The sequence below is a fragment of the Cupriavidus sp. D39 genome (assembly GCF_026627925.1).
GTDB lineage: Bacteria > Pseudomonadota > Gammaproteobacteria > Burkholderiales > Burkholderiaceae > Cupriavidus > Cupriavidus ulmosensis.
In genome coordinates, this window is record NZ_JAPNLE010000009.1 from 1480279 (window position 1) to 1594517 (window position 114239).

Sequence of the window (114239 nt, forward strand, 5' to 3'; positions counted from 1 at the left end):
CACGAACATCCGATTCACCAGGGTCGCCTCCATGCCAGCTTCCGTGCCAGCTTCCGTGCCAGCTACCAGCCGCCTGAACCAGCCGCAATCGATCGAGGACCTCCTGCTCTACCGCCTGAGCTGCCTGCTGGCGGATGCCGGCGGCATCGTGATCCGCTATTGCGAGGGCCAGTTCGGCATCACGCGCAGGGAATGGCGCCTGCTGGCCCTGCTGGGCGCACAGGGTGCGCCGCGTGAGATGAGCTCGTCCGAGCTGGCGCAACTGGCCCACCTGGACCGTCCCCGCGCCTCCCGCACGATCACCGCCCTGGTCGACAAGAAGCTGGTCAGCCGGGTGGCGCGGCCGGACGATGCGCGGCAGGTCACGCTGGCGCTGACCGCTGCGGGAGAGGCGCTGTACGGCGAGATCTTCCCGCTGACGAAACAGGTCAACCTGGAACTGCTGGATGCGCTGGAGGACAAGGAAGTGGCGCAGCTAGGTGACATGCTGGGGCGGCTTGAGCAGCGCTCGCGGCAGATGGCCGCGCGTGGCGGCCTGCCGCTCGCGGACCGGCGGCGTGGTGGCAGCGGGCGCAGCCGCCAGGCGCCGGCGCAGGGCGATGCGCAGGTGGCTGGAAATGGCAAGTAGCCCGCCTGCTTAGCGCCGGCAGCTTCATGCTCAAAGCCTGCTACCTGCGCAAGGCCTGAGCACGCGCGCCACGGTCAGCGCCGCGCCTCCCGCGCCGCGAATCGGGCCTCCAGCAGCGCGGCGAATTCCTCGGTGATCGCGGAGCTGGCCGACTGGCTGGGCAGCGCCATGCACACTTCCACCGGGCAAGCCGGCAGCAGCGGCAGCACGCGCAGGCCGTGCGCGAACACGTCAGCCACGTACGGATTCACGATGCCGATGCCGGCGCCCTGCGCGGCCATGCTGCAGATGGTCCCCGAATAAGTGGTCTCGATGGTGGCCGACGGCTCTACCTGCCACTGCCGCATGCCCCGCAGGAATGCCACATGCAGTTCGTCATCGGCGTTCAGCGTGAGCAGGAACTGGTTGTGCAGGTCGCGTACGTGAATCGTGGCGCGCCCGGCCAGCGCGTGGCCGGGATGCATGACGCAAACCGCGTTGGTGCGATGCATGACGCGCACGTCGAAGTGGGGATCGTCGAGATGGCTGGTGGACAGCACCAGGTCATACTGGCCATTGAGCAGGCCCTCGCGCAGGTGGTGCCCGCCTACCGTCTGCAGATTGACGTGCACGTCCGCATGGCGGCGCGCGAACTCGCCGACCACTTGCGGCATCACCCCCAGCCCGAGTGACGGCGTGCAGCCGATCCGCAGCACGCCGGTGCCGGACTTGCGCAGCACCGCCACGTCCTGCTCGATCCTTGCCAGCCCCATGAAGTGATGCTGCACGGTATCGAACAAGCGGCGCGCTTCCTGCGTTGGGCGTAGCCGCCCCTTCTGTGTATCGAACAGCTTGAGCCCCGCCGCGGCCTGCATCTGGGCCAGCAGCCGGCTCACCGAAGGCTGGGTCGTGTGGAGCATCGCTGCAGCCGCGGTGGTGGTGCCGGTCAGCATCACCGCCCGGAAGGCTTCGATTTCTCGGAAATTCAGGGTTCTCGCCATGGGAAAACGTCCGGATCGATTAGACCCGCAAGATATACCACGACTGCATAGTCTCCCCGCGATAAAGCATTATTCAGAATAATGTCGCTCCCCTACACTCGCCGCACGATCAAGACGAACGCCGCCGCCGATAGCCGGGCCAGCGGCAAAAAAGAGGAGAACACACCGATGAAGCGGAAGCTGCTGTTGAATGATGACTGGAAATCCTGCGTGGCCGCGGCCGTCCTGGGCGCCGCCTTCGCAGGTGGCGCGTTCGCGCAGCAGGGCTACCCCGACAGGACCATCCGTATCATCGTGCCGTTCAGCGCGGGCGGCAGCTCCGACATGCAGGGCCGCATGCTGGCGGACCGGCTGGGCCGGCTCTACAAGCAATCCGTGGTGGTGGAAAACCGTCCCGGCGCGGGCGGCCATATCGGCGGCAAGGCGGTGGTGGATGCGCCGACCGACGGCTACACCCTGCTGCTTGGCTCAATCGGCCTGCACGCCACCTACAACACCTACAAGAAGCTCAACTACAACCCGGCCACGGACCTGAAGATCGTCACCGTGCTGGCCGAAATGCCGCATGTGGTCGTGGTGAACCCGAAGGTGCCGGCCAACAACCTGAAGCAACTCGCCGCAGCCGCGCGCCAGCGCCCGGACACGATGACATTCGGCTCCGCGGGCGTGGGGTCGTCGGTCCATATGATGGGCGAGCTCTACAAGCTCAACGCCGGCGCACCGCTGGTGCACGTGCCGTACAAGGGCAGCGCGGCAGCCATGACCGACCTGCTGGGCGGCCAGATCGACATGATGTTCGAGAATCCGCCGACCACGCTGTCATACATCCGCTCGGGCAAGCTCAAGGCGCTGGCCGTCACCGGCAAGACGCGCTCGCCCGCGCTGCCCGACGTGCCGACGGCCGCGGAGTCCGGCTATCCGGGTTTCGTGGCGACGTCGTGGACCACCGTGGCCGTCAGCGCCAAGGTGCCTGACGCGATCGCCGACAAGCTCAACGCCGATATCCGGCAGATCGTCGCCACGCCCGAATTCCGCCAGGGCCTGCAGGAGCAAGGCATGACCCCCGTGGCCAACACCCGCGACGCCGCGCAGCGCTTCATCGCGACGGAAAAAGCGCGCTGGGACCAGGTCATCGCCAAGGGCAAGATCAGCGCGGAATAACGCGGAACAACGCGAAGTAGCGCGGAACAAAGCGGCGCGATACCAAGGCGGCAAACCCGCCTCGCGCCAGCATATCCAGTCTCAACGGAAACCCAGCTTCATGCATTCCTCACGCATCATTGCCAGCCCGCTACCCTACCGGCGGCTGGGCGCCGACGGCCTCCACCACTTCTTTGGCTACTACAACAAGAGCACCTGGGACCGCAGCCAGCGCTACGTGCTAGCGCAGCGCGTGCCGATGGCCGACGCCGAACTGGGGCCGGACCTGGTAGCCGAAATCGGCTTCTTCGACCTGCAGGACGGCGACCGCTTTCACCGCGTAGGCCAGACCACCGCCTGGAACTGGCAGATGGGCGCACAGCTACAGTGGCTCGACGGCGCGCCCCGGCAGGCAGCTCATCTACAACCGCAGGACGGACGACGCATCGGCCTTCTTCCCGCATCTGGGCGCGACGGTGCATAACGTGGACACGGGGGAAGACAGGACCCTGCCCATGCCCGTGTATGTGGTCGCGCCGAACAGCGAGTACGGCCTGTGCGTGAACTACCGCCGCCTGTACATCACGCACCAGACCATCGGCTACAGCGACGCGACGCCGCAACCCGCGCTGCCCAACGCGCCGGCCGACGACGGCATCCACTACATGGACCTGCGCACCGGCGAGACGCGCCTGGTCCTGAGCTACCAGGACCTGCGCAACTTCCACCCGAAGGCCTCGATGGACAAGGCCATCCACTGGGTCAGCCATATCGAGATCAACCCGCGCTCGTCGCGCGTGCTGCTGCTGCACCGTTGGACCGAGCGAGTGAAGGACGAGACATGCTTCCTGCACCGGCTCATCACGGCCAATCCCGATGGCTCCGACCTGCGCCTGCTGGAGTGCTCCGACCATCCGCTGCCGCAACTGGCGGCGGATTTCGATCCCGGCGCGGTCGGCACGTTTGACTACGAGAAGTCCGAGTACCAGATCTCGCATCCGCTGTGGCAGGACGATGCGCACATCATCGTATGGGGGCCGCATGCCGGCAGCATCCACTACCACCTCTACCACGACAGCGAGGGCGGCGGGGTGCAGGTCGTCGGCGACGGCGTGCTGACGGAAAACGGCCACATGACATTCTCGCCGGTGGCGCGCAACTGGCTGCTGAGCGACACCTATCCCGATGCCGCCACCAACGAGCGGATCCTCTTTCTCTACGACACGGCGTCTGGCTTGCGCCATGACCTGGGCAGCTTCTACACGGACCCCGGCCTGAAGAAGGAGAACCGCTGCGACCTGCATCCGCGCTGGAGCCGCGACGGCCGCCACGCCTGCATCGATTCGATCCACGACGGCGAACGGCAGATGTACGTGATGGACGTCAGCGCGCTCACGGCCAGCGCCTGAAACAAGGCCGCCCTGGCGTTCAGCGCGTCGCCACGATGAAGAACCTCGGGAACGGCAGCAGCACGCTGCCGTCCGCCATCGGCGGATAGGCGCGCGCCACCGCCGCCGTATAGCGCTCCAGGTACGCCGCGCGCTCGGCTTCGTCCAGCGGGTCGAGGAAGGGGCGCAGGCCGGTGCCCTTGAACCACTCGACAATGGCGGCGGGGCCGCCGGCCAGCGCGTGGTGGTAGGTGGTGTGCCAGACATCGACCGTACTGCAATGCGCGCGCAGCAGTTCGTAATACCAGCCAGCGCCCTGCAACCCGGTGCGCGCCTGCGAGGCCGCGGCCAGCTTGCCGGCCCACGGGCCATTGGCGGCGACCTCGCGCATCAGGCGGTGCGCGGGCGTGTCCAGCGTGTCGGGCACCTGGATGGCAAGGCTGCCGCCGGGCGCCAACTTGGCGGCCAGCGCGGGCAGCAGGCGGCCGTGGTCGGGCAGCCATTGCAGCACGGCATTGGCGAGGATCACATCGTAGGGGCCCGGGTCATACCAGGTTTCGATGCTGCTCACCTCGAACTTCAATGCCGGCAGCCGCTTGCGCGCGGCTTCGACCATGTCGGCCGAGCTGTCCAGCCCGGTCACGCTCGCGCCGGGAAAGCAGGCGGCCAGCACCTCGGTCGAGTTGCCCGGGCCGCAGCCGATGTCCACCGCAATGCGCGGCTCGCGTCCCGGCACCGCGGCCAGCAGGTCGCGTACCGGGCGGGTACGCTCGTTCTCGAATTTCACGTATTGCTTGGCTGACCAAGTCATTGCTGCTCCTTTGCGGGTTCGGTCCTAGTGCTTCGGAAGATCTGGCTTGTTCGGATTCTTCGGCATCGCGGGCTGCCTGGCCTGTTGCAGCGCGGCCCTGCCCTTGAGGGTCAGCGCGACGATGGCCTGCGCGCGCGGCACGCCGGGCCGGGACGTCATCCCCACCAGGCCGGCCGTCGTCGCGTCCTCCCACGCGGACAGCCGTGGGCAGGACGTGCGCCATGCTTCCATGGTGTCGGCGAAGGTGCGCGGCGTGGCGTCCAGCCACGCCAGGAATTCCAGCAAATTGCCGGAGTACGAGGGGGCGGGAAGGTTGGCGTCCCTGCCTTGATCCTAATCCCTTCCCGCTCCCGTTCCCGTTCCCGTCCCCTTTCCCTGGTCCATGGCCGTGCTCCGTTGATGCCCGAAACATGCCGTCAGGATAGAGCCGAACTGCTATGATTTCCAATGCATATTGAACACGATTTCAATACCCTTAGAGTATGGCAATGATAGAGCTACGCCGGCTGCGCGCCTTCGTCGTGCTGGCCGAAGAAGGCCACGTCACCCGCGCCGCCGAGCGCCTCGGCATGCAGCAGCCGCCGCTCACGCGCCTGCTGCGCGGGCTGGAAGAGGAACTGGGCGTTTTGCTGATGCGCCGCCTGCCGCGCGGCGTGCGCCCGACAGAGGCCGGCCTGGCGTTGCTGGAAGAGGCCCGCGCCGTGCTGGCCCGTGCCGAAGGCGTGGCCGACGTGGTGCGCCGCGCCGCGGCCGGGGAGCAAGGGCGGCTGGCGGTGGGCTTTACCAGCTCCGCCGCCCTGCACCCCTTGTGCCCGCCGTGCTGCGCCGGTTTCGCGAGAGCGTGCCGGGCGTTGCGGTGACGCTGGAGGAAGCCGGCACCAGCGAGCTGGTGGACGCGATCCTGCACGAGCGGCTGGACGCCGCCTTCGTACGCTCGCCGGTGGGCAGCACCGCCGGGCTGGTGCTCGATGCCGTGCTGGAGGAGCCGATGCTGGCGGCGCTGCCGGCAGGGCATCCGCTGGCGGCGCAGGCTGGCGCACTGCCGCTGGCCGCGCTGGCGCGCGAGCCCTTCATCCTCTACCGCCGCCCCGCCGGGCCCGGCCTGTATGACGCGATCCTGACGGCCTGCCGCGCCGCAGGCTTCAGCCCGCTGGTGGCGCAGGAAGCGCCGCGCCTGCCGGCCACGCTCAGCCTGGTGGCGGCGGGCCTTGGCGTGTCCGTGGTGCCCGCGTCCATGCACCGCCTGGGTGGCGAGGACATCGTCTATCGCCCGCTGGGCGAGAGCCCGCCGCTGACCGCGCCCCTGCACCTGGCGCTGCGCCACGGCATGCTGCCGGCGGCCGTGGTCCGCTTTCGCGCAATGGTGCGCGAGATGGTGGCTGCTGCGGCTGAAGCACCCAATGCACCCAATGCGCCCAACGCACGCGGGACGTGATGCAACAACACTCGCGCCATGATGTCATTCAACCGCAAGACAGCCGCGCACGCGGTGAGCCAGATGGATGAAGTGACGCAGCAGAACGCGTCGCTGGTCGAAGAAGCGGCCGCGGCAGCGCAATCGCTGGAAGAACAAGCCGCCAAGCTGAAGGACACAGTGGCCGTGTTCAGGCTGGGCAACCAGGGCGTGGCAAGCGCGGCGAGTACGGCAAGTGCGGCGAGTGCGGCGGCGCCCCGTGCCGTGCGGGCCGTGAGCAGGCCCGCGGCATCGTCGCCGCGCTGCGCCGCACCGGTGGCACCGCGTGCCGTTGCGGCTGCGGCGCCGGCCTCGGCATCCGACTGGTCGTCCTTCTAAACGGAACGGCGCGCGGCCGCATAGAGCCGTGCCAGCTGCGCGGCGGCCGCTTCCAGCAGTGCCCCGCCCTGCGCGATCGACCAGGCCAGCGACGCAGGACCGGCCTGCACCGAGAAGCAGCCGTCGAACGCCTCGCGCAGCAGCGCGCCATCGGCAATCTCCCCGATAGCAAGGTCACCGGCACGCCGTGCCGGCGGCCCAGCGCCGCGATCAGCGCCGGGCCCTTGCCAAGCAAGGTCTGGCGATCCGAGCGGCCTTCGCCGGTCAGGATCCAGTCGTACCCGGCCACCGTCGCCAACCCGGCGGCGTCGAGGATAAAGCTGCCGCCCGGCAGCAATTGCGCGCCAAGCAACCGCAGGGCAAAGCCCAGCCCGCCCGCGGCGCCCGCGCCCTGCGCTTGCGCTGCATGGCGACCGAGCGCCAGCTCGCAGCGCGCCGCGAACTCCCCCAGCACCTCATCCGCTTGCGCGAGATCCGTCACGCCCTTTTGCGCGCCAAAGATCATGCTGGCGCCAAGCCGCCCGCACAAAGGGCTGGTGACATCGGTGAGCGCCACCAGGCGCGGCGCTTGCCACCGGCCCGCATCAGCGCGTGGGCGCAGGCTGCGGATCGACGCAAGATTGTCGAGCACCGGGTCGATGCGCCCGCCCGCCGCATCGAGGAAATCGAGCGCCAGCTCCGCCAGCAGGCCGGCGCCGGCATCGTTGGTGGACGAGCCGCCCAGGCCAACCACGATGGTGGCGAAGCCCTGCGCGGCAATCCCGCGTATGGCCTGCCCTACCCCGCGCGTGGTGCGCGCGCCGGGCGCGGCCATCGCGTCGGGCAGGCCGGCCACCGCCGCCACATCGAAGATCGCGAAGGCGCCAAGCGCCGCGCTCTCGCATGCGGCAAACGGCATGCGCACAAGCTGGCCGTTGGCATCCGTCACGTCCACCGCATGCCAGCACCCGCCGCATGCCGCGGCCACCACGGCAGCCGTGCCTTCGCCGCCATCGGCAATGGGTACCTGCGTCACCCGGGCATCCGGCAGCGCATTGCGGATGCCCTCGGCCATATGCCGGGCCGCCGCCGGCGCATCCAGGCTGCCTTTGAACGAGTCGGGCGCCAGCAGCACGCGCAGCCCGCGCGCAGGCACGGTCTTCAACGCCATCTCGCTGGTCACGGCGCGGCCAGCTCGGAGATCTCGATCAGGTTCAGGTCCGGATCGCGCACGTAGACGGAGCGGATCTTCTGCGTGGCACCGGTCCGCGCGACCGGCCCCGCAACGATGGGCCAGTCGGATGCCCGCAGCCGCTCGATCACGGCATCGAGCGGGATCGATGCGATAAAGCATAGGTCCAGCGCGCCGGGCACCGGCAGGTGCGCCTTGGGCTCGAACTCCCTGCCCCGCACGTGCAGGTTGATCTTCTGGTTGCCGAAGCGAAACGCCACACGGTTCTCGCCGAAGGCTTCCAGCTGCATGCCGAGCACGCGCGTATAGAAATCAATGGTGGCGCCGGCATCCGTGCTGGTCAGCACCAGGTGGTCGAGGTGGTCAATCATGTCGCGCTTGCTCTCTCTGCGATTTAGCCGGATGCCATCATGGCAGTAGCGCAGGCGCACGAACATGTCGGATTGCTCCACCACCCTTTCCGAAAACGCAAAGCTGTGGCGGCCACCTCAGCCGCACCTTCAGCCACACCTTCAGCGCGGCGCCAGCAAGTGATCGAACAGCTTGCGCGCCTCGGGCTGCAGCGCCGCGGCCGACTTCACGCCAAGCCACAGCGTGCGCGAGGCCCACGGATCGGCCAGGCGGATGGCGCGCAACCCGGCGCCAAGGATCTCGGCGCGCACGGCGCCCTCCGGCAAGACCCCGATGCCAAGGCCCGCCTCGATCATGCGGCAGATCGCATCGAAACTGCTGACCTGCACGCGCAGCTTGAGCACCCGCTCCAGCGCGGCCGATGCGTCGGCCAGCCGCTGCAGCAGCGAGCTGCCCTGGTTGAGGCCGACGAAGTCGTATTCGAGCGCGTCGGCGAAGGCCACCTCGGCGCGCGCCGCCAGCGGATGCTCCGGCGGCACCAGCACCACCAGGCGGTCGCGGCGGTATTCGAACTTTTCCAGCGCGCCGGCCGCGACGTTGTCGGCAAACACGCCGATATCCGCCTGCCCGCCCGCCACCGCCGCGATCACCTCGTCGCTCATGCGCTCCTCCAGGCTGACGCGGATCAGCGGCTGCGCGTGCAGGAACACGCCCAGGTCCTGCGGCATGAACTGGATGATGGCCGAGGTATTGGCCCACACGCGCACATGCCCCCGCACGCCGATGGCGAAATCGCTCATGTCGCCCGCCAGGCGATTCACCGTGTCGAGCACGGCCCGGGCATGGCCAACCAGCCCGTGGCCGGCCGGGGTAAGCTCCAGCCCGCGCGGCAGCCGCACGAACAAGGCGCAATCGGTCGTCTTTTCCAGGTCGGCGACGCGGCGGCTGAGCGCCGACAGCGTCATGTGGGTGCGCTCGGCGGCCTTGGTAAAGCTGCCGCTCTGCGCCACCATCAGGAACAGGCGCAGGGACTGCAGGTCGAGATGGGCGGGATTGATCACGCGGAGCGTCCGGAAGGCGGCGGCATCGATGGCGGCGGGATGGCCTGGGTCGTCCAGCCACGCCCCGAGGTTTGAGAATCGGGAAAGGCTAGTGGACAAGAACGACATTGTCAATTTGGCCGCCCGACGCCACCATGGCCGCTTCACACGCTGCGCACCGGCACCAGCGGCGTGGCGCACTCACCACCCAGGCGCAGAGATCCGAGACAGGCAAACACCATGAATCCCACCCAGACCACGCCGGAAGTCGTCTTCCTGGACCGCGGCACGCTGGCCCCCGAGACCGTGCTGCGCGCGTTGCCGTTTGCGCATCGGCTGACGGTCTTTGACGCCACCGCGCCGCATGAAGTGGCCGGACGTATCGCCATCGCGCAGATCGTCATCACCAACAAGGTCAAGCTGCCGGCCGAGGTGCTGCGCCAGGCCGCCAGCCTGCGCCTGGTGGCGATCGCGGCCACCGGGACCGACCACGTCGACCTGCGCGCCTGCGCCGCCCAGGGCATCTGCGTTTCGAACGTGCGCAACTACGCCGTGCATACGGTGCCCGAGCACACCTTTGCGCTGATCTTCGCGCTGCGCCGCAGCCTGCATGCCTATTGCGACGCGGTGCGCGCGGGCCGCTGGCAGGCCTCGGGGCAGTTCTGCTTGCACGACTACCCGATCCACGACCTGGCCGGCTCGACCATCGGCATCGTCGGCGGCGGCACCCTCGGGCGCGCTGTGGGCGAGATCGCGCGGCTGCTGGGGCTCAAGGTGCTGTACGCCGCCCGCAAGGGCCAGCACGAAGCCGACGCGCAACACACACCCTTCGCCGACATGCTGCGCCTGAGCGACATCATCACGCTGCACTGCCCGCTGACCCCCGCCAACGTGGGCCTGATCGGCCGCGAGGAGTTCGCGCAGATGGCGCGGCGCCCGCTGCTGATCAACACCGCGCGCGGCGGACTGGTCGACGAGGCCGCGCTGGTCGAGGCGCTGCGGCAAGGACAGGTCTCCGGGGCCGGCTTCGACGTGGCCACCCAGGAGCCGCCCGGCCCCGGCCACCCGTTCCATGCGCTGCGCGACCATCCCGCCTTCCTGCTGACGCCGCACGTGGCCTGGGCCAGCCGGGAGGCCATCCAGGCACTGGCGGACCAGCTGATCGACAATATCGCGGCGTTCGCGGCAGGGTCGCCGCGCAATGTGGTGGCGGGCTGAGATGCCGAGCGGCGGATCGCCGGGGTATCCGATTTACACGGTGCGCAAGCAGATCGCCTCCCTGAAGACCAGGACGAACTGCAACCGCAGCGTGGAACGCGTCAGGCTGGCGCTCGTGCAACGCTAGGAGCCGTGCCGGATCGCCTCTTCAGGTCTATATTGTTCCTGTCCGGGATCACGACGGAGGGAGCATGCGTGCGCAATGCTGCAGGCTTGTACTGGCGGCGGCTGGCTGCGCGCTGGGCTTGGCCCTGAATGTCGCGCAGTGTTTCGCCCAGGCCGGCGGGGGCGCGCAAACGCCCTTCGTGCAGATCGGGCTCGCCAGGCAGGTTGCCATTCAGGTTCCCAAGGACTGGACCATCCTGTCCGGCGCCCAGGGCCGGGCCCACGGCACCATCGCGGACGCCGTGGGGGCGTCTCCATCGTCCCGGCGCCGGCGGGCCAAACCGTCAATCTCCTTCATGCCGTATCCAATGTGCAGGATCCGCGCGCGGCCGTGATCGTCAACTCGATTGCGCAAGCGCCGGTCACGCCCGAGCAGGTCCGCCGCTTCGACAGGTCGCTGCTGCAGGCCTATGGCGCGAGCTTCGAGCGCAGGATGCGCGACTCCTTGAAGACATCGGGCAGGGAGATGCTCTCCATCGACGAGCCGCGCCTCGACAAGATCGGTGGCTGGCCCGCGATTGCAATCAGCTACGTGCGCACCGGTGCGCAAGGCACGATCTACGTGCAGCATTTCGACATCTATACGCCGGACCAGGAACTGCTGCTCATCCTCTCGTGCCGCGACACGGCGCGCGGCGTGTGGCTGCCGCTGCTGGACCGGGTGCGCAACTCGATCGTCGTTGGCGAATAGCCTGGATGGCGATCGGCGCAGACCGGCCGTTTGCCCCCGGCGATCGATGCTGCCCGACCCCGACTGGATCAATGGGCTTCGGTCGGCAGGACGCCCGCGCGGTTAGCCCGCTCCCCTTTATTTTGGTTCTTCAGACTTCTGTGTGGGTCGCCGGGCGAAGTCCGGCGCAGGCGTAGCAAGAGCGATCGCGTGCAATCTCGCGCAGGTGTAGCTCCCCTCTCCCGCGCAGCGGGAGAGGGGTTGGGGAGAGGGCGGGCATCCGCAAGAGCGAGGCGCTTCACCTTGAGCTAGCGCCCACCCTCTCCCCGGCCCCTCTCCCATTTCATGGGAGAGGGGAGCAAACCAGCGCATTGCATCGTGTCGCTCTCGCTCGGATGGAGGACCCACACGAAAGTCTGATGAACCTTTATTTTCGGCCAGGCAAAGCCCTCTCGCCCGTCATGGCTGGGAACAGTCATCCGCCTCCACCTCGATGCGATCGCGCCCGGCCAGCTTGGCCTGGTAGAGCAAGCGGTCCGCTCGCTTGAGCAGGGACCGGATGCTGGGCGAATCCGCGCGCGCGGCGTAGGCGATGCCAAAACTTGCGCTCATCGTGAAGCCCTCCGCCCGCTCGAGCGGCACACTGGCTTGCGCCAGCCGGATGCGCAGGCATTGCACCAGCTCGAGCGCTTGCGCCCGCTCCCGCACGCCGGCCAGCACGGCGAACTCCTCGCCGCCGATGCGCGCGACGATATCGTCCTTGCGCCATGTGTCGCGGCACAGGTCGGCCATGTGTTCGAGCGCGCGGTCGCCTGCCGCGTGACCGTAGGTGTCGTTGATGCGTTTGAAATGGTCGATGTCGATCATGACCAGCGCAAGGTAGGGTGCCCGCGCGTCGTGATACAGACAGGCGGCCTGCGCGCGACTTTCAAACGCGCGGCGGTTGAGGAGCCGCGTCAGCGAATCGGTCTCCGCCATCGTCCTGAGTTCCGCAATCAGGCGCTGGCGCTCCTGTTCGAGCCGCGTCCTCTCGAGATCGTTCGTCTTCAAGACCTGGACGGCGTCGAAGAGCTCCTGTATCTCGCCCCGATACGCGTTCGACGGCAAGTCCGCGGACGGGCCACCCGCGGCGATTGCCCGGATGGCGAGCGCTGCCTCGGCGAACGGCTGGATGACCTGCCGGCGAAACAGCCACACGCCCAGGCCCAGCGCGCACATCAAGGCCGACAAGATGCCGGCGGCGCCCGCCAGCCGGGCCAGCATCGCGTGCCGGTGCGAGCGCACCTCCTCCTCGGCCAGCGTCAGCGCCTCGTCGCGGAACTCGACGATCGAGCGCATGAGCGGCACATACTGCGCGGCAAACTCGCCAGTTGAGGCGACCGCTCCTCCAGGGAGGCTGGCCAGCGCGCGAACGCGATTCACATACGCCAGGCCGTCGCCAAAGTACTGCCTCTTCATCCGGACAAAGGCCCCGTGAGCCAGCGCCGTATCCTCCATCACGCGGGTCCTCAATAACGCGCCCAGCTGGTCGATCCCACCGCGAGTGCGTTCGATGGCAAATTGCTCTGCTTCGGTCAGTTTCCGGCGCGACGCCAATGCCGCGGTAAAGCGCGAGCCAAGCAGCCCGGCCTGCTCCCTGAGCACAGCCGCCAGACGGGCCGCCATCAGGCAATTCAGCGCATTGGCATCGCCATCCAGCACGCCCTTGGTACTCGCGTTGGTGATAGGCGCGAACTGCGGGATGACCTCAACCATGCGGACCACGGCCTGCTCCAGCACCTGATCGGTGCGCCGCGCCAGCGGCACACGGATAACCTGGTCGATGTTCGCGCGAGCGGTGGCCAGCTCGGCGTGCGCACGCTGCGCCGCTGCCCACTCCATCGAGCACTCGTCACAATGGCTCGAATCGAGCAGCCCCAGCAGATGCGCGATACGCGCGTCGCTTTCGGCGCGCGCAGCCCGCAGTGCCGCCACCCTTTGCGCCGGTATCGGGACATCTTCGCCTAGCGCGCTGTTGGTGGGACCGCGCTCCGCGGACACCTTCTCCATGGCAAGCAATGTGGCCCGGAAAACCTGGAAATGCGACAGCGCGTGGTCTGCCCTGGCATATGCGCCCCACTGGTGAACCAGGAGCCCGCTTGTCAGTGCCACGAACAGAAGGCCAAGCGTGCTGGCAACGATCCCGAACCGCCGGTCGACCGACATGGTTGGCAAGGCAAATCTAAGCATCTTGAACAGACTCGGCTTAAGCAATTCAAACGTAAGCGCGGACCCGGTACCAGCCGGTACATTGGCCGGAAGCTGAGCAATGTGGAAGCAGGAGAGCCTCCTGCCGGAAGTCCTGGCTAGCGACCTGCGTAGGGTTTCACCCGCTCGTGCCGGGCTTGCGGCGCCGCTGTCGCGGCGCATCGGCGAATTGTCTCCCAGTGTGCCGCCGCTGCCCGCGGGGCATTTTCAAAGCTGACATGTCGGCGCGCACAGGGCGCGTGGACGGATTTTAGCGCAGCGGCCGGCGTGGGGCGGAATCGGCGAGGGCCTGGCGTCCATCCTGACCAGGCCGCTGCTGCTCCCTATCCATACTTCGCCGCAATCGGCATCAGTCGCCCGGCGCCGAAAGCCCTTGGCCGCATCCGCACAATCGGCGCGGCCTGCCGGCGCTTGAACTCGGAGCGGGCGATCAGCCGGTGCACGTCGGCTATCCAGTGCGTGTTCTCGCTGGCCGCCAGCGCTTGCAGGGCCAGCCTGGCGCGCTCGTATTCGGCCGGGCGCAGGCGCTCGCCCTCGATCGCGAGCTTGAGGATCTCATCCAGTATCTCGTACGGCGGCAGCGAGTCCGTGTCCTTTTGCCCTTCAGACAGTTCGGCCGAGGGTGCCTTTTCGATGATCACGGCCGGTATGATCTCGCGGCCGTGGCGCTGGTTGTAGTACCGGGCCAGGGCAAAGACTTCCGTCTTGTAGATATCGCCGATGAGGTTAAGGCCGCCGCACGCGTCGCCATAGATCGTGAAGAAGCCGCAGGAGGCTTCGGACTTGTTGCCGGTGGTGAGCAGCAGCGCGCCAAAGTGGTTGCTGTACTCCATCAGGATGGCGCCGCGGATGCGGGCCTGTACGTTCTCGCGCGCCAGGCGAGACGGCTCGGCGTCGAATGCGTGCTGGAAACCATCGACGTACTGCGCGTAGAGGCCACCGATCGGATGCGTGTGCAGCGCGACGCCAAGGTTGCGGCACAGCGTCACCGAGTCGTCCACGCTGCCGGCGCTGGAGAACCGGGACGGCATGGTGACCGCGCTCACGTTGGCGGCGCCCAGCGCATCCACGGCCAGCGCAAGGGTCAGCGCGCTGTCGATGCCGCCCGAGCTGCCGACCACTACCTTGCTGAAGCCGGCCTTGGCGGCATAATCGCGCAGCGCAAGGGTGGCCTGCCGGTACATGAGCGCGCAATCGTCAGCCACCGATTGCGTGGGCGCCGGCTGGGCGGCCTGCCCGGCGGCAGTGAAGCGGCCGGCCTTGTACGCGACGACACCGATGGCCTCCTCGAACATCGGTGCCCGGAACGCAACGGCGCCGTCGGCCTGCACGGCGAAGCTGGCGCCGTCGAAAACGATCTCGTCGTTGCCGCCAACCTGGTTGACGTAGAGGAATGGCAGCTCCCAGCGGCGGGCCAGGCCGGCATACAGCGCCTCGCGCTGGGCGGCCTTGCCGACGTTGGACGGACTGGCATTGATCGTGACGATCAGCTCGGCGCCGGCCTTTGCCACGTTGTCGACCGGGTCCACGTCGTAGGTGCGGCCATCCACGTTCCAGGCGTCCTCGCAGATCAGCACGCCTACCCTGATGCCCTTCACCTCGACAACCAGATGCGCATCGGGGCCCGGCTCGAACCAGCGGCGCTCCTGGAAGATGCCGTAGTTCGGCAGCAGCCGCTTGGCGTAGACGCCTTCGATGCGCCCGTCGCGCATGGCCAGCACGGCGTTGTGAAACCGCTTGCCGATGCCGGGATTCGAGACCACCGCGCCCACCAGCACCACGATATCGGTGCCGGCGGTGGCCGCGATCACCGCCGCGATGGCGCTGGCCTGCCGGTCGAGAAAGCCGGGCTCCTCCAGCATGTCCTGCGGGTTGTACCCCGACAGCGCCAGCTCGGAGAACACGACCATATCGGCGCCACCCTGCCGCGCCTGCCCGATGGCCTCGACGATCCTGCGGGCATTGCCGTCGAAGTCGCACAGGGTGTAGTTCAGTTGAGCGCAGGCAATGCGCAGGCTAGCCGCGTTAGGTGCAGGCATGGCAGCTCCTTACTGGCGTCACTGATTGGCGTGACTTATTGGCGTGACTTATTGGCGTGACTTATTGGCGTTACTTATTGGCGTTACTTATTGGCGTGACTTATTGGCGTGACTTACTGGCGTGCGATCCGGAAAACGTCATACAGGTAGTTCAGGTAGTTCTGGTCTTCGCACATCCCCTTGCCCGAGGTGTCGCTGACCTTCGCCACCGGCTGGTCGTTGCAGCGCACCAGCTTGATCACGATGTTCAGGGGCTCCACGCCGCAGTCGTTGGTGAGGTTCGTGCCGATGCCGAAGGCGGGATTGGTGCGATCGGCGAACCGTTCATAGATGCCGAACGCGCGCTCCAGGTCCAGGCTGTCGCTGAAGACGAGCTGCTTGGTGGTCGCATCGATCCGCATTTTCTCGTAGTGGGCGAGGATCTTCTCCCCCACGCCATCGGGTCACCGGAGTCGTGCCGCACGCCGTCGAACAGCTTGCAGAAGTACAGGTCGAAGTTGCGCAGGAACGCGTCGGTGCCCACCACGTCGGTCAGGGCGATGCCGAGGTCGCCGCGGTATTCCGCCACCCAGGACTCGAGCGCCGCCCTGATCGAGCTTGGCCAGGCGCGAGTCAAACGCCTGATAGGCCTGCAGGTACTCGTGCGCCATCGTGCCGATCGGGGTCAGGCCGTACTTCCTGGCGAGGTACACGTTGCTGGTGCCGCGCATGTGCCGGCTGCCCTGCTCGGCCAGCGTTGCCACCACTTCCTCCTGCCACTCACGCGAGAAGCGGCGGCGCGTGCCGAACTCGAAGAAGATGAAGGGGGCACGCCGGGTCGCCTGGGGCACGAGCTGGTCCAGGCGCGCGATCTTGCCGGCGAGCCGCTCCCGGCCCGTCGCGCGGGCCTCGGCTTGCGGCACGTTGCGGAAGTACACCTCGTTGACGATCGCCAGCACGTAGATCTCGAAGGGCATGACATGCAGCATCGGGCCCTTGATGCGGATCTCGAGCTCGTCCGGGTTGCTGGCTGACGGCGCCACCGTGATGAAACGGCGCTGCAGCTGGAACAGGCGCAGGAAGTCGATGTAGTCCGCTTTCATGAAGCGCAGCCCGCCCAGGTAGGCCAGCTCGCCGTCCGTGAAGCGCAGCGTGCACAGGTGATCGAGCTGCGCTTCGATCTCGGCTTTCAGCTTGACGAGCGGCGTGGCCGGCGTGTTGCGGCACTTGAAGGCGTACTCGGCGATGGCTTGCGGGTTGCCGTGCAGGATCGCCTGCTGCATCGTGAACTTGTACAGGTCGGTGTCCAGCAGGGACTGGATCACAGGGGCGAAGGCTTGAGACATGATCGGCTTCCTGAGGTTGCAAGGCTTAGGCAAACAGGTTCTGGGTGGTGGCGATCTTGCCGCCGGCGCCAACGAACTCGTCGATAAACGCCTGGCCCTGGGCTTCGAATCCGGGCACCGGGCTCATGGCGTCGCCCAGCAGCACCATGCGCTGCGCGAACTCGCGCCCGAGGTGCCGCAGCAGGCTGCGCACCGAACTGGCCACGCAATGCGACAGCGCCTCGCCCGCCACGAGCACGCGATCCGCCGCGGCAAGGCTGCGGACACGGGCCGGGTTGAACTGGGTATCCGGGTCGGCATCGACCGGCACGTCAGCCTCGAAGGCCGAGAAATGCTCGGTGCGCGGGTTCAGGCCCTTGAACAGGTAATCCACATTGGCAAGGCGAGCCGCCTCCCAACCGGACAACGCTGCGGCCAGGACATCGTGCACGCCATGCCCCCACGAGCCGACGATGCAGTGATCGGGCCAGAGGAAAAGCCCACTGCGGCCCAGGTACTGTGCCACCGCTTCCGCCTGCGCCGAGTCGGCCGGCCGGTAAGCGCCGCTGGCCACGTCCGCCGATGTGATCGCCGTGAACGGCGACGGCTTGTTGCCCGCCGCATCGCGCCAATAGCTGGCGTGGGCGATGTCATAGGTATGGTGGGAGTCCAGGGTGACGGTGATGCCCGCGAACCTGTCACCGTGCCCGGCGACCAGCGTCGCGAGCCGGGCCATATCCGCATTGGCGCCTGCGACCGGCAGCGCGGCGCCGGGGATGTCGCAGAAGTCGTTCTGCGGGTCGATGATCAGAAGCTGGTCTCGTCGTTGGGTTGCCATTTCCATCTCCAGGCGCATTTGGGGCATGCTTTTCGGGGCATGCGATGGCTGAATCATGGCATAGATTGTGGCGTAGTGCCACAATTAATTTGTAGGTGACACTGAACAGCCAATTTTCAAGCATTTGCCCCGGTTATTTTCAGCTGCCATAATGGTGGCATCACGCCACAAAACACCAACCAAAATCGATGTCAGAGATCTACACCTTCGTTGACGTGGTCCTCCTCACGGCAAGCGACAGCGAGCTTCAGGTGATGCTGCACAACCGCAGCGAAGCGCCGCACCCGAACGTGCTGGCCCTGCCCGGCGGCCGCATCCGGGTCGACCAGGACCTGGACACCGAAGCCAGCGCCCTGCGCATGCTGCGGGAGAAGACCGGCATCGAGACGCCCTACCTGGAGCAGCTCTACACCTTCTCCGGCAAATTCCGCGACCCGCGCCGCTGGTCGATCAGCGTGGTCTATTGCGCCGTGGTGCCGCTAGACGTGCTCGCGCCCGGGATCGACGCGAACTGCTCGCTGCATCCCGCGCGCAATGCCCCGCGGCTGCCCTTCGACCACAACGCGATGATCGACAAGGCCATCGAGCGGCTGGAAAACAAATCCACCTACTCGACGCTGCCGACCCACCTGCTGCCGGACGTCTTCACGCTGCCGGAGCTCCAGCGCATGTACGAACTGGTGCTCGGGCGGGAACTGGAGCGCAAGGCATTCCGGCGAAAGATCGAGGCACTGGAGTTCCTGGAGCTGGCACCAAAGGCAGCCGCGCGGGCCCGCGAAGTGGTCCGCAGCGGACCGCCGCCGCAGTATTACCAGGTAAAGCCGGGAGTCCGGCTGAAGTTTCGGGATCGGATGCTTTGATCCGGTTCTGGGCGGTTGCAGCGCGCGCGAGAGCGGAGCGCGACAACGCAGACCCGGCTTTGTCAGCAAGTCTCTGTCAGCAAGCCGAGCCGGCGGGGTTACTCCGCCGGCTCGGCGCGATCGGGCCGATGAGGGCGCCGCCGCGGGCTCCCCGCCGCGACACAACACCCCGACCTTACTCGAGGGTCACATTGGCCTTCTTGACCAGGGCCGCATAGCGCGCCGCTTCGCTCTGGAAGAACCTGGCGGCTGCTTCCGGCGTGCCGGGATTGATCGTAGTGCCCTGCTTCTTCATGGCTTCCATCACGTCCGGACTGGTGAATGCCTTGGCGAACGCCGTGTTGAGGCGCTTTACCTCGGCCGGCGGCAGCCCTGCCGGGCCCACCACGGCAAACCAGCCCTCGACCGTGAAGTTGGGCAGGCCTTGTTCGGCGATGGTGGGTATCTCGGGCGCGGCGGGCGAGCGCGTCGCGCCGCACAGGCCGATCGCACGCAGGCTGCCGCTCTTCAGATGTGGCGCTACGGCGTTCAACGCCACGACACCGATCTCCACCTGGCCCGCGATCAGGTCGGTCATCATCGGTCCGGTGCCCTTGTAGGGCACATGGCGCGCCTTGACGTGCGCCTCGTCGAGGAACATTTCCGCGGCGAGCTGGAGAATGGTGCCGTTACCCGACGAGGCATAGTTGAATCCATCTGGCTTGGCCTTGAGCAAGGCAACAAGTTCTTGCACGTTCTTCGCGGGCACCTTGGGGTTGACCACAAGGACCAGCGGCGTGAAGCCGATCACGCTGATGGGCGTGAAGTCCCTGATCGCGTCGAACGGCATCTTCTTGTACACGCTCGGATTGATGACATGGTTGTTGGAGAACAGGCCCAGCGTGGTGCCGTCGGCCGGCGCCTTGGCCACCGCCGCCGCGCCGGTAATGCCGCCGGCGCCGGGCAGATTCTCGATCACCACCGGCTGCCCCAGGCTCTTGCCGAGCGACGGTCCGGCAGCGCGGGCGATAGCGTCCACGCCCGAGCCGGCGCTGATCGGCAGGATCAGGCGTACCGGCCGGCCCGAGCCTTGGGCCAGTGCAGTGCCGGCCGGCAACGCAAGCGTGAGTGCGAAAGCCGAAACGGCCATGCCGAGTACTTCCCGGCGCGAAATGGGGAATGCCATGTCTGTCTCCTTGTGTTTATCGTTATCGTCCGCGTGGCCATCCAGAGCCCCGCGGCAAGGCGGGTAGATTCAGTCCGCGATCCGCGTGTGCAGGCCGGACAGGATTTCATCGTTGTGCTCGCCAATGCCCGGCAGCGGCATGCGCACGCCTGGCCTGCGTCCGCCCATGAGCAGCGGCAGCAGCACAACGTCGGTGGTGCCGCCGTCCTCGGTCTGCATCGGCACCAGGCCGCCGCTTGCCTTCAGGTGCGGATCCTCCAGCAGTTGTTCCGGCCGCATGATGGGCGCATAGGGAATGCCCGCAGCTTCGAATTTCAGCGCAAGTTCTTCCACGCGATGGTCCTTGAGAATCGCGCCGAGCCGCTCCAGCAGTGCCGGACGTACCGCAACGCGCATGGCGTTGGTCGCGAGCTCCGGATCGGCCGCCAGGTCGGGGCGCTGCAGCACGTCGCACAGCGTGTTGAACTGCTTGTCGCTGACGGCGCCGATAAACAGTTGCTCGCCTTCGGCCAGCGTGAACACGTCGTAGACGCTCCAGGCGGACACGCGCGACGGCATCGGCGGCGGCGGCTCGCCGGTCATCGAGAACTGCTGCATATGCTGGGACGACAGGAACACGCAATTCTCGAACAGCGCGCTCTGCACTTCCTGGCCCTTGCCGGTACGGTCGCGCTCACGCAAGGCGGCCATCACGCCGATGGCGCCGAACATGCCGCCCATGATGTCGTTGACCGAGGTGCCGGCGCGCAGCGGGCGGCCCTTGGGCCCGGTCATGTAGGAAAGGCCCCCATCATCTGCACGACTTCGTCGAGCGCCAGGCGGTTTTCATAGGGGCCGGGCAGGAAGCCTTTGTGCGAGACGTAGATGAGCTTGGGGAACCTGGCGGACAGCGTGGCGTAGTCCAGCCCGCATTTCTCCATCAAACCCGGGCGGAAGTTTTCGAGCAGCACATCGCACTGGCCGACCAGCTCCGCTGCCGCGGCCTGCCCTTGCGGGGTGGTGATATCGATGACGACGCTCTTCTTGTTGCGGTTGAACGAGCGGAAGAAGCCAATGCCAAGGCCGGGCAGGTTGCGGGTCTTGTCGCCGCCGGGCGGCTCGACCTTGATGACTTCGGCACCCAGGTCCGCGAGGATCATGCCGCAGGTCGGGCCCATCACCATGTGGGTGAACTCAACCACGCGGACGCCGGCGAGCGGCAAGGAGGAATGCTCGGTGTTCATGGTTTGCTCTCAGGCGGCAGCCGCATCGGCAACCGATGTAGGAAATGTCTTGGGCAGCCCGGCGCGCCACAGCGTGCCGTGCAGGGTTTCATTGGCCAGCCAGCCGGCCACGCGTTCGCGCAGCGCCAGCAGCTTGTCAAAATCGATGCCGGTCTCGAAGCCCATGCTGCCCAGCAGGTAGGCCAGGTCTTCGGTGGCGACATTGCCGCTGGCGCCGGGCGCGTGCGGGCAACCGCCGATCCCGGCGAGACAAGCATCAAAGCGGGTGACCCCGGCCTCCAGGGCGGCATAGACATTGGCCAGCCCGAGCCCGCGCGTATCGTGGAAATGGCCGCACCAGAAGCGGTCGCCGGCAATCGCCGTGGCGCGCTCGAACAGGCTGCGCACCATGGCGGGGTCGGCGTAGCCCACCGTGTCGGCCAGGCTGACGCGATCCGCGCCGGCGTCCAGCAGGGCCTGCATAAGGCGCAGCACCTCTTGCGGATCCACACGCCCCTGGATCGTGCAGCCGAAGGCCGTGCCCACGCCACCTTCGATCAGCGCCCTGGAGCCGGCCGCGTCGCGGGCGGCGCGGATCCTGGCGACCTCGGCCACGACTTCGTCGGGCGTCTTGCGCAGGTTGGCCAGGCTATGGGCATGGCTGGCGGAAAGCGGCACCAGCATCAGGTCCGCGCCGCTGGCGATGGCGTTTTCCGCGCCCCGCAGGTTCGGCACCAGGACCGAGACGAACAGTCCAGGCAGCGACTTGGCAAAGTCCACGAGTTCCGCGGTATCGGCAAGTTGCGGCAGCAGCTTCGCCGGTACGAACGAGCCGACTTCGATCTCGCGCTGGCCCGCCGCATAGGCCGCCTGGATCCACTCCCGCTTGGCGGAAGTCGGCAGGATGGTGACGATGCTTTGCAGCCCGTCGCGCAGCCCGGCCTCGCGGATCACGGCTTGGCGCGGTGCCGATTCGGTGTGCGTTGTCATTTGGTCTGTGTCCCCCGGATGGTCGTGCTTCGGACTGGCCTATGCACTCTATGCTGTTCCGGACCCAGCCAGAAGCGGTAATGAAGAAGCGCCAGCATTCCGGATTGGAATGTCTGGCCGATCGCCCTGGATCAGTGGACGGCAGGCGGTTCGCCGAACGCGGGATAACGGCATGTCGCCCCATTTAGTCCCAACCCCAGAGATTCGCGAATTTAGCAAAAAGCGCTAATATGACCTCGCCAAATTTCCGAATTGGAAACCCTAACTTGAAGGCGATCGATGCGTGACCTAGACCTCACCTCCTTGCGCCTGTTTGTTGCGGTTTGCGAGACACGCAACATGGCGCGTGCCGGCGAACAGCAGCACATCGTGGCTTCGGCCATCAGCAAGCGGCTGGCGCAGCTGGAAGACACTGTGGGCGTCACGCTGTTCGAGCGGCGCCGGCGCGGCGTGATCCCGACCGCGGCTGGTGAGATCCTGCTTGAGCACGCGCGCGCCATGCTGGCTGCGGCAGACCGCGTGGAGCGCGACATGGCCGACTACGGCACCGGCATCAAGGGGCAAGTCCGCTTGCTGGCTACCGTATCGTGCATGGCCGAGTCGCTGCCCGACGATATCGCGAGCTTCCTGCAGGTGCCCGAGCATCGGGACATCCGCGTCACCGTCGAGGAAAGCCTCAGCCGCGACCTCGTCCGCTCATTGCGAGAAGGATCCGCACCGCTGGGTATCTGCTGGGATGCCGCGGATCTGGAAGGATTCCAGACCCGCCCTTATCGCGGCGATGCCTTGGCGGCCATCGTGCATCCCGAGCATCCACTCGCGAGGCTGGCGGATTGCACCTTCGAGCAGACGCTTGAATTCGACCACATCGGCCTGCCCGGGCAGACGGCCGTGCACACCATGCTCGCGCGCGCCGCGGCCATCATCGGCAAGCCGATGGCGTACCGCGTGGTGGTTTCCTCGTTCGATGCATCCCTGCGCTGCGTGCGCGCAAATCTCGGTCTTACCATCGTGCCCCGCGAGGTGGTCGAGCCCATCTACGCCAGCTTTGGCGTGCGGGTGATCCCGCTCACGGATAGCTGGGCGCAGCGCCGCTTCGCGATTTGCTTCCGCGACGAGGCAAGCCTTTCACCGGCGGCAAAACTGCTGGTGGATTATCTGTTGATGAAGGCGGCGGCATCCTGATAGCCCTTGGGCCGGCCCGTCGTGCTAGGCGGGCTGGCTATGCCGAGGCGGTCAGGATCGATCTCCACCTTTTTCAGCTTGCCCCAGTGACCGGGTTGAGATAAACCTCCAGGTCACGAGATACCGTGGAGAAGCGCTCAATCAGGAAGTCGAGCAACGCCCGCACGCGCGGCGCCATGTACCGGGTGCGGTGATACAGGGCATGCACTGGAACATCCGGCGAGCGCCACTCCGGCATCAGCATCATTAATGTTCCCGCGCGCAGATCAGCGCCGATATCCCATACGGATTTCATCGCTATGCCGTAACCCGCCACCGCCCACTCGCGCGCGAGCGCACCGTCATTCGTCTCTCGGGAATTTGCCAGGGGCACGGTATAGGTTTCGACCTTGCCGCCGCGCGTGAACCGCCAGTCGTTCGCAAGCCCGGCTGCCGTCCCCAGGACGATGCAATCGAACCGCTCCAGATCCTGTGGGTGCCCAGGCGTCCCGTGCGCCGCCACATAATCAGGCGATGCACAAAGCACACGCCGATTCGGCGCGAGGCGCCGCGCGATGAGCGAGCTATCCGGGGGCACGCCAAAGCGGATGGCAAGGTCAATGTCGTCGAGCAACAGATTCGACAATGTGTCGGACAGCACCAGGGCGAAAGTCACCTCCGGATATTGCACATTGAACTCGTCAAGCCAGCCCTTGAGGACGTGACGGCCGAAATCCGAGGTCGCCGAAATCCGCACTTTTCCGCTAACGACACCCCGACCAGCTTGTAGCGTCGCTTGAGCATCTTCAAGGGCCCCAAGTGCCTGCTGGCAATGGAGCAGGACCATGCGTCCCTCCTCCGTGAGCCGCAACTGGCGCGTCGTGCGCTCAAAGAGCCGCGTATTCAGGCTCGCTTCCAGCCTGAGAAGACGCGCGCTCGCCGCCGCAGGAGAGAGTCCCAGCTTGCGTCCCGCGGCCGACAGCCCGCCCAGGCTTGCCGCTTCAACAAAAAGCCGGATGTCGCCAAGACTCTCCACGATATTTCCGTTCTATTTGAAGATGATTCAAATGGTAGGCCAATTATCAAAGTACGCCGGGCTTTGCACAATGTGCCACATCAGCACAACCACCATCGTCACCCAAGTCCGGAGATCCGCAAGCATGTTGACAACCGCCTCGCCACTTTTCACGCCGACCGTCGTCGCCGGCCACACACTTGCCCACCGCGTCGTCATGGCGCCCATGACGCGTGCGCGCAGCACCCAGCCGGGTGACGTGCCCAACGCAATGAATGCCCGCTACTACGCCCAGCGTGCCGGTGCCGCCCTGATCGTGACCGAGGCCACCCAGATCTCGCCCCAAGGCAAAGGCTATTCCTTCACCCCCGGCATCTACAGCCCGGAGCAGGTCGCCGGATGGCGACTGGTGACCGATGCGGTCCACTCCGCCGGCGGGCGGATCTTCCTGCAGCTCTGGCACGTGGGCCGCATGTCCCACCCGGACTTTCACAACGGCGCGCTGCCGGTGGCGCCCTCCGCCGTCCCGTTCGAAGGCCAGATCTGGAAAGTCGACCCGGCCACGGGCGTCGGCGCCATGGTCGCTTGCCCAACCCCGCGCGCACTCACCCGCGAGGAGATCGGCGGCGTTGTTGCGGATTTCCGCCGGGCCGCCCGCAATGCAATGGATGCGGGCTTCGACGGTGTCGAGATCCATGGCGCCAACGGCTACCTCATCGACCAGTTCCTGCGTACAACTTCCAACGTCCGCACCGATGAATACGGCGGCGGGCGTGACAACCGCCTGCGCTTTCTCAGGAAGTCGTCAACGCCGTGGCGGACGAGGCCGGCGCCGATCGCACCGCCATTCGCCTCGCCCCATTCCTGACCGCGCGTGGCATGGCCTGTCCCGACATCCTGCCGACCATTCTCGAAGCCGCCGAATTTCTCCAGGCACGCGGCGTTGCCTATCTGCATCTGGTCGAGGCGGACTGGGACGACGCACCGCAATTCACCGAGGCATTCCGCCAGGCCATTCGCGCACGGTTCACGCGGCCGATCATGGTTGCCGGCAACTACGACGAGGCGCGCGCGCAATGGGTCCTGTCCAGAGGCTACGCCGACCTGGTTGCCTTCGGCCGGCCGTTTGTCGCCAACCCGGACTTACCGCGCCGGCTCGCCAATGGCCTGCCGCTGGCCACATTCGACGGCAGCACCCTGTTTGGCGGGAGCGAGCGTGGCTACACCGACCATCCCGCTTCACTGGAAGCGCAAGTGCCCGACCGGACCCGGGACGCCGTCAGCTTTGCCTGAGCGCCGCCGACCGCCATCGCCCGCCAGGCCGGGAGCGAAACGTCGGCGAGGCTGATCATTGTGGGAGGCGGCCGAGGCGGCCGAGCCGCTCGGCGCATGGGCGCAAGGCCATGTGACGCATATCACACGAGCACAGACTGAGTTCGACAAACAGGCAGAGTTGCAGGGCTCGATGGAAACCGGCGCGGCCCATGTGGCCACCGGCATTTGCATCGGTGCCGCTCCGGCACCCCGCATTCACAAGGCGTACAACAAACCGAGTGCGAGCAGGCACCCAGCAAGCCTGAGGTAGTATCCGCCACCGTGATGAGGTTGGCTGTTGCGTGACGCATTGCGGATGTGCGACATCATGTTTCTCACCGAATTGGGCCAGGGGAAATACAGGCAAGGCGCTCTTTCAGCCATTGACCAGTAGAGCGATTCGAGACGAAGGAATCCGCGGCCTCACCAAATTGCAAGCCTCCAGATTAAGAACTCGCCCATGCAAATGGCATAGAAAAGTATTAGCCAGGCATAAACAACCCGTAAATCTCACCTCTGCCGCCGTGGTGCTTCATGGACTTGGCCGCGGGCGGTCTCCTCCGCGCCTTGGCATGCCGGTGAGCGTGCTGCCGGCTGATTCCCCACCTACAATTGATTATCCGGGCCGGTGCAACACGGATCCATGCCCGACGGCCACGTTTCGCGCTGCAGCAAGCCACGGATGACGGTCCGGCAAAGGAGCATGATCGATGCGCTCGCCAGGGATATCCGGCACGCACCTGAGGCGCATTGCCGCCAGGGTTGCGGTTGGCGTCATCGGCCTGGTCATCGTCGGCCGCCTCACCGGCATGCTGGTTGACTGGCTGTGGTTTTCCTCCGTCGGCTACGTCAACGTCTTCTGGACGATCCTTGTCACCAAGGTGCTGCTGTTCGTCGCCGTCTTCGCTGCGTCGGCGGTCGCGATAGGGGTGTCGGGATTGCTGGCGCACCGCTATGCGAGCCCCCTGGCTCCTGGAAGGCGGAGGTCCTGAGCGAACTGGTCGGCGAAGTCGCGCCGCACCTCCCTGGCCTGCGGCCATCGCCGGTGTTGCCGTCCTCCTTGGCCTGCTCATCGCCACCGGCGAAGTCCCGGACTGGGATATCGCGCTTCGCTACTTCAACCAAGTACCCTTCGGCAAGGCCGATCCGATTTTTGGCAAGGACATCGGCTTCTACCTCTTCTCGCTGCCCGCCTATCTGGCGCTCAGGAACTGGCTGCTACTGCTGCTCTGCTGCACCGCGGTGGTCGCCGCCGTGGTGTACGGGACGCGCGGCGACATCGCAAGCATGCGCTCACCGCGCGGGCTTTCTCCCGCGGCCGCCATCCACGGCTCGGCCCTGCTGGGCTTGTTCTTCCTGCTGCAGGCCTGGTCGTACTGGCTCGACCGTTTCCTGCTGCTCTTTGGCGACAACGGCGTGGTGGTGGGCGCCAGCTATACCGATGTCCATGTGGGGCTGCCTGTCCTGTGGCCGCTGATCGGCCTGGCCGCCGCAGCCGCAGCCGCTTCATGGGCCAATATGCGCTGGCGGGGCTATCGCATTCCGGTCGCCTCTGCACTGATCGTGTTCGGCAGCGCATTGGTACTCGTGCTGATCTATCCGGCGCTGTTCCAGCGCTTCTATGTCAAGCCGAACGAATTGCAACTGGAGACGCCCTATATCGCCCACAACATTGCGCTGACGCGGGACGCCTATGGCCTGGCGCAGATCGCGGTAAAGCCGTTTCCAGCCGAGCAGAACCTGGATCTCGCCGCGCTGCAGGCCAATCGGCCAACCATCGACAACATCCGCCTGTGGGATCTGCAGCCATTGCGGGATACCTACGCGCAGTTGCAGGAGATCAGGACCTATTACAAATTCCTTGCGACGGACATCGATCGCTACCGGCTCGATGCCCGTTATCAGCAGGTGATGCTCTCCGCGCGGGAACTGGAGCCGTCGCTGCTTCCTGCAAATGCCCAGACCTGGGTGAACCTGCATCTCCTGTTCACCCACGGCAATGGCGTTGTGATGTCGCCCGTCACGGAGAAGTCCACGGAAGGCCTGCCTACGCTTTACCTGAAGGATATCCCGCCTGTCGCCAACGGCGGCCCGCCCATCAGTGAGCCGCGCCTGTACTTTGGGGAAGGCGGCAAGGGCTATGTGATCGTCAACGGCAACGCACCCGAATTCGACTACCCCAAAGGCGATGAGAACGTCTACACAACCTACCGCGGGCGCGACGGCATCGCCATCGGCAGCATGGCGCTGCAGGCCCTCTTCGCCTGGCAATTCGACGACCCCAACATCCTGGTGACCAGCTACATCACCCCCGCGAGCCGGATCCTGCTCCATCGCAACATTCAGGACCGGGTGCGCACGATCGCCCCGTTCCTCAGCCTCGACCATGACCCCTACATCGTCGTGGCCGGCGGGCGGCTTTTCTGGATTCAGGATGCCTACACCACCAGCCGCTGGTTCCCATACTCCCAGCCGGGCACCGGTGACGGCGACAATTACATCCGCAACGCGGTCAAGGTGGTGATCGATGCGTACAACGGGACTGCCGACTTCTACATCAGCGATCCTGCCGATCCCATCGTGCGGACGTACCAGCGCATTTTCCCGGGCCTGTTCAAGCCGCTGGGCGCGATGCCGCAGGACCTGCAGCAGCATATCCGCTACCCCGAAGACCTGTTCCTGATCCAGGCGCAGGTCTACCGCGCTTACCACATGGAAACGCCGGAAGTCTTCTACAACCGCGAAGACCTCTGGCAATTTCCGCGCAAACAAGCCGACATCGACGCGAGCACCGGCCCCGGCGCGCCAATGACGCCCTACTACATGATCGTGCGGCTCCCCGCGCAGCCGCGCGCCGAATTCGTGCTGATGCTACCGATGGTGCCCAGCCGGCGCGAGAACATGATTGCGTGGTTGGCGGCCCGTTGCGATCCACCTGACTACGGCAAACTCGTCGTCTATGCATTTCCCAAAGACAAGCTGGTCTATGGGCCATTCCAGATCGAGGCGCGCATCCAGCAAAATACCGAGATCTCGCAGCAGATTTCGCTGTGGAACCAGATGGGTTCGCGCGTCATCCGCGGCCACCTCCAGGTCGTGCCCATCGACAACTCGATTCTCTATGTCTCGCCGCTCTACTTGCGCGCGGAGTCCGGTCAGTTGCCCGAGCTGAAACGGGTGATCGCCGCCTATGGCGACCATGTGGTGATGGAGGAGACCTTAGGCGCGGCCCTGGCAGCGCTCTTCAAGGAAACGGCCCCGGTGGCGGCGGCGCCCAGCGGCGCGCCGGACAGCCGCGCCCGCGAGGCACTCGCCCACTATGACCGCGCCATCGAGCGATTGAAGGCAGGTGACTGGGGCGGCTTTGGCGCGGAGCTCGATGCGCTCCGGCCGCTGCTCGAGGCGCTCGGCGCCGGGCGCTCCGATGCGCGGAAATGACGAGCGAAGCCCCCCAATTCATCCGTCAGGCAGGGGCCCCGAGTCCGTCTCGGCCATTCCAGGGGTGCGAGCCGGTGAGCCGTAACGAGGCGACTCGTCGGCCGAGCTGACGGATGCCCGCAACGGCTAGAATGACTGCCAACGACTGCCCCACATTTTTCGCCCGCTTTGGAGACAGACCCATGAAAGCCTGGATTGCAATGGCCGTTGGCGCGCTTGGCTGCGCAATAGCGTTCCTGGCAGGGCCCGCGTGCGCCGCGGACACGGCGACGCTCACCATTGCCGCCGGCACGCAACAGCGCAGCTGGACGCTGGATGGGTTGCTGAAAGACCGCCGCCTGACCGACGTGACGGTAGACGACGACAACCTGAAACGCAGCCTGACGTTCAAGGCGATCCCCTTGACGGCCCTGCTGCGCGGCATGCCGGTGACCGCCGACGCGAGTGCGACGACTGCAGCCAGCGATGGCTATATCTCTCACCTGCCGATGCGCCTGTTGCTGGCGGATAGCGTCGACGAGGCGCGCGCCTGGCTGGCGGTGGAAAATCCTGCCGCGCCGTGGCCGACGCTCAAGGGCCAGGACATCGGGCCGTTCCGCCTGATCTGGACAGTGCCGGCGGGCCGCGCCGCTTCCGTGATCAACGAGAGCCTCTGGACGTACAGCATCGTGCGCATCGACATCACCGCGTCGCCGGCGGAGCGCTTCGCGGCCATCCGGCCCGCCCCGGCCTGCCGGCGGACGGCGCGGTCATGCGCGGCTTCGCGACGTTCCAGCGCGTTTGCTTCTCATGCCACTCCCTCAACCGGGTCGGTGACGCGCACCTTGGCCCCGACCTGAATGTGCCGCACAGCGCGGTGGAGTACCTGGGCGACGACAAGCTGGCCAGGCTGATCCGCGACCCGCAATGGCTACGCTGGTGGCCCAACGCGCGCATGTCGGCGATCGATGAAAAGACGCTGTCTGACGCGGATATGAAGGACTTGCTGGCGTATCTGCACCACATGGCTGGACGCAAGGTGGCGGCGCCTGCCGCAGGCTCCTGATGCCCTTGGCACCTTGATCGCGCGGCGGTCTACCTGCTGCTGCGCTACCCGAGCAACATTGCCTTTCGGTATCTGACCGCCTTTTTGGTCGCTTCGCTGGACATGAGCCTGGCTTGTCGGTTGCCGTAAATGGTTTCGATGCCATGTGATATCTCCCTGGTTGTTAGTCTGCTAAGTCAGACCGGGGAGAAGCATCCCATCTTCGTATTGCGTCGTCGGTCTCTGCGTTTGTGTCTGCGCTCGGAGGTTATAGGGTCCAGGGCCGCCAGAAGGATGCGGCCGACCGCCTGCGCGCCGACGCGCTCGCGCTTGAGGGAGCCGGCGCGACGATGCTTGTGCTCGAAATGGTTCCCGCTCAACTGGCGGAGAGTATCACCGGCGAGATGACGTCGTGCGCCACCATTGGTATCGGAGCCGGGAATGGCACGGCTGGACAGGTCCTGGTCATGCACGACATGCTCGGCATCAATCTCGGACGAATGGCAAAGTTCGTGCGGAACTTCATGAAGGATACAGGCGACGTGCGTGCGGCGTTCGAATCCTACGTCGTGGCCGTCAAGGACAGATCGTTTCCGAATAACGAACAGCACGGGTGGTAGGTCGAGCAGCAGACCACCCCAAGCGCAGTGGTCACGAGCCATATCCGGGTGATATGCCTAGCCTCTCCTGACTCAGGAGAGGCCAGCTTTCATGATCCGCCGCATTCATAGCGGCAGCTCAGATGTCAGCTTGATCCTCTGCATCGGTATTTCAGTTTTGACACTCTGTACGCCCTTGATCCGTACCAGGTATTCCCCCTGAAACTTCCGATATGCATCGAGGTCGGCAGCAACAACGCGAAGCAGGAAATCACAATCTCCGGCCATTAGATGACACTCGACGAACTGCGGAAGGCGCGGCACTTCTGCGGTAAAGTTGTCGATCGTTTGCGCGTCTTGACTCGTTAACCAGATGCGAACGAAGACGGTTAGCCCGACACCGAGCTTTGATGGATTAAGCAACGCGACGCAACGCTCGATCACACCTGACTCTTCGAGCATTTTTACCCGACGCAGGCATGGCGAGGGCGGCCGGCAAGATGAAGCTTGCGTAGGGGATCTGGTGACTCTGGAGGCAAGCCGGGCGGGCCTATCCGGCATCGTGATCTGGGGCCTGCACCGGGACACCGCTGAACTCCGGTCCATCCGGCTGCCGGTGTTCAGCCTCGGCGCCTTGCCCGCGGGGCCGCAGCGTCTTGATAAACAGGACGCACTGGCCCTTTCCTCTGCCACCTGTGGCCAGCACGTTGTCACTGCCGAGGATTTTGTATTGGCCGACAACGATGGTGTCATCTTTGTTCCGCTGGATCGCGCCGGCGACGTTGCCGAACTGGCAGCCAACATTCGTGACACCGAACGCCATCAAGCGGCAAGAATGCAACTTGGCACCACCTGCCGAAGCCAGTCGCGTTTCGACGAGTACCTCGCCGCTCGGCGATCCGGCGTGGACATCACGTTCCGGCAGCATTTGCGGTCGATTGGCGGAGCGATCGAGGAGTGACCTGCGGGTGCGCTGTTCCTCTGCAAGGAGAATCGGCCCGCATTGGCTGCAGCACGCTGCCGGCGGCCGACCTGCAAGTGCTCTCCCCTTTGCGTCAAGCCTTGTCATCGCGATGACAGCGCCCCGGCAGCATGCCTGATAGGCTGCCTCTACAGCCGAACTTAATGACAAATCTTTTGGAGACATCATATGGCATGGGATATCGAAGAGATAAATGGTTGCGCCCTCGTGCGCATGAACAGCAACAAAGTCAACGTCCAGAACGACCGCTTCTTCGGCGACCTGCACGAGGCCTTTGACCGACTCGAACGCGAGTTCAATCACCTGCCCGTCGTGCTGACCGGACAAGGCGACGTGTTCTCAGCCGGTATCGACTTTCAGTACAGCTTCGACATCTTCGGCAGTGGAGACCACGACAAGATCCGTCAATGGTATCGGAACTATCGGGAGACGAACCTGCGCATCTTCCAGTACCCGAGGCCTACCGTGGCCGCAGTGAACGGCCACGCCATCGCCGGCGGCTTGATCACCGCACTCGACTGCGATTTTCGGGTGGCAGCCCGAAAGCCTGCACGATTCGGGCTTAACGAAGTACCCATCGGCATTCCGATGCCGGCGGCCTACGTCGAGATCATCAAGTACACGCTGGGCGATCAGGTTGGGGCACTGGCCACGCTGCGCGGCAAGCTGTATGAGTTCGAAGAGGCGGAGCGGCTCGGCTTCTTCCACGAGGTCGTGGAGCCTGACCAGTTGCTCGCCGCAGCAATCAGCTATGCACGGTGCATCACTCCCGATTGCAACACGGCTTACGCGATGTCCAAGAAGGCTTTGCAGGACAGCGTCATGAGACAGATCGAGGAGCGAACGGTTGCCTTGGACGAACACCTGCCGGCCGGCATGAGCGACGAAGGCAACCGGCGTGCCCAGGATTTCCGCAGGCAAGAGATCATGCGCAAGCGATAGGAGCAAGCTGATGATCGATCTCTACAGTTGGCCAGCCCCAAATGGACACAAGGCGCACATCGTGGTGGAGGAACTGGCAATCCCCTATCGGATCATACCCATCGACATCACCAGCGGCGCTCAGCACCAGACAAGCTACCAAGCAATCAACCCAAATGGGAAGATTCCTGCAATCGTGGATCACGCGCCGCTGGATGGGGGCGCGCCAATCACGGTCTTCGAGACCGGGGCTATCCTGCTGTACCTTGCCGAGAAGGAAGGCCGCTTCCTTCCGACCGATCTGCGGCAACGCAGTGAGATGCTGCAATGGCTATTCTGGCAAGTCGGAGGCCTGGGCCCGATGATGGGACAAGCGCAGCACTTCTTTCGGTACGCGTCGACCCCCGTGCCCTATGGCATCACGCGATACCAGGGCGAAACTCGCCGTCTCCTGAAGGTACTGGATAATCGTCTGGCAGAAAGGGAGTATGTCTGCGCTACGTATTCGATCGCAGACATGGCTTGCTTCCCATGGATCCGCATCCATAAGATGACGGGCGTCTCGTTGGACGATTTTCCAAATGTGGAGGCATGGTACGGGCGCGTTCGCAGTCGTCCCGCTGTGGGGCGGGCGATGGATCTACTGAGGGATCTCTGGGTCGACGTCACCAAGTCGGACCAGGCCAAACGAAACCTTTTCCAGACGACATAGCCATGACCGAGCGGAACCTCCAGGTGGTCGACGCATTTGTCGACCTGCGCAGCCCGTACTCCTATCTTGTCCTGCAGCCTGCGCGCTCGTTGGCGCAGCGCAGCGGAGTTTCGTTTGAATGGTGGCCCTATATCACGGATTTCCGCTCGGCCTACGGAGGCGAACTCGAGCAGCGCTCGAGCCGCGACATCGCGAAGTTGAAGTACTTGTACATGGACTGCCGCCGATTGGCACGGCGGCAGGGCCTTACCATCCGCGCCACAACGAAACTCTGGGATGCCGAACTGGCAAGTCAGGCACTGCTGTTCGCCAAGTCCAGGAATCGCCTATGGGAATTTTGCGATCCGCTGCTGGCAGCATTCTGGCGCAGGGAATTTGATCTGGAATCGGCACCGCAGCTTGAGGCGGCCCTTACCAGGGCGGGCCTGGAAGCAAAAGATTGGCGTGAGTACCTGGAAGCCAACGCGCAACCCGACCTGGCGGTGGCATTGGCGAGGGCCGAACAGCTCGGCGTCTTTGGCGCCCCTACCTTCGTCTATGAGGGAGAGTTGTTCTGGGGCGGAGACAGGCTGGATATGCTTGCTGACGCCCTGGGCCGCCCGGGCTCGCCACACAGAGCGCAAGCAGATCAGCCGGCCTCGACGATGTAACTGCGCAGGCGCTGTACATGAACGAGCAAGAATCCCTTACAAGGCTCGCTCTCCACAAGCCCGCTCCGCCTTAACTCGCTGATTGCAATGTTCACTCGCTGCCGGGACAGCCCGCAAATCAATGCGAGCTCATGCTGCGGAATAGTTAGCTCATGCGCGTATTCCCCCTGTTGCTCGCAAGCATCAGCAACGCCCTGGCCACCCGCATCCCGGGTCTGAGCAGACGAGATGCCGCTAACATTCCCACAAACACGCCCATCCGCTCGTTCATGTTGTTGCAGAGGAAGTGGTTGAACTCGATGGACGACTGACGTAGTGTCTCAAAAGTCGATACGGGAATCAGGCAGATGTGGGATGGCGTGAGGGATCGAAGATCGTATTGGCGCAGCTCCTTCTTCAGCAATGACCCTTCGCCGCCCCACACTCCCTCCCGCATGCAATGCAAGGTGGTCTCGGCACCGTCCGCCCCGACGACATACATTTGCAGAAAACCATGCATAAGCCCGTACCAGTGCGTACAGGGCTCACCTGCTCGAGCGATGTACTCGCCAGGCGCGGCTGTTCTTTCCAGCGCGGATTCCAACACCAATGAGCGCAACTCTGCCGGAAGTGCGCAATACCACAGCCACTTTTCCAAAAACCCTGACAGTCCAACTGCTTGGTCCCGCTCCAATGTCCACGTATCCATTTTTACCACTACGGTTCATTTTCCCGGATCAGTGTACCGGCGCATCAGTGGTAATTCAATGAATTGGGCCGGCAGGACTAGCCGACCGCCGACGGCTCAGGCATCTCGGCGCTGACGTGCTCGTCATGCGCCGAGGCCGAGAGCCGATGGTCGACCAATGCGATGGCGACCAGTGCGCCGATCACGATGGGTGCGAGGATCGCGCCACTGCGCCCAACACCCGAGGCCCAGCCGATTCCGGTGGAGCGCACAGCCATGGGGTAGAACTGACCGGCATACGCGTAGGCGAGGATCTGCGTGCCGATTGTGGTCGCTCCGGCCATACCGACGAGAAAGTACAGCATTGCGGTCGGAACCTTGTAACCGAGCATGGAGATCGACACGGCCGCCAGCGCGAAGAACACCACCAGCACGATTCGTGCAGGGGAAGCGAGGCCCCGCTCAATCTCCAACGTGCGCGAACCTTCGCAGCGCGTCAAGGTCCAGAATCCGTATAGATCCGTACTCCAGTGTGATCAATCCCGCGCCCACCATCTCTCGGAGTGCGCGATTTGTATTCTGCCGTGACAGTCCAGACAGACGACCCAATTCCTCTTGGGATAAAGCCAAGATTTTGTCAGTAACCGGATAGAGTTGCTGGTTGAACATCTCGGCCAAGCAGAATGCTACTCGCGCTGATGCTTCGTGTAGCCGTAAGTTATGTACCAAACCGACGTAGTAGCCGCAGCGCGCATTGAGTTGATCTATGACATATCGGCTGAACTGACTGCTATGATCGAGCAGCCAAAAAAATGTCGCTCTGGGAACGAATGCCAGCCGACTGTCCCGAATAGCCACTACCGAATAGGGCCGGGGCTCTTCCTTCAAGACCGCTCCCTCCCCAAACCAAGAGCCAGCAGGGACGCCCGCAAACGTAACAGCGCGTCCTGCACTTGAAGCGGTGTCAACTTTGATCATCCCGCTCACAACTGCGAGCCAGTGGTCGGCGGGATCGCCCCGGTGGCAGACGGTGGCACCGGCATGGTATGAGCGATCAAAGCAGTCGTTCTGCACGTGTGCCTTTTGTTCGCCGGAAAGCTCCGGATACCATGACGAGCGGGAAAGGAAATCCATCAAACTTGAATTCCCCGCGCCCTCTGTTCCTGCTGAACTACGACACAGAATCGCCCCTTCCAGGCTATCCGTTCTTGCAGACCCATCGGGGACAATCCCCAGCCGCTCCACCCGCTCGACACAGAAGGCACTTAGAGAATTCATGATCGTAGCAATGCATCGTGATGGACGGCTGCAAGCGGTGGCATGCGGCACTCACCACAGATTGCGCGCCCAGCAGTCAACCAGGCGCGCGGCAACAGGACGGTTCCGATTTCGCGGCGCAACAAAAGGAACACCTCTTAAGTGAAATCATGATTCACTTAAGATTAAGGGGCAACCTGGGCCGTGTCAAGCTCGTCGCCCTAGGTGTTTCCCTGGCCTACTGCCGAGTCTCAGCGCCCTGCAGCGCCGATCACATGCCATAATTGATCCTCCACGTAACAGGCTCAGGAGGGTCAGATGCTTTAACCGGCACCCGAAATTCTATGTCTACTGAAACCAAGCTTCTACTTACAGCTCCACGTGTGCGCATTCGCCGCCGGGGAGCGGACAAGCATCCCCTGATTCTGAGGGCGGCGCGTGCCCTGGTCGCTGAAATGGGATTCAGGGAAACGCAGATGTCGTCGATTGCCGAGGCCGCAGGAATTGCTATCGGCACTTTGTACCGATACTTCCCGTCAAAGACGGAATTGATGATGGAAGTCGTGAAAGTTACAGCGCAGCGCGAAGTGGATGTGGTTGCCGGAATTGCAATGCGCGAAGGATCAGCCCACGAACGACTAGGGGCGGCGGCATGGACCTTCGCCAATCGTGCCTTGCGAGGTCGCCGACTTGCTCATGCATTGGTTGCGGAGCCGGTCGAGCCTGATGTCGAGGCAACGCGCCTGGTCTACCATCGCGCGCTCTCGAGAGTCTTCAAAACCATAATCGAGCAGGGCATTGCCAGCGACGAATTCCCTGACCAGAACGCTGCCGCTTCTGCAGATTGCATTGTTGGCTGCCTGTTCGAAGGACTAGTAACACCGCTGTCCAATGATGCTAGTGTTGATGTGGTGCAGATTAATACCCATGCATCTGCCATTATCACTTTTTGCTTGAGAGGAGTTTCCGGCTCCCAAACCCATCTCCTTATACAGAAGTAGGACCGTCCCCGCAGCGGGGCATGGAGCCTGAGGCCGCGGAAATTTCGACGTAAGGGGTTGTTAACTTCGCCAGACTCGCGTTTACTCTTGCATTTTCAGGCTGCAATGGGCAACGAGTCGGGGGCATGGGTGGACGAGGAATTTGAGAGTCTGGATCTTGGTGATCCGCGGCGGGATCGGCGCGCCAAGGAGTTGCTCAAGCGGTTTGCGGCCATGCCTACGGCGAGCATCCCTGGCGCATGCGATGACTGGTCGCAAACCATTGGGGCGTATCGGTTTCTCGGCAATGAGCAGATCGACTGGCGGGACGTGATGCAGCCCCATTGGGAGCGCACTGCAGCGAGGGCCGCGCAGTTTCCGGTGGTGCTGTGCATCGCTGATTCGACCGAGCTGAACTTCAATGGGCAGGAAATGGAGGGGCTGGGGCCGCTGAGCTACGAAGCCCAGCGGGGCATGTTTTTGCATCCGACCTACGCGGTGACGCCTGACCGTGAACCGCTTGGGGTGATCGATGCCTGGATGTGGGCTCGCGAGCCAAAGGACGCCGACGGAAACCGCGGCGGGATCAAGGAAAGCGTACGCTGGATTGAAGGGTATGAACGGGTTGCGGAGCAAGCCGTGCTATTGCCCCAGACGCGGCTGGTGTATGTGACGGACCGCGAGGGTGATATCGCCGAGTTGATGGCGCGCGCCCAGGAACTTGGCCGGCCGGCCGACTGGCTGATCCGCAGCCAACACAACCGCAACCTTGCCGAGGGCGGCAAGTTGTGGGATAGCGTCGGAGCCAGCCCGGTACTTGGGGAAATCACCTTTATCTTGCCGGGGCGTGCAGGCCAGAAGGCGCGCGAGGTCAAACAGGAGCTACGCGCAAAACGTGTGAAGCTGCCGGGTCTGGTCGGCGCGGAGCTCACCTGTGTAGAGGCAAGGGAGATCGGAGCGCCCGCAGGCGTCAAGCCAGTGGTTTGGCGGCTGTTGACGAACCGTGAAACACAGGATGCCGATGCGGTCATCGAGCTGGTTGAATGGTATCGGGCCAGGTGGGAGATTGAGATGTTCTTCCATGTCCTGAAGACTGGCTGCAAGGTCGAAGCGCTACAGCTATCGCACATGGATCGTGTGGAGCGGGCCTTGGCGTTGTATATGGTGGTGGCGTGGCGCATTGCCCGCTTGATGCGGTTGGGCAGAACCTGCCCGGATCTGGATGCGTCCGTGTTCTTCGACGCCGACGAAATTCGGGGAGCATACGTGCTTGCCAAGAAAGCTCGCCCGAAGACACCGGTCACGCTCAATCAGATGATTCGGCTGGTTGCTTCCCTGGGTGGGTTCCTTGGGCGCAAGAGCGATGGCGAGCCCGGCGCTAAGACGATCTGGATCGGTATGCAGCGAACCATGGACGCGGCCCTCACCATTCAAGCACTGCGGGAAGAGTCATGACTTCTGTATAAGGAAATGTCCCAAACCCCCTACAGCGTGTCGACTCAGTAGCCTCCGAACAGTAGATCCCCGTATGGACGTGACCAGCACAACAATCGGTCGATTAAGTAGTCCAGGAAGCTTCCGGGGGTCCTCCTCAGGCCCAGTGAAATTGGGGCGAATAGTCGCTTACGCCCATGACGATGCCGAAACTACCGTCCGTCAGTAGTCCCGGCATACGCGATGAGCACCTATTGAGACGGATCCGTACAGCTAAAGCTGCTTTCGACATTTGGGTCGCCGGTACCGTTGTACTTCGGGTACTGCGGATACCTGCAAAGCGGACGCGAGATCCGAGCGGCACCGGGGGCGGCGTAGAGCGTTCGCGCAACGATCCTGTTCGCCGAAGGCGGAGTTCCCTTCTCGAGCCAATCAAACATCGGACCAACGAGGTCTACGTTGTCCGCACCATTGCCCAATGCACAGTGATTGACACTAGGCGCCGTGTAGAACTCCATGAACTGGTCAGCCGCAGCTTGCCCACCTGCGGCAGTCATGACCGCGTTATAGTAGTTGATCGTGTTGTTGGGCGTGATCAACCAATCCGCCATCCCATGCCACAGGAGTAGCTTTCCTCCCTTGGCCTTGAACTGGCTCAGATCCGGATTGACAGCGTCGATGAGGGACGATAGTTCATCGAGACGGGTCGTGTACTTTGTTGGATCAAGTTGGAGCGGGTCAACTGTTGCATCACGTGCCACCATGTACTTGATGAAGCCATCCATCAAGCCCTTGGCTATGGGATTTCCCCAAATTGGCGTACCGAAGCTCCCGTCCTCGCCCCTCCAAATGGAAAACCGGGCCACGTATACCGCCCCGATGCAACGTCAGTTGGCTTGTAGAGTGACTTGGCCGAAGCGATCTGCGCGTCGTTCAAGCAGGAATCGCTTTCGGCGCCAGTGCATCGAAGTTCAGCGATATCAAACTGACAGGCGTCCGGCTTCCCGATGATGTTGTCCTTGAGACCATCAAGGCTGTCACATTTGTTCAAGACCGCCGTGGCAATGGTCTTGATCTTTGCAGTGCTAAGCGCAGCTCCGGGTTGCGCAAGCTGCTTGAAGCTCTTCTGGTAGTACAGGAACTGGGGAATATACGCGTTGGCGGGTGCCCTCGCGATGATGCCGTCAAAGAGTGTGGGATTGCGCTGCGCTTGAAGTAGCGCCTGCCTGCCGCCGCCCGAACAACCTTCGTAGATCGATTTCGAACTCGCGACCACTTGTTCCCCATAGACGTAGGCCATGACAGCACGCGCAGGCCCAATAACGCGCGGTACGGAGAGGAAGGCGTAGTCATTCAGCATATCTTGATCCAACGCGAACTCGGCATCGATTCCCCCGATCGATGTGGCGTTTCCCGCGGAGGTGTGTCCATGGTTGCTCGCGATCGTTACGTAGCCACGTTCCTTAAGATTGGGACTGATGTCCACACGCGGGTCGGGTGGGATCAGCCCATCAAAGCCGCCGCCCCCAGAGAAGACTTGGCGTTGGTTCCAGACCGTCGGGAGATTCAGCTCAAAACTCAGATCCTTCGGCATGTGTCCAACGACGACACATCGCTCCGGCAACGCCCCGGAAGCCTGGGAAAAGGTTGCCTTAGTAATCGTCGCCTCGCCGAACTGCATATTCAGCATCGCTTGGCATTTGCTTTCTGCGGTGGGGGTCGGGGTCGTAGTCTGAGGGGGCGTCGAACTGGAGGCTGAGTCTGATGAATCGCTGCCACCGCATGCTGCCAAGGAGCTGGCGATCGCGAGCGCCGACATCGTGCCGAAAAGTACGGCCGCACGGCGCGAAGAAGCGCCCCTGCCATGCCGAAGTCTGCCACTTCTGTACTGGGGTACCTGTTGTCTCTGCATTGTGTGTCTCCATCGTTGGCTCTGGCTGGAATGTTATGAAGCTATTCTTGGATGGCAGCTATGAGCCGCTGTACCTTTCAGCTATCCAGCTATGCCCAACTCTATGAGTCTGACTGGGCGGGGACTGTCCTGTGCGAGACATTCGCGCGATTAAGAAGTCTCGGTGCGAGGCGAAGCGCTTCGGTTCAGAGACATCTCAGCTCTTATGTGGGAGAAGAGGAAGGCGAGGACTGTAATGACTGCAGATACCGCACTGTGACACTCGTCGCAGAACAGCGACGGTCGACGATTACGCGAGCAGTTGCGCGGCTTTGGTCACATGCGTGCCTAAGAGAATGCCCGCCGCTACATCTAGCGGCGGGCAAAGTAGGGGTATGGATAACCGGAAGGAAGACATGTGGCTAAGTTACGAGCCGGAAATCTCTGTAATAGCTTCGCGGCTCCCGGCGAGCTCTCGCAGCCGGAACTTCTGGATCTTCCCAGTGCCCGTCTTCGGGAGCGCCCCGTATATAACGCGGACCGGACATTTATAGTGGGCAAGCCGCTCGCGACAGAACGCAATGATCTCGGCATCCGGCGGGGCAGCGACGTTGGGCTTCAGCTCAATGAACGCGCAGGGTGATTCGCCCCACTTCGCGTCGGGCTGTGCTACTACGGCCGCGATCAAGACCGCTGGATGCCGATGGAGTACGTCCTCAATCTCCACGGAAGAGATGTTCTCACCGCCAGAGATAATGACGTCCTTGGACCGGTCCGTGATCTGGATATAGCCATCGGGATGCATCACAGCCACATCACCGGTATGAAACCAGCCACCGGCAAATGCATTCGCGGTCGCGTCTGGATTCTTCAGATACCCCTTCATCACAACGTTGCCCTTTAGCAAAAGCTCGCCTTGCGTCCTCCCGTCCCATGGAACGGGCTCACATGTCGCCGGGTCCGCCACGCGCAACCCCTCCAAAACTGCGGATCGGTTGCCCTGGCGAGCCATCAGCCGTGCCCTCTCGTCCATAGGCTTGTCGTGCCAGACCGGATTCACGAAGGAACTGACTGGGGTACCCGACGCCTCAGTAATGCCGTAGACATGTTCGACTTCAAATCCCATCTCAAGAACAGACTTCAAGACGGTCGCGGGCGGTGGCGACCCTGCCGTTCGCACGCGGACCGTATGGGAGAAGGCTCGACGCTCAGTAGCGGCGGATGTCGCGAGCGAAGCGAGTACGATGGGCGCAGCGCAGAAGTGATCGACCCGGTTCTGTTCGATTGCGGCAAAGATATTCGCGGCAGTTACTTTTCGTAGGCACACATGCGTGCCTGCGGCTGCCGTAATCGCCCAGGCAAAGCACCAGCCATTTGCATGAAACAAAGGCAACGTCCACAAGTACACCGGCCTCCGCGGCATACCCCAATCCGTCAGTTGCAACAAGCTCATCAGGTAGGCACCCCTGTGGCTGGGAACCACGCCCTTCGGATCCGACGTGGTGCCGGAAGTGTAGTTAAGGGCGATAGCATCCCATTCGTCGGTGGGCCAAACGCCGGCGAAATCCGGATCCCCTTCCGCCAGGAACGCTTCGTACTCCATTGTTCCGATTACCTCACCGCCGATCGCCTCAATATCGGCGATGTCGATTACGAGTGGCTTGCTGTAAAGCTGCTCAAGCGCTTTCGCCGCCAGGGCGGAGAACTCTCGATCAACAAAGAGAACTTTCGATTCCCCGTGACGCAGGATAAAGCGAACGCCTTCGGCGTCCAGGCGGCAATTGATAGCATTGAGCACCGCGCCGCTCAACGGGACACCATGATGCGCCTCGATCATGGCCGGCGTGTTCGGGGCGAGGATAGACACCGTGTCCCCCTTCCTTATCCCCCGATTCACTAGCGCGCTGGCCAAGCGTCGGCAACGCTCCCTCGTTCGGCTCCAGGACTGCCGCAGCGTCCCATGGACGATCGCGGTGCAATCGGGATACTGATCCGCACATCGATCAAGAAACTGCAAAGGGGTCAGCGGCAGGTAGTTTGCAGGGTGCAGTCAAGGCCATGTTTGTAGATATTTCCGCTCATCATCTGTCTCCGTGTCGGGTCATGGGTGATCGGTTCTGACGGGTGACCCCTCCCCAAGCCGTTCAGCAATCTAACTCCTGCTCGGCCCGGCGATTGTCCTTCGCAAGACATTTCAGATTTCTCCGAGAACGGCTTTCCGATGGATTGCAGCGACTGTCGGCTACGTGACAATGATCTCTTTCCACGCTTGCTACTCTGAAATCCAGCGGACACCTAAGCCCGCATGATGAGACAGCGAGGTAGGAGATGGAACGAGCAGGACCGCCACCCGATGAGTTGGCATCCCTTCGATCGGCAGTTGAATGGGCGATCGCAACAAGACGTAGCGTCAGAGCTTATCTTCCGCGCCAGGTACCCGACGCCATCGTCCACGCCATTCTTGATGTGGCCCGCTACGCGGCAACCGGCGTGAACATCCAGCCGTGGCGGGTGCATGTGGTAACCGGCCCCGCCAAGGACCGTGTATGCGCCGCCATCAGGAACATCGATAACGATCCGACGTTATCCAAAACGCACTCTGATGAATGGAACTATTACCCGGATGAGTGGGTGTCGCCGTACATCGACCGGCGTCGCGCGCTTGGCTGGAAGCTCTACGGCCTCCTAGGCATCGAGAAGGGAGACAAGCAAAGAATGCACGAACAGCACGGAAGGAACTATCAGTTCTTCGACGCGCCGGTCGGACTCTTCTTCACCCTGGATCGCGTCATGGAACGTGGCAGCCTGCTGGACTACGGCATGTTCCTCCAAAACATCATGGTCATGGCCCGCACATATGGACTCAGTACCTGCCCTCAGGCGGCATTCATGAAGTACCACAAGATCATAGAGCGTGAGTTGCATCTGAAGCCTGAGGAGATGCTCGTCGTAGGCATGAGCCTTGGCTTCGCAGACGAATCGCGCATTGAGAACTCTCTCGTCTCAGAACGGGAGCCTTCGTCCTCTTTCACTGTTTTTCACACCACCTGAACTACACAAAAAGCGAGCGATATCCACTACGGATTCGTCGGATAACGGAGGAGACCATGAATAACCTAGTTGACGTACAAGAGATCGCACAAGACGCCAAATTTTCACGATTCCACGCAGTGATCTTGTTCTGGTGCGTGCTAATTCTTGTTATTGACGGCTACGACCTGGCGGTCGTGGGTGCAGCATTGCCCTCGATCATGAAACAGATGGGGGTCGACGCAGCGAAGGCCGGCTTCATGGCCAGTTCTGCGCTGTTTGGCATGATATTCGGGGCGATCTACCTGGGTACGCTTGCCGACAAGATCGGTCGCCCCAAGTCGATTTGCATTTGCGTGGCGCTATTCAGCGTATTCACCGCCGCGGCAGGCCTCGCGCATGATCCCGTTACCTTCAGCATCACCCGCTTCCTTGCGGGACTTGGTATTGGTGGTGTCTTGCCTATCGTTACGGCCCAAATGGGTGAGTTTGCGCCAAGAAGCATCCGCGCTCGGCTCGTGACCATTGTCTTCGCCGGATATTCGATCGGGGGATTCTCGTCGCTCTGACTGCTAAACAGTTGATCGAAGCCCACGGTTGGCAATCGGTGTTCTTCGTCGCCGGAACTCCGATACTTCTTACCCCCTTCATCCTGTGGACCATGCCGGATTCCCTCGCATTTCTAGTTCAGAAAAGGCGTGCAGACAAGCTCGTCAAGGTAATCGGCAAGATCGCTCCCCAGGTAAAGGTGAGCGTTCGACACAATTTTGTGATGCCGAAGGACGCAATGCTTACCAGCACCCCGGTAGCACGGTTGTTCCAGGAGGGGCGTGGCGCCAGCACCCTCATGATCTGGATTGCGTTCTTTATGGGCCTGTTCATGGTGTACTCACTCAGTTCGTGGCTCACGAAGCTGATGGCCATGGCGGGCTATAGCCTGGGTTCCGCTCTCACCTTCGTGTTGGTATTCAACATCGGCGCTGTCGTCGGAGCAATTGGCGGCGGATGGCTAGGCGACAAGTTCAACATCAAGTACGTCCTCGTCGCCTTTTATGCAGTCGGTGCAGTATCGCTAGCTCTCATGGGCTACACGAAATCGACGGAGCTTCTGTTCATTGTGGTCTTCGTCGTCGGCGCCTCCACCCTCGGCACTCAACTTCTTGCCTACGCTTACGCTAGCGAGTTCTACCCCGCTGCCATCCGCTCTACCGGAGTGGGCTTTGCTTCTGGTATCGGTCGTCTCGGTGCGATTGTCGCGCCGGTTCTGATCGGAACACTCGTTGCAATGCAATTGCCGCTCGAACAGAACTTCCTTGCGATCGCGTTCGCAGGTGTACTCGGAACCATCGCAGTCATGATGGTCGACCATCGTCTTTGCGCATCCATTCATCAGGAAGCGCGGGCACATGCTGCGGTTCCTGCCCGCACAGAATTGAACCAGTAACCATTGGACATCAACCGATGCAGATTGAAAGCAACGTATTCGTAGTCACCGGCGGAGGATCGGGTCTCGGTGCGGCCACGGCCAGGATGCTCGCTCATCAGGGTGGGAAGGTAGTGATCGTTGACCTCGATGCAGTCGCAGGCACTGCCGTCGCCTCCGAGACAGGTTGGATCTTTGTCCGAGCTGACGTCAGGAGCGAAGAAGACGCAAAGGAGGTATTTTCTGCAGCCACGGCGTTAGGTACTCTTCGCGGCCTGATCAATTGCGCCGGTGTAGCACCTGCCCGAAAAGTCGTTGGCAAGGAGGGTGTCCATTCCATGGAGTCCTTTCTGCGCACCGTGAGCATCAACTTGGGCGGAACTTTCAACATGGTTCGCCTTGCCGCCGAAATCATGCAGCGGCAAGACCCTGATTGCACTGGTGAACGCGGCGTAATTGTGAACACTGCATCGGTTGCGGCCTTTGATGGCCAGGTCGGCCAGGCAGCATATGCGGCATCGAAGGGAGCGGTCGCGTCCATGACGCTACCTTTGTCTCGGGAGTTGGCGAGGTCAGGTATCCGCGTTATGACGATCGCTCCGGGAATTATGGAAACCCCGATGCTGCTAACCATGCCATCGGAAGTGCAGGAAGCGCTGGGGCGATCAGTTCCCTTCCCTCCTCGCCTTGGTAGAGCGACCGAATTTGCCAGCCTCGTCGAACATGTGATTGGCAACGGTTACCTGAATGGGGAGCTCATTCGGCTCGATGGAGCAATACGAATGGCTGCGAAATGATTGTCAAGGAGACCACGTATGAGCACTAACGATCCGATCGTCATTCTATCGGCGGCACGCACACCAATCGGCGGGTTTCAAGGGGAATTGTCGAGATTCACAGCTCCGGAGCTAGGCGGCATCGCCATTCGTGCTGCCGTCGAGAGGGCTAACGTGAATCCGGCGGATATTCAGGAGTTACTAATGGGGTGCGTGTTGCCTGCAGGCGTCGGTCAGGCCCCCGCGCGACAAGCCTGCTTCCAGGCGGGACTTCCTCAGTCGGTGGCCTGCACGACCATCAGTAAGGTCTGCGGGTCGGGCATGAAGTCAGTGATGCTGGCGCACGACTTGTTGTCCGGGCGCGGGCACGATCTCATCGTCGCCGGTGGGATGGAGTCCATGACCAACGCACCCTACCTGCTTCCAAAGGCACGAAAGGGTTACAGGCTCGGTCATGGCTCATTGCTGGACCATATGTTCTTCGATGGCTTAGAAGATCACTACAGTGCGGACACACGTGGTCGGCTGATGGGAACGTTTGCCGAAGATTGCGCTGAAAGCTATAGATTCTCACGCGAGGCGCAAGACGAATGGGCTATCTCCTCAACGCTTCGTGCGCAGGAGGCAATCAAGCGCGGTGACTTTGCTTGGGAAACGACGCCGGTCATCATAGATAGTTATTCAGGATCGCAAACAGTCCTGCATGATGAGCAGCCGCTGAAAGCTGCCGTGGATAAGATTAGGACCTTGAGGCCAGCGTTTCGAACCAAAGGGACCGTGACAGCGGCAAACTCGAGCTCCATTTCTGACGGTGCTGCGGCACTCATGCTGACGCGAGAGTCCGTAGCCCACAGATTGGGCGTAAGGCCTCTCGCGCGCATTGTGGGTCATTCCACCCACGCGCAGAGCCCCGCGACCTTCACGAGCGCGCCGGTAGGGGCAATTGGCAAGCTGCTGGACAAGCTCGGATGGCTAGCATCAGACGTCGATCTGTGGGAAATCAACGAAGCCTTCGCGTTGGTTGCGATGGTGGCAGTACACGATCTGGGACTGGATTCAGAAAAGGTCAATATCCATGGCGGCGCATGCGCACTTGGGCATCCCATCGGAGCATCCGGCGCGCGAATTCTGGTGACGCTCTTGGGCGCGTTGCGAAAGGCTGGAAAGAGCCGCGGTGTCGCGAGCCTCTGCATTGGGGGCGGTGAAGCGACTGCGACGGCGGTCGAATTGCTGTGACGATGGACAGCAAAGGATTGATCCAGCTCGCCGGCGCCTGCCTTCCTGAAGGTGCGTGGGGAGACGCCAAAGGCCGAATGGCCGGTTCCGGTCGCTTGCCAGGACGAGTTCCGACGTCTACTGCGTCCGAAACGGTCGTTCGGCCAAGCGTTGGAAATGGAGCCTTACTTTGCGTCGCTGCGTCACGGGCTTGATTACGAAGCCTGAAATCGTTCCCGTTAGCCACAACGGCGCTCGCTGCGCGCGCCTATCGCGCCGAACACGAGCCTGTCCACCCTGTCAGGGCAAAACCGCGGTGTGACCCTGACGATTAGTCGGCCCGGCACCACCGACCAGACTCTGGGCACACACTGGCCCTTGCACCGTTCAGCCAGACTTGCTCTTCATTCAGTTGCAATGAGATCGAAGGGGCGATGTCGAAGGCAACCTTAAGTGCGTGCCCAACATGGGCATCTTCAATGGGAAGCTCCCAGGTCAGGAATAGTTGGGTGCAATCTTGGTCGGGCGGGAAGTCGGCCACACTAAAACCGCTGCTGCGGCGTTGAATTACGCCATGAGGCTGGCAAGTATCGAATATCACAACCGTACCCCGGGTCAGGGGGATTCGATGACCCAAAGAGGGAAAATGCAAGTCCTGCCCCCTGTCCTCGCTCAGGAATAGATTGCAAAAGGCCGCACCGCCATATTGCGCACCGTCATGGTGGTACTTCGCGCCGCGGCAGGCCATCAGGGCTACGTCACTGGAGGCGAGCACCCCAGGCAGTCCAAGCGCGCACGCCCAATCGGACACCGCCTGCACGCAGCGCGTGTAGTCCGGCCAGCGCGCTCGCGCTCGCGCCAAAGGCATTGCCTCGACATCCCCGGGTTCCAGGACCAAGCGGGACGATGTCTCCCTTGCCCAGTCCGCAAGCAGACGTGCAGGGGGCACCGGCACGTCGACCGTGCCTGATAGCACGATGTCACTCACGCTTCGACTGCGGATGGCGTCGCCACTCCAGAAATAGGAAGTGAGGAAGTCTCGTACTTGATGTTGTTGAGGGCGGTGGCTCATCTGGACCAGTGTAATGCGGCTGCCTCGGTAATGTAGCGGATCGTAGCGCGTCGGCCACTTTTGGGCGTCTATGCCCGTGCGGTAGAGCGAAGTGCTTTCTCCGTTCATCTCGGACGCGACGCTTTCCGCACCACGCGCGCCCGGACCTGCGGCCTGATGGCGCTTTGCGGCGTGGCACGGGCGGACTGAACGCGCAGAATCCCGGCATAATCCGCAGGAGATACCCAGACGAGCCGGCGCAAAACATGATCGAATGTCCCCGATGCGCTCACCCAGGGCTTGCCGTTTCCCTTGGCAAGGTTCCACATGGCGTTGCGGCCCGAATACCACCCGGGAAGCCGGCGAGCTTGCCGGCGATACTTCTGGCAGTCGCACTGGCGCTGGCACTCGGCCACAGCCACGAGGGTTGGGCGGGGCCCCTGGCCGAGCAGCCCACGCTAAGCATCGAAGAGCGCGCGACAGAGCCACCCCAGCTGTTCCCCCCGACTTACGATGAAGCCGTCACGGCGCTGATCCGGGCGTTTGACATCGGCGCGATCCTTGCGGCTGGCCTGGACCAGGCCTTTGCCAGGCTGCCGGCGAACATCGGGCCCATCCCCAAAGAGCGCTACACGCAATGCGCCCGCGCGAAGCTCTCGCCCGAAGTGGTCGAGGCGGCAGTGCGGCCTGCCGTGGCGCCCGAGATCCAGGATGCCGGACTGGCGATGCGGCTTGCGCGCTTGCTTGGCTCGCCGGTCGGGCGCAAGACCAAGGACGCGGCGCTATCCGGCAAGGAAGTGACCGAGGCTGGCATTACGGGTGCCGACCTGCTGGAATTCAACCGGTTCATGGAGAACGCCGCATTGAAAGCCTTCCTTGAGCAAGGTGGGCTGGGCCGGATCAAGGATGCCGTGGCCCGCGCGATCAAGGTGGAAAGCAAATCGGCGTCGGACGCTTGCGTGAGGGAGCTGATGCCCCTGTATCGCCTCAGGAACGAGCGCTCTGCCTGATGCTTGATGCCCCTGGCGCCCGGCACGCCGTGAAATATCGTTACAGTTGTAATCCCCGGCAGCGCGGCGGCTTGGCTAGAGTCAGCTTATTGCTACTGCAAGACGAGGATCGACATGAAGCATGGTTACTTCTACGCGCTGGGCCTGGGAGCATTCGCCCTGGCGGCCTCCCAGAGCGCATTGGCACGCGTCGATGTGGACCTGAATATCGGCGTGCCTGCGCCGGTGGTGGTAGCACCGGCCTATCCGGCACCCGTGTATCCGGCGCCCGTTTACCAGGCGCCGGCCTATCCTGCGCCCCCGCCGCCCGTGGCCTATCCCGCGCCGGCTCCGGTTTATGGGCCGCCTCCCGGGTATGGGCCGCCGGTGGTGGTGGCGCCTGCGGTGGTGATCGGGTGGCACGGTGAGCGCTATTGGGACGGACGCCGCTGGTGGGGCCGCCGCGACTGGTATGCCTACCATCACCCCTATCCGTATCGGCGCTAAGGTTCGGGGTTCCGAGAGGCATGTGATGCAGGCGTGACCCGAGGGTGGCGCGGTTGCAACGGTCCGGACCGCATTTTATTAATGTTGATTACAAAGAAAAACCGCCCCGGCTAAGGGGCGGTTTTTCGTTTTGGCGTCCAGGTGCCTGGGTGTCCAGGGGCTACGCCTTGCCTCAGTGAACCTTCGGACCGAAGGTGTACTCCCCGTCCCGGTAATCCACCGGCACCACATCCTTGGCGGCGAACTTGCCTTCCAGGATAGCGCGCGCCACGGGGTTCTCGATCTGCTGCTGGATCGCGCGCTTGAGCGGACGCGCCCCGAACACCGGATCGTAGCCAGCGCTGGCGATCTTGGCCAGCGCTGCCTCGCTCACCTCCAGCGTCATGTCCATGCGCGCCAGCCGTGCCGTCAGCCGCTCCAGCTGGATGCGGGCGATCGACTCGATATGCTGCTGGTCGAGCGAATGGAACACCACCACCTCGTCGATACGGTTCAGGAACTCGGGCCGGAAATGCGTCTTCACTTCCTGCCATACCGCGCCCTTGACCGCCTCGTGCGGCTCGCCGGACATCGCCTGGATGATGTGCGAGCCCAGGTTGGAGGTCATCACGATCACCGTGTTCTTGAAGTCCACCGTACGGCCCTGGCCGTCGGTCAGGCGGCCATCGTCCAGCACCTGCAGCAATACGTTGAAGACGTCCGGGTGGGCCTTCTCGACTTCGTCGAGCAGGATCACGCTGTACGGCTTGCGGCGCACGGCCTCGGTCAGGTAACCGCCCTCTTCATAGCCCACGTATCCCGGCGGCGCGCCGATCAGCCGGCTCACGCTGTGCTTCTCCATGAATTCGCTCATGTCGATGCGGATCAGGTGGTCCTGCGAATCGAACAGGAACTCGGCCAGCGCCTTGCACAGTTCGGTCTTGCCCACCCCGGTTGGGCCAAGGAACAGGAACGAGCCGTAGGGCTTGTTCTCGTCCGACAGGCCGGCGCGCGAGCGGCGGATGGCGTCCGACACCAGGCGCACGGCCTCGTCCTGGCCCACCACGCGGCGGTGCAGGTAGTCCTCCATATGGATCAGCTTCTCGCGCTCGCCCTGCATCATCCGGGACACCGGAATGCCGGTCGCGCGGCTCACCACTTCGGCGATTTCCTCGGCGCCCACCTGCGTGCGCAGCAGCTTGTTGGGCTGCTTTTGCTCGCTGGCTTCGGCGACCGTGGCAGCCTTGAGCTTGCCTTCCAGCTCGGGCAGCTTGCCGTACTGCAGCTCCGCCACCTTGTCGAGCTTGCCTTCGCGCTGCAGGCGCGTGATCTCCAGGCGGATCTTGTCGATCTCTTCCTTGAGCGCGGCTGCGCCCTGGGCGGCGCCCTTCTCGGCCTTCCAGATCTCTTCGAGGTCGGCGTATTCCTTCTCCAGGCGGCCGATTTCCTGCTCGATCAGCTCAAGCCGCTTTTTCGAGGCTTCATCGGTTTCCCGCTTGACGGCCTCACGCTCGATCTTGAGCTGGATGGTGCGGCGCTCGAGCTTGTCCATCACCTCCGGCTTGGAGTCGATTTCCATCTTGATGCGCGCGCCGGCTTCGTCGATCAGGTCGATGGCCTTGTCGGGCAGGAAGCGGTCGGTGATATAGCGATGCGACAGCTCCGCCGCGGCGACGATGGCCGGGTCGGTGATCTCCACGCCGTGGTGCAGCTCGTACTTCTCTTGCAGGCCGCGCAGGATGGCGATGGTGGCCTCCACGCTTGGTTCGTCGACCAGCACCTTCTGGAAGCGGCGCTCGAGCGCGGCGTCCTTCTCGATGTACTTGCGGTATTCGTCCAGCGTGGTCGCGCCGATGCAATGCAGCTCGCCGCGCGCGAGCGCGGGCTTGAGCATGTTGCCGGCATCGATGGCGCCCTCGGCCTTGCCGGCGCCGACCATGGTGTGCAGCTCATCGATAAAGACGATGGTCTGGCCCTCGTCCTTGGCGATGTCCGACAGCACGGCCTTGAGTCGTTCCTCGAACTCGCCGCGGTACTTGGCGCCAGCCAGCAGGCCGGCCATGTCGAGCACCAGCACGCGCTTGCTCTTGAGGCTTTCCGGCACCTCGCCATTGACGATGCGCTGGGCCAGGCCTTCCACGATGGCGGTCTTGCCCACGCCCGGCTCGCCGATCAGCACGGGGTTGTTCTTGGTGCGGCGCTGCAGGATCTGGATGGTGCGGCGGATTTCGTCGTCGCGGCCGATCACGGGATCGAGCTTGCCGATACGGGCGCGCTCGGTGAGATCCACGGTGTACTTCTTCAGCGCTTCGCGTTGGGTTTCGGCGTCGGCGCTGTTGACCGAATCGCCCCCGCGCACGGCTTCGATGGCGGTCTCGAGCGATTTGCGCGAGAGGCCGTTGTCACGCGCGATGCGGCCAGCCTCGCCCTTGTCATCGGCCACCGCAAGCAGGAACAGCTCGCTGGCGATGAACTGGTCGCCGCGCTTGATGGCTTCTTTCTCGGTGGCGTTGAACAGTGCGCTGAGTTCGCGCCCGACCTGGACCTCGCTGGTGCCCTGCACCTGCGGCAAGCGCTTGATAGCGGCATCCAGCGCGGTGGTCAGGCCGCCGACGTTGACGCCGGCGCGCGCCAGCAGCGCGCGGGCGGCACCGTCGTTCTGCGCCAGCAAGGCGCGCAGCACGTGCAGCGGGTCGATGTATTGGTTGTCGTTGCCGATCGCCAGGCTCTGGGCATCAGCCAGCGCTTCCTGGAATCGGGTGGTCAGTTTGTCAATTCGCATTTAGGAGCCCTCTTTTTCGGATGAGTGTCCTGATGCGGAAGGCGGGGCGCTTACGCCCCAACCTGCCGATCCCGCCACGCGGGCCGGACACTGGTGTCTGATCGAAAGATAAGGCTTTGCGCCTACATTTCAAGGCCTGACTGCACGGCCCTTGATGTGGCGCAGGCAATACGTTGCGGCTTGGCCACCCCAGCAGCCTCAGGCGGCCGCCAGCGCCCGCTTGTCCTCCAGGTTGCGCACCAGCACCAGCGCCTCGCCGGCCAGCACCACGCGGCCATCGTCGCCGGTGACCACCGTCGCCAGGTTGACCAGGTCCTTGTCGCGGCGCAGGCGCACGATGCGCACCGAAGCGGTCAGCAGCTCGCCCAGCCGCGCCGGCGAGCGCAGCCGCAGCGACTGCTTCATCCAGCCGGTGCCGCGGCCCGGCAAGCGGGTGCCCAGCAAGTCCGAGAACATGCCGGCCAGCAACGGCAGCGGCACGATGGTGCCCTCGAAGCCGCGGCTGTGGGCAAACACCGGGTCGGTATAGAGGGCACTGCCATCATCGGTCAACGCCACGTATTCATCGATATCACCCGCACTGAAGCTGCGTATCGCCGAAGCCTCCTGGCCCACGCTCAGGTGATAGAGCGTACGCTCGCCGGACGGCTGCGCCACGAGGTGCCCGGCGGAGTGCCCAACCTCGTCGGCATCCTGGCGCTGCGCCTCGGCCAGCGATTCCGCGCTGGCGTCGACCAGCAGCACCGCATCCCCTTGTGCCGTAATCTGCTCATCCGTCGCGGGTGTGCGGTTGCGGCCGCGCTGCACGCAGCGGATCGAGGTGTCCAGCGCGATCCGGTCGCGGCCGGGTGTTTCGTTCAACACCAGCACGGCGGCCACGCCGTCGCCGACGAAGGTGGGCCGCGGGAACATCAGCGTCTGCGCGATCGGCAGCACCGGCCGGGGGTGCTGCGCTGCATCTGCGCGCACAGCAGCGAGAACAGGAACATGCCATGCGCGACCGTGGCGCCGAAATGCGTCGTGCTGGCGAACGCCGGATCGCAGTGGATGGGGTTGTCATCGCGCGAGATTGAGGCGAAGCGGTCGAAATCTTCTTGCGTCAGGACGCGTGGGCGGGATGCCTTCATCAGTTGGGTACCTCTACGGTGCTGCCGTTGACCGTGATCCGGTCCGCATCGGCCGGGGTGGCGGCAAACGGCGGCAAATTGGCGGGCAGGATGGTGGGTGCCGGCGACGCGGTGCCGCCGCGCGCGACCGTGCGCACCACCTGCGAAGGTGGCAGCGCGCGGCCGGTGGTCAGGTTGTCGTAGACCGCGTCGAGCGCCCGGTTCAGGTAGACGTGGAGCGGGATAAAGCGATTGTCGTAGCCCGCTACCGCGCCGATGAAACTATCGAAGTGCTGGCCGTTGGTGACTTCGACGTAGGAGAGCTTGCTGGCGCCGCCCTCCTGGAGCCGGTTATAGCCCAGATACGGCCGCGACGTATGGTTGACCGGCAGCAGCGCATCGCTGCGGCCATGCACGATGATGGCCGGCTTGCCGTGCAGGTTGCCCGAGCGAAGCGTCTGGGCCAGGCCCGCTTGCAGCGCCTGGCCCTGCGCGCCGGTGCCCGTCAGCAGCCCGCGCAGGCAGCGGGCGCCGTCGAAGTTGGCATCAGCCACATTGCTGCTCGGCGATTGGGAGTAGATGTCGCGCAGCGGGCCACCGGGATTGTTATCGTTGATCAGTTGCACGCCGGCCGCCGGCGGCACGCCGTTACCCGTGGCGTACAGCACATTGAGGGTGGCTGGCGGAATCGCCGCCGGCGTCAGCACTGCCGTGCCCGTAGCGGCAAAGCTGAAGCCGCACAGGCGATCCGCCACGGCAGCACGCGCGAGCGCGTTGGCGAAGGTCACCGAGACCGCGTTGGCCACCTCGAACAGGGCCAGCGAGGGATGAAGCGCGTCGGACTCGGGCTCCCAGCCAAATGCGTGCAGTGCCTGCAACGCGCTGGCGGCCTGGGTGGCGGCATCCGGCCCGGTCACCAGGCCCGCGTTGGCCAGCGACTGGCAACGGTTGAGCGCAGGCTGGGCCAACCCGACGGTCGGCAGCGCGTACAGCGCCACGCCCGGCGCATTCACCAGCGCGGTCGCCTGCGAGGTGCAGAGCTGCAGCAGGTTGGCCGTGGTGGTGTAGTCATACAGCGGGAGCCCGGACTTGCTGACCGGCACGCCACCGCGCGTAACGGTGACGCCCGTGTTGCCAGGCAGGTTGAGATTCGGCTCGCCCACCGCAACGCCGTCGATCAGCCCCTGGGTGTCCTGCTCCGCCGCGGCAATGGCCGCGCCGCCGCCGTTGGAAACGCTGGAAGCGATCACCACGACCTTGTCCGGGCCCAGGCTGCGCTGGCGCGTGCCATCCGTGGCCACGTTGCCGAAGCGGTCGTTGATGGCCCAGATGGCGAAGTCGGCGGCCTGCAACGTGAACGTGCCCCAATCCTTCTCGGGGTTGCGCTGCGAGTGCGCGTGCTTGAACGCCAGGCGGTGCGGCGCCAGCGCATTGAACGCGGCCAGGCTGGTGTTGGGGAACGGGGCGGCAAACTGCGCATTGGTGCCGGCCGCGGCGCGGCTGGCGCGCGTGCCGTCGATCAGCGCAACGGTGTCGGTGTCCAGGTCGTGCGGCGCAGCGCCGGTGCCCTTGTCCGTGTAGGCGACGGCGCAGCCGCGCTTGAGCGCCCACTCGCCGGTGGAGATCGCCCCATAGACGCCGCGCGAGCCGGACGATGTGGCGGTGATCAGGCACGGCTTGGCCACATTGAAGCTGTCGGGAATCTGCACCAACATGGTCACGTTCTGCTGGCCGCTGCCATCGTCGGAGAAGGCCAGGTACTCGCGCCCGGCGACCTTGCCCTGCCCCGTCGTGATGTTGCCTTGCGCGTCCACATTGGGGCCGTACAGCGAGCCGTAGCCACCGCCTGCCGTGGTATCCACCAGCGCGCGGTAGTTGGTGTAGATGGCGTACCGGCGCAACTCGGCCGCCGTGGGCGCGGCCGGGTTCAGCGGCAGCGGCTGGGTGGCGGAGCCCAGGCCGTCCTTGCCGAGGCCGGCGGTGAGCAGGTCGTCGGTGTTGCCGTCGTAGTTCCTGATCGTGACCGTGCCGATGTTCGCCGGCTTGGTATTGGGATTGGTGTTGCCGCTGCTGGCGTTGTTGTCGCCCGAGCCGCACGCCGCCAGCAGCAAGCCTGCCGCCCCTGCCAGCGCCAGGCGCGCGCCGTATAGGCTCAAACCGCTATGTCCTGCAAGTCCGCGCAACATGTTGTGCCCCCTCTATTGCATGCTGGATTGGCATGCTCGATCTATCGGAACGCAAACCGGATACGAGAAATTCACGAGACAGCCACTGCATGACATCACACTGCGCACCGCCTTCACTGCGATTGGAAGCGCGCGCGCAGCTTGTGCTTTTCCACCTTGCCGGACGGCGTGCGCGGCAGCGCCTCGATCATCCGCACGTGGCGCGGCACCTTGTAGCTTGCCAGCGCGGCGCGGCAATGCGCGAGCACGCCTTCGGCATCGAGCGCCATGCCGGGCTTTGCTACCACCAGCGCCATGCCGACCTCGCCCCAGCGCGCGTCCGGCACGCCGATGACGGCGGCCTCGGATACCGCAGCAAGCTGGAACAGCACATTCTCCACTTCGGCCGGGTAGACGTTCTCGCCGCCCGAAATAAACATGTCCTTGGCGCGGTCGACGATGTAGTAATCGCCCTCCTCGTCCATATAGGCGATATCGCCGGAGTACAGCCAGCCGCCACGGATGGCGGCATCGGTCGCCTCCGGCAGGTTCCAGTAGCCAGGCGTGACGCCCGGCCCCTTGATCAGCAACTCGCCGCGCTCGCCGGGCGCCACGTCGCGGCCCTGCGGATCCACCACCCGTGTCAGCATCGAGCCGACCGGCTTGCCGATAGTGCCGATCTTGCGGCGCGCCGTGGCCTCGTCGCACACGAACACGGTCGGCCCGGTCTCGGTCATGCCAAAGCCGAAGCAGATCGTCACGCCCTTGGCCAGGTAGGCCTCCAGCAGCGGCCGCGGCACCGCGGAACCGCCCGCGGCCATATTGCGCACGCGGGAAAAATCCGCCGCCGCGAAGCCGGCATGCTGGCTCAGGAACAGGTAGACCGCGGGCACGGCGAAGAACATGGTGATGCCCTCCCCGGCGCTGGCATCGAGCTTGCGCAGCGTCACCTCGGGGTCGAACTGCCGCATGATATGCACCGTGCCGCCGGCATGCAGCACGGGATTGGCATACAGGTTCAGCCCGCCGGTATGGAAGAACGGCAGCACGTTCAGGAACACGTCGTCACGCGTGATCTTGTTGGCCAGCATGGCGTTGACGGCGTTGAAGAAGACCATGCCGTAGGTCTGGATCACGCCCTTGGGCCGTCCCGTGGTGCCCGAGGTGTAGAGCAGGTGCCAGACTTCGTGCTCGTCGCGGCACGGCATCTCGATGACGCGGCCGGAACTGCCCGCCAGCATCGCTTCGTACTCGGTCCAGCCGCCGGGCACGTCCGCGCTCTCGTCGTCGGCCAGGTGCAATACCGCGCGCAGCGGCAAGGCGTCGGCAAGCGCGGCTGCGGTCGCGAGAAAGCCGTCGCCGGCCACCAGCACATCGGGCGAGCAGTCGCGCAGAATCGGCAGCAGTTCCGCCGCCCGCAGCCGCCAGTTCAGGCAGACCATCACCATGCCGGCCTTGGCGCAGCCATAGAGCATCTCGAAATAGTCCGAGCTGTTGTGGGCCAGCACGGCCACGCGGGCCCCGGGAGCCAGCCGCAGGCGCTCGCTCAGGTATTGCGCGAAGCGGCTGGCGCGCTCGTCGAACTGCCGGTAGGTCACCGTGCGGCCGCTCTCCACGTCGACCAGCGCGACCTTGTCCGGCGTATGCAGGGCATTCTTGTGCAGCCAGTCGACTACGTACATGGTCTGGAATCTCCGTTTGTGGATGTTCTTGTTATAGCGCTTTTGATCGTTCTTGTGGCTGCATGCCGCTTGCTGCTTGGTACTAGCGCCCTATGACGCCACCTCGTGCTCCGAGCGATCGCCACGCAGCCGGCCGACGATGCCTTGCGGGAAGTAATACACGCTGAGGATAAACAGCAGGCCGAGCCACAGCAGCCAGCGGTCCGGATGCAGCAGCCCAGACAGCAGCGGGATCGCCGCGGTGGCATCGCTCGCCAGCTTCATCACGTCCTGCAGGTAGGTCTGCGCCACCAGGAACAGCGTGGTGCCGATCAGCGCGCCGTACAGCGTGCCCATGCCGCCAATCACCACGATCAGCAGGATGTCGACCATGATCTCGAAGGACAACGAGGTGTCCGGGCCGTTGTAGCGCAGCCAGAGCGCCATCAGCACCCCGGCCAGCGTGGCAAACCCGGCCGACAGCACGGTGGACACGGTACGATACACCACGGTGCGGTAGCCGATGGCCTCGGCTCGGAAATCGTTCTCGCGGATCGCCTGCAGCACCCGGCCGAACGGCGAATTCACCACGCGCAACAGCAGCAGGAACAGCAGCAGCGCGCTGGCAAACACAAAGTAATAGGAAAACAGCTTGCCGTTGAGCGGCACGCCAAGCCACTCGGCGTCGCCCAGCGAAAAGCCCGGCGTGAAGACTTCCGGCACCTTGAAGCTGATGCCATCCTCGCCGCCGGTCCACTCGGAGAGCTGCGACACCAGCGTGGCAAAGGCGGTGGCCACCGCCAGCGTGATCATGGCAAAGAAGATCGCCCGGACCCGCAGCGAGAACAGCCCGATCAGGAAGGCCAGCAGCATCGACACCAGCAGCGCGCCCAGCGTGCCGAGCGCCAGCGCGCCCCACCCAGGCTCCAGCCGCGACATGGCAATCGCCACGCCATAGCCGCCGATGCCGAAGAACATGGTGTGGGCAAAGGAGACGATGCCAGTATAGCCGAGCAACAAGTCGTAGCTGGCCACCAGCACCACGAAGATGCAGATCTTGGCGGCCATATTGAGCGCGCGCGCGCCGGGAAACAGGAAGGGCGCGCACGCCAGCGCCAGCAGCATGGCCAGCAGGATCACGGTCAGCACGCGGCTTCTTGGCAGGTCGCCGGAAAGCAGTCGGGTCATGGTTTTCCTCGGCGCTCAGCGCTTGGCTACCGGGTAAAGGCCCTGCGGACGCCACAGCAGGATCATCACCATCAGCAGGATGTTCGAGAACAGCGCCACCTTGGGAAACAGGAAGCCGGTGTAGTTGGCCATCAGGCCCACCAGCAAGGCACCGACAAAGCAGCCGGTGGTGGAGCCGAGCCCGCCGATGATGATCACGATGAAGATCAGCACATTGACCTGGGCACCGATCGACGCGGTGATGTTCTGCTGGTACAGCCCCCACAGTACGCCGCCCATGCCGGCAAGCCCTGCCCCCACCACGAACACGCCGATGAACAAGAGCCGGATGCGGTAGCCGAGCGACTCCACCATCTCGCGGTTCTCCACACCGGCGCGGATCAACAGGCCGATGCGCGTGCGGTTGAGCACCAGCACCATGGAGATGAAGATCACCAGCCCGAGCACCACGGCGATGAGCCGGTATTTCTCGATGGCCGCGTCGCCCAGCAGCACCGCGCCGCGGAAGGTCGTGGGCACCTGCAGCGCAATGGTCTCCGCTCCCCAGATCGCCTTGATCAGTTGCTCGGCCACGATCATGCCGCCCATGGTGATCAGGATCTGCTTCAGGTGCTGGCCGTAGACCGGGCGCACCACGATGCGCTCGAACAGGAAGCCGATGGCACCCGCCGCCACCATCGCCGCCAGGATGGCAAGGCCGAACACCGCCAGGTTGAGCCACAGGCTGTCGGCCTCCACCCAGGCGCCCAGCGGCAGCAGCACGGATGCCGCCACATAGGCCCCCAGCGCGATAAACGCGCCGTGCCCAAAGTTGAGCACGTCCATCAGGCCGAATACCAGCGTCAGGCCCGACGACACCACGAACACGATCATGCCCATGGCAAGGCCGGCGATGGTCAGGGTGAGCCAGGTCGAGCCGCTGCCGATCAGGGGATAGGCCAGCAGCATCAGCAGCGGGGCCAGCGCCAGCGGGGTCCAGTCGAGCCGGACCTTGGGCAGGTCGGCCGGCGCCGCCGGGGTGGTGGGTAAGGAGCGTGTACTCGCCATTGTCTCGGTCCTGACGATGTCTTGTTTGGTCATGGGCGGCAGCACGTGCCGCAGCGCTTCATTAGGTCAAAAGGCCAAAAGGTCAAAAGGTCAAAAGCTTAAAGTCAAAGGCAGTTTCACCTCCCCTGCGGGGAGGCGACCTACTTTCTTGGCTCGCCAAGAGAGTAGGCAAAGAAGGCGACCCGGATGGGGCGAAAGACTCCTCGTCGGCAGGCAAAAAGAGCGGCCGGGGGCCAAACTCACATCGCCTTAAGGCGATGCTCAAACATGGCCCCCTCTTTTCCGCTCTTTTTGCCTGCCGACGAGGCGCCCCATAACGGGAGATGAAAACCTTGACGGCTCGCTGCGCATCGCGGGCGGGTGATTGCCGCCTGGGGGCGGAAATCACGGCTACACGGAGTGATGCTTTGACTCAAACCATTCCCTACTGATGCGCGGCCAGCGACAAACCCAGCAGCCGCTGCTGCAAGGCTTCATCCCCTGCCAGCGCTGCCATGCTGCCCGTATGCACCACGCGGCCGTCGTCCATCACAGCAACGGTGTCCCCCACCGACTTTGCCATGTGGAAGTTCTGTTCCACCAGCAGGATCGACACCTCGGTCTGCTTGAGCTCGCGGAACACCGTGATCATGTTCTGGATGATGGCCGGCGCCAGGCCCTTGGTTGGCTCGTCCACGATCAGCAGCTTGCGTGGCTCGATGATGGCGCGCGCCACCGACAGCATCTGCTTCTGTCCGCCGGACAGCACGCCGGCGCGCTGGTGCCAGAAGATCTTCAGCGCGGGGAACATGCGGAACACCCAGTCCAGCCGCTGCCCGTCAATGGCGCCGCTGCGCGCGGCCAGCCGCATGTTCTCGGCCACCGTCAGCTCGGAGAACACGCTCATGTTCTCGGGCACATAGGCAACGCCGGCCTGCGCGATGGCGGGTGTGCCGCGGCGCGTGATGTCGGCCCCGTCGAACGCGATCCGCCCTTCGCTCGCCTGCCACAGGTTCATGATGGTGCGCAGCGTGGTGGTCTTGCCCGCGCCGTTGCGCCCCAGCAGCATGGTCACGCCGCCGCGCGGCACCGCAAAGCTCACGCCATGCAGGATGTGATACGGCCCGATATGCGTCTGCACGCTATCCAGGCTCAGGATGGGTGCTGCCGATCCCTCAGCCATGACTGCCCTCCTGCTGCGCGCTCTCGTCGGCAGCGATGCCCAGGTATGCCTGCTGCACGATCGGCGAGGCGATCACCTCGGCCGGGTCGCCATCGGCCATCAGGTTGCCGTTATGCAGCACGATGATGCGGTCGGCCAGCGAGCGCACCACATCCATCTTGTGCTCCACCAGCAGCACCGTCTTGCTCTTGTCGCGCTTGATCTCCTGGATCAGGCCCAGGATCACCGGCACCTCATCCACGCTCATGCCGGCGGTCGGCTCGTCGAACATGAAGATACGCGGCTGCAGCGCCAGCAAGATGCCCACCTCCAGCTTGCGCTGGTCGCCATGCGGCAGCGAGGCCACCGGCAGGTGGCGCTTGTCGGCCAGGGCGACCCGCTCGAGACAGTCCTCGGCCTCCGCGCGTACCGCGCGGTTCGCGCTCCACACGGACCACAGATCCAGCCCGATGCGCCGGCGCGACTGCACCGCCAGCCGCACGTTCTCGAACACGGACAGATTGGGAAACAGGCTGGTCAGCTGGAACGCGCGGCCAATGCCGCGCCGCGCCTTGTGCGGCACCGGCAGGCGCGTCACGTCCTCGCCGCCGAGCAGGATCTGCCCGGCGCTGGGCGGCAACTGGCCCGATATCAGGTTGAAGTACGTGGTCTTGCCGGCCCCGTTGGGGCCGACGATGCAGGTCAGCTCGCCCGGACGGAATGCGCAGGACACTGCGTTGACCGCCACGTGGCCGCCAAAGCGGATGGTGAGATCGCGCGTCTCGAGCGCGGGCGGCCCTGCCACCGCCCGCGAGAGCGCTGCCGTTGTATCGATGGAAGCGGCGCCCACTGTCATCACCGCTTGTTGCGGATCGGCACGCTCATTTCCTCCGGCTTGATCTCGCGGACCAGCTCGGGCACGCCCCAGGCGAACGCAGGATCGACCTTGATCTTGAAGTGGTACATCGACTGCAACGCCTGGTGGTCTTCCTTGCGGAAGGTCATCTTGCCCTTGGGCGTCTCGAACGACATGCCCTCCATCGCGCCGATCAGCTTCTCGGTGCTGGTGTCGCCGTTGGTCTTCTTGAGCGCCTCGACCAGCGCGATGCCGGCCGTCATGCCGCCGGCGGTGAAGAAGTCGGGCGGCGACTTGAACTTGGTGTAGTGGTTGGACACCAGCCACTCGTTGGCCTTGTTCTTGGGAATGCCGAAGTAGTAGTACGTCGCGCCTTCCATGCCGGGGAAGTTCTTGTAGTTGCTCATGGCCGGCAGGATATTGCCGCCGGTGGCGATCTCGATGCCGTAGCGCTTGGGATCGAGGTCGGCGATCTTGAACGGGTTGCCGGCACCCGCCCAGATGATAAAGATGATCTTGCGGCCCGGCTTGTCCTTGAGCGAATCGAAGAGGCGCTGCAGCCCCGGCGGTAAAGTCCGTGGTGTTGGTCGGCAGGTATTCCTCGTGCACGATCTTGGCGTTCTTGAGCGCGCCCTTGAAGGCCTTCACGCCGTCGCGGCCAAAGGCGTAGTCCTGCGCCAGCGTGGCGATCTGCACGCCGGGCTTGTCGAGTGCCACGGCGTTGGAGATGGCATCCTGAGACGAGTTGCGGCCGGTGCGGAAGATGTAGCGGTTCCACTTCTCGCCGGTGATGGAATCCGCCACGGCGGGCTCCACCAGCAGGATCTTCTTGTACTCCTCGGCCACCGGCAGCATCGCCAGCGCCGTGCCGGAGGACGTCGGCCCCACGGCGATGTCCGCGCGATCGTCGCTATACGCCGCAGCAAGCTGCGCCTTGGCCACGTCGGGCTTGCCCTGGGTGTCCTTCTCCAGCACCACCAGCTTGTTGCCGTTGACCATCATGGTGCCGTTGGTGGCATAGTCCAGCCCCATCATCAGCCCGGTCTGGGTCTGCTTGGCGTAGGCCTCGAGCGCCCCGGTCTTGTCGTAGACGTGGGCGATGCGGATATCCTTGGCAAGGGCGCCGCCGGCGGCCAGCAGGCTGGCCAGCGCGATGGCGCCAGCGGCTTGGTGCTTGAATTGCATTCTTGTCTCCTCTAAGGGTGTCTCTTGTCGTTGCAAGTGCAGATCCTGCCTGCTTGTTGCTGCTTCGCTTTCCTGCGTTCCGTCCTGCGGTCCTTCCTGTCCTGCCTTTCCGTTTGCTGCCTTAGCGCGCGCGTCTGCGCCACGCTGCCGGGTACCTTGTCCTTGCGCCCGGCCGCGAGCGACAGTGCACCGCCGTGCTGCCAACACGCTCGACCAGCACCAACGCGCTCATCGCGCCGCCAGCCCGTGCGAGATCATGTCGAAGGCGGTGTCGACCACCTTGTCCATCGACGCCGGCCGCTTCCACAGCGCATAGCGCATGCCAAGGAAATTGCTGATGCCGATCAGGCACCACGCCCGCACCTCGGCGTCGCCCGGCGAGATCTCGCCCTGCTCCTCAGCCTTGCCCAGGCGCCGGCTGTAGACATCGGCGAACACCTGGAAATAGCTGCTGTAGATGGTCTCGTCCACCGAGTAGGAATCGAGCACGATGCGGTACAGATTCTTGTGGCGCGCGACAAACGAGAGAAAGGCCTTGAGTCCCAGCCGCTCGGCCTCGATCTGCGTCTGCGCCTGCCCCACGTGCTTGCGCAGGTGGGCCCGCACCAGTTCCAGCATGTGCTGCACCAGCGCGCGGAAGATATCTTCCTTGTCCTTGAAGTAAAGGTAGAAGGTGCCCATGGCCACCTCTGCCTCCTGCGTGATCTCGGAGATCGAGGCCACGTAGTAGCCCTTCTCGCCGAACACTTTCTCGGCAGCGCGCAGCAGCGCTTCGCGGGTCTTCTGGCCGCGCGCGGTCTTGGGCTGGCTTACGCCGGATTCGGTAAGGGACATCGGGGCTCCGCGGTGGCTGGTCAGACCGGAAAACGGCAGTCAAGCAGCGGCATTGCACCGCGGAAACCGTCACCTCCGGCTCACCTCAAAACATGATAACTGATTCATGTTTCATGATATAAAGTTAGCGATCCGTATGTCAATACATGGCTTACCCGGAGCTTTGGCCAAGCACGTGGCCGGGGCCAGACGCCCAGACTGGAAGTTCGCCATTGGATGCTTCACACGCGATGACTAACGTCGAGGCCGCCCCCGCCTTCGATACCCACCCTGCCTCCGGTTCCCGGCCCGGCTGGCGGGAGGCCGGCAGCGGGCGTGCATTGCTGTTGCTGCACGGCTGGTCGCTATCCGGCGAGGCGTTCGACGGCCAGCGCGCGCTGGCAAGCCACGGCTATCGCGTGATCGCCCCGGACCATGCCGGGCATGGCTTGTCTGCTGCATTGCCGCATGCCGGACAAGCCAGCCTTGCGCAGCTTGCCGCCGATGCTGCCGGGCTGATCGGGCACCTGGGATTGCGGGACGTGGTGGTGGTTGGGTGGTCGATGGGCGCCATGGTGGCCTGGGAGTTGATGCGCGGTGATCCCGCCCCGCCCCTGGCGGCAATCGGCGCCATCGACATGACGCCGCGGCTGGTCAGCGCGGCGGACTGGCCGCATGGCTTGCACGGGCGCTATGACACCGTCCAGGCCGCGCAAATGGCCGCGCACGTGCGCCAGGACTGGCCCCGCCTGATCGATTCGGTGCGCGCCGGCTTGTGGAGCGCAGGCAGCAAACCCGATGCGGCCCAGGCGGGCCATATCGCCGCCATCATGCGGCAGTGCGCGCCGGATGCGCTTGCCGCGCTGTGGCAAGACATGGCGCGCCAGGATTACCGCCCGGCGTTGCGCCAGGCTCGCCTGCCCTTATTCCACCTGGTTGGGGAACGCAGCCGCCTCTACGCGCCGGCAGTGGGACAGGCCACGCTGGCGCTGCAGCCGGCTGCCCGCCTTGCCACCATCGACGGCACTGGCCATGCCCCGCACATGGAACGGCCGGCTGCCTTCAACACAGCGCTGCTGGAAATGCTTGCGTGGCTGGATGCAACTGGCGCTCAGGCCAGCAGCCGATAGGTCCACAGACCCAGCGCGGTCAGCAGCAGCGAGCCGCCAAGATGCGCCAGCAGGTGCACCGTCGCCCAGCCATAGTCGCCCGCCATCAGGTTGCCAACGACCTCGCTGGAGAACGTGGAAAACGTGGTCAGCCCGCCCAGGAAGCCAGTGACCGCCAGCAGGCGCCATTCGGGCGACAACTCCGCATGCGTGCCGAAGAATCCCACCGCCAGCCCGATCAGGTAGCCGCCAACCAGGTTGGCCGCCAGCGTCCCATAGGGCAACGCCGGGTTGGCGGCATTCCACAGGACAGAGAACGCCCAGCGCAGCCAGGCTCCTACCGCGGCCCCGACCCCGACCGCCACAAAACCGAGCGCGCCCATCAGCGCTTCAGACCCGAGGTTTCCGCCTGCTCCGTATCGCCGCTGGCATTGAGCGAGCGAATGCCCCAGCGCGCCAGCGCGGACTCATCGGTCACGCGCGCGTCGACCCAGCGCGCGCCTTCCGGCGTCTGCTCCTTCTTCCAGAACGGCGCTTCGGACTTGAGGTAATCCATGATGAATTCGCAGGCGGCAAAGGCGTTGCCGCGATGGGCGGAGGCCACCGCCACCAGCACGATCTGGTCCAGCGGGAGCAACGGCCCGACCCGGTGCACGATGGTGACGCCGAGCAGCGCCCAGCGCTCCCGCGCAACGGCCTCGATCCGGGCCAGCGCCTTTTCCGTCATGCCGGGATAGTGCTCCAGCTCCATCGCGCTGACCGCGCTGCCGTCGTTCATGTCGCGCACCGTGCCGATGAAGCTGGCCACCGCGCCCACGCCCGGCTGGTCACGGCGCAATGCCGCCACCTCGGCGCCCAGGTCGAAATCCTCGCGCTGTACCCTGACGCTCATCTCAGCCTCCGGTCACGGGCGGGAAAAACGCCACTTCGCAGCCGTCGGCCAGCACGCTGTCCGAGCTGGCCACCTCGTGGTCCACGGCCATGCGCAAGGCACGGCCCTCGGCCAGCACCTCGGCCCAGGCGCCGCCGCGGGCACCAAGCCAATGGCGCAGGTCCGCCACGGTAGCCACCTCGGCCGGCACCGCGACGCGCTCCTGCCCCAGGCCCAGCTGCTCGCGCACGCTGGCAAAAAACGGAGTTCGATGTTCATGGCGGTCCCCCTCCTTATGCCAGCAGGCCGTCGAAGGCGATGAACTGCACGGTATCGCCCCGCGCGATCGGCTGGTTGGGCGGGTTGTCGACCAGGCCCTCGCCCCACACCGTGGAAGTCAGCACGCCCGAGCTCTGGTTGGGGAACAGGTCGAGCCCGCCGGCCTGGTTGATGCGCACGCGCAGGAACTCGTTGCGGCGGTCGCCCTTGGGCAGGTCGAAATCGGCCCGCAGCGGCAGGCGGCGCGGCATCACGTCCTGCACGCCTTGCAGCCGCAGGATGAAGGGCCGCACGAACAGCAGGAAGGTGACGAAGCTCGAGACCGGGTTGCCCGGCAGCCCAAGGAAAAACGCCGGTGCCTGCTCGCCACGCGCCACCTCGCCGAACGCCAGCGGCTTGCCCGGCTTGATGGCGATCTGCCACAGGTTGAGCCGCCCCTCGGCCTCGACCGCCGGCTTGATATGGTCTTCCTCGCCCACCGAGACGCCGCCCGAGGTGATGATCAGGTCATGCCCATCGGCAGCCCGGCGCAGGGTGTCGCGCGTGGCGGCCAGGGTGTCGGGCACGATGCCGAAATCGCTGATCTCGCAGCCCAGGTTTTCCAGCAGCCCGCGCAGTGTGAAGCGGTTGGAGTTGTAGATGGCGCCCGGCTTGAGCGGCTCGCCCGGCATGGCAAGCTCGTCGCCGGTAAAGAACACCGCCACCTTGACGCGCCGCACCACGTCCAGCGACGCCTGCCCCACCGAGGCGGCCAAGCCGAGCGCCTGCGGCGTCAGCCGCGTGCCGGCCGGCAGGATCACGCTGCCGGCACGGATGTCCTCGCCGGCCCGGCGGATCCATTCGCCCGGCTGCGGCGTGTGCTTGACGATCACATCCTCGCCGTCCGCCGCGCACTGCTCCTGCATCACCACCGCGTCGGCCCCCGGCGGAATCAGCCCGCCGGTAAAGATGCGCGCCGCCGTGCCGGCCGCCAGCGCCGTGCCGACGTGGCCGGCGGGGATGCGCTGGGCCACCCGCAGGCGCGCGCCCGGCGCCGCCACGTCGGCGCTGCGCACGGCGTAGCCGTCCATCGAGGTGTTGTCGGCCGGCGGCACGTCCAGCGTGCTCGACACCGGCGCGGCCAACACGCGGCCATTGGCGTCGAGCGTGGCGATGCGCTCGGCTTCGGCGAGCGGGCGGGCGCCGGCCAGCAGGGCCTCGAGGGCCTGGGCCATGGTCAGCATGGGGGGACGGGCGGGCGCGGCAGCTTGGGTCATGAGGAAACAGGTAAGTGAGACAGCTTGTGTGAGCCTGGAACAGCAAACCCGTGGCCATCCAGCACCCATGGGAAACGGCCCGCGTACCGCCCCCGATACATCCGGGGCAATGCGAGGGCCGTGCGATTTCTGCTCGGCAAATCTGATTGTAGCGAGTTGGCGCGCTGCCGGCAGGAACGCAGCCGGCAGCGGCCGGGCCTTACAGGCCGGTGTGGCCGGCGATGTAAGCCTTGATCCGGTCGGCATCCGCCGGCATGACCTCGAAGCGCTGCGGCAGGTTCTCGATGCCGTCGAAGGCTGCCGGACGCTCCGGCTCATGGCCAAGCGCTTCGCGGATGGTGTCGGCGAACTTGGCCGGCAGCGCGGTTTCCAGCACCAGCATCGGCACGCCAGGCGTGAGATGCTCGCGCGCGACCTTGATGCCATCGGCGGTGTGCGTGTCGATGGTGATGCCGTAGCGCTCGGACAGGTCGCGGATGGTGGTGAGACGGTCCTCGTGCGTGCTGCGGCCCGAGACGAAGCCGAAGGCGCGGATGCGCTCGAATTCCGGCGTGCCGGACAGGTCGAAGCCGCCCTTGGTGTCGACGTCCTCGCGGAACATCTTGGCCAGCTTGTCGCCGTCGCGGCCCAGCAGGTCGAAGACGAAGCGCTCAAAGTTCGACGCCTTCGAGATGTCCATGCTCGGGCTAGAGGTGTGGTACGTCTCCGCCGACTTGCGCACACGGTAGGTGCCGGTGCGGAAGAACTCGTCGAGCACGTCGTTCTCGTTGGTGGCGACCACCAGCTTGTCGATCGGCAGGCCCATCATGCGCGCGATATGACCGGCGCAGACGTTGCCGAAATTGCCCGACGGCACGCAGAACGAGACCTTCTGGCCCGGGCCGTCGGTGGCCAGCAGCCAGCCCTTGAAGTAGTACACCACCTGGGCCACCACGCGCGCCCAGTTGATCGAGTTGACCGTGCCGATCTTCTGGCGGGCCTTGTAGTCGAGATCGTTGGAGACCGCCTTGACGATGTCCTGGCAATCGTCGAACACGCCTTCCACCGCCAGGTTGAAGATGTTCGGGTCCTGCAGGCTGAACATCTGCGCGGTCTGGAACGCGCTCATCTTGCGGTGCGGGCTCAGCATGAACACGCGGATGCCGCGCTTGCCGCGCATGGCGTATTCCGCCGCGCTGCCGGTGTCGCCCGAGGTGGCGCCGAGAATGTTCAGCTCCTGTCCGGCACGCGCCAGTGCGTACTCGAACAGGTTGCCGAGCAGCTGCATGGCCATGTCCTTGAAGGCCAGCGTGGGGCCGTTGGACAGGCCCAGCAGCTGCAGTTGCGTGCCGCCCTCTTCACCCAGCGTGCGCAGCGGGGTGATGTCGGCGGTGTTGTCGCCGGGACGGGCATTGCAGTACACCTCGGCGGTGTAGGTCTTGCGCGTCAGGGCGCGCAGGTCCTCGGCCGGGATGTCGTCGCAGAAGCGGGACAGGACTTCGAAGGCGAGATCGGCGTACGACAGCTTGCGCCAGGCTTCCAGCTCGTCGGCCGTGATCTGCGGGTACTCCCGGGGCAGGTAAAGGCCGCCGTCCGGCGCCAGGCCGCCCAGCAGGATCTCGGAGAAGGTTTGCGGCATCTCATGGCCGCGCGTCGACTGGTATTTCATCGGTGCGTTCAGTTCAGTTCTTCCATGCGCAGGCGCGTGACTGCCGACAGCACGGTCGGCAGCGCCTCGATCTTGGCGATGGCGGCGTTGACCTGCTTCTCGAGAGTGAGGTGCGAGAGCATGATGATGTCGGTCTGCGGCTCGCCTTCGCGCGACTCCTTCTGCAGCATGGCATCGATGGAGATGCCGGCGTCAGCCAGGATGCGGGTGATGTCGGCCAGCACGCCGGTCTCGTCCGCCACGCGCATGCGCAGGTAGTACGAGCTGGTGACTTCCTCGATCGGGAGCACCGGCACGCTGGACAGCGCGTCCGGCTGGAACGCCAGGTGCGGCACGCGGTGCTCGGGGTCGGCGGTGTGCAGGCGGGTCACATCGACCAGGTCGGCGATCACGGCGGAGGCGGTCGGCTCGGCGCCGGCGCCCTTGCCGTAGTACAGCGTGGCGCCCACGGCGTCGCCCTGCACCAGCACGGCGTTCATGGCGCCTTCCACGTTGGCGATCAGGCGCTTGGCCGGCACCAGCGTCGGGTGCACGCGCAGCTCGATGCCGTTTTCACGACGGCGCGTCAGGCCCAGCAGCTTGATGCGGTAGCCCAGCTCTTCGGCGTAGCGGATATCCACGGCCGACAGTTTGGTGATGCCTTCCACGTAGGCCTTGTCGAACTGCACCGGCATGCCGAAGGCGATCGAGCTCATCAGCGTGATCTTGTGCGCGGCATCGATGCCTTCGATGTCGAAAGTGGGATCGGCCTCGGCATAGCCCAGCGCTTGCGCCTGCTTGAGCACGGTGTCGAAGTCCAGGCCCTTGTCGCGCATCTCCGACAGGATGAAGTTGGTGGTGCCATTGATGATGCCGGCGATCCACTCGATGCGGTTGGCGGTCAGGCCTTCGCGCAGCGCCTTGATGATGGGGATGCCACCGGCCACCGCGGCTTCGAAGGCGACGATCACGCCCTTCTTGCGGGCGGCTTCGAAGATTTCGTTGCCATGCACGGCCAGCAGCGCCTTGTTGGCGGTGACCACGTGCTTGCCGTTCTCGATGGCCTTGAGCACCAGCTCGCGAGCGATGCCGTAGCCGCCGATCAGCTCGATCACGATGTCGATCTCGGGGCGGGTGACGACCTCGTTGGCGTCGGCCACCACCTCGACCTGCCCACCGGTCAGCTCGCGGGCGCGCTCGGTGTTGAGGTCGGCCACCATGGCAATCTCGATGCCGCGCCCGGCGCGGCGGCGGATTTCTTCCTGGTTACGTTGCAGCACATTGAACGTGCCGCTACCGACGGTACCGATGCCAAGCAGGCCTACTTTGATGGGATTCATGGACGATCTGACTCTGAGTTGCTGAAAAATGGATTACGCCGCAATGGCCTTGCTCAGGCCGCGTGGCCGTGGCGCTTGCGGTATGCCTCCAGGAAACGGCCCACGCGGCCGATGGCCTCGCGCAGGTCCTCCTCGTGGGGCAGGAACACGATACGGAAATGGTCCGGCTTGCCCCAGTTGAAGCCGGTGCCCTGCACCAGCAGCACCTTGGACTCCTGCAGCAGTTCATAGATGAACTCCTGGTCGTCCTGGATCGGGTACATCGACAGGTCGAGCTTGGGGAACAGGTACAGCGCGGCCTTGGGCTTGACGCAGGTGACGCCCGGGATCTGGGTGATCAGTTCGTGGGCAAGATCGCGCTGGCGGCGCAGGCGCCCGCCTTCGTTTACCAGGTCGTTGATGCTCTGGTAGCCGCCCAGCGCGGTCTGGATGGCCCACTGGCCGGGCACGTTGGCGCACAGGCGCATCGAGGACAACATGTTCAGCCCCTCGATATAGTCCAGCGCGGGCCGCTTGTCGCCCGATACCACCATCCAGCCGGCGCGGTAGCCGCACGAGCGATAGTTCTTGGACAGGCCGTTGAAGGTCACCGTCAGCACATCGGTCGACAGCGCGGCAATGGACGTGTGGCTATGGCCGTCGTACAGCACCTTGTCGTAGATCTCGTCGGCAAAGATGATCAGGCCGTGTTCGCGCGCAATCGCCACGATGGCGTTGAGCAGTTCGTCCGAGTACAGGGCGCCGGTGGGGTTGTTGGGGTTGATGACGACGATGGCCTTGGTATTCGGCGTGATCTTGGCGCGGATATCGTCCAGATCGGGCATCCACTCGTTGGCCTCGTCGCACACATAGTGCACCGGGGTGCCGCCCGACAGGCTCACCGCGGCGGTCCACAGCGGGTAGTCCGGCGCCGGAACCAGCACTTCGTCGCCGCTGTTGAGCAGCGCGTTCATCGACATCACGATCAGCTCGGAGGCGCCGTTGCCGACGTAGATGTCGTCCAGGCCCACGCCCTCGATGTTCTTCTGCTGCGTGTAGTGCATGATCGCCTTGCGCGCGGCGAAGATGCCCTTGGAGTCCGAGTACCCGGCCGAATTGGGCAGGTTGCGCATCATGTCCTGCTGGATCTCTTCCGGCGCGTCAAAGCCGAAGACGGCCAGGTTGCCGATGTTCAGCTTGATGATCTTGTGGCCTTCCTCTTCCATCTGCTTGGCCTTCTCCAGCACCGGGCCGCGGATGTCATAGCAAACATTGTTGAGCTTGTTGGATTTCTGGATCGGTTTCACGGCGATGTTGGCAGGAGGCAAGCGCCGCCGGGTAGCGGCGGCTATCTAGGGAATCTGGGTGGGAAAGGAGCGGCCCGGGTAGCCTGTACGCTGCGTTGCAACGCAAAACGTGGCAGGCAGGGAGGCAAAAGCTATAATTTATCGGATTATGACAGACTTCGGCAGGGATTCTTGCATTGCAGCGCACGCCGCCGGTACCCCGGGGCCGCAGCAAAGCCGCCCGGCCCGCCTGCCCCAAAATGCTCTCAACCCGCCCTGCGCTGCCCCGGCCGAGTCGCCGCGCGCGCCGCGAGGGGCAGCGCCAGATAAGGTTCGCCCTTGAAACTCCACGCAGACCAGCCCAATGCCCTCAATACGGTAACGTCGTACGGCCCGGGCTATATCGAAATCAATATGGTGCGCTACACGGAATCCGTGCTGGTCATGCCCGAAGGCGAGATCCGGCCCTGGCCGGTGCAGCGCTTCGAAGACCTGGAACCCGCGCACTTCGAAGGCCTGCTGGCGCACTCGCCCGAAGTAGTGCTGCTGGGCACCGGCAGCCGCCTGCGCTTCCCCCATCCTCGCCTGACCGCTTCCCTGGCGCGCCTGCATGTCGGGGTGGACGCCATGGATCTGCAGGCCGCCTGCCGCACTTACAACATCCTGATGGCGGAAGGCCGCAAGGTGGCGGCCATCCTGCTGCTGGAGGAGCCTGCCTGAGCCGGCCCGGCGGCCCGGGCAGGCTGGTTCACGCAAGTTAAGCACGCGCCACGCTTGAAGTTAGCCGCCCCGCCCCCATCTGCCGCCACCATGGTGGCCGCACTCACGCAGCCGCCCCCTTCCTGTCCCTCCCAGGAGCCATAAGAATGACAGTCAGTCTCAGCCAGCCCGTACCCGATTTCAGCGCGCCCGCCACCGGCGGCACGTTCAGCCTTGGCGCCCAGCGCGGCAAGACCGTCGTCCTGTATTTCTATCCCAAGGACAACACCCCGGGCTGCACTACCGAAGCCATGAACTTCCGCGACCAGCATGACAACTTCGTCAAGGCAGGCACGGTGGTCTTCGGCATCTCGCGCGACAGCCTGAAGTCGCACGAGAACTTCAAGGCCAAGCTGGAACTGCCCTTCGAGTTGATCTCCGATGGCGATGAAGCCGTGTGCCATCTGTTCGATGTCATCAAGATGAAGAAAATGTATGGCAAGGAAGTGCGCGGCATCGAGCGCAGCACCTTCATCATCGACGGCAAGGGCATCCTGCGCCATGCCCTGCGCGGCATCAAGGTGCCCAACCACGTCGACGAGGTGCTGGAAATCGTGCGCGGCCTCTGATCCGAGGCGTGATCCGGGGCGTGATCCACGGTGATTCGGCCCGGCACTTTAATGCGGCGCAGCAACACCGTCAAAAGTCCACTCGGCAAGCGATTGCAAAACAGAAAACGTTCGGATACATTGACCTTTAATGAGTTCAAGATCCGGATGCCACGCTGCTTCATCGTCCCGGCCCAGGCGCACGCTGCCACAGGCCGGTAGCGGACCTGCCGTGTCTCCGGTCCGAAAGAAAGCCGCCAAACCTGCTAACCAGGTTGGCGGCTTTTTTGTTTGTGTGGTTTGTACGCACAGGACACGATCCCCAATGACGTGGCGCCATGCGGCCACGCCAGTGTCCTGCGCCGTTTTCCAGCCGTCTTCTCCCCCTGAAAGGAAAGCCTAGCATGCCGCTGCCGACCATGCCCGCCAAGCCTGCCCAATTGCTTGACCCGAGCGAATTCGCTCCGGTAACCAAGCTGACTAAGGCCAAATCAGCGTCACAGGGTAAGAAACCTGTGCCGGCGCTGGAGCGTGTGGCCTTGCTGGAAACCGGAACTAGCAAAGCGGAAAACGCGCCGGCCGTGGTGGCCAGCGCCAGCGGTTCGACGCGAGCGCGCACCAAGGATGCGCCGCCGTCCGCGCTGAAGTCCGTGCCGTCGCTGGCCGCCGTGCCCAAGGTGCCCGCCAAGGCCCCTGGCACGACCAACCGTCGCATGCAGAAACACACCGGCCCCAGCAAGCTGTTCGTGCTGGACACCAATGTGCTGATGCACGACCCGTCCTCGCTGTTCCGCTTCGAAGAGCACGACGTCTATCTGCCGATGATGACGCTCGAGGAGCTAGACAACCACAAGAAGGGCATGAGCGAAGTCGCGCGCAACGCCCGCACCGTGAGCCGCACGCTGGACGCACTGGTGGGCGGCACCGATGGCGTGCTCGACGAGGGCTTGCCGCTGGCCAAGCTGGGCAACCGCGATGCGCAGGGCAAGCTGTTCCTGCAAACCAAGCTCAACGAGATCAAGCTGCCTGACGGCCTGCCGCAGGGCAAGGCGGATAACCAGATCCTGGGCGTGGTCAGCGCCCTGCAGCAGCAGTTCCCGGAGCGCCAGGTCGTGCTGGTGTCGAAAGACATCAACATGCGCATCAAGGCGCGCGCGCTCGGCCTGCCCGCCGAGGACTACTTCAACGACCAGGTCCTCGAGGACAAGGACCTGCTGTACTCGGGGGTGATGCTGCTGCCCAACGACTTCTGGGCCAAGCATGGCAAGGGCGTGGAAAGCTGGCAAGACCCGAAGTCCGGCGCCATGTTCTATCGCCTGACGGGCCCGCTGGTGCCCTCCTTCCTGGTCAACCAGTTCGTCTTCCTGGAACCCAGCGACGGCAGCCTACCGCTGTACGCCCAGGTCAAGGAAATCAACGGCAAGACCGCGCTGCTGCAAACGCTCAAGGACTACACGCACCACAAGAACAATGTGTGGAGCGTGACCGCCCGCAACCGCGAGCAGAACTTCGCGCTCAACCTGCTGATGCACCCGGAGATCGACTTCGTCACCCTGCTGGGCCAGGCCGGTACCGGCAAGACCCTGCTGGCACTGGCGGCGGGCCTGGAGCAGGTGCTCGACCAGAAACTCTACAACGAGATCATCGTCACCCGCGCCACCGTGCCGGTCGGCGAGGACATCGGCTTCCTGCCGGGCACCGAGGAAGAAAAGATGCAGCCCTGGATGGGCGCTTTCGATGACAACCTGGAAGTGCTGCAAAAGAGCGACGATAGCGCCGGCGAATGGGGCCGCGCCGCCACCCAGGAACTGATCCGCTCCCGCATCAAGGTCAAGAGCATGAACTTCATGCGCGGACGCACCTTCGTCAACAAGTTCGTCATCATCGACGAGGCCCAGAACCTGACGCCAAAGCAGATGAAGACGCTGGTAACGCGTGCCGGCCCCGGCACCAAGATCATCTGCTTGGGCAACATCGCGCAGATCGACACGCCTTACCTGACCGAGGGCTCGTCCGGCCTTACCTACGTGGTCGACCGGTTCAAGGGCTGGAGCCACAGTGGCCATGTGACGCTGGCGCGCGGCGAACGCTCGCGCCTGGCCGACCATGCCGCGGATGTCCTTTAAGGGGCGCATCATCGCTAAAGACTAAGCCTCTGCACCCTCTGCACCCTCCGCACCCTCCGGAACCATCGGATGCCCTTGTAGGACCACGTCCGGCAGATTTGCCTACCGGCGTGGCCTAGCATCAAAGTATCCGGAGCGCCCGCCATTTCGGCACCTCGCGTGCCGGCGTCCGGCGGGCGTTTTTTTGCCCCTCCCGGCTTGTTGGATCGATGGAGACATTGATGGACAACCACCTGCACCACACACCGCTGCGGCTCGCGCTGGCCGGCAGCGTCGCGATTGCCGTCTTCTCGCTGCTCGCGGGCCCCGCGCTCGCCGCCGACGAAATGGTGATCCGCACCATGGGCCCCGTCAGCTACATCTGCGGGGGCATTGCCGCGGACGAACAGCAGCAACTGGCCGCGCAGCAGAAGAACTTCAACATCGGCCTGCTGTTCACCCAGGGCGAGCGCGGCGAGTACCTGGCCGACGTCGCCGTCAAGATGACCCGCGAAGGCCATGAAGTGGCCAGCTTTACCGCGTCCGGGCCCAAGTGCCTGATCAAGGCCCCGCAAGGCAGCTACAATATCGAAGCGACTTATAAGGGACAGGCCAAGTCGGTCAACGTGAGTACGGGCACCTACAACGCGCAACTGCGCTGGTAAGGCGCCAGGGGCGGCTCCCTCGCTGGGCTGCTCCCCTCGCGCCACGGCACCTGGCCCGGGACCGGACCGAGAAGGATGCCTCTGCGCCAGATAGCCCAAACCGGAAGACGCGTGCCCAGCCAGGCGCGCGCCTTGCTCAGTGCCCGCCTGCACCTGCTTTGCACGGCAGCATTGCTGCTCGCCGCCTGCGCCTCGACGCCGCCTGGGCGTTATAGTGCCCAGCCACGTCCGGCAGGCACCCCCATGGTGGATCCCAGCGCCGGACTGGAAGAAGTCTCCATCCAGGCGATGTCGCTGGTTGGCACGCCCTATCGCTACGGCGGCAATACGCCAGACTCGGGCTTCGACTGCAGCGGCCTGGTCCGCTATGTCGTGCTGCGCGCCGCCAACGTCAACCTGCCACGCACCACCGAAGCCATGGGCGAGCGCGGCGTGTCGCTGGAGCGCAGCCAAGTGGCCTCGGGCGACCTGGTTTTCTTCAATACCACCGGCCGGGCCAACTCGCATGTCGGCATCTATGTCGGGCAGAACCGCTTTGTCCATGCGCCCTCCACCGGCGGCACGGTGCGCCTCGAGGACATGACCAAGTCGTACTGGGCCTCTCGGTACAACGGCGCCCGGCGGGTCGCGGCGGGGATCGACCAGACGCCGGCATCCGTGGTGCCGCCTCGGGCCGCCCCGGCTGCACCACCACCGCCTTCCGTTGCTCCCCAAGCCCCGGTGGACGATGACCCGATCGCCGCATTCGCCAATCGTTAGCGATCGTCACCGTCCTTCGCCACAAACAAAAAAGCCAGGCATCTCGCCTGGCTTTTTGTTTGTTTGCTTGTGGAATCCAGCTGCCGTGCTTCAGAGCACGTGCTTGCCAATCCACCATGCAATGGCAGCCATGAACGCGGATGCCGGAATCGTCAGCACCCAGGCCCAGACGATGTTGCCGGCCACGCCCCAGCGCACCGCCGACATCTTCTGCACCGAGCCCACGCCGACGATGGCGCCGGTGATGGTATGGGTGGTCGACACCGGCACGCCCAGCGCCGAGGCAATGAACAGCGTGATGGCGCCGCCCGTCTCCGCGCAGAAGCCGCCTACCGGCTTGAGCTTGGTGATCTTCTGGCCCATGGTACGCACAATGCGCCAGCCACCAAACATGGTGCCCATGCCGATCGCCACGTAGCAGGAAACGATGACCCAGATCGGCGGCTCCGCGCCGCCCTGCGCCACGTGGCCGCTCGCGATCAGCAGCATCCAGATAATGCCGATGGTCTTCTGCGCGTCATTGCCGCCGTGGCCCAGGCTGTAGAGCGAAGCGGAGACCAGCTGCAGCCGGCGGAACCAGCGATCAACCCGCGACGGCGGCGTACGGAAGAACGTCCAGGCCACGATCACCATCATCAGCGAACCGAGCAGGAAGCCCAGCAGCGGCGAAATGACGATAAATGCCACGGTCTTGAGCAGGCCGCCGCCCACCAGTGCGCTGGTGCCGCTCTTGGCCACCGCGGCGCCAACCAGGCCACCGATCAGCGCGTGCGAGGACGACGAGGGAATGCCGTAGTACCAGGTGATCAGGTTCCAGGCAATGGCCCCCATCAGCGCGCCGAAGATCACGTAGTGATCGACGATGTTGACGTCGATCGTGCCGGTCCCCACCGTAGCCGCCACCTTCAGGTGGAAGATAAAAATCGCCACCACATTGCACATGGCCGCCATGGCCACCGCGTGGTGCGGCTTGAGCACGCCCGTCGACACCACCGTGGCAATCGAATTGGCGGCATCGTGAAAGCCGTTCATGAAATCGAACAGCAAGGCGAGAGCCACCAGCAAGCCGATGACCCACAGGCTCATTTGTATTGTTTGCATTCCGATTTGTGCCTCAGGCGTTTTCCAGGACGATGCCTTCGAGAATGTTGGCAACGTCCTCGCACTTGTCGGTAATGGTTTCGAGCTGCTCGTAGATCGCCTTCAGCTTGATCAGGCGCTTGACGTCCGTTTCGTCGCGGAACAGCTTGGACATGGCGGCGCGCATCACGCGATCGGCCTCGGACTCGAGCTGGTCGATCTGCTGCGCCGTCTTCAGGATGGCGCCGGCATTGCTCATGTCATCGAGCAGGCCGACCGCGATCTTGACCTGGTCGCAACACTGCACGCAGATGGAGGCCAGCTTGCGCGCCTCGTCGGTCAGGCTGGTCACGTCGTACAGCGAGATGGTTTCAGCCACGTCTTCCATCAGGTCGAGGATGTCGTCCATGGTGGTGATGAGCTTGTGGATCTCATCACGGTCCAGCGGCGTGATGAAGGTCTTGTGCAGCAGGTCGATCGTGTCGTGCGTGATGCGATCGGCTTTCTTTTCCGTGGCCTGCACGCGGCGGGCGTGGGCCTCGGCATTGGGCAGGTCGTTGACCAGCACTTCCAGCTCGCGGGCGGCGGTCACCGCGCAATCGGCATGCTGGTTGAAGTATTCGAAGAACTTGCCCTCGGTGGGCATGAATCGGCCGAACATGGAATGTTCCTTGTCGAAGCGCGGGGCGCTGCGGGTAGTTACTAGTTACTGAATCAGGCGGGTACGCATTGCACGACAGCCGCCCGGAGGCGGCTGTCATCAAAACGCAACATTTTACAGGTTTGTGCGGCGATGCCGGGGGACTTTGACACGCGGCATGCACGATCGACTGTGGCCACCGAGCCACGATGCCCGGCAAGCCGCGCCAGGACTGGCTTCAGTTGTCGTTGTCGAAGAAAGCGGGGCCGCCGCTGAAGTTGTCGAACTTGGTGAACTGGCCCAGGAACGTCAGCCGCACGGTACCAATTGGGCCGTTACGCTGCTTGCCGATGATGATCTCGGACGTGCCCTTGTCCTGCGAATCGGGGTTGTAGACCTCGTCGCGGTAAATAAACAGGATCACATCGGCATCCTGCTCGATAGCGCCGGATTCACGCAAGTCGGACATCACCGGGCGCTTGTTCGGGCGCTGCTCCAGGCTCCGGTTCAGCTGCGACAGTGCAATCACCGGGCAGTTGAGTTCCTTCGCCAGGCCCTTGAGCGACCGCGAGATTTCCGAGATTTCGGTGGCGCGGTTTTCGCCGCCGCCCGAGCCCGACATCAGCTGCAGGTAGTCGATGACGATCAGTCCGAGCTGGCCGCACTGGCGCGCCAGCCGGCGCGAACGGGCGCGCAGCTCCATCGAGCTCAGCGCCGGCGTTTCGTCGATGAACAATTGCGCATCGTTCATGCGCTGGATGGCGTGCGTGAGCCGCGGCCAGTCTTCGTCGAGCAAGCGGCCGGTACGCAGGCGGTGCTGGTCGAGCCGGCCGACCGAGCCCAGCATACGCATGGCCAGCTGCGTGCCCGCCATTTCCATCGAGAACACCGCCACCGGCAGGCCCTGCTCCACCGCCACGTGCTCGCCGATATTCAGCGAGAAAGCGGTCTTACCCATGGAGGGGCGACCGGCCACGATGATCAGGTCGCCCGCCTGCATGCCGCTGGTCATGCGGTCCAGGTCGATAAAACCGGTAGGCACGCCGGTGACGTCGGTGCTGGAGTCACGGTGGTACAGCTCGTCGATACGCTCGACCACCTGGGTCAGCAGCGGCTGGATTTCCTGGAAACCCTTCTGCCCGCGCGAGCCTTCCTCGGCAATGGCGAACACCTTGGATTCCGCCTCGTCGAGCAGCTCCCGCACCTCGCGACCTTTGGGGGCGAAAGCCGCGGTAGCGATATCGTCGGCCACGGTCACCAGCTTGCGCAGCACCGAGCGCTCGCGCACGATCTCCGCATAGCGACGGATATTGGCCGCGCTAGGCGTGTTCTGTGCGAGGGAATTCAGATAGGCCAGGCCGCCCACCTCTTCCGCCTTGCCCGCGCCTTGCAGCGTCTCGTAGACGGTGATGACGTCGGCGGGCTTGGTGGCGGCGATCAGCCGGGAGATGCTCTGGAAGATCATCCGGTGATCGAAGCGATAGAAATCCGCCTCGGACAGGAAGTCGGCGATACGGTCCCAGGCGGCATTGTCCAGCAGCAAGCCACCCAGCACCGATTGCTCGGCTTCGATGGAATGCGGCGGTACCTTGAGATTGTCTAGTTGGGGGTCTGCGACAGGCGCGTTCATAGGGAGGGATTATAACGGCCGGCGCCAGCGAGCCGGCGGAGAATTCGCAGCCGGCTGTTGGCACATCCTGGCATGTGACGACGGGACAACCAGCCCCGCCCTATAGCAACAAGGCAATAAGGCATTGAGGCAAGCAAGGGCCGCGGCCAAACAAAAAGGCAGGAGCGCGATGCTCCTGCCTTTTTGTTTGGTCAAGCAAGCGGCACTGGCACCCGGCTCCCACCACCCCGAAGGGCAAGGGGGAACCAGTAGCAAGGCCGATGCTTAGACGTGTTCGCCCAGGACGGAAACCGTCACGTCGACCAGCACGTCGGTGTGCAGCGAGACGCTGACCGGGTGGTCGCCAACAACCTTCAGCGGACCATTCGGCAGACGCACTTGCGCCTTCTCGACCTTGAAGCCTTGGCCAGCCAGGGCTTCAGCGATGTCGGCGTTGGTCACCGAACCGAACAGGCGGCCGTCCACACCCGACTTCTGGGTGATTTGCACGGTCAGGCCGTTCAGCTTTTCGCCTTCGGCTTGCGAGGCGGCCAGCTTTTCGGCGGCTGCCTTTTCCAGTTCAGCGCGCTTGACTTCGAACTCGCTGATAGCAGTCTGGGTAGCGCGGCGGGCCTTCTTGTTCGGGATCAGGAAGTTACGGGCGTAGCCGTCCTTCACGCGAACGATGTCACCCAGGTTGCCCAGATTGATGACTTTCTCAAGCAGAATAATTTGCATCGTGTTTTCTCCGTAACGGACCTAGGGCCGATCAGTTCTTGTGCAGGTCGGTGTAGGGCATCAGCGCGAGGAAACGCGCGCGCTTGATGGCCGTGTCGAGCTGACGCTGATAGTGCGCCTTGGTGCCGGTCAGGCGGGCCGGCGTGATCTTGCCGTTGTCGCCGATGAAATCCTTCAGGGTGTCCAGATCCTTGTAGTCGATCTGTTCCACGCCAGCCACGGTGAAGCGGCAGAAGCGCTTACGCTTGAACAGCGGGTTTTGCTGTTGGAAGCGCTTCTTGTTCTTGTTGTCACGTTTGACGAATGCCATGATTCAATCCTTTTCGAATGCTTTACATCCAGTGATGTGAAAGACGAGAGCCTTGCTGTTGCGGTGCTTGCGGGCCAGGAATCCTTCGCAGTCGAGCATCGCGCCGAGCGGGGTACGCTCAAGCCGCTGGCCGATCTGACCGATTCCCATGGCGGCGATGGCGAACTCCACCTGCCTGGGCGTTTGCGCCTCGACCGTCTCGCCCGCGTACTGCAAGATGCAGTTGACCACGGGGACCCCGGCCGGGGTGTAACGCAAGGCATCGCGTTCCGCGAGCGTTGCGCAGAGCCTTAACTGGTTCAACGCACTCTCCCGCACCGATGCCCGCACTTGCCGCCGCGGCGATCAACGCCCGCGGCAACCACAACAGTCCGCACTTAGGCGGCCTGGACTTCGCTGGTCTGTTGCGCGGCCTTGCGAGCTTCTTCGCGCTGCACTTCCTTCATCATCGGGGACGGTGCGGTTTCAGCCTTCTTGGTCTGAACGATGAGGTGGCGCAGCACTGCATCGTTGAACTTGAACGCGTGTTCGAGTTCAGCCAGGGTTTCCTTGCCGCATTCGATGTTCAGGCAAACGTAGTGAGCCTTGGCCAGCTTCTGGATCATGTAGGCCATCTGACGGCGACCCCAGTCTTCCACGCGGTGGATCTGGCCTTCCTGGGACGTGACCAGCGTCTTGTAACGCTCGATCATGGCCGGGACTTGTTCGCTCTGGTCCGGATGGACGATAAATACGATTTCGTAATGACGCATTGACGCTCCTTTTGGATAAGCTGCCCGAGCGCCATGTCCGGTGCAGCAAGGTTGAATAGCCTTAAAGTATAGCGTGCTTTTGCCATCGGGAGCAAGCCGTCTCAGTGTTCGGCGAACAGCGCCTGCAGCGCCGCCGGGTCCTTTGCCAGTCCTGGCTCCGCAGCCAGAGCCAGGGCCAGCAGCACGCGCGCCTTATAAGGATTGAGGTCGCCGGCAGAAACAAAGGCACCCGACGCCGGCCGGGGAGGCGCAGGAATCGCCACATGCCCTGCCCCTGTACGCGAACTGCGCACGACCGCCACCCCCGCGCCGGCCGCATCGACCAACGCCTCCACCAGCGACTGGTGGACCGAACCATTGCCGGCAGCCGCCACCACCAGGCCCGACACGCCCGCCTGCGCCAAGGCATCCACCACGATCCGACCCGGCTCCGCATAACTAGCCAGGATCTCGACCTGCGGCCACACGGAAGGCACCGGCCAGGCCTTGGCCGGCAAGCGGCTAGCGGTGCGCGCGAAGCGCACCAGATTGTCCTGCACAAAACCAATTGGCCCGGACACCGGCGACACAAAAGCATTCACCGCCGACGTGTGCGCCTTCACCACATCGCGCCCCGCATGAATCTCCTGGTTGATCACCAGCAGCACGCCCTTGCCCGCCGCATCAGCGTCAGCTGCCACGCGCACCGCATCCAGCAGGTTCAACGGGCCATCCGCCGACAACGAGGTCGAAGGCCGCATGGCAGCCGTCAGCACCACCGGCACCGTGCCCACGCAAGCCAGGTGCAGCAGCATGGCCGTTTCTTCCAGGGTATCGGTGCCGTGCGTAATGACAATGCCCGAGACATCGGGCTGCGCGGACCAGAAAGCCACGCGCTCCACCAGCCTGGACCACAGCGCGAACGACATGTCTTTGCTATCTACCTGAGCCACCTGCTCCGCCTCGACCCGCGCCACCGCGCCCAGCGCCGGCACCGCATCGAGCAGCGCAGTCACCGGCACCGTGGCCGCCTGGTACTTCGCGCTGCTGGCTGGATTGGAAGAAGAACCGGCAATGGTGCCGCCGGTAGCGAGCACGACAACACGAGGCAGGAGAGACATGGCGGGAAAGTGGTCGAGAGCCAGGAAGGTTGAACAGCGCACAACGCAAGACGCTTCGGGTGCCGCGGATTGTAACCCTCCACCCACTCGTCACGGCACGCGCCAGGACCCGTGGGACGCACCTGTCAATGCGCAAACTCCCAAAATTCCGCTTGCACTTCACTCGATACTGTATAAAATCACAGCATACTGTTTAAACATACAGTGCTTTCAAACACCGGCGACCATGGCGACCCTGACACCGCGACAGCAGCAGATTTTCGACTTGATCCGCAGCAGCCTCCAGCACACGGGCTTCCCGCCCACGCGCGCCGAGATCGCCGCCAAGTTCGGCTTCTCCTCACCCAACGCAGCCGAGGAACACTTACGTGCCCTGGCCCGCAAAGGCGTGATCGAGCTCACCCCGGCGCCTCGCGCGGCATCCGCCTCAAGGTCTCGCGCAGCGACTCCGAGCTACCCGACCAGTTCTCCCTGCCCATGGCCGGCGTAATGCAGCTGACGCTGCCGCTGGTCGGGCGCGTCGCAGCCGGCAGCCCGATCCTCGCCGCCGAACACATCGACCGCCAATACCAGATCGACGCCTCGGTCTTCGACGTGCAGCCAGATTACCTCCTCCGGGTGCGTGGCCTCAGCATGCGCGACGCCGGCATCCTCGACGGCGACCTGCTTGCCGTCAAACGCGCCAGCGAAGCCACCAACGGCAAGATCGTCGTCGCCCGCCTGGGCGACGACGTCACCGTGAAGCGCCTAAACCGCCGCGGCGACACCATCGAGCTGATCGCCGAGAACCCCGACTTCCCCAGCATCATCGTGCAAGCCGGCCGCGAAGAGTTCTCACTGGAAGGCATCGCCGTCGGCCTGATCCGCCCCGGCGCCTTCTGACGAGTGCGGCTGAGGCGGGCGAACCCCGATCAAGCCGACACCCGATTGTGCCAACGCGCCCGCGTAGCGGGTACCGCTAACTGTTGTTGCAAGTCACCAGGTGTAGCCATGCTGCCAGCCAACCGCCTCTCCGCCCGCCGCCCCGTCAAGCCCGTGCCCTTCCGCCAATCCAAAGGCGTTCGCATCTACCAGGGCGCACAACGACGCACCATGGTCGGCAGCATGGCCGCGATCTGCCGAATGCTTGAGCTGGAGGATTCCTCCAAGCTCGGCGTTTAAGCAGGCGGCACAGAAAAAATTTGTGCAGAGTACTAGCCATCCGGCTTTTGGCATTGTATGATCTTGTTCTTCGTTGTTCGGCACTTAGCTGAACGACATCGACGGTGGCTGTAGCTCAGTTGGTAGAGTCCAGGATTGTGATTCCTGTCGTCGTGGGTTCGAGTCCCATCAGCCACCCCAAGAATTAAATGAGTTAGCAGGTATGTGCCCGCTAACTTAATGTGAATTTTGGAATGAGAACTTCCAAAGTTTGGAACTTGAAAAGCCCACCCCTTCGGTGGGCTTTTTGCTTTTGGGGCCTGGCATCGAAGTTTGATACTGTATATCCATACAGTTAACTCAACTTTCGGCATTCCCAGTCAGGCGGCTCTTATACTGTATATCCATACAGTATAAGTGAGAGAGACATGTTCGCCTGCGCCCCCGGTACCGTCTACCTCTACAGCCAATCCCATGGGGCTGCGCGTTTGGCCATCCGCTGCCTCCACCTGACCATAGAAGATCCGCTGCTCACAGCCGACACCTGGAACCCTGAGGTTGAGGCTGCCGCCCAGGCAGCCGGCGCCACCCTTACCCTGACGGGGGTCGATACCGCAGCAATCATGGCGCTGCCATGGACAATCGACCGCCTGGCGTTCGATTACCGGGGCACTCGGCTGAGCTTCCAACTCGCCTACAGCATCCAGTTCGTCGGTCCTCGCTCGATTTGCCTGCGCACCCGCGGCGAGCGCCACTACGGCATCCGCGAGGAGATGGCATGCCCCGTGTGACCTACCAGGCTGGCTCAATCTTCCTGGAAACGCAGTTCCTGCCCGGCGACACGGCAGTGCCGCGACTCTCCTCCCGGATCGCGGCACTTTTCTTTGCGGTACAACCTGTCCTGGAAGGCCTGCGGGACGCCGCCCCCTGGCGGCCGGCGGCGGCCGCGCCTACACGGATGCAGGAGCCCCACCGGAGCTCAGTATGCCGCCGCGCGCTCGTCACGCCGGGGGTCCCTCAGATTTGAGTCTGCCGTTTCCAGCGGATATGATGGCGACTGAGGCGGCGCCGCTTTCGGCACGACGCAAGGCGCCACGACCGCATCCCCGGCGGAATCAATTGTGACTTCACAATGAAAACCCTCCGTATCGCTTCCTTTTTCCTCGCTACAGTCGCGCTATCCGCTCAAGCAGTTCAAGCGCCTGACAGCCAATGGCAGCGCGTTGGGTTGTCGCTATCTGAGCTTGTTGGGCGTGGTTACGGCATTGCCGCGGTTACGAGCGACTCGTCTCCAAATGGGGTATCAACTGAAACGTTCTACCTTCAAAGGGGCGAAAGCGCGTACAAATGCATCGAGGTTCATGCCATTGATTTCAAGGCAAAAAAGTCTGCAGCGCTTTTTGATTGCTTTGAACTCGTTACGCCCTACGCAACGCCTCGCACCAAGTGAGGCAAGTATGCGGGCCGGTGCGCACACGGCACGGCCACTGGCACCCTCACCTCCTCCGGCCTCTCGATCACCTGCGGCGCGGCGGCACAGCCGACCAGCGGAAGCAATGCACGTGCGGGCAACGCCTCTAAATTGCGTTGCTGCTCAATTCTGAGGCGCAACCAAGCCACCAAGCCACCAAGCCAGCATTTGTATTTATAAAAAGTACAAGGGGGCCAATGCACTGGCAAACTAAAGCGCGAATATTCCGCGCGTTGTCGATGACCCCGTTCGGGGACAACATCCATTACTTCCTGCAGCGCAAGGTCACCAAGGAATTGCCGCGGCGCGTATGCGGCCTGGATGAACTGCTGGCGACGGCGCGCAACTTGCACGCCGATGCCCAGCGCCATCGAGCAGATGGATCTAGGAAAAGCCCAATTCGTGGAGATTGGCGCCGGGCGAATCTGGCCGTATCGGTTCTACTGCGGTCACTTTATCTGTGGAAGCGACTCTTGGAATCCGTGGAGCAAACAGCCGACGAGCGCCGGACCGTAATTGCTGTCCGGACTATCCGGGATCTTCCACTCGAAGAAACCATCCTCGGCAAAGGTTGCGTTCCCCTGATCCTCGATCAGGATCACGTGGAACGGAACCAGCCGCATCATTTCATCTGCGCCTAGAACGAAGCGCGAAAATTGGTACCGCCCCACGAGGTGTCCATCCCACTTCGCAAAGCCGAACTGAGCATAAACGCGACCGAAGCTAGTATTGAGCTGGAAACTCTCTCTCTCGTCACCCGGTAACGCTGGGCCTTCCACCGCGGCGCGGGCCAAGAACCCCTCTTGGGCAAGACATTCGCCCACGAACTTCATGAACCGCCTCGCCTGCGCGCGAAGCATCTCGGCGCGCATGGCATTTTTCCTGGCGGCGTCGCGCTGCTCTTTTGTGGCTTCCATGTCGCCTTCATGAGAGTGAAGTGGTGTCCAGTCTCCGACGTGCTGGCGGTGTCTGCAATAGCCCTTTATGGGGGAATGCAGATCCCCGGATCGAGGTGGTGTAGAGCCGCTGGATGCAGAGCATGAAGAGCACGATTGGCGTACATGCCCGCGCTGGGCGGCACGCGACTCTATAACGCCATCGGCCCGCGTCTCGGCATGATGCCCGACACCCACTGCACGAAATGCGACACGCACGCGAAGCGCTGCCAGCTCCTCTGGAACGAGATCAACGGGTCCTGCGCGTGGGCAGCGACCCTGTGGGTGGTGGATTTTCGGAGGGTTCAGATATGGGCGCAACCCATGGTGCCCGTCGGCAAGCGCAAGGCCGGGCAGATCCTACCGATCAGCGGCGCGCAATGCGCGAATGAGTTTCTGCACTAGCTGTTCATGTTGCTCCAGCGCCTCATCAAGCGTGCAGGCTCCATAGCTCTCGTTTTCTTCCACCACCTTCCCAACAACACGAGTCACGAACAGCGGTGTGTCCCTAGGTGCTCGCTCGGACACCCCGCGGAAGCGGGTAGTGACCACGACGCCGGAGTCTTCCATCAGCGTGCGGCGGAAGATCAGTTCGTTTTCAGCCATCCAGCGCGACCATTCGCCCCGGTCCAACACCTGGACAGGCCGATTCTTCGCATCCAGGATATAGAAACGACTCCATCTGGGTGATGCCGATCGGGATCTCATGGGAGGATGATCGGAGTGCGTTGCAGCCCGTCAATACTGAATGGCCCCCCTAAAGGGTAGTGCAAAACATGCACCCACCGATAAGTCGATTCGATTGACTTCAAGCATCATGTGCCCTCTGTCAGGCAGCAATACACTGGAAACATGGCGTGGTCGGAGCGCGCGCTATTGCAAAAGGATCCTGCTGAAGCTCAACGGGCAGCGGAGGCAGTTCAGCGAATCGGCGCGCAGATATCAAAGAATCGCCGCGAGTGAATAGCCGCCTATTGGCACCCGACGCCATCGAGACGCATCCCCGCGCGATGCTAGCTCAATTAGTCGGCAAGGGGAAAGCCAAAGACATCCCGCTCCAGGTCTTGCTCGAACGCCGTCGTCCATGAGGTCCCGGCTCCGCCAGGATAGCGCCGGACTTCGCCCCCGATTACGCGGGCGACGGTGACTTCGCGCGGAATACGACTCGGGCCGCCGGTTAGCGCAATGCCCTCCTCCGCGGACACATCGAAGTCCTCTCGTACAAATCCATGCAACGCGCAAGCCGACTCGAAACTCTCGCGCTCATCCGCTGGCAGTTCGTGGAACAACTTTTGAGCCATGACCATCTCCCAGATCCCTCGCCAGGATCCTAGCATGACCAATCCGAGCATCCCCGAGCGGCTCGGTTACCCCATCTGCAATGCAATCACGCTCCAGGAAACCGAGTCCCGGCCCTGCGTATCCTTGCGCAGCCCGCTGTAGATTTCGGCCAGGCCAACCGCTCGGCCAAGTTCCAGCGTCTCTTCGGCTGAAACGTCGAACATCCTTCGACCGGGGGAATCGGCCCGTGGCGGAGCGACATAATGACGCGGGCGCCCGGCGCTAGCAGCGCTGCGATTGCTTTCATCGCAACGGGGCGCTCGGCGGCGTCAAGATGCATCCATACGGCAGTCAGCAGAATCAGGTCAAAATGCTCTCGCCTGGACCGCATCTTGGATAGGTGGGGCAGTGCATCGTCCACCCACTCGATGGGCAAGGCCGCATGAATGCGCTGCCCCTCACGACGGAACTCGCGCGTGGGTTCAACGGCCACAACCCGATGTCCCAGCCGAGCGAGCGCGGCCGCATCGCGGCCAGACCCGGCGCCGACGTCGAGAATGCTGCTTGGCGCCAGTGGGAATAGGTGCAGTACGTCTCGATGGACATCCTCGAACAGGATGCTCTCGTACTGCTGCGCCAATGCGACTGCGTTCTTGCCATAGCCGGAAGTACTTGCTGCTGGTTTTCTCATTCAGGTCCCCTCTCGCTCCCGATGGAGGTTTTCTTGTGCCCCGGTTTCGGCAAAAAGAATCAAAATGCCCCCATCGACGGCGGATAGCAAGCAGGCGTGCGCTTTGGCATATTTCAGATACTCGTTGCTTGACCCCGACGAGACTTCTCGTAGACCGCCCTGCTAACCTGCCGGCGGTCTCTTTTTTACGGATGCCCCGGGCGGCTCGGATTCGCATCCTGAGTTGCCAGACTCCCTAGACGAAACCATCCCGGAATGGAAATGGCCCGCATCGCTTGCGAGGCCTGTGGCACAGTATCGAGCTATGCGGCCCTCTGCGTGTAACGGGGCGCTTTCTCTGCGTCTACGTGGGAGCCTTCAATATGGCCGGCACCAGCCTGCTTCTGCTGATCGACGACATCACCTCCATCCTCGACGATGTGGCCACCATGAGTAAAGTGGCTGCCAAGAAAACGGCCGGCGTGCTAGGCGACGACCTCGCCTTGAATGCGCAGCAGGTCAGCGGCGTGAAAGCAGATCGAGAATTACCCGTCGTGTGGGCTGTAGCGTTGGGATCCTTGCGCAACAAGGTGATTCTGGTGCCGGCAGCTCTGGCGATCAGCGCTGCCGTGCCATCAGCTATCGTGCCACTGCTAATGGCCGGCGGCGCCTTTCTTTGCTATGAGGGATTCGAGAAGATTGCGCACAGCTTCCTCCATAGCGATTCCGCAGAGGGGAAACCCGATTCCGGAACGCCCCAGGCAGCAAATCCCGAGACGGATATGGCTGCCTACGAGAAAGCCAAGATTCGTGGGGCGGTGCGCACTGATTTCATCCTGTCGGCGGAGATCATCGTCATCTCGCTCGGGACAGTATCCGGCGCAACATTCGGCACGCAGGTGGCCGTGCTGACGACCATTTCCTTGCTCATGACGGTGGGCGTCTATGGCCTGGTGGCGGGTATCGTCAAGCTGGACGATGCCGGCCTGTACCTTAGCCAGAAGGCCTCTGCTGGCGCGCGGGCCATTGGCCGCGGCATCCTGCGCCTGGCGCCTTGGCTGATGCGCGCGCTATCTGTGATCGGGACCGCGGCGATGTTCCTGGTAGGCGGCGGGATTCTGGTGCACGGTATTCCTGCTGCGCATCATCTAGCAGAGCCCGCAACTGAAATGCTGGCAGGAGTACCCGTGCTCGGTGCAGGCCTGGGAATGCTGGGTCCTGTATTGATCAATGCACTGACAGGCATCGCAGCAGGTGCACTGGTCACGGCTGTAGTCGCCGTTGCGAAACTTGGAATGCGAGCCCTACGGCCATCGACAAACTAAACACAACGTCTTAAATAATGCAGCATAGTCGTCGTAGTACCTCGTTTGGTCTCTTCCATTGCTGGAAGCAGGCGTCGACTGCCGAGAGAACTTCTACGAGGGTGGCGAAGTACCGGTTATGTAACCCCAGGCGCCGTGTCAGTTTCCATACGCGTTCGATAGGCGCCAGTTGCGGGCTGTATGGTGGCAGGAACAACAACGTCATGTGCCGCCTGTATTTGTGCAGTAACGGTTTGAGCAGAACGGCATGGTGGTACTTGGCGTTGTCCAGGACCACGACGATGCGCTTGCCGCGACGTCGATGGCGCAGTAGTTGGCGAAGAAAGGATGCAAACGTTTCTGCGTTGAAGACAGGGCATACCTGCCAGATGAAGCGACCCGTGCTCAGACTGACGGCGCCAAAACATGCCACCGACTTTCGCGTCGGCGCATGCATCAACACCGGATCGCGGATTTCCGGGGCCACCCACATGCGACAGCGCGATCCGTGTTGCTGGAAATGGCATTCGTCCAGGCTCCATAACTCAATGTCGTCGCGCTTTGCCAGTCGCCGCAGTTTTTTTACCGCCGCAACGCGAACAGGATCAGACTGGGCGACCTGCGGGCGCGGCTTGCGCAGCCGGAAACCCATCTGGCGAAACAGCCTCTGGCACTGCCGCACGCCCAGCTTGATGCCATAGCGCTGACGCAAGTGCTCCGATAGAACGGGCCCATCCCACAGGCCCGCTTCAAATCCGAAGTCGCGTGGTGTCTTGCGCAGATCCGCCTCGATGCGACGCCATTGCGAGTCATTCAACGCACGCGGGCGACCGGGCCGTTCACCTTCCCGCAATCCGTCGAAACCGCCCCGCTCGAAACGTCGGACCCATCGCTGAACTGTCGTGGCCGCTTGACCGAACATCTGGCCCACTTCAGTGCACGAGTAACCGATGCTGACCAGCAGCACCCCGTGCAGGCGGTGGTCATACCGCGACTCCTCGCTTCGCTCGATCTCCTGTCGAATCGCCAACTGCATGATCTGTGCGTCTGCAATCTCGAGTCTGCGCATGGCTGCCTCTCCATTAGAGTAACCACGCAATCATACATGCTGCAATACTTATGTCGTCATGTTTAGTTTCGTTCTTGCGTTCGAAACCGCTGCCGCAAAAGCAAAACCCCCAGTACTTTCGTACTGGGGGTTTCAAGGAGAGCCTGGCGATTACCTACTTTCACACGGGTATCCGCACTATCATCGGCGTGGAGTCGTTTCACGGTCCTGTTCGGGATGGGAAGGGGTGGTTCCAACTCGCTATGGTCACCAGGCATAAACGGTGGCCGCGTTGACTTGGTCAACGCAGCGAATAGGGATGTAGTAGTAGGTTGCGAGGTATCGGCCAAGCTGCTGTGTGGCTGTCGCAGCGGCACGCGATACTCAACCAGGAGAAACACACTGGTTATAGGATCAAGCCTTACGGGCAATTAGTACTGGTTAGCTTAACGCATTACTGCGCTTCCACACCCAGCCTATCAACGTCCTGGTCTCGAACGACCCTTCAAGGAGCTCAAGGCTCCAGGGAATCCTCATCTTCAGGCGAGTTTCCCGCTTAGATGCTTTCAGCGGTTATCTCTTCCGTACATAGCTACCCTGCGATGCCTCTGGCGAGACAACAGGTACACCAGCGGTACGTCCACTCCGGTCCTCTCGTACTAGGAGCAGCCCCCGTCAAGATTCCAACGCCCACGGCAGATAGGGACCAAACTGTCTCACGACGTTTTAAACCCAGCTCACGTACCTCTTTAAATGGCGAACAGCCATACCCTTGGGACCGGCTACAGCCCCAGGATGAGATGAGCCGACATCGAGGTGCCAAACACCGCCGTCGATATGAACTCTTGGGCGGTATCAGCCTGTTATCCCCAGAGTACCTTTTATCCGTTGAGCGATGGCCCTTCCATTCAGAACCACCGGATCACTATGTCCTGCTTTCGCACCTGCTCGACTTGTCGGTCTCGCAGTTAAGCACGCTTTTGCCATTGCACTTTAGGTACGATGTCCGACCGTACCAAGCGTACCTTCGAACTCCTCCGTTACACTTTGGGAGGAGACCGCCCCAGTCAAACTGCCTACCATGCACTGTCCCCGATCCGGATTCACGGACCAAGGTTAGAACCTCAAACAAACCAGGGTGGTATTTCAAGGACGGCTCCACGCAGACTAGCGTCCACGCTTCAAAGCCTCCCACCTATCCTACACAGATCGGTTCAAAGTCCAATGCAAAGCTACAGTAAAGGTTCATGGGGTCTTTCCGTCTAGCCGCGGGGAGATTGCATCATCACAAACACTTCAACTTCGCTGAGTCTCGGGAGGAGACAGTGTGGCCATCGTTACGCCATTCGTGCAGGTCGGAACTTACCCGACAAGGAATTTCGCTACCTTAGGACCGTTATAGTTACGGCCGCCGTTTACCGGGACTTCAATCAAGAGCTTGCACCCCATCATTTAATCTTCCGGCACCGGGCAGGCGTCACACCCTATACGTCCACTTTCGTGTTTGCAGAGTGCTGTGTTTTTATTAAACAGTCGCAGCCACCATTTTATTGCAACCCCTTCACCCTCCTGGCGCAGGCCAGTCAAGCTACAAGGGCGTACCTTATCCCGAAGTTACGGTACCAATTTGCCGAGTTCCTTCTCCCGAGTTCTCTCAAGCGCCTTAGAATACTCATCTCGCCCACCTGTGTCGGTTTGCGGTACGGTCTCGTATGACTGAAGCTTAGAGGCTTTTCTTGGAACCACTTCCAATTGCTTCGCAGCACTAGGCCGCTCGCCCCACATCCTTGAATTCCGCGCCCGGATTTGCCTAAGCGCCTTCTCCAATGCAGGGACCGGGACTTCCAACACCCGGACAACCTTCCGCGATCCGTCCCCCCATCGCATCATACGACGGTGCAGGAATATTAACCTGCTTCCCATCAGCTACGCATCTCTGCCTCGCCTTAGGGGCCGACTCACCCTACGCCGATGAACGTTGCGTAGGAAACCTTGGGCTTACGGCGAGGGGCTTTTCACCCCCTTTATCGCTACTCATGTCAGCATTCGCACTTCTGATACCTCCAGCATCCTTTACAAGACACCTTCACAGGCTTACAGAACGCTCTCCTACCATGCACTTACGTGCATCCGCAGCTTCGGTGACTGGCTTAGCCCCGTTACATCTTCCGCGCAGGACGACTCGATCAGTGAGCTATTACGCTTTCTTTAAAGGATGGCTGCTTCTAAGCCAACCTCCTGACTGTTTTAGCCTTCCCACTTCGTTTCCCACTTAGCCAATCTTAGGGACCTTAGCTGGCGGTCTGGGTTGTTTCCCTCTTGACACCGGACGTTAGCACCCGATGTCTGTCTCCCGTGATTGCACTCTTCGGTATTCGGAGTTTGCTATGGCGGGGTAATCAGCAATAGACCCCCCAACCATGACAGTGCTCTACCCCCGAAGGTGAGACACGAGGCACTACCTAAATAGTTTTCGGAGAGAACCAGCTATTTCCAGACTTGTTTAGCCTTTCACCCCTATCCACAGCTCATCCCCTAACTTTTCAACGTTAGTGGGTTCGGTCCTCCAGTACGTGTTACCGCACCTTCAACCTGGCCATGGATAGATCGTCTGGTTTCGGGTCTACACCCAGCGACTGAACGCCCTATTCGGACTCGCTTTCGCTACGCCTTCCCTAATCGGTTAAGCTTGCCACTGAATGTAAGTCGCTGACCCATTATACAAAAGGTACGCCGTCACCCGTTTCCAGGCTCCGACTGTTTGTATGCATGCGGTTTCAGGATCTATTTCACTCCCCTCCCGGGGTTCTTTTCGCCTTTCCCTCACGGTACTGGTTCACTATCGGTCGATCACGAGTATTTAGCCTTGGAGGATGGTCCCCCCATCTTCAGACAGGATTTCACGTGTCCCGCCCTACTTGTCGTACACCTAGTTCCACAACGCTGTTTTCGCATACAGGGCTATCACCTGCTATGGCCGGGCTTTCCATCCCGTTCTGCTAACAACACTGCTAAAGAGTACAAGGCTCTTCCCATTTCGTTCGCCACTACTCTGGGAATCTCGGTTGATTTCTGTTCCTGCAGCTACTTAGATGTTTCAGTTCGCCGCGTTCGCTTCCCTGACCTATGTATTCAGTCAGGGATGACCCATACGGGCCGGGTTTCCCCATTCGGACATCTCCGGATCAAAGCTTGTTTGCCAGCTCCCCGAAGCTTTTCGCAGGCTACCGCGTCCTTCATCGCCTGTGATCGCCAAGGCATCCACCACATGCACTTGTTCGCTTGACCCTATAACGAGTGTGTCTCAAACTTGCGTCCAAGTACGTGCTCGCTACAGGATGAGTTCTCGCATTTGTGCCGTATTCCAAGTCATCTTTCGATCACTTAAATACATTTTGGTTGATACAATCACAACCCGGTATCGTGTTTTACTGCAGCGTCTCATCAACGCTCACGACACCTTTACTACATCCCATATTGTTAAAGAACAGCCGAGCGAGACTTGGTCCCGCATCGTCTTGGCCAAGGCCAAAGGCAAACGCTCAAGACTAAGCGCTTGCCTTTGACGACCAATCCAAGGTTACTGAAGTAAGTGGTGGAGGATGACGGGATCGAACCGACGACCCCCTGCTTGCAAAGCAGGTGCTCTCCCAGCTGAGCTAATCCCCCTTTACTTCTCTGTCCGGAGGCTCAACATCGACTCACATCGTCGAACCACCATCCGTAACTTGGTGGGTCTGGTAGGACTTGAACCTACGACCCCCGCCTTATCAAGACGGTGCTCTAACCACCTGAGCTACAGACCCTTGGCTGTAACAGCAAACAAACCGATAAGTGTGAACGCTCGACGTTGGATGCACGCTCTTGAAAGGAGGTGATCCAGCCGCACCTTCCGATACGGCTACCTTGTTACGACTTCACCCCAGTCATGAACCCTGCCGTGGTAATCGCCCTCCTTGCGGTTAGGCTAACTACTTCTGGCAAAACCCACTCCCATGGTGTGACGGGCGGTGTGTACAAGACCCGGGAACGTATTCACCGCGGCATGCTGATCCGCGATTACTAGCGATTCCAGCTTCACGTAGTCGAGTTGCAGACTACGATCCGGACTACGATGCGTTTTCTGGGATTGGCTCCCCCTCGCGGGTTGGCAACCCTCTGTACGCACCATTGTATGACGTGTGAAGCCCTACCCATAAGGGCCATGAGGACTTGACGTCATCCCCACCTTCCTCCGGTTTGTCACCGGCAGTCTCTCTAGAGTGCTCTTGCGTAGCAACTAAAGACAAGGGTTGCGCTCGTTGCGGGACTTAACCCAACATCTCACGACACGAGCTGACGACAGCCATGCAGCACCTGTGTCCACTTTCCCTTTCGGGCACCTGATGCATCTCTGCTTCGTTAGTGGCATGTCAAGGGTAGGTAAGGTTTTTCGCGTTGCATCGAATTAATCCACATCATCCACCGCTTGTGCGGGTCCCCGTCAATTCCTTTGAGTTTTAATCTTGCGACCGTACTCCCCAGGCGGTCAACTTCACGCGTTAGCTACGTTACTGAAGAAATGAATCCCCAACAACTAGTTGACATCGTTTAGGGCGTGGACTACCAGGGTATCTAATCCTGTTTGCTCCCCACGCTTTCGTGCATGAGCGTCAGTGACGTCCCAGGGGGCTGCCTTCGCCATCGGTATTCCTCCACATCTCTACGCATTTCACTGCTACACGTGGAATTCTACCCCCTCTGACATACTCTAGCCTTGCAGTCACAAGCGCCATTCCCAAGTTGAGCTCGGGGATTTCACGCCTGTCTTACAAAACCGCCTGCGCACGCTTTACGCCCAGTAATTCCGATTAACGCTCGCACCCTACGTATTACCGCGGCTGCTGGCACGTAGTTAGCCGGTGCTTATTCTTCCGGTACCGTCATCCCCCCGCCGTATTAGGGCAAGGGATTTCTTTCCGGACAAAAGTGCTTTACAACCCGAAGGCCTTCTTCACACACGCGGCATTGCTGGATCAGGGTTGCCCCCATTGTCCAAAATTCCCCACTGCTGCCTCCCGTAGGAGTCTGGGCCGTGTCTCAGTCCCAGTGTGGCTGATCGTCCTCTCAGACCAGCTACTGATCGTCGCCTTGGTGGGCCTTTACCCCACCAACTAGCTAATCAGACATCGGCCGCTCCTATCGCGCGAGGCCTTGCGGTCCCCCGCTTTCACCCTCAGGTCGTATGCGGTATTAGCTAATCTTTCGACTAGTTATCCCCCACGACAGGGCACGTTCCGATGTATTACTCACCCGTTCGCCACTCGCCACCAGGATTGCTCCCGTGCTGCCGTTCGACTTGCATGTGTAAGGCATGCCGCCAGCGTTCAATCTGAGCCAGGATCAAACTCTTCAGTTTAATACCTGTGTGACCCTTCGGTTTCCCGACGGATCTCGCTCTTTCGAGCGGTCGCTCACTCTCAGAAAACTGACTGGCTACGTCCGAAGACATAACCAACATGTTTTACTGTGCGAGCACTTTATAACTTGTAAGCTAAAAGACCGAGGTCTTCCGCATCCGCTATCAAGCGCCCACACTTATCGGTTGTTTGTTTGTTAAAGAACTGGCCGCGGCTCGCTTTGCTTGCCGCGTCGCTGCTTTTGTCTGCAGCAGAGAAACGAGATTATGAAGCGTGATCATCGTTTCGTCAACAGGTTTTTTTACTTCGGTTCGCTTCGCCATGCGCGTCGCCAACCACCCCCTGCCAACCCCGCAACCCTTGTCCCGTCTGCTTTGCAGCGGTCTTTTGTGTTGCGAGGGGGCGAATAATAAGACGCTCCCCCGGTCCTGGCAAGCCTTTTCTTGGATGAATTTTTCGAGAAGAACAAAGCTGATCATGATCAACATTCACAGATCATCCCTGCTCGTAGGCCTGCTTTGGCAAAACAATGTCGAGCTTGCGCACCTTGAGCATCGCCTCCAGCGCATGCAAAACACCGACCTTTAAGGCGGGCGCTGGCAGTGACACAAGCCCGTGGCACGACCCATGCGGGCTCGCTCACGCCATCTATTCACGATTTCGGTGGGCATTGAGTCCCGAGCAGCAGAGGCACCCGAGTGCCAGCAGGGCACCCAGCACAAGCACGCCAATGGCCAAGCCCTTGGTGGCACACCCCCTGCGGAGCACTCCCCATCCAGATCACACTTTCCCATCGCCATCTCCTCAATCCCGTGCCAGGAAGATCTGACGCTTCCATGCTAGATCACGGCGAAGGGAGAACAAAGCGCACACCACGAGTCACTTGCCGCGACGAGTGCCTTGCCCGCGCACGGACCTTTGGTGCCTCCGCAGCCTTCTAGGCGACGGCCGGCTTGCCACGCTCGGCCCCGGACATCCAGCGCAGTACCGACTGGCCCTGACCCCGCAAACCGCAAACCGCAAACCGCAAACCGCAAACCGCAAGCAATTGCATACACCACCATGTGCTCTGCCAGCCGCCTCGACTCGACTTAATTCTGACTTAGAAAAGTCTCAGCTGGTTTGGGTGCAGTTTGCGCTATTTTCACAGGCATCCTTGGCATGTGCCAAGCGCCCTACCCGGCCCACCATAGGGCTCACAATCGAAGTGGAAAGAACAACGATGCGGTCCTTCAGTGCCAAACTCACCCTCAAGCTAGCCGCCACGCTTTGCCTGGTCGCTCTCCTGTTCGGGAGTGCGTACGGGCTCTTTGGCCCCCAGGGCGGAAATGAAGCGTCGCATGCTGCGAACGCCGGCCATACCGATACCCTGCTTTCCTTGCTGATGCATATCCTTGGCCCGATTGCCGCAATCCCCGCCTTGATCGGCATGTGGTCACATCGATTCCCTGCACTGGGCGGACTGGTCCTCGCCTGCCCGGCCATTGCGACGCTGCTGCTGCACCATTTTGTCATCGGATGAGCTAGACGTCCGATGGCGGCAAGGTAGCGCCGCCTCTTCAGCTTCTTCCCGCCCAATTTGTCCACAAGCGCTCGCCACTGGTTTGGGCCGGTCCCCTCCGCGCAGGAACCAAACCCTGCGCCAGATACCCAATAGGGAATGCCGTTTCCGCGGCAACACCGGGAAATAACCATGAAGCAAACATTGTGGGGACTGCTGGCGGGGTGCGCGCTGCTGGCATTCCTTGGCGGATGCGCCAGCCAAGGCGCCGATGGCCGGGAGTCAAGTATCACCGCCTACGGCACCGTTGATGTTGGCATCTCGCGCACCGGCGAAAAATAGCGCGCAATACCTAGTAGGGCAACCACTCGATAGCGAGCGGTAACAGGCAAAAAAGAACCCGCAGTGCGGGTTCTTAAATTAGCGATCTCAATTGCCCTGAAGGCCCTGGTAATCTATCTGTCATTTCCCGTTCGTACTATCCGGGTAAACCGAAGTCGACTCCATGGAGTCGCAGCCACCACGATAAAAAAAGCCCGCACGAGGCGGGCTGAACAATCAGTTGAAGAAAGCCCTGTATTCGAGGGCAAGCACAGTGTAAGAACTTGCGGCGCCCTGACTAATTAGGGGAATCCCTTTGCCATGGCGGGAAAGCGGCCCGCCGCAACGATCAAGTGCGCATCACAGCCCCCACGGCTCCCGAGCATAAAAAGGGTATTCGAAGTTAGAGGAAATATTCCAGCCGGCGCCGCGGCAAGCGATCAATATCCATAATGCTCAGGGCGTGCAAATGCAATCTATTCTCTATCAGGGGCTCCCTCCTGACCCCGCGCGCGCACTTCCAGATAACTCCGACTCCACCTGCCAACCCTGGCGGACCTTGTTCAGGCCGCCTCGAGGGATGGCGTGCCTCCCTGCAGCAGATGCGCCCTCGCCTCTTCAAACATGGCATCGACGGCTGCACGCGTACGCACCGCGTGCATGCGGCGCGCATCCGACAAAACCCGCCGCCAGCCGCGGCCACCGTGGATGCCACGATGCAGGCCCAGCATATGGCGCGTCACCGCGCCCATATAGCGGCCCGTCTCGACGACATCCCCAATATAGCGCTGCATCGCCAGCTCAACGTCCAGCCGTGACGGCACCGGGGTCTGCGCACCATAGAAACGCCCATCCATTTCGGCCAGCACGTAGGGCTGGTGATAGGCTTCGCGCCCAATCATGACGCCATCCACATGCGCCAGGTGCTCATCCATCTCATCGTGCGTGACGATGCCGCCATTGATCAGGATCTCGAGATGCGGGAATTCCTGCTTGAGCTGGTAAGCCACTTCGTAGCGCAGCGGCGGGATCTCGCGATTTTCCTTTGGGCTCAAACCCTTCAGGATCGCATTGCGCGCATGCACGATAAAGGTTTCGCACCCCGCATCGGCCACGGTGCCGACGAAGTCGCGAACAAAGTCGTAGTGTTCGATCGTGTCGATGCCGATGCGATGCTTGACAGTCACGGGGATCGATACCGCGTCGCGCATCGCCTTCACGCAATCCGCCACCAGCTCCGGCTCCGCCATCAGGCAAGCGCCGAACGCGCCGCGCTGCACCCGCTCGGAAGGGCAGCCGCAGTTGAGATTGACCTCCACATAGCCCCATTGCTCGCCCAGCTTCGCCGCGGCCGCCAGGTCGGCAGGCTCGCTGCCCCCGAGCTGCAGGGCCACGGGTTGCTCGGCGGCGTCGAAGTCGAGATGACGAGCCACGTCGCCATGGAGCAGCGCGCCGGTGGTCACCATCTCCGTGTACAGCCACGTATGGCGGCTCAGTTGCCGGTGAAACATGCGGCAATGACGATCAGTCCAATCCATCATCGGGGCGACCGATATTCTCCTAGGCGTTGATTTCATTGGAATCTGGCTTCAGTACTGGGTTCTGCGGTAGTTCGCCCGCTGTATCGTTAGTGCCTTTCTAGGCGCATTCCATGCCATTTTCAGCACCGAGCGCTACGATGTAGCACCGAAAAAATTCATGTAGCACCGGAACGCATGGGATCAATTACGCAGCGGGAAAGGAAGGACAAGAGTATAGGGTACACCGCCCAGATCCGCCTGAAGCAAGGCGGGAAGGTCGTCTACAACGAGGTCAAGACCTTCGATAGGCGGCAGGCAGCCGCGGCGTGGCTTACGAAACGGGAGAAAGAGCTCGCCCAGCCTGGCGCACATGAAGCGGCGCAGCAGCGCGATCCAACGCTGAGCGAGGTGATCGATCAATACATCAAGGAATCACGCCAGGACATAGGCCGGACCAAGACCCAGGTGCTACACGCGATCAAAGTAGCACCGCTGGGCGGGATGGTGTGCTCGAAGATTGATAGCGCTGCCATCACGCGGTTCGCGCAAGGCCTTGGCGTGCAACCGCAAACGGTCGGCAATTAGCACAGCACGCGATAGGTCGACTGCACTAGGCCGGACGGAAAGTGCCGGCTCGATTCGAGCGCCAGACTGACGTCGCGCGGCAGGGCGCCGAACAATGGTCTGCCTGCCCCGATCAACACTGGCACCGTGGTGACCACCAAATCGGCGATCAATCCGTCGCGCAGAAACGACTGAACCAACTGACCGCCATCGACGTACACGCGACGCACGCCTGCAGCCTCCAGTTGCTTCATCGCATCCGTGGGCGTGCTATCCGAGAACCGCACCTTTCCCTGCAGCCTCTCCGGCACTGGCTTGCCGGCCAATTGCCGGGACAGCACCAGAACGGGCTTGTCGTAAGCCCATTCGCCCAGCGTGAGGACTTTTTCGTAGCAGCCTCGGCCCATAACGATCGCGTCCTTGTCGGCGATGAAGGTCGGATAGCCATGGTCTTCTGCCGGCTCATCCCGTTTCAGAAGCCAGTCGATGTCCCCATCGGGTCGGGCGATAAAGCCGTCAAGGCTGGTAGCAATAAAGACGTGTCCTGTGATCATTGTCAATCTATTGTTCTGTCGGATCGCGCTCAAGCTTTAGCCGGCGCCTCGGCCCCGTAGGCGCAGACTCTTCCGTCCCGCCAGACACAATCCATGAAGTTTGCGACGCTCGAATGGCCATTATCGCTGAAGGCAGGCGTTCGCAATGCGTTGCCAAATGGCACCTATTGGCCACCGTCGGGCGTCTGCGTGAAACTGCGACCGTCTCAGGCCCGGCCGACAGCGGTCGTGCCCTGTCCCGGCGCCGAACCCGGGCTTCCGGACAATACGGCCGTTTCGGCCACACCGCCGAGGTTAGGGTCGAAAATGACTATGTCCTTCACCCTGGAGCAGCCGCGCCCCCATCGGGCTGCACGGCAATCATTGGAGATTTTCCGGGCCGAGATCCGCGGGGCGAACCATGCATCGAAGAGCGACTGACCTGAGAACGGGAGTTCTTCGGGCCGCCCTAGCAAAGCGTCGACACTCGCAAGCTTCAGCGCCTCTTCTCTTCATCTCAAATCGTCGAAGTCTTCTGGCGCCAGCCTGAGGGCGGCTGCCTGCACGTTTTCCTCGAGGTGATCGATGGATCGAGTACCGGGGATGGGCAGCATGACAGGCGACTTCGCGAGCAGCCACGCAATAGACAAGGCGGCATGCGTGAGACCGTGACGCGTGGCGACCTGCTTCACCTTGAGCGCCCGTAGGCCTCGTTTGCCGCCCAGCGGATACCAGGGCAAAAAGGCAATCCCGAGACGCTCGCACGCGGCGAGCACGTCCTCGCTGGTTTGGTTTCTCAGGTTGTACGCGTTCTGAACCGACACGATGGGCGTGATGCTGCGTGCCAAATCGAGCTGCGCGACCGTGACGTTCGAAATACCGATATGGCGGATTTTTCCTATGCGCTGTAAATCAGCCAGGGCCCCGACCGACTCGGCGAATGGCACGTTCGGATCAGGCGCATGGAGCTGATACAAATCGATGCGCTCCAGCCGCAAGCGCTGCAAACTGCCTTCGACCGCGCCCCGCAAATGGTCGGGGCGACCGTCCTGAACCCAGGATCGACGATTTGGTCGCACCAAACCACCTTTGGTAGCGATGACCAAGTCCGAAGGATAGGGATACAACGCCTGCGCGATCAATGACTCGTTTGCCTCGGGGCCGTAACTATCCGCAGTGTCAATGAAATTCACACCAAGCTCGATCGCCCGATGCAGAACTCGATTGGCGTGATCCCGATCCTTTGGTCTTCCCCAAGCCGAATCTCCGCACAGACGCATTGCGCCGAAGCCCAATCGATTGACTGTCAAGTCGCCGAGGTCGATCGTTCCGGCGAGCGCTGCGCCTTTCTGTTCCAACGGCACCTCCATCTTGTCGGCGTCGTCAATCGAAGTGGTTGATCTCCGGCCGGTTGCGCTAGGTCAATCGGCGCGTGCAATCAATGTGCTGTCCCATCAGCCGCAAGCGAAGGGCAGCTTTCGCGCTGAGCAGTCACTCACAGGCGCTCCGCCAGTGTCGCATATGGGTCGACAACGGCCATAGCCGCAGAATCTGCTCCTCGGCAGCCGGAGCATGTCCATGCTGCTCTCGAACCTGTACGCGTCCATACCTAGCACCCTACCGTTACCGGCCAGCGTGTTCTATGAACCCAATTACGAGAACGGGCCCAAGTCCGTGCGCTGGCAGATTCGGCTGAAGGATGAGCCGGAGTTCGCCATCGCGGGGCTGTGGCGGGCGTGGCCGGGCGAGACCGGCGCCGAGCCGGCGCCGCGCGCGATGGCGAGCCCAGTAACCAGGGAGCACCTACCTACTCACCCAGCGCGACGGGCTCAAACCATTGGGGTAGGAGAGTCCCTCCAATGTGGTAGGAGAGTCCCTTCAACTCCAAGGCCAATACCAACCCGATGGTGTCTCTCCTATGCTTTAGGCATGCGTGTGGCGAGGGGCCCCCATCCTCGATCAGCCGCAGTGCCGCGATTCCCCTCCCGGATCGCGGCACTTTTTATTGCGGTGCAACCTGTCCTGGAAGGCCTGCGGGACGCCGCCCCTTGGCGGCCGGCGGCGCCCGCGCCTACAACGGATGCAGGAGCCCCACCGGAGCTCAGTATGTGCCGCCGCGCGCTCGTCACGCCGACTGTCCCTCAGATTTGAGGCTGCCGTTTCCGGCGGATATGATGGCGACTGAGGCGGCGCCGCTTTCGGCACGACGCAAGGCGCCATGACCGCATCCACGGTGGAATCAACTGCGACTTCACAATGAAAACCCTCCGTATCGCTTCCTTTTTCCTCGCTACAGTCGCGCTATCCGCTCAAGCAGTTGAAGCGCCTGACAGCCAATGGCAGCGCGTTGGTTTGTCGCTATCTGAGCTTGTTGCACGTGGTTACGGCATTGCCGCGGTTACGAGCGACTCGTCTCCAAATGGGGTATCAACTGAAACGTTCTACCTTCAAAGGGGCGAAAGCGCGTACAAGTGCATCGAGGTTCATGCCATTGATTTCAAGGCAAAAAAGTCTGCGGCGCTTTTTGATTGCTTTGAACTCGTTACGCCCTACGCAACGCCTCGCACCAAGTGAGGCAAGTATGCGGGCCGGTGCGCGCCGTCTTGCGTCACGCCGCCCAGCCTACCTACACGCTCCTGGAGGGTGACGCTTGCGTCTTCGAGCGACACGGCTAGCGCTGCGCAGACTTCCGGCCCGAGGACGAGGTCGAGACACGTCCAGCCGGAAAGGGTTGTGCCGTTATGCGAAGCACACCAGCGGCCCTCGCCGATTAGCAAATCGTCTTCTGTCGTATAAGCATTCGGCTCGCCGGAGAGACCCATGCCGAGCGCCTTCAGCAGAGCTTCCTTTCGGGTCCAGATACTGAGCAGGGTTGCAGCCGAATCGGGTCGCGTCGGGTCAAGCGCCTCCTCCTCGATCGGAGAGAATATCCCGCGTCCAATGCCCGCAACGTCCAAGCCGTCAATCCGTCGCTCCACGTCCACGCCGACGCGGCAATCCCATGCGAAAGCGAGCAGCGTCAACCCGTCGGTGTGGGAAACACTGAATGCGAGCCTTGCTGCGTGCGGCCACTGCAAGGCGGGCTTGCCGAACGGCGTGACACTAAAGCGCAGGGACTCGGGATTGCAGGTCAGATAGCCGCCGATCAGCCAGCGGAGAAGGCTCCGCCGGGCAATGAAGCCATTGCGATGCTTTTCGTGTCTGTAGGCTCGGGCACGCTGGCGCTCATCTGGCGAAAGCGTGTGGGCGAGCGTCGAACATACCCGGTCGATAAGAGCGTCATTCAGTACCCACACATGCACGGCTCTTTCCGGCAACGAGAGGCGGCTCCGATCAGGCAGTAAAAGAGACGCGGTACGTCCCACGTTCCGCGCGGTGACGATATCGTGGTGCATGCCGTTCGATCCCCACTCACGCCTTGTGGCGCCTCACGAAACACGCCCGCCGCGTCATGCATTTTCCAACCCTTCGTCCAGTAGCGCCGCGACGACCTGCAAGGTCGGTTCGACGAGCATATCGGCATGGTCGCTGGGCACTTCGGCAATCATCAAGCCGCCGCGCGCGACACGCCGCCACAGCGATATCGGATCGCCCCAATCCTGGTGTCGAATCGCCGCGCGCACATAGACAATCGGGCCCGCGTGATATGGCTGCGGCCGGTAGGTCGTCGTTGCTTGTCTCATCGCTTCGCGTACGCGCCAAAGCGCAGGCGGAAACGATTCGGTGTAGGCATCCGGCCGGCGCGTCATGCGCCCGAGGCTCATCCCCACGCGATCGGCCGCCTTCCCGAGCATGTCCGTCAGGTAACCGAAACGCTGCGACGCAGGCACCGCGCGCAGCTTGCGCCACTGGTAGCTCAAATAGCTGCAGCAGTGCCGCATCCAAGCACTCCATGGCAGGAAATGCTCGTGCACATAGGTATCGAGCAGGCACAGGAATGCGATGTGCTCGCCAGCGCCCATCAGCCGTTGCGCAATCTCGAGCGCGACCAGCCCGCCGAACGAGTAGCCGGCCAGCGCGTACGGTCCGTCCGGCTGCACGGAGCGCATCTGTTCGATGTAGCTGGCCGCCATATCTTCGACGCACCGCTGTGTCGGCTGCTCGCCATCCAGGCCTAGAGCCTGCAGTCCATAGACCGGGCGCGGACTACGCAGCGCGCAGACCAGCCCCCAGCATTCCATCACCGAGCCGCTCAAGCCATGCACGAGGAATAGCGGCGTCCCGGTGCCGGCGCGCACGGGCACGAGGATCGGCGACGGCGGCTGCGGTGCGCCCTCGTCGATCGCCGCGGCGAGGCGCGCGATCGTCGGCGCGATCAGCAGCGTCGCGAGTGGAATTGTGCGCCCGGTCGACTGATGCACGTCGGCGAGCAACCGCGCTGCGAGCAGCGAATGACCACCCAGGTCGAAGAAGTTGTCGTCGCGCCCGATCGGCGCGAAGTCGAACAGTTTCTCCCACAGCACCTGCAGATGACGTTCTAGTTGTTCGCGGGACTCGCCGGCGGGTGGCAATTCGCGCGCCGCCAGGTTCAGTGCCGGATGGTTCCGGATCGCGTCGAGGCATCCGGGATTGCGTAACGCCGCGGCATTGCCGACCGGCAAGCCATTGACCGCATTGCGCGCAGCCGCTTCGGACAGCTTGCCGCTATGCGTGACCGGTAGCGCATCGACGGCGATGATCCGGTCGGGCACGTGCATTGGCGACGCACGACGTGCGAGGTCGCGGCGCACTCGGGCGGCCAGCGCGCCAGTCAGCGCGACGCCATCCTGCAAGACCAGCAGCAGCACGATGCGCTGATCGTACCTTTCCGCGTGCGTGCGGTCAGGCGGCGCGGCGCGTGACCGCTGCTCGACCACCAGCGCCTCGCGAATGTCCCGGACATCGCTCAGCACGCGATAGATTTCGCCCGGACCAACGTTGATGCCGCGAACATTCAGAACGCCATCGGATCGGCCATGCAGCCGCGCAGTGCCTTCCTGCGAAAATTCGATGCGATCGCCGTGCGTCCAGACACCTGCGTTGCTGCTGAAATAGGCAGCGTGAAACCCCTTGCCGTCCATGTCGCCAAAAAAGCCAAGCGGACGTGACGGAAACGGATTCGCGCAGATCAGCTCGCCGGTTCGGCTGGTGCGAGCACCCTGTTCCCACGCCTGAACATCGAGCGCAAGGCTCTTGCACTGGGTTTCCCCGCATAGACCGGCAGGTTCGGATTCCCCAGCACAAAGCAGCCGAGAATGTCCGTGCCGCCCGAGATCGACTGCAGGGGCAGCGGCTTCACGTGATCGCGTACCCATTCGAACTGCGCATCGAACAGCACCGCACCGGTCGACATCATCGCGCGTAGCGCGCCGAGATCGAATTGCTGCCCTGGCACCAGGCCCGCGTCCTCGCACATCTTCAGGTAAGCGGGACTTGTGCCGAACACGGTGACGCGCTCGTCGGCGACGAGGCGCCACAACGCATCGACCGTCGAGATCGGGCCGTCGTACGTAACGATCTCGGCCCCGGACGCGAGCGCCGACAACTGCCAGTTCCACATCATCCACGCGCAGGTGGTGTGAAAGTACAATCGATCGCCGGGCCGCAGGTCACAGTGCAGCCGATGCTCCTTCAGATGCTCGAGCAGGCTGCCGCCGGCGCCGTGCACAATGCACTTCGGCTTGCCGGTAGTGCCCGACGAGAACATGATGAAAAGCGGATGGTTAAACGGGAAGCGCCGCCACACGAAGCTCCCGGCATCGCCACTGTCGATCAGTTCGCCAAGCGAATAGACCCGCTGCTTGACGGTGTCCGGCAAGGTTCCGTCGTCGAGCCGGACGACGCCCTGCAGCGACGGTAACGCAGCAGCCAGATCGGCGATGTTATCCGCCAGCGACATGCCCGTGTCGAACGCCCGCTGCGCAGCGTGCGCGAACAGCAGCCGCGGTGCTAGCGGCGCGAAGCGATCGAGGATCGTCTCGACGCTCATCTCGGCCGCAGCGGTCGACAGCGTTGCACCGAGCGCGGTGACGGCCAGCGCGGCAACGACCGCATCTGCGTCGTTGCGCATCACACCAACCACGCGGTCCCCATCGCGCAGCCCCAACTTCGACAGAGCATGCGCGAGACGAGCTACTCGATTGCGCAGTTCGCCGCGGGTCAGGCGTACACGTCGGCCATCTGCGTGACATGCGGTCAGTGCAGGCGTGTCGGGCGTCGCTACCGCCAGGCCAAGCAGGTTGTCCGCGTAGTTCAGTTGGACCTGCGGGAAGAAGCGTGCATGCTCGCACTCGTCGCCGACGCAGACCGGCTCGGTGCTGCCGGACCACGCGAGCCCCTGCGACCATTGCACGAAGCATTGCCAGAACGTCCGGTACTCCCGTACCGAGAAATCGTGTAGCGTATCGTAGTTATTGAAGACTTGGCCGGTGTATGCCTGCAGGGCCGTGGTAAATGCGGTCATTTGCGACGCCGCGGCGCACTCGGGCGTGCCGCTATAAACGGGTACGCGTCCCAGGGTCACGCTGGGGCAGAACGACGTGTCGAACAGGCGAAAGCGATCCATCCAATGCCTCACTGAGACCGGTGCACACCGTTCGAAACAACGGCGTGTTCTGATGATCCAGACTAGTGACTCGCTATTTCTTGCTCTGTGCGAAATCGCACGAACTATTGCAAAACCACAGGCAACGACCAGCCAGCTGGCGTGGACATGACTTGGGCTTCTCGTATCAACAAGTTCGTGACCCGGCGCGGCTTCGCTGAAAGCGAGGCGCCATCACAACGACGAGCGAGTCACTATCAAATCGACACGCGTCCCGAGACTTCCTCCGGGAATGGTGTGAGCGAATCCACGAGATCCTGATGCAGACCATGGGGCAGCACCTTTCGGTCGGCGGCAACCAGGCAGCGCGAGGGACTACCTATCACCGGACCGGGGAAGCTCGAAGCATTGTCGACGAACGTCTCTTGTCCGCCCTGTGAGGGGACATTCGCGAATCGCTTCTTGGTGACTGGAACTGGCCGACAGCGGCCGTCGGCCAACGCGCGCACTACACCGCCGTCTGGCCTGGCTCCTTCCTGGCCTGCCTTGTTTCCTTCCCACAGCGAGCCATTCCAAGGCTGAACCAGCAGCCGCCATTCAAGTCGTGGCAAGCGCACCTGTGCAAAGTCTGGCCAAAGGCTGCCCAGCACGATAGTAAGGGTGGCGCGCAGCTAGTTCACCTGCCCCGCGTCGATGGCTCGCATGGCCGCGGCTTCTGCCAAGGCAATCGCGGCTTCCGCGGTCCCCGCCACGCCAGCCTCTTCCTCGAACGAAGGCTGCGGCGTTTCGCCGAACGAGTCGGCGATCACGACCATCGCCGTAAAGCCTCCGCCAGCTACCGGAACAGCGCGGGCCACCACGGCATAGCCGCCATACTCGAACTGTCGCTCCATTTCGCCGCTCCTAAACGCTTGGGCATGAGGCAATCATAGATGGACATATCGTCCCGTGACCAGAACAAGGCCCCTGTCCCGCCAAATTCACCGGGTGACGAACGACCAACTCAGATTGAGCGACTTGCCAGCCAGCTGGCCGCTGACGCTCACGTTGTACCGCGTCCCGCTCGCGAGCGGCGCGAGAGGCGTACAGACCGCAGCGCCGGCAGCCGCACCGGACAGGTTGGGGCTGCGCGCATCCACCTTCAGGCAGTTGATGTTGTTGCCTTGCGCATCGGTCACCACGAAGGTGTCCGCGTTAAAGGCCTGGCTGCGGTCGATGGCTTGCAGGGTGATGGGGTAGCCAAGCGTCTGGTTCTGGTAGCCCGGCGCGGGATTGGGGCTTTCATTGTTCACCCAGCTGGTCGGCACGTCCGCCTGGCCGGCGTAGGGATACGCCACCATCTGGTCGCTGGTGCCGGGCATGGTGGCATCGGCCAAGTCGATAGTTTGGTAGAACGACGCCGTGGCACCGCCAGAAGCCGTGCTCTTCTGCTCGGCATAGCCGGCCCCCGCGGACTTGTAGCTGCCCAGCAAAGTGGCGCGATGGAGTGGCGCATCGAACAGGTCGCTCACCAAGGCGTCGTTGGACGCCAGCACCAGGATCGCGTTGGGATCCGAGCTCCATTTCGTGGCGCCCCCGACGACCTCCGCTGTGGCGCCGGTCGGGTACAGCGCTTGCACGCGTGCATCCGGCGTGGCGCCGGTGTAGCCCCGCGCGGCGGCATTCTCGTCATGACCAGGCGTCTGGTTCCAGAGCATGTAGTTGCTATGGTTTTGCGCGGCGACGCCGATGGCATCCTGCGCTTCCAGCGCGGGAAGCCCGACCTGCACGCGACGGAAGTTGGCGTAGCAAAGGCCTGCGGTCTTGGGCTCGCCGAGCACGTGATAGTTGGTCACGCCGGCCGCGCCGCGCGTGGGCAGGATGCTGACGCCGGATGCGCCCGAAGCCGCAGCGGCGTTGCCGGTCACGGTGAAGCAGGCCGTCACTGCGGTGGCGGGCACCGTCTGGCTGGTGCTGGGGGCAGCGGCCGCAGCGCCGGCATTGCTCGTTGCGCCTGCCGCTGCGGGCGTGGTGGCCCCGCTACCGCCGCCATCGCCGCCACCGCAGGCGCAGAGAACCAGTGTGGCGCCGGCCAGGGCGAGAAGTATCTTGGGAAAATACGCCTTTCCGGGCGAGGTCGAGCGATTCGCTAGCATTAATCCGAAGGGTTCGTCCGGCCATCGCAACCGGTGGTCAAAAGTGCGGCCTTGGCATTGCAAGGGCAACGCCAGCAGGCTGGGAAAAATCCGGACGATCTTATTGGCCGGCCCGCGGGAGCGTCCAGCCTGCGAACAAATGCTTACGTGTGACCCTGGCGCGCGTCACCTGATGGCATTGAGGCACCTCAGCCCACCCTGAGCGCAGGCGGGAATACGCACCAGCACCCGTCGTCATGGCGGAAGAAGAACATCGACAACTGCCCCGACGGGCGGGCCACATCCACCCGGATGCAGCCGCTGCGGCAAGCCCGCGAACTGCGCACGCGGGTGATCCGCGCGGGCGCGGCCAGGTTGGGGCCGAGCCATTTGTCGATCAGCCCACGCAGGGATATCTTGGCGGTTTGCATGTCAGTCTCCTTGACTTGGCTGGCTCTAGGATCAAGCGTTAAACAGCACCGGCGCCGAGGTGCGCGCCCTTGAACTCGGTTTCGAGAAACGTCCTGAGCAGGCTGGCGACGGTCTGCACGGCCATGGACGGGTGGTGCAGGCAGGCCTCCACTTGCTCGCTGCGGCCTTCGCCAAGCAGGCACCAGGTGCAGAAGTGCTCGCAGTTGTTGGTCAGGAGCCGGTAGTTGTCTTCACCGAGGCGGGAGCGGGCGCGCGCAACCGCCTCCAGGCCGACATACCTGGCGCAGGGATTGGCCTTCACGGTGACGGGGTGGCCAGCCGCGAAGGCTTCCACCGTGGTTTCTTCCACCGGGCCGCGATGGAGCGAGCCGGCAAAGCCCGCGTAATGGACCACCTTGCCTTCGCCGATATAGATCCCGTGGTGGGCATAGCCGCGGCGTTCCGTGACCAGGTGCGCGCCCAGGGGCAGGTCGGCATCGATGGCCTGGTCTTGTTGTTGGTGTTGGTGGTTCATGGCTGCCTCTGATCTGTTTGCTTGCTGCAGGCATTGCCTGCTGGTTGCCATAGCATCTGCATCAACCGTGCCACCCGCCGCAGTCCGAGGCAGATCAAGGGATTGCGGGATTTTCAACCGGCCAGGCAGGGGAAAAGCGTCTCCGGCCAGCCAACAGCTTGATGCCATTAGTGTTGGCGGCATGCCATCAGAGGAGATCCGGATACGGTGAGCGCCGTGACGAGGTGGATTCGGTGCCAGTGGCAGCGCGCCGTGGCGCGACTTCACGCAAGACGCCTGCGGGACGGCGAGCCCGAGGCAAAGCGGTGGTGTTCCCCCACCATACCGGCGGAGGATGTTGGCATTGCGCCAACGCTTCAGGCCCGGCCGCGAAGTCCGAGATCAGCCCGGAATCGCCAACGAACAGGGAAAACACAGCAAATTCAAGCACTTGCGCCGCTGCGCCGACTCAGGCGCATCGCTGGCATGCGCTTTGCTCTGTAGAAGCATGGCAAGAAGCCACGGACCGCAACACAGCCCCTACCGACCCCACGCACCGGAGACCATCATGGCGGCGCTCACCATCAAAGACCTCTACACCAACCGCACGCTGGACGGCCAGGCCATGGCGGCCATCCGGGGCGGCGGCGCGCCGTGGGTATTCGGCTGGATCCAGCCCTATTCCCCGCCCCGGCAAAATGTTGGGTCCGTCGTCAACTTTTACGAGATCAACAACAGCTTCTATGCTGATCAGATGGTTAACCAGTTCCAGAACATCGACGTTCGCAATACGGCGCCCGGCGCGAACATCAATGTGCAAGCGGGACAAGGGGCAAGGAACGACGGCCGGATGTAGCCCGGTTCGCTCGCGGCCCGGGTCCGGCCATGCGCCGCGCGCCACGCCAATGCCGCCCAGGCACTGGCGTGGCGTTGTGGCGTCCTAGCTCGCCCGAACACCGGAGATGATCGTGACCTGTGCATCGCAATTCCGCTGGACTTCAGCCGCTCGCACCGATGTCGGCCTCGTACGGGAACGCAATGAGGATGCCTGCCTGGCCCAGCCGGAGCGAGGGCTCTGGGTGGTGGCGGACGGCATGGGCGGCCATGCGGTTGGCGACTATGCCAGCAACCTCGTCGTGGAGACGCTATCCCGTCTGCCGCTGCCGCAAAGCCTCGAGAGCTTGCTCGACGAGGCGCGCACCGCCTTGCAGGAGGTGAATCGCGAGTTGCTGGAGGAAGCGGCGCGCCGGCGGGTCCGGCGCATTGGCAGCACGGTGGTGGTGCTGATGGCGTGCGAACGCTTCTGTGGCTGCCTGTGGGCGGGCGACAGCCGCATCTACCTGTACCGGGATGGGCACCTGACCCAGCTGACCCGGGACCACAGCCGCGTGGAAGAACTCAAGGCGCGCGGCCTGATCACCGCGGAAGAAGCCGTGCATCACCCTGCGCACAACACCATCACCCGCGCGGTAGGCGCGAACACGGCGCTGGAACTGGACCAGACCTGGGTGGAAGTCGCCGATGCCGATATCTTCCTGCTCTGCAGCGACGGCCTGAGCAATGAACTGCGGGACCCGGAGATCGCCAGCGTGCTGGCCTGCGGCGATTGCGAGCTGGCGGCGCAGGCGCTGGTGACCGCGGCGCTGGGCCGCGGCGGCCACGACAATATCTCGGCGGTGGTGGCGCGCGCCGAGGATCTCTACGCCTCGGACAAGACCATGGTGAATCCCTCGGTGTAGCCTGGCGTGCGGCTCAACGCGCCTTACCTCGCCTTGCCGCCCTGCGCAGCGCCCTGGTTGCGGAAATCCTTGGAATGGATGCCGTGCTTCTTCAGCAGCATCTGCAGGTGCGAGCGATTCATGTCGAAGCGCCTGGCCAGCTCCGCCACAGTGCCGCCGACTTCCTGCAATCCCCGCTCGAGAAAAGCGCGTTCGGCTTCATCGCTGGCGGCGCGCTTGGCCTCGCTGAGCGAAGTGGCCGTGGACGCATCCACCACGAGCGGTGCCGCGCCGCCGCTGGCCACCAGCGCCGGCGCCGATGGCTTGGGCCGCAGGTCCTGCGGAAGATGCTCGAGATCGGCCGTGTCGCCAGCGAGGCAGGAGATCCGGTACATCAGGTTGCGCAGCTCGCGGATGTTGCCCGGATAGGCGTAATTCATCAGGAAGTCGCGCAGGCGCGGCGTCAGCTTGATGGGGCGGCGCTTTAACGCGCCGGCGGCCTCGTCGCCGAAATACGCTACCAGCAAGGCGATTTCGTCGCGCCGCTCGCGCAGCGGCGGCAGCGTGACGTGGATCACGCTGAGGCGGTAGAAGAGGTCTTCGCGAAACTTGCCCTCCTCGCTCAGGCGCCGCAGGTCCCGGTTGGTCGCCGCCACAATGCGCGTGTCGACCGAAATGGTCTCGTCGGAGCCGACCCGCTGGATCTCATGCGACTCCAGCACGCGCAGCAGCTTGACCTGCCCGGTGAGCGGCAACTCGCCGATCTCGTCGAGGAAGATGGTCCCGGTATGCGCGCTCTCGAACTTGCCGCGGCGATCGTTGGCCGCGCCCGTGAAGGCGCCCTTCTTGTGGCCGAACAGCTCCGACTCCAGCAGGTTCTCCGGGATCGCCCCGCAGTTCACCGAGATATAGGGCTTGTCCGTCCTGGAGCCGTTGGCATGGATCACCTTGGCCATCAGCTCCTTGCCCGTGCCGCTCTCGCCATCGATCAGCACGGGCAAATCAGTGGGCGCAGCCTTCTCGGCGATCTCCAGCGCCTCCAGCAGCTTGGGGTTGTCGCCGAAGGTGCCCTCAAAAATAAAGCTGCGCTCCAGCAGCGCCTGGCGGCGCTCGCGTGGCGCCAGGTCGGCTGGCATCGGCTCTGCCACGGCCGCCTGCACAAAGCGCTCCTTGTGCGACAGCTGCATCACCTCGTCGCGCAGCGTGGTGGCCTGCTTGAGCAGCTTCTCGATCTCGTTGCGCTCGAGCTTGGAGGCCCAGCGCAGCGTGGAGCGCAGGATCTCGATCTTCTCGATCAGCCCGGCATAGGAGATGGCCGACCCGACGGAGCCCCCTGGTTGAACAGCTTCATGTCGCGCTCCCCCATGCGTCGCATTACGGCAGATAGGCCAGATGCGCCATTGCAACCCCCGCAGCGCCCGGGGCGGTGCAACCGCGCTCATTCTGAACTCAACTGCTTCTGCACCAGTTGGTAGTACATGCCCTTGCGCTCAAGCAGTTCCTCATGCCGCCCCTGCTCGACGATGGCCCCTTCGTACAGCACCAGGATCTTGTCCGCGCGCATGATGGTGCTCAGGCGGTGCGCGATGATCACGGCCGTGCGGCCTTGCAGGATCTCCTGCATGTTGCCAAGGATGTTGCTCTCCGATTGCGTGTCCAGCGCCGAGGTTGCCTCATCGAAGACCAGCAGGCGTGGATCGTGATAAAGCGCGCGGGCAATGCACAGCCGCTGGATCTGTCCGCCGGACAAACCCACGCCGCGCTCGCCCACCACCTGCTCGTAGCCCAGCGGCAGCTTGCTGATGAACGCGTGGGCGTCGGCCATCTTGGCGACTTCCTCGATATGGCGGCGATCCGGGCTGTCGTCGCCGCAGGCGATGTTCTCGGCAATGGTGCCCGAAAACAGCAGGTTGCTCTGCATCACATAGCCGATCTGCGCGCGGTAGTACTCCTTGTCGATCACGCTGAGGTCGTAGCCATCCACGGTGATCTTGCCTTCCGTGGGCACATAGAACCCCACCAGCATCTTGGCCAGCGTGGTCTTGCCCGAGCCGCTGCGCCCCACGATGGCCAGCAATTCGCCGGGCTTGATGCTGAAACTGATGTTCTCCAGCACGTAGGGCGTCTCGGCGCCGCCGTAGCGGAAATAGACGCCTTCCAGATTGATCTCGCCCTGCAGGTCCGGCAGCATCACGCGCGACGCCAGTTCCTCCGGCTTTTGCTCCGGATCGAGGTCCAGCACGTCGCCCAGGCGCTCCATCGCCACGCCGGCATCGTTGAGCTGGCCCCACAATGCCACCAGCCCCATCAACGGCGCCAGCACGCTGCCCATGAATGCATTGAAAGCAATGAGCTGGCCGACGGTGAGCTCGCGCTGCAGCACCAGGTTGGCGCCCACCCACAGCACGGCGATGGTGGTCGCGGCATTGAGCAACTGGCTGGCCAGCCCCACCAGGATATGGAACGCCTGCGCCCTGTACTGGACCTCCAGCGCCTTGGCGTACTTCTTCTCCCACTTCAGGCGCACCGGGCGCTCAATGCCCATGCCCTTGACCGTCTCCACTCCGCCCAGCGTCTCCATCAGGTACGACCGCGCATCGGTCGTGGTGGTGAACACCTCGCGCGCAAAGGCCTTTACCTTTGGCGTTGCCACGATCGTCAGGATCGCAATCGGAACCACGAAGGCGATCAGCACCAGCGTCATCTTGACGTTGTAGAGAAACATGATGGTGAAATAGATAAACACCATCAGCAGGTTGAGCGCCGTCGTCACCGTGGACTCGGTCAGGAAGGCGCGGATGGTCTGGTTCTCCTGGAAGCGGGCGAAGATGTCGCCCGTCTTGCGCTTGGCAAAGAAGGAAAACGGCAGCGACAAGGTGTGCTTGAAGAAGTGCGACATCATGGCGAAGTCCATATTGCGCACCATGAAGTTGGCGAGATACGCCCGTACCGAACTCATCAGTTGCGAGAACACGCTGGAGACGATCAGCCCAAGTATCAGCAGGTTCAGCAGCCCCATGTTCTGGTGCACCACCACGCCGTCCAGGATATTCTGGATGATCAAGGGCGGCACCACGCCCAGCACCTGGATCACGAAGGTCGCCATGAACAGGTGCGCGAGGATCCGTTTGTACGGCGCCAGGTAGCCGATGAAGCGCAGCCAGGGCGAACGCGCCACCGCCAGTTGCGCCATGCTTTCGCCGGAGGTGAAAAGCAGGCAGGTGCCGCTCCACCCGCGCTCGAACTCCTCCACGCCCATCTTGCGAAATCCGAGGGCCGGATCGGCCACCCACACCCAGCGCTTGGATACGCCGTAGACCACCACGTAGTGGTAGCCCTCCCAGTGCACGATAAACGGCAGCTCGAAACCCAGCAGGGAATCATGCGTGCACTGCACGCCGCGCGTGGTAAAGCCGAGCGACTCGCCGGCGCGGGCCAGGCTGTCCAGCGTGGCGCCCTGCGTGGTCACATTGGCCAGCTCGCGCAGCTTGCCGAGCGT

Annotated in this window: 98 protein-coding genes, 3 tRNA genes, 3 rRNA genes and 14 pseudogenes (1 of these 118 running past the window's edge); 46 read left to right on the plus strand and 72 right to left on the minus strand. The window is 63.2% G+C overall.

Translation table 11 applies throughout. The features are described 5' to 3' along the window. The first annotated feature begins 31 nt into the window (after positions 1–31). A complete protein-coding gene (locus OMK73_RS18780) occupies positions 32–628 on the plus strand; it encodes a MarR family winged helix-turn-helix transcriptional regulator (RefSeq protein WP_267603463.1) in 597 nt (198 codons plus the stop codon). Positions 629–702: 74 nt separating this feature from the next. On the opposite strand, the gene OMK73_RS18785 is transcribed toward OMK73_RS18780, so the two are convergent. Next, entirely contained in the window at positions 703–1608 is a 906-nt protein-coding gene (locus OMK73_RS18785; RefSeq protein ID WP_267603464.1) for a LysR substrate-binding domain-containing protein, read from the minus strand. 168 nt (positions 1609–1776) lie between these two features. Here OMK73_RS18785 and OMK73_RS18790 point away from each other — a divergent pair, with 168 nt between their 5' ends. Beyond that, on the plus strand, positions 1777–2769 hold the full coding sequence (locus OMK73_RS18790) for a Bug family tripartite tricarboxylate transporter substrate binding protein (protein ID WP_267603465.1): 993 nt from the start codon (positions 1777–1779) through the stop codon (positions 2767–2769). 100 nt (positions 2770–2869) lie between these two features. Beyond that, positions 2870–4157, plus strand: a pseudogene (locus tag OMK73_RS18795) (hypothetical protein). Between the two features lie 19 nt (positions 4158–4176). Here OMK73_RS18795 and tam read toward each other — a convergent pair. Together tam and OMK73_RS18805 are read right to left on the minus strand one after the other, a co-directional pair. Beyond that, positions 4177–4947 carry a trans-aconitate 2-methyltransferase gene (tam, locus tag OMK73_RS18800; RefSeq protein ID WP_267603466.1) on the minus strand — a complete coding sequence of 257 codons (771 nt, stop codon included), beginning with the start codon at positions 4945–4947 and terminating at the stop codon, positions 4177–4179. Between the two features lie 24 nt (positions 4948–4971). Next, the gene (locus tag OMK73_RS18805; protein ID WP_267603467.1) at positions 4972–5232 is read right to left on the minus strand and encodes a hypothetical protein; all 261 of its coding nucleotides are present in this window, start codon (positions 5230–5232) and stop codon (positions 4972–4974) included. A gap of 203 nt (positions 5233–5435) precedes the next feature. Here OMK73_RS18805 and OMK73_RS18810 point away from each other — a divergent pair, with 203 nt between their 5' ends. Then, positions 5436–5807, plus strand: a complete 372-nt coding sequence (locus tag OMK73_RS18810) for a LysR family transcriptional regulator (protein ID WP_267603468.1) — start codon at positions 5436–5438, stop codon at positions 5805–5807. After that, positions 5765–6382, plus strand: coding sequence for a LysR substrate-binding domain-containing protein (locus tag OMK73_RS18815; protein ID WP_267603469.1), 618 nt, complete (start codon positions 5765–5767; stop codon positions 6380–6382). Before OMK73_RS18810 ends, OMK73_RS18815 begins: the two co-directional genes overlap by 43 nt. Positions 6383–6551: 169 nt before the next feature. On the opposite strand, the gene OMK73_RS18820 is transcribed toward OMK73_RS18815, so the two are convergent. The 3 genes from OMK73_RS18820 to OMK73_RS18830 all read right to left on the minus strand — a co-directional run bounded on the left by OMK73_RS18820 (position 6552) and on the right by OMK73_RS18830 (position 9322). After that, on the minus strand, positions 6552–7901 hold the full coding sequence (locus OMK73_RS18820) for a glycerate kinase (protein WP_324291749.1): 1350 nt from the start codon (positions 7899–7901) through the stop codon (positions 6552–6554). After that, entirely contained in the window at positions 7898–8281 is a 384-nt protein-coding gene (locus tag OMK73_RS18825) for a VOC family protein (protein WP_267606431.1), read from the minus strand. The genes OMK73_RS18820 and OMK73_RS18825 overlap by 4 nt, the downstream gene beginning before the upstream one ends. Before the next feature lie 141 nt (positions 8282–8422). Beyond that, positions 8423–9322, minus strand: a complete 900-nt coding sequence (locus OMK73_RS18830; RefSeq protein WP_267606432.1) for a LysR family transcriptional regulator — start codon at positions 9320–9322, stop codon at positions 8423–8425. A gap of 219 nt (positions 9323–9541) precedes the next feature. Here OMK73_RS18830 and OMK73_RS18835 point away from each other — a divergent pair, with 219 nt between their 5' ends. From OMK73_RS18835 to OMK73_RS18845, 3 genes are all read left to right on the plus strand, one after another. Further along, positions 9542–10519, plus strand: a complete 978-nt coding sequence (locus tag OMK73_RS18835; protein ID WP_267603470.1) for a D-2-hydroxyacid dehydrogenase — start codon at positions 9542–9544, stop codon at positions 10517–10519. A gap of 191 nt (positions 10520–10710) precedes the next feature. Beyond that, on the plus strand, positions 10711–11019 hold the full coding sequence (locus OMK73_RS18840) for a hypothetical protein (protein ID WP_267603471.1): 309 nt from the start codon (positions 10711–10713) through the stop codon (positions 11017–11019). After that, a complete protein-coding gene (locus OMK73_RS18845) occupies positions 10995–11375 on the plus strand; it encodes a hypothetical protein (RefSeq protein ID WP_267603472.1) in 381 nt (126 codons plus the stop codon). Before OMK73_RS18840 ends, OMK73_RS18845 begins: the two co-directional genes overlap by 25 nt. Positions 11376–11813: 438 nt before the next feature. Here the strand turns inward: OMK73_RS18845 and OMK73_RS18850 are convergent, their stop codons facing one another. The 4 genes and pseudogenes from OMK73_RS18850 to OMK73_RS18865 all read right to left on the minus strand — a co-directional run bounded on the left by OMK73_RS18850 (position 11814) and on the right by OMK73_RS18865 (position 17782). After that, entirely contained in the window at positions 11814–13583 is a 1770-nt protein-coding gene (locus OMK73_RS18850; protein WP_267603473.1) for a sensor domain-containing diguanylate cyclase, read from the minus strand. Positions 13584–13924: 341 nt separating this feature from the next. Next, positions 13925–15640 carry an NAD+ synthase gene (locus OMK73_RS18855; protein WP_267603474.1) on the minus strand — a complete coding sequence of 572 codons (1716 nt, stop codon included), beginning with the start codon at positions 15638–15640 and terminating at the stop codon, positions 13925–13927. A 113-nt stretch (positions 15641–15753) separates the two neighbouring features. Beyond that, positions 15754–16965, minus strand: a pseudogene (gene pncB, locus OMK73_RS18860) (nicotinate phosphoribosyltransferase). 25 nt (positions 16966–16990) lie between these two features. Continuing rightward, on the minus strand, positions 16991–17782 hold the full coding sequence (locus tag OMK73_RS18865) for an isochorismatase family protein (RefSeq protein ID WP_267603475.1): 792 nt from the start codon (positions 17780–17782) through the stop codon (positions 16991–16993). A 188-nt stretch (positions 17783–17970) separates the two neighbouring features. Between OMK73_RS18865 and OMK73_RS18870 the strand changes: the two genes are divergently transcribed. Then, positions 17971–18642, plus strand: a complete 672-nt coding sequence (locus OMK73_RS18870) for an NUDIX hydrolase (RefSeq protein ID WP_267603476.1) — start codon at positions 17971–17973, stop codon at positions 18640–18642. A 175-nt stretch (positions 18643–18817) separates the two neighbouring features. Here the strand turns inward: OMK73_RS18870 and OMK73_RS18875 are convergent, their stop codons facing one another. The 3 genes and pseudogenes from OMK73_RS18875 to OMK73_RS18885 form a co-directional block, all read right to left on the minus strand. Then, the gene (locus OMK73_RS18875; protein ID WP_267603477.1) at positions 18818–19807 is read right to left on the minus strand and encodes a Bug family tripartite tricarboxylate transporter substrate binding protein; all 990 of its coding nucleotides are present in this window, start codon (positions 19805–19807) and stop codon (positions 18818–18820) included. Between the two features lie 69 nt (positions 19808–19876). Further along, a pseudogene (locus OMK73_RS18880) lies at positions 19877–21030 on the minus strand (CaiB/BaiF CoA transferase family protein). A 9-nt stretch (positions 21031–21039) separates the two neighbouring features. Beyond that, positions 21040–21999 carry a hydroxymethylglutaryl-CoA lyase gene (locus OMK73_RS18885; protein ID WP_267603478.1) on the minus strand — a complete coding sequence of 320 codons (960 nt, stop codon included), beginning with the start codon at positions 21997–21999 and terminating at the stop codon, positions 21040–21042. 279 nt (positions 22000–22278) lie between these two features. Here OMK73_RS18885 and OMK73_RS18890 point away from each other — a divergent pair, with 279 nt between their 5' ends. Next, positions 22279–23184, plus strand: a complete 906-nt coding sequence (locus OMK73_RS18890) for a LysR family transcriptional regulator (protein ID WP_267603479.1) — start codon at positions 22279–22281, stop codon at positions 23182–23184. A 73-nt stretch (positions 23185–23257) separates the two neighbouring features. On the opposite strand, the gene OMK73_RS18895 is transcribed toward OMK73_RS18890, so the two are convergent. Then, complete coding sequence (locus OMK73_RS18895; protein ID WP_267603480.1) at positions 23258–24199, minus strand: LysR family transcriptional regulator; 942 nt, start codon at positions 24197–24199, stop codon at positions 23258–23260. Between the two features lie 124 nt (positions 24200–24323). On the opposite strand from OMK73_RS18895, the pseudogene OMK73_RS18900 reads away from it, so the two are divergent. The 4 pseudogenes from OMK73_RS18900 to OMK73_RS18915 all read left to right on the plus strand — a co-directional run. Beyond that, a pseudogene (locus OMK73_RS18900) lies at positions 24324–25471 on the plus strand (alkene reductase). Positions 25472–26202: 731 nt separating this feature from the next. Beyond that, positions 26203–28930: pseudogene (locus OMK73_RS18905) on the plus strand (UPF0182 family protein). A gap of 182 nt (positions 28931–29112) precedes the next feature. Continuing rightward, a pseudogene (locus OMK73_RS18910) lies at positions 29113–29975 on the plus strand (c-type cytochrome). Between the two features lie 230 nt (positions 29976–30205). Continuing rightward, a pseudogene (locus tag OMK73_RS18915) lies at positions 30206–30574 on the plus strand (3-methyl-2-oxobutanoate hydroxymethyltransferase); the annotation flags it as partial. A gap of 105 nt (positions 30575–30679) precedes the next feature. Here the strand turns inward: OMK73_RS18915 and OMK73_RS18920 are convergent. Then, positions 30680–31042 (minus strand): annotated as a pseudogene (locus OMK73_RS18920) (Lrp/AsnC family transcriptional regulator); the annotation flags it as partial. Between the two features lie 34 nt (positions 31043–31076). Here OMK73_RS18920 and OMK73_RS18925 point away from each other — a divergent pair. The 4 genes from OMK73_RS18925 (at position 31077) to OMK73_RS18940 (ending at position 33818) form a co-directional block, all read left to right on the plus strand. Beyond that, entirely contained in the window at positions 31077–31514 is a 438-nt protein-coding gene (locus OMK73_RS18925) for a hypothetical protein (RefSeq protein ID WP_267603481.1), read from the plus strand. Between the two features lie 189 nt (positions 31515–31703). After that, positions 31704–32477, plus strand: a complete 774-nt coding sequence (locus tag OMK73_RS18930) for an enoyl-CoA hydratase/isomerase family protein (protein ID WP_267603482.1) — start codon at positions 31704–31706, stop codon at positions 32475–32477. A gap of 10 nt (positions 32478–32487) precedes the next feature. Then, entirely contained in the window at positions 32488–33168 is a 681-nt protein-coding gene (locus OMK73_RS18935; RefSeq protein WP_267603483.1) for a glutathione S-transferase N-terminal domain-containing protein, read from the plus strand. A gap of 2 nt (positions 33169–33170) precedes the next feature. Further along, positions 33171–33818: a DsbA family protein gene (locus OMK73_RS18940; RefSeq protein WP_267603484.1), complete on the plus strand. Its 648-nt coding sequence runs from the start codon at positions 33171–33173 to the stop codon at positions 33816–33818. On the opposite strand, the gene OMK73_RS18945 is transcribed toward OMK73_RS18940, so the two are convergent. The 4 genes and pseudogenes from OMK73_RS18945 to OMK73_RS18960 form a co-directional block, all read right to left on the minus strand. After that, positions 33797–33940, minus strand: coding sequence for a hypothetical protein (locus OMK73_RS18945; RefSeq protein ID WP_267603485.1), 144 nt, complete (start codon positions 33938–33940; stop codon positions 33797–33799). The two genes, OMK73_RS18940 and OMK73_RS18945, sit on opposite strands and share 22 nt — an antisense overlap. 23 nt (positions 33941–33963) lie before the next feature. After that, positions 33964–34506, minus strand: a complete 543-nt coding sequence (locus tag OMK73_RS18950; RefSeq protein WP_267603486.1) for a Crp/Fnr family transcriptional regulator — start codon at positions 34504–34506, stop codon at positions 33964–33966. 77 nt (positions 34507–34583) lie between these two features. Then, positions 34584–34910, minus strand: a pseudogene (locus OMK73_RS18955) (MFS transporter); the annotation flags it as partial. 37 nt (positions 34911–34947) lie between these two features. Then, entirely contained in the window at positions 34948–35763 is an 816-nt protein-coding gene (locus OMK73_RS18960) for a Crp/Fnr family transcriptional regulator (protein WP_420715548.1), read from the minus strand. 323 nt (positions 35764–36086) lie between these two features. Between OMK73_RS18960 and OMK73_RS18965 the strand changes: the two genes are divergently transcribed. Next, positions 36087–36743 carry a TetR/AcrR family transcriptional regulator gene (locus OMK73_RS18965; protein WP_267603487.1) on the plus strand — a complete coding sequence of 219 codons (657 nt, stop codon included), beginning with the start codon at positions 36087–36089 and terminating at the stop codon, positions 36741–36743. A gap of 105 nt (positions 36744–36848) precedes the next feature. After that, positions 36849–38177, plus strand: coding sequence for an IS4 family transposase (locus OMK73_RS18970; RefSeq protein ID WP_267603488.1), 1329 nt, complete (start codon positions 36849–36851; stop codon positions 38175–38177). Positions 38178–38407: 230 nt separating this feature from the next. Here the strand turns inward: OMK73_RS18970 and OMK73_RS18975 are convergent, their stop codons facing one another. From OMK73_RS18975 to OMK73_RS18985, 3 genes and pseudogenes are all read right to left on the minus strand, one after another. Continuing rightward, positions 38408–38941 carry a tannase/feruloyl esterase family alpha/beta hydrolase gene (locus OMK73_RS18975; protein ID WP_267603489.1) on the minus strand — a complete coding sequence of 178 codons (534 nt, stop codon included), beginning with the start codon at positions 38939–38941 and terminating at the stop codon, positions 38408–38410. A gap of 11 nt (positions 38942–38952) precedes the next feature. Beyond that, positions 38953–39846: a tannase/feruloyl esterase family alpha/beta hydrolase gene (locus OMK73_RS18980; RefSeq protein WP_267603490.1), complete on the minus strand. Its 894-nt coding sequence runs from the start codon at positions 39844–39846 to the stop codon at positions 38953–38955. A 628-nt stretch (positions 39847–40474) separates the two neighbouring features. After that, positions 40475–42129, minus strand: a pseudogene (locus tag OMK73_RS18985) (AMP-binding protein). Between the two features lie 246 nt (positions 42130–42375). Here OMK73_RS18985 and OMK73_RS18990 point away from each other — a divergent pair. Genes OMK73_RS18990 through OMK73_RS19005 form a run of 5 tightly spaced genes read left to right on the plus strand, consistent with a single transcriptional unit; the run spans position 42376 to position 46512 of the window. Continuing rightward, the gene (locus tag OMK73_RS18990; RefSeq protein ID WP_267603491.1) at positions 42376–43098 is read left to right on the plus strand and encodes a nitroreductase; all 723 of its coding nucleotides are present in this window, start codon (positions 42376–42378) and stop codon (positions 43096–43098) included. A 56-nt stretch (positions 43099–43154) separates the two neighbouring features. Beyond that, positions 43155–43646: an MFS transporter gene (locus tag OMK73_RS39300; protein ID WP_420715549.1), complete on the plus strand. Its 492-nt coding sequence runs from the start codon at positions 43155–43157 to the stop codon at positions 43644–43646. A gap of 38 nt (positions 43647–43684) precedes the next feature. Next, positions 43685–44521 (plus strand): MFS transporter, encoded by an 837-nt coding sequence (locus OMK73_RS39305; RefSeq protein WP_420715656.1) that lies wholly within the window; start codon positions 43685–43687, stop codon positions 44519–44521. Positions 44522–44538: 17 nt separating this feature from the next. Beyond that, complete coding sequence (locus tag OMK73_RS19000) at positions 44539–45297, plus strand: SDR family NAD(P)-dependent oxidoreductase (RefSeq protein ID WP_267603492.1); 759 nt, start codon at positions 44539–44541, stop codon at positions 45295–45297. Between the two features lie 18 nt (positions 45298–45315). Further along, entirely contained in the window at positions 45316–46512 is a 1197-nt protein-coding gene (locus tag OMK73_RS19005; RefSeq protein ID WP_267603493.1) for an acetyl-CoA C-acyltransferase, read from the plus strand. A gap of 310 nt (positions 46513–46822) precedes the next feature. On the opposite strand, the gene OMK73_RS19010 is transcribed toward OMK73_RS19005, so the two are convergent. Further along, on the minus strand, positions 46823–47563 hold the full coding sequence (locus tag OMK73_RS19010; protein ID WP_267606434.1) for a hypothetical protein: 741 nt from the start codon (positions 47561–47563) through the stop codon (positions 46823–46825). A 347-nt stretch (positions 47564–47910) separates the two neighbouring features. Between OMK73_RS19010 and OMK73_RS19015 the strand changes: the two genes are divergently transcribed. Continuing rightward, positions 47911–48552, plus strand: coding sequence for a hypothetical protein (locus OMK73_RS19015; RefSeq protein WP_267603494.1), 642 nt, complete (start codon positions 47911–47913; stop codon positions 48550–48552). 114 nt (positions 48553–48666) lie between these two features. Further along, positions 48667–49038, plus strand: coding sequence for a hypothetical protein (locus OMK73_RS19020; RefSeq protein WP_267603495.1), 372 nt, complete (start codon positions 48667–48669; stop codon positions 49036–49038). Positions 49039–49210: 172 nt separating this feature from the next. Here the strand turns inward: OMK73_RS19020 and clpB are convergent, their stop codons facing one another. The 11 genes and pseudogenes from clpB to OMK73_RS19075 form a co-directional block, all read right to left on the minus strand. Beyond that, the gene (gene clpB / locus OMK73_RS19025; RefSeq protein ID WP_267603496.1) at positions 49211–51799 is read right to left on the minus strand and encodes an ATP-dependent chaperone ClpB; all 2589 of its coding nucleotides are present in this window, start codon (positions 51797–51799) and stop codon (positions 49211–49213) included. Positions 51800–51997: 198 nt separating this feature from the next. Beyond that, the gene (locus tag OMK73_RS19030) at positions 51998–52735 is read right to left on the minus strand and encodes an oxidoreductase (protein ID WP_267603497.1); all 738 of its coding nucleotides are present in this window, start codon (positions 52733–52735) and stop codon (positions 51998–52000) included. Beyond that, positions 52711–52926: a MaoC/PaaZ C-terminal domain-containing protein gene (locus OMK73_RS19035; protein WP_267603498.1), complete on the minus strand. Its 216-nt coding sequence runs from the start codon at positions 52924–52926 to the stop codon at positions 52711–52713. The genes OMK73_RS19030 and OMK73_RS19035 overlap by 25 nt, the downstream gene beginning before the upstream one ends. Then, positions 52926–55091 carry a D-(-)-3-hydroxybutyrate oligomer hydrolase gene (locus tag OMK73_RS19040; RefSeq protein ID WP_267603499.1) on the minus strand — a complete coding sequence of 722 codons (2166 nt, stop codon included), beginning with the start codon at positions 55089–55091 and terminating at the stop codon, positions 52926–52928. The genes OMK73_RS19035 and OMK73_RS19040 overlap by 1 nt, the downstream gene beginning before the upstream one ends. Before the next feature lie 113 nt (positions 55092–55204). Further along, a complete protein-coding gene (locus OMK73_RS19045; protein ID WP_267603500.1) occupies positions 55205–56752 on the minus strand; it encodes an acyl-CoA synthetase in 1548 nt (515 codons plus the stop codon). A 90-nt stretch (positions 56753–56842) separates the two neighbouring features. Next, positions 56843–57919, minus strand: coding sequence for a branched-chain amino acid ABC transporter permease (locus tag OMK73_RS19050; protein ID WP_267603501.1), 1077 nt, complete (start codon positions 57917–57919; stop codon positions 56843–56845). Positions 57920–57934: 15 nt separating this feature from the next. Next, positions 57935–58966, minus strand: a complete 1032-nt coding sequence (locus OMK73_RS19055) for a branched-chain amino acid ABC transporter permease (protein ID WP_267606435.1) — start codon at positions 58964–58966, stop codon at positions 57935–57937. Between the two features lie 424 nt (positions 58967–59390). Beyond that, on the minus strand, positions 59391–60128 hold the full coding sequence (locus OMK73_RS19060) for an ABC transporter ATP-binding protein (protein WP_267603502.1): 738 nt from the start codon (positions 60126–60128) through the stop codon (positions 59391–59393). Next, the gene (locus OMK73_RS19065) at positions 60121–60963 is read right to left on the minus strand and encodes an ABC transporter ATP-binding protein (protein ID WP_420715657.1); all 843 of its coding nucleotides are present in this window, start codon (positions 60961–60963) and stop codon (positions 60121–60123) included. Before OMK73_RS19065 ends, OMK73_RS19060 begins: the two co-directional genes overlap by 8 nt. Further along, a pseudogene (locus OMK73_RS19070) lies at positions 60963–62148 on the minus strand (substrate-binding domain-containing protein). The gene OMK73_RS19065 and the pseudogene OMK73_RS19070 overlap by 1 nt, the downstream one beginning before the upstream one ends. A 228-nt stretch (positions 62149–62376) precedes the next feature. Continuing rightward, positions 62377–62982 (minus strand): TetR/AcrR family transcriptional regulator, encoded by a 606-nt coding sequence (locus OMK73_RS19075; protein ID WP_267603504.1) that lies wholly within the window; start codon positions 62980–62982, stop codon positions 62377–62379. A 230-nt stretch (positions 62983–63212) separates the two neighbouring features. Between OMK73_RS19075 and OMK73_RS19080 the strand changes: the two genes are divergently transcribed. Then, positions 63213–64091, plus strand: a complete 879-nt coding sequence (locus tag OMK73_RS19080) for an alpha/beta fold hydrolase (RefSeq protein WP_267603505.1) — start codon at positions 63213–63215, stop codon at positions 64089–64091. Here OMK73_RS19080 and crcB read toward each other — a convergent pair. The 7 genes from crcB to OMK73_RS19115 form a co-directional block, all read right to left on the minus strand. Next, complete coding sequence (gene crcB / locus OMK73_RS19085) at positions 64073–64453, minus strand: fluoride efflux transporter CrcB (RefSeq protein WP_267603506.1); 381 nt, start codon at positions 64451–64453, stop codon at positions 64073–64075. The two genes, OMK73_RS19080 and crcB, sit on opposite strands and share 19 nt — an antisense overlap. Further along, positions 64453–64962 carry a molybdopterin synthase catalytic subunit MoaE gene (gene moaE / locus OMK73_RS19090; RefSeq protein WP_267603507.1) on the minus strand — a complete coding sequence of 170 codons (510 nt, stop codon included), beginning with the start codon at positions 64960–64962 and terminating at the stop codon, positions 64453–64455. The genes crcB and moaE overlap by 1 nt, the downstream gene beginning before the upstream one ends. 1 nt (position 64963) lies before the next feature. After that, entirely contained in the window at positions 64964–65191 is a 228-nt protein-coding gene (gene moaD, locus OMK73_RS19095) for a molybdopterin converting factor subunit 1 (protein ID WP_267603508.1), read from the minus strand. A 43-nt stretch (positions 65192–65234) separates the two neighbouring features. Further along, the gene (glp, locus tag OMK73_RS19100; protein ID WP_267603509.1) at positions 65235–66476 is read right to left on the minus strand and encodes a gephyrin-like molybdotransferase Glp; all 1242 of its coding nucleotides are present in this window, start codon (positions 66474–66476) and stop codon (positions 65235–65237) included. Positions 66477–66675: 199 nt separating this feature from the next. After that, positions 66676–68124, minus strand: a complete 1449-nt coding sequence (gene thrC, locus OMK73_RS19105) for a threonine synthase (RefSeq protein WP_267603510.1) — start codon at positions 68122–68124, stop codon at positions 66676–66678. An 8-nt stretch (positions 68125–68132) separates the two neighbouring features. Beyond that, a complete protein-coding gene (locus tag OMK73_RS19110; protein ID WP_267603511.1) occupies positions 68133–69443 on the minus strand; it encodes a homoserine dehydrogenase in 1311 nt (436 codons plus the stop codon). 53 nt (positions 69444–69496) lie between these two features. Then, a complete protein-coding gene (locus tag OMK73_RS19115) occupies positions 69497–70729 on the minus strand; it encodes a pyridoxal phosphate-dependent aminotransferase (RefSeq protein WP_267603512.1) in 1233 nt (410 codons plus the stop codon). A 318-nt stretch (positions 70730–71047) separates the two neighbouring features. Here OMK73_RS19115 and OMK73_RS19120 point away from each other — a divergent pair, with 318 nt between their 5' ends. From OMK73_RS19120 to OMK73_RS19140, 5 genes are all read left to right on the plus strand, one after another. After that, entirely contained in the window at positions 71048–71428 is a 381-nt protein-coding gene (locus OMK73_RS19120; RefSeq protein ID WP_267603513.1) for an Mth938-like domain-containing protein, read from the plus strand. Positions 71429–71574: 146 nt separating this feature from the next. Beyond that, positions 71575–72036 carry a peroxiredoxin gene (locus tag OMK73_RS19125; protein WP_267603514.1) on the plus strand — a complete coding sequence of 154 codons (462 nt, stop codon included), beginning with the start codon at positions 71575–71577 and terminating at the stop codon, positions 72034–72036. 383 nt (positions 72037–72419) lie between these two features. Continuing rightward, complete coding sequence (locus tag OMK73_RS19130) at positions 72420–74141, plus strand: PhoH family protein (RefSeq protein ID WP_267603515.1); 1722 nt, start codon at positions 72420–72422, stop codon at positions 74139–74141. Between the two features lie 221 nt (positions 74142–74362). Then, positions 74363–74785: a hypothetical protein gene (locus OMK73_RS19135; protein WP_267603516.1), complete on the plus strand. Its 423-nt coding sequence runs from the start codon at positions 74363–74365 to the stop codon at positions 74783–74785. A 75-nt stretch (positions 74786–74860) separates the two neighbouring features. After that, on the plus strand, positions 74861–75544 hold the full coding sequence (locus OMK73_RS19140; RefSeq protein ID WP_267603517.1) for a C40 family peptidase: 684 nt from the start codon (positions 74861–74863) through the stop codon (positions 75542–75544). Positions 75545–75634: 90 nt separating this feature from the next. Here the strand turns inward: OMK73_RS19140 and OMK73_RS19145 are convergent, their stop codons facing one another. The 8 genes from OMK73_RS19145 to OMK73_RS19180 form a co-directional block, all read right to left on the minus strand. Continuing rightward, on the minus strand, positions 75635–76645 hold the full coding sequence (locus OMK73_RS19145) for an inorganic phosphate transporter (RefSeq protein ID WP_267603518.1): 1011 nt from the start codon (positions 76643–76645) through the stop codon (positions 75635–75637). A gap of 13 nt (positions 76646–76658) precedes the next feature. After that, complete coding sequence (locus tag OMK73_RS19150) at positions 76659–77285, minus strand: DUF47 domain-containing protein (protein ID WP_267603519.1); 627 nt, start codon at positions 77283–77285, stop codon at positions 76659–76661. Positions 77286–77502: 217 nt separating this feature from the next. Then, positions 77503–78894 carry a replicative DNA helicase gene (locus OMK73_RS19155; protein WP_267603520.1) on the minus strand — a complete coding sequence of 464 codons (1392 nt, stop codon included), beginning with the start codon at positions 78892–78894 and terminating at the stop codon, positions 77503–77505. 264 nt (positions 78895–79158) lie between these two features. Continuing rightward, positions 79159–79611 (minus strand): 50S ribosomal protein L9, encoded by a 453-nt coding sequence (gene rplI, locus OMK73_RS19160; RefSeq protein WP_043347244.1) that lies wholly within the window; start codon positions 79609–79611, stop codon positions 79159–79161. Between the two features lie 31 nt (positions 79612–79642). Next, a complete protein-coding gene (gene rpsR / locus OMK73_RS19165) occupies positions 79643–79921 on the minus strand; it encodes a 30S ribosomal protein S18 (RefSeq protein WP_006163606.1) in 279 nt (92 codons plus the stop codon). Positions 79922–79924: 3 nt separating this feature from the next. After that, on the minus strand, positions 79925–80224 hold the full coding sequence (priB, locus tag OMK73_RS19170) for a primosomal replication protein N (RefSeq protein ID WP_017228959.1): 300 nt from the start codon (positions 80222–80224) through the stop codon (positions 79925–79927). 74 nt (positions 80225–80298) lie between these two features. Next, positions 80299–80673, minus strand: a complete 375-nt coding sequence (gene rpsF, locus OMK73_RS19175) for a 30S ribosomal protein S6 (protein WP_006163598.1) — start codon at positions 80671–80673, stop codon at positions 80299–80301. A 101-nt stretch (positions 80674–80774) separates the two neighbouring features. Next, the gene (locus tag OMK73_RS19180) at positions 80775–81773 is read right to left on the minus strand and encodes an asparaginase (RefSeq protein ID WP_267603521.1); all 999 of its coding nucleotides are present in this window, start codon (positions 81771–81773) and stop codon (positions 80775–80777) included. A gap of 226 nt (positions 81774–81999) precedes the next feature. On the opposite strand from OMK73_RS19180, the pseudogene lexA reads away from it, so the two are divergent. The 5 genes and pseudogenes from lexA to OMK73_RS19205 all read left to right on the plus strand — a co-directional run bounded on the left by lexA (position 82000) and on the right by OMK73_RS19205 (position 84363). Beyond that, positions 82000–82655: pseudogene (lexA, locus tag OMK73_RS19185) on the plus strand (transcriptional repressor LexA). A 108-nt stretch (positions 82656–82763) separates the two neighbouring features. Beyond that, the gene (locus OMK73_RS19190; protein ID WP_267603522.1) at positions 82764–82934 is read left to right on the plus strand and encodes a hypothetical protein; all 171 of its coding nucleotides are present in this window, start codon (positions 82764–82766) and stop codon (positions 82932–82934) included. A 104-nt stretch (positions 82935–83038) separates the two neighbouring features. Next, positions 83039–83114: transfer RNA gene (locus OMK73_RS19195), tRNA-His, on the plus strand. A 227-nt stretch (positions 83115–83341) separates the two neighbouring features. Next, entirely contained in the window at positions 83342–83704 is a 363-nt protein-coding gene (locus OMK73_RS19200; RefSeq protein ID WP_267603523.1) for a hypothetical protein, read from the plus strand. A 341-nt stretch (positions 83705–84045) separates the two neighbouring features. After that, the gene (locus OMK73_RS19205; RefSeq protein WP_267603524.1) at positions 84046–84363 is read left to right on the plus strand and encodes a hypothetical protein; all 318 of its coding nucleotides are present in this window, start codon (positions 84046–84048) and stop codon (positions 84361–84363) included. On the opposite strand, the gene OMK73_RS19210 is transcribed toward OMK73_RS19205, so the two are convergent. Both OMK73_RS19210 and OMK73_RS19215 read right to left on the minus strand, forming a co-directional pair. Then, a complete protein-coding gene (locus OMK73_RS19210; RefSeq protein WP_267603525.1) occupies positions 84339–84755 on the minus strand; it encodes a hypothetical protein in 417 nt (138 codons plus the stop codon). The genes OMK73_RS19205 and OMK73_RS19210 overlap by 25 nt on opposite strands. A gap of 78 nt (positions 84756–84833) precedes the next feature. Continuing rightward, entirely contained in the window at positions 84834–85301 is a 468-nt protein-coding gene (locus tag OMK73_RS19215) for a hypothetical protein (protein ID WP_267603526.1), read from the minus strand. A gap of 144 nt (positions 85302–85445) precedes the next feature. Here OMK73_RS19215 and OMK73_RS19220 point away from each other — a divergent pair, with 144 nt between their 5' ends. Beyond that, a complete protein-coding gene (locus OMK73_RS19220) occupies positions 85446–85724 on the plus strand; it encodes a hypothetical protein (RefSeq protein ID WP_267603527.1) in 279 nt (92 codons plus the stop codon). Here OMK73_RS19220 and OMK73_RS19225 read toward each other — a convergent pair. From OMK73_RS19225 to OMK73_RS19235, 3 genes and pseudogenes are all read right to left on the minus strand, one after another. Further along, positions 85680–86027 (minus strand): hypothetical protein, encoded by a 348-nt coding sequence (locus OMK73_RS19225; protein ID WP_267603528.1) that lies wholly within the window; start codon positions 86025–86027, stop codon positions 85680–85682. The genes OMK73_RS19220 and OMK73_RS19225 overlap by 45 nt on opposite strands. A gap of 314 nt (positions 86028–86341) precedes the next feature. Further along, positions 86342–86620, minus strand: a complete 279-nt coding sequence (locus OMK73_RS19230; protein ID WP_267603529.1) for a hypothetical protein — start codon at positions 86618–86620, stop codon at positions 86342–86344. Between the two features lie 66 nt (positions 86621–86686). Next, positions 86687–87291, minus strand: a pseudogene (locus OMK73_RS19235) (class I SAM-dependent methyltransferase). A gap of 362 nt (positions 87292–87653) precedes the next feature. On the opposite strand from OMK73_RS19235, the gene OMK73_RS19240 reads away from it, so the two are divergent. Continuing rightward, a complete protein-coding gene (locus OMK73_RS19240) occupies positions 87654–88595 on the plus strand; it encodes a DUF808 domain-containing protein (RefSeq protein WP_267603530.1) in 942 nt (313 codons plus the stop codon). 10 nt (positions 88596–88605) lie between these two features. Here the strand turns inward: OMK73_RS19240 and OMK73_RS19245 are convergent, their stop codons facing one another. The 7 genes from OMK73_RS19245 to OMK73_RS19275 form a co-directional block, all read right to left on the minus strand. Beyond that, positions 88606–89643 carry an IS630 family transposase gene (locus tag OMK73_RS19245; protein WP_267601124.1) on the minus strand — a complete coding sequence of 346 codons (1038 nt, stop codon included), beginning with the start codon at positions 89641–89643 and terminating at the stop codon, positions 88606–88608. A gap of 141 nt (positions 89644–89784) precedes the next feature. Next, a 5S ribosomal RNA gene (gene rrf / locus OMK73_RS19250) occupies positions 89785–89897 on the minus strand. A gap of 135 nt (positions 89898–90032) precedes the next feature. Continuing rightward, a 23S ribosomal RNA gene (locus OMK73_RS19255) occupies positions 90033–92910 on the minus strand. Positions 92911–93215: 305 nt separating this feature from the next. Beyond that, a tRNA-Ala gene (locus tag OMK73_RS19260) sits at positions 93216–93291 on the minus strand. A 60-nt stretch (positions 93292–93351) separates the two neighbouring features. Beyond that, positions 93352–93428, minus strand: a tRNA-Ile gene (locus OMK73_RS19265). 61 nt (positions 93429–93489) lie between these two features. Beyond that, positions 93490–95020: ribosomal RNA gene (locus OMK73_RS19270) — 16S ribosomal RNA — on the minus strand. Together the 16S, 23S and 5S rRNA genes with 2 tRNA genes alongside form the textbook arrangement of a ribosomal RNA operon. Positions 95021–95185: 165 nt before the next feature. After that, on the minus strand, positions 95186–95509 hold the full coding sequence (locus OMK73_RS19275; protein ID WP_267603531.1) for a hypothetical protein: 324 nt from the start codon (positions 95507–95509) through the stop codon (positions 95186–95188). A 734-nt stretch (positions 95510–96243) separates the two neighbouring features. Between OMK73_RS19275 and OMK73_RS19280 the strand changes: the two genes are divergently transcribed. Together OMK73_RS19280 and OMK73_RS19285 are read left to right on the plus strand one after the other, a co-directional pair. Then, positions 96244–96543, plus strand: coding sequence for a hypothetical protein (locus OMK73_RS19280; protein ID WP_267603532.1), 300 nt, complete (start codon positions 96244–96246; stop codon positions 96541–96543). A gap of 171 nt (positions 96544–96714) precedes the next feature. Next, a complete protein-coding gene (locus OMK73_RS19285; RefSeq protein ID WP_267603533.1) occupies positions 96715–96864 on the plus strand; it encodes a hypothetical protein in 150 nt (49 codons plus the stop codon). 542 nt (positions 96865–97406) lie between these two features. On the opposite strand, the gene dusA is transcribed toward OMK73_RS19285, so the two are convergent. After that, a complete protein-coding gene (gene dusA / locus OMK73_RS19290; RefSeq protein WP_267603534.1) occupies positions 97407–98420 on the minus strand; it encodes a tRNA dihydrouridine(20/20a) synthase DusA in 1014 nt (337 codons plus the stop codon). A gap of 138 nt (positions 98421–98558) precedes the next feature. Here dusA and OMK73_RS19295 point away from each other — a divergent pair, with 138 nt between their 5' ends. Then, on the plus strand, positions 98559–98948 hold the full coding sequence (locus tag OMK73_RS19295) for a hypothetical protein (protein WP_267603535.1): 390 nt from the start codon (positions 98559–98561) through the stop codon (positions 98946–98948). Here OMK73_RS19295 and OMK73_RS19300 read toward each other — a convergent pair. Both OMK73_RS19300 and OMK73_RS19305 read right to left on the minus strand, forming a co-directional pair. Continuing rightward, positions 98945–99481 carry a dihydrofolate reductase family protein gene (locus tag OMK73_RS19300; RefSeq protein ID WP_045242789.1) on the minus strand — a complete coding sequence of 179 codons (537 nt, stop codon included), beginning with the start codon at positions 99479–99481 and terminating at the stop codon, positions 98945–98947. The two genes, OMK73_RS19295 and OMK73_RS19300, sit on opposite strands and share 4 nt — an antisense overlap. Before the next feature lie 491 nt (positions 99482–99972). Further along, on the minus strand, positions 99973–100818 hold the full coding sequence (locus OMK73_RS19305) for an aldo/keto reductase (RefSeq protein WP_267603536.1): 846 nt from the start codon (positions 100816–100818) through the stop codon (positions 99973–99975). 898 nt (positions 100819–101716) lie between these two features. On the opposite strand from OMK73_RS19305, the gene OMK73_RS19310 reads away from it, so the two are divergent. Then, a complete protein-coding gene (locus OMK73_RS19310) occupies positions 101717–102034 on the plus strand; it encodes a hypothetical protein (protein ID WP_267603537.1) in 318 nt (105 codons plus the stop codon). Here the strand turns inward: OMK73_RS19310 and OMK73_RS19315 are convergent. The 6 genes and pseudogenes from OMK73_RS19315 to OMK73_RS19340 all read right to left on the minus strand — a co-directional run bounded on the left by OMK73_RS19315 (position 102010) and on the right by OMK73_RS19340 (position 109043). Further along, a complete protein-coding gene (locus OMK73_RS19315; RefSeq protein WP_267603538.1) occupies positions 102010–102855 on the minus strand; it encodes a 4'-phosphopantetheinyl transferase family protein in 846 nt (281 codons plus the stop codon). The two genes, OMK73_RS19310 and OMK73_RS19315, sit on opposite strands and share 25 nt — an antisense overlap. Positions 102856–102909: 54 nt before the next feature. Continuing rightward, positions 102910–106004 (minus strand): annotated as a pseudogene (locus OMK73_RS19320) (acetoacetate--CoA ligase). Positions 106005–106654: 650 nt separating this feature from the next. Then, positions 106655–106876: a hypothetical protein gene (locus OMK73_RS19325; protein WP_267603539.1), complete on the minus strand. Its 222-nt coding sequence runs from the start codon at positions 106874–106876 to the stop codon at positions 106655–106657. 87 nt (positions 106877–106963) lie between these two features. Continuing rightward, positions 106964–108118 (minus strand): CAP domain-containing protein, encoded by a 1155-nt coding sequence (locus tag OMK73_RS19330; RefSeq protein WP_267603540.1) that lies wholly within the window; start codon positions 108116–108118, stop codon positions 106964–106966. Between the two features lie 188 nt (positions 108119–108306). After that, entirely contained in the window at positions 108307–108528 is a 222-nt protein-coding gene (locus OMK73_RS19335; RefSeq protein WP_267603541.1) for a hypothetical protein, read from the minus strand. A gap of 38 nt (positions 108529–108566) precedes the next feature. Beyond that, entirely contained in the window at positions 108567–109043 is a 477-nt protein-coding gene (locus tag OMK73_RS19340) for a lecithin retinol acyltransferase family protein (protein ID WP_267603542.1), read from the minus strand. 547 nt (positions 109044–109590) lie between these two features. On the opposite strand from OMK73_RS19340, the gene OMK73_RS19345 reads away from it, so the two are divergent. Both OMK73_RS19345 and OMK73_RS19350 read left to right on the plus strand, forming a co-directional pair. After that, positions 109591–109878, plus strand: coding sequence for a hypothetical protein (locus OMK73_RS19345; RefSeq protein WP_267603543.1), 288 nt, complete (start codon positions 109591–109593; stop codon positions 109876–109878). A gap of 112 nt (positions 109879–109990) precedes the next feature. Next, the gene (locus tag OMK73_RS19350) at positions 109991–110761 is read left to right on the plus strand and encodes a PP2C family protein-serine/threonine phosphatase (RefSeq protein ID WP_267603544.1); all 771 of its coding nucleotides are present in this window, start codon (positions 109991–109993) and stop codon (positions 110759–110761) included. A 23-nt stretch (positions 110762–110784) separates the two neighbouring features. On the opposite strand, the gene OMK73_RS19355 is transcribed toward OMK73_RS19350, so the two are convergent. Next, positions 110785–112182 carry a sigma-54 interaction domain-containing protein gene (locus OMK73_RS19355; protein ID WP_420715550.1) on the minus strand — a complete coding sequence of 466 codons (1398 nt, stop codon included), beginning with the start codon at positions 112180–112182 and terminating at the stop codon, positions 110785–110787. After that, positions 112179–114239 carry the 3' portion of a peptidase domain-containing ABC transporter gene (locus OMK73_RS19360; protein WP_267603545.1) on the minus strand. The gene runs 999 nt beyond the window's last position, so the window shows 2061 of its 3060 coding nt (coding positions 1000–3060); its start codon lies beyond the right edge, outside the window; the stop codon is at positions 112179–112181. The genes OMK73_RS19355 and OMK73_RS19360 overlap by 4 nt, the downstream gene beginning before the upstream one ends.

What these genes read in the sequence shown, in the direction of transcription:
- OMK73_RS19060 (WP_267603502.1), bottom strand. Translation starts at nt 60,128, where the DNA reads ATGGCTGAGGGATCGGCAGCACCCATCCTGAGCCTGGATAGCGTGCAG.
- OMK73_RS18980 (WP_267603490.1), bottom strand. Translation starts at nt 39,846, where the DNA reads ATGCTGAATATGCAGTTCGGCGAGGCGACGATTACTAAGGCAACCTTT.
- OMK73_RS19000 (WP_267603492.1), top strand. Translation starts at nt 44,539, where the DNA reads ATGCAGATTGAAAGCAACGTATTCGTAGTCACCGGCGGAGGATCGGGT.
- OMK73_RS19310 (WP_267603537.1), top strand. Translation starts at nt 101,717, where the DNA reads ATGAAAACCCTCCGTATCGCTTCCTTTTTCCTCGCTACAGTCGCGCTA.
- OMK73_RS19345 (WP_267603543.1), top strand. Translation starts at nt 109,591, where the DNA reads ATGGCGGCGCTCACCATCAAAGACCTCTACACCAACCGCACGCTGGAC.
- OMK73_RS18935 (WP_267603483.1), top strand. Translation starts at nt 32,488, where the DNA reads ATGATCGATCTCTACAGTTGGCCAGCCCCAAATGGACACAAGGCGCAC.
- OMK73_RS18930 (WP_267603482.1), top strand. Translation starts at nt 31,704, where the DNA reads ATGGCATGGGATATCGAAGAGATAAATGGTTGCGCCCTCGTGCGCATG.
- OMK73_RS19010 (WP_267606434.1), bottom strand. Translation starts at nt 47,563, where the DNA reads ATGAGCCACCGCCCTCAACAACATCAAGTACGAGACTTCCTCACTTCC.
- OMK73_RS19055 (WP_267606435.1), bottom strand. Translation starts at nt 58,966, where the DNA reads ATGGCGAGTACACGCTCCTTACCCACCACCCCGGCGGCGCCGGCCGAC.
- OMK73_RS19330 (WP_267603540.1), bottom strand. Translation starts at nt 108,118, where the DNA reads ATGCTAGCGAATCGCTCGACCTCGCCCGGAAAGGCGTATTTTCCCAAG.
- OMK73_RS18865 (WP_267603475.1), bottom strand. Translation starts at nt 17,782, where the DNA reads ATGGCAACCCAACGACGAGACCAGCTTCTGATCATCGACCCGCAGAAC.
- OMK73_RS19325 (WP_267603539.1), bottom strand. Translation starts at nt 106,876, where the DNA reads ATGGAGCGACAGTTCGAGTATGGCGGCTATGCCGTGGTGGCCCGCGCT.
- OMK73_RS19205 (WP_267603524.1), top strand. Translation starts at nt 84,046, where the DNA reads ATGAAAACCCTCCGTATCGCTTCCTTTTTCCTCGCTACAGTCGCGCTA.
- OMK73_RS39300 (WP_420715549.1), top strand. Translation starts at nt 43,155, where the DNA reads ATGAATAACCTAGTTGACGTACAAGAGATCGCACAAGACGCCAAATTT.
- OMK73_RS18825 (WP_267606431.1), bottom strand. Translation starts at nt 8,281, where the DNA reads ATGATTGACCACCTCGACCACCTGGTGCTGACCAGCACGGATGCCGGC.
- OMK73_RS19220 (WP_267603527.1), top strand. Translation starts at nt 85,446, where the DNA reads ATGCCCGCGCTGGGCGGCACGCGACTCTATAACGCCATCGGCCCGCGT.
- OMK73_RS18940 (WP_267603484.1), top strand. Translation starts at nt 33,171, where the DNA reads ATGACCGAGCGGAACCTCCAGGTGGTCGACGCATTTGTCGACCTGCGC.
- OMK73_RS19035 (WP_267603498.1), bottom strand. Translation starts at nt 52,926, where the DNA reads ATGAAGGCATCCCGCCCACGCGTCCTGACGCAAGAAGATTTCGACCGC.
- OMK73_RS19245 (WP_267601124.1), bottom strand. Translation starts at nt 89,643, where the DNA reads ATGCGCAGACTCGAGATTGCAGACGCACAGATCATGCAGTTGGCGATT.
- OMK73_RS19315 (WP_267603538.1), bottom strand. Translation starts at nt 102,855, where the DNA reads ATGCACCACGATATCGTCACCGCGCGGAACGTGGGACGTACCGCGTCT.
- OMK73_RS18785 (WP_267603464.1), bottom strand. Translation starts at nt 1,608, where the DNA reads ATGGCGAGAACCCTGAATTTCCGAGAAATCGAAGCCTTCCGGGCGGTG.
- OMK73_RS18790 (WP_267603465.1), top strand. Translation starts at nt 1,777, where the DNA reads ATGAAGCGGAAGCTGCTGTTGAATGATGACTGGAAATCCTGCGTGGCC.
- OMK73_RS19285 (WP_267603533.1), top strand. Translation starts at nt 96,715, where the DNA reads ATGAAGCAAACATTGTGGGGACTGCTGGCGGGGTGCGCGCTGCTGGCA.
- OMK73_RS19020 (WP_267603495.1), top strand. Translation starts at nt 48,667, where the DNA reads ATGAAGCATGGTTACTTCTACGCGCTGGGCCTGGGAGCATTCGCCCTG.
- OMK73_RS19355 (WP_420715550.1), bottom strand. Translation starts at nt 112,182, where the DNA reads ATGAGCGCGGTTGCACCGCCCCGGGCGCTGCGGGGGTTGCAATGGCGC.
- glp (WP_267603509.1), bottom strand. Translation starts at nt 66,476, where the DNA reads ATGACCCAAGCTGCCGCGCCCGCCCGTCCCCCCATGCTGACCATGGCC.
- OMK73_RS19190 (WP_267603522.1), top strand. Translation starts at nt 82,764, where the DNA reads ATGCTGCCAGCCAACCGCCTCTCCGCCCGCCGCCCCGTCAAGCCCGTG.
- tam (WP_267603466.1), bottom strand. Translation starts at nt 4,947, where the DNA reads ATGACTTGGTCAGCCAAGCAATACGTGAAATTCGAGAACGAGCGTACC.
- OMK73_RS18965 (WP_267603487.1), top strand. Translation starts at nt 36,087, where the DNA reads ATGTCTACTGAAACCAAGCTTCTACTTACAGCTCCACGTGTGCGCATT.
- OMK73_RS18960 (WP_420715548.1), bottom strand. Translation starts at nt 35,763, where the DNA reads ATGAATTCTCTAAGTGCCTTCTGTGTCGAGCGGGTGGAGCGGCTGGGG.
- OMK73_RS19135 (WP_267603516.1), top strand. Translation starts at nt 74,363, where the DNA reads ATGGACAACCACCTGCACCACACACCGCTGCGGCTCGCGCTGGCCGGC.
- crcB (WP_267603506.1), bottom strand. Translation starts at nt 64,453, where the DNA reads ATGGGCGCGCTCGGTTTTGTGGCGGTCGGGGTCGGGGCCGCGGTAGGA.
- OMK73_RS19155 (WP_267603520.1), bottom strand. Translation starts at nt 78,894, where the DNA reads ATGAACGCGCCTGTCGCAGACCCCCAACTAGACAATCTCAAGGTACCG.
- OMK73_RS19050 (WP_267603501.1), bottom strand. Translation starts at nt 57,919, where the DNA reads ATGACCCGACTGCTTTCCGGCGACCTGCCAAGAAGCCGCGTGCTGACC.
- OMK73_RS18840 (WP_267603471.1), top strand. Translation starts at nt 10,711, where the DNA reads ATGCGTGCGCAATGCTGCAGGCTTGTACTGGCGGCGGCTGGCTGCGCG.
- OMK73_RS19225 (WP_267603528.1), bottom strand. Translation starts at nt 86,027, where the DNA reads ATGAGATCCCGATCGGCATCACCCAGATGGAGTCGTTTCTATATCCTG.
- OMK73_RS19140 (WP_267603517.1), top strand. Translation starts at nt 74,861, where the DNA reads ATGCCTCTGCGCCAGATAGCCCAAACCGGAAGACGCGTGCCCAGCCAG.
- OMK73_RS19280 (WP_267603532.1), top strand. Translation starts at nt 96,244, where the DNA reads ATGCGGTCCTTCAGTGCCAAACTCACCCTCAAGCTAGCCGCCACGCTT.
- OMK73_RS18950 (WP_267603486.1), bottom strand. Translation starts at nt 34,506, where the DNA reads ATGGATACGTGGACATTGGAGCGGGACCAAGCAGTTGGACTGTCAGGG.
- OMK73_RS19180 (WP_267603521.1), bottom strand. Translation starts at nt 81,773, where the DNA reads ATGTCTCTCCTGCCTCGTGTTGTCGTGCTCGCTACCGGCGGCACCATT.
- OMK73_RS19215 (WP_267603526.1), bottom strand. Translation starts at nt 85,301, where the DNA reads ATGGAAGCCACAAAAGAGCAGCGCGACGCCGCCAGGAAAAATGCCATG.
- OMK73_RS18890 (WP_267603479.1), top strand. Translation starts at nt 22,279, where the DNA reads ATGCGTGACCTAGACCTCACCTCCTTGCGCCTGTTTGTTGCGGTTTGC.
- OMK73_RS18850 (WP_267603473.1), bottom strand. Translation starts at nt 13,583, where the DNA reads ATGCTTAGATTTGCCTTGCCAACCATGTCGGTCGACCGGCGGTTCGGG.
- thrC (WP_267603510.1), bottom strand. Translation starts at nt 68,124, where the DNA reads ATGAAATACCAGTCGACGCGCGGCCATGAGATGCCGCAAACCTTCTCC.
- OMK73_RS19200 (WP_267603523.1), top strand. Translation starts at nt 83,342, where the DNA reads ATGTTCGCCTGCGCCCCCGGTACCGTCTACCTCTACAGCCAATCCCAT.
- rplI (WP_043347244.1), bottom strand. Translation starts at nt 79,611, where the DNA reads ATGCAAATTATTCTGCTTGAGAAAGTCATCAATCTGGGCAACCTGGGT.
- OMK73_RS18970 (WP_267603488.1), top strand. Translation starts at nt 36,849, where the DNA reads ATGGGCAACGAGTCGGGGGCATGGGTGGACGAGGAATTTGAGAGTCTG.
- OMK73_RS19210 (WP_267603525.1), bottom strand. Translation starts at nt 84,755, where the DNA reads ATGGCGCTGGGCATCGGCGTGCAAGTTGCGCGCCGTCGCCAGCAGTTC.
- OMK73_RS18780 (WP_267603463.1), top strand. Translation starts at nt 32, where the DNA reads ATGCCAGCTTCCGTGCCAGCTTCCGTGCCAGCTACCAGCCGCCTGAAC.
- moaE (WP_267603507.1), bottom strand. Translation starts at nt 64,962, where the DNA reads ATGAGCGTCAGGGTACAGCGCGAGGATTTCGACCTGGGCGCCGAGGTG.
- OMK73_RS19045 (WP_267603500.1), bottom strand. Translation starts at nt 56,752, where the DNA reads ATGTACGTAGTCGACTGGCTGCACAAGAATGCCCTGCATACGCCGGAC.
- OMK73_RS19295 (WP_267603535.1), top strand. Translation starts at nt 98,559, where the DNA reads ATGGGATCAATTACGCAGCGGGAAAGGAAGGACAAGAGTATAGGGTAC.
- OMK73_RS19230 (WP_267603529.1), bottom strand. Translation starts at nt 86,620, where the DNA reads ATGGCTCAAAAGTTGTTCCACGAACTGCCAGCGGATGAGCGCGAGAGT.
- OMK73_RS18990 (WP_267603491.1), top strand. Translation starts at nt 42,376, where the DNA reads ATGGAACGAGCAGGACCGCCACCCGATGAGTTGGCATCCCTTCGATCG.
- OMK73_RS19125 (WP_267603514.1), top strand. Translation starts at nt 71,575, where the DNA reads ATGACAGTCAGTCTCAGCCAGCCCGTACCCGATTTCAGCGCGCCCGCC.
- OMK73_RS19040 (WP_267603499.1), bottom strand. Translation starts at nt 55,091, where the DNA reads ATGTTGCGCGGACTTGCAGGACATAGCGGTTTGAGCCTATACGGCGCG.
- OMK73_RS19080 (WP_267603505.1), top strand. Translation starts at nt 63,213, where the DNA reads ATGACTAACGTCGAGGCCGCCCCCGCCTTCGATACCCACCCTGCCTCC.
- OMK73_RS19005 (WP_267603493.1), top strand. Translation starts at nt 45,316, where the DNA reads ATGAGCACTAACGATCCGATCGTCATTCTATCGGCGGCACGCACACCA.
- OMK73_RS18810 (WP_267603468.1), top strand. Translation starts at nt 5,436, where the DNA reads ATGATAGAGCTACGCCGGCTGCGCGCCTTCGTCGTGCTGGCCGAAGAA.
- OMK73_RS19065 (WP_420715657.1), bottom strand. Translation starts at nt 60,963, where the DNA reads ATGACAGTGGGCGCCGCTTCCATCGATACAACGGCAGCGCTCTCGCGG.
- clpB (WP_267603496.1), bottom strand. Translation starts at nt 51,799, where the DNA reads ATGCGAATTGACAAACTGACCACCCGATTCCAGGAAGCGCTGGCTGAT.
- OMK73_RS19110 (WP_267603511.1), bottom strand. Translation starts at nt 69,443, where the DNA reads ATGAATCCCATCAAAGTAGGCCTGCTTGGCATCGGTACCGTCGGTAGC.
- OMK73_RS18875 (WP_267603477.1), bottom strand. Translation starts at nt 19,807, where the DNA reads ATGGCATTCCCCATTTCGCGCCGGGAAGTACTCGGCATGGCCGTTTCG.
- OMK73_RS19145 (WP_267603518.1), bottom strand. Translation starts at nt 76,645, where the DNA reads ATGCAAACAATACAAATGAGCCTGTGGGTCATCGGCTTGCTGGTGGCT.
- OMK73_RS19335 (WP_267603541.1), bottom strand. Translation starts at nt 108,528, where the DNA reads ATGCAAACCGCCAAGATATCCCTGCGTGGGCTGATCGACAAATGGCTC.
- OMK73_RS18855 (WP_267603474.1), bottom strand. Translation starts at nt 15,640, where the DNA reads ATGCCTGCACCTAACGCGGCTAGCCTGCGCATTGCCTGCGCTCAACTG.
- OMK73_RS18885 (WP_267603478.1), bottom strand. Translation starts at nt 21,999, where the DNA reads ATGACAACGCACACCGAATCGGCACCGCGCCAAGCCGTGATCCGCGAG.
- OMK73_RS19075 (WP_267603504.1), bottom strand. Translation starts at nt 62,982, where the DNA reads ATGTCCCTTACCGAATCCGGCGTAAGCCAGCCCAAGACCGCGCGCGGC.
- rpsF (WP_006163598.1), bottom strand. Translation starts at nt 80,673, where the DNA reads ATGCGTCATTACGAAATCGTATTTATCGTCCATCCGGACCAGAGCGAA.
- OMK73_RS19240 (WP_267603530.1), top strand. Translation starts at nt 87,654, where the DNA reads ATGGCCGGCACCAGCCTGCTTCTGCTGATCGACGACATCACCTCCATC.
- OMK73_RS18870 (WP_267603476.1), top strand. Translation starts at nt 17,971, where the DNA reads ATGTCAGAGATCTACACCTTCGTTGACGTGGTCCTCCTCACGGCAAGC.
- OMK73_RS18835 (WP_267603470.1), top strand. Translation starts at nt 9,542, where the DNA reads ATGAATCCCACCCAGACCACGCCGGAAGTCGTCTTCCTGGACCGCGGC.
- OMK73_RS19275 (WP_267603531.1), bottom strand. Translation starts at nt 95,509, where the DNA reads ATGTTGATCATGATCAGCTTTGTTCTTCTCGAAAAATTCATCCAAGAA.
- OMK73_RS19130 (WP_267603515.1), top strand. Translation starts at nt 72,420, where the DNA reads ATGCCGCTGCCGACCATGCCCGCCAAGCCTGCCCAATTGCTTGACCCG.
- OMK73_RS19340 (WP_267603542.1), bottom strand. Translation starts at nt 109,043, where the DNA reads ATGAACCACCAACACCAACAACAAGACCAGGCCATCGATGCCGACCTG.
- OMK73_RS18975 (WP_267603489.1), bottom strand. Translation starts at nt 38,941, where the DNA reads ATGGATGGCTTCATCAAGTACATGGTGGCACGTGATGCAACAGTTGAC.
- dusA (WP_267603534.1), bottom strand. Translation starts at nt 98,420, where the DNA reads ATGAAATCAACGCCTAGGAGAATATCGGTCGCCCCGATGATGGATTGG.
- OMK73_RS19150 (WP_267603519.1), bottom strand. Translation starts at nt 77,285, where the DNA reads ATGTTCGGCCGATTCATGCCCACCGAGGGCAAGTTCTTCGAATACTTC.
- rpsR (WP_006163606.1), bottom strand. Translation starts at nt 79,921, where the DNA reads ATGGCATTCGTCAAACGTGACAACAAGAACAAGAAGCGCTTCCAACAG.
- OMK73_RS19300 (WP_045242789.1), bottom strand. Translation starts at nt 99,481, where the DNA reads ATGATCACAGGACACGTCTTTATTGCTACCAGCCTTGACGGCTTTATC.